The organism is Salinicoccus halitifaciens (genome assembly GCF_021026095.1).
In the GTDB taxonomy this organism is placed as follows: Bacteria; Bacillota; Bacilli; order Staphylococcales; family Salinicoccaceae; genus Lacicoccus; species Lacicoccus halitifaciens.
Window position 1 is genome coordinate 288,358 of record NZ_JAJNCU010000002.1, and the last position, 104,351, is coordinate 392,708.

General features: G+C 50.2%; 106 protein-coding genes and 1 riboswitch (1 of these 107 running past the window's edge). Of the genes, 70 read left to right on the forward strand and 36 right to left on the reverse strand.

The features are described 5' to 3' along the window. The 3 genes in view from thiS to LPW40_RS06025 are tightly spaced (each overlapping or abutting the next) and all read right to left on the reverse strand, a layout consistent with a single transcriptional unit that may run on beyond the window. Positions 1-113, reverse strand: partial view of a sulfur carrier protein ThiS gene (gene thiS, locus LPW40_RS06015; RefSeq protein ID WP_230821324.1) — the 5' portion only. Its footprint begins 88 nt before the window's first position; only the first 113 of its 201 coding nucleotides appear in the window; its start codon is at positions 111-113; the stop codon falls past the left edge of the window. Then, positions 94-1,227, reverse strand: a complete 1,134-nt coding sequence (gene thiO, locus LPW40_RS06020; RefSeq protein ID WP_230821325.1) for a glycine oxidase ThiO — start codon at positions 1,225-1,227, stop codon at positions 94-96. The genes thiS and thiO overlap by 20 nt, the downstream gene beginning before the upstream one ends. Then, a complete protein-coding gene (locus LPW40_RS06025; protein WP_230821326.1) occupies positions 1,203-1,793 on the reverse strand; it encodes a thiamine phosphate synthase in 591 nt (196 codons plus the stop codon). The genes thiO and LPW40_RS06025 overlap by 25 nt, the downstream gene beginning before the upstream one ends. A gap of 76 nt (positions 1,794-1,869) precedes the next feature. After that, positions 1,870-1,979: riboswitch (TPP riboswitch) on the reverse strand. Positions 1,980-2,251: 272 nt separating this feature from the next. Between LPW40_RS06025 and LPW40_RS06030 the strand changes: the two genes are divergently transcribed. The 18 genes from LPW40_RS06030 (at position 2,252) to LPW40_RS06115 (ending at position 21,948) form a co-directional block, all read left to right on the forward strand. Beyond that, positions 2,252-2,971, forward strand: coding sequence for a GntR family transcriptional regulator (locus LPW40_RS06030; RefSeq protein ID WP_230821327.1), 720 nt, complete (start codon positions 2,252-2,254; stop codon positions 2,969-2,971). A gap of 163 nt (positions 2,972-3,134) precedes the next feature. Beyond that, the gene (locus LPW40_RS06035; RefSeq protein WP_230821328.1) at positions 3,135-4,538 is read left to right on the forward strand and encodes a sodium/glutamate symporter; all 1,404 of its coding nucleotides are present in this window, start codon (positions 3,135-3,137) and stop codon (positions 4,536-4,538) included. Positions 4,539-4,556: 18 nt separating this feature from the next. Continuing rightward, complete coding sequence (locus LPW40_RS06040; RefSeq protein ID WP_230821329.1) at positions 4,557-6,167, forward strand: amidohydrolase; 1,611 nt, start codon at positions 4,557-4,559, stop codon at positions 6,165-6,167. A gap of 313 nt (positions 6,168-6,480) precedes the next feature. Further along, a complete protein-coding gene (gene abc-f / locus LPW40_RS06045; RefSeq protein WP_230821330.1) occupies positions 6,481-7,932 on the forward strand; it encodes a ribosomal protection-like ABC-F family protein in 1,452 nt (483 codons plus the stop codon). Between the two features lie 104 nt (positions 7,933-8,036). Then, the gene (arr, locus tag LPW40_RS06050) at positions 8,037-8,453 is read left to right on the forward strand and encodes an NAD(+)--rifampin ADP-ribosyltransferase (protein ID WP_230821331.1); all 417 of its coding nucleotides are present in this window, start codon (positions 8,037-8,039) and stop codon (positions 8,451-8,453) included. Positions 8,454-8,561: 108 nt separating this feature from the next. After that, positions 8,562-9,326 (forward strand): SDR family NAD(P)-dependent oxidoreductase, encoded by a 765-nt coding sequence (locus LPW40_RS06055; RefSeq protein ID WP_230821332.1) that lies wholly within the window; start codon positions 8,562-8,564, stop codon positions 9,324-9,326. 115 nt (positions 9,327-9,441) lie between these two features. After that, on the forward strand, positions 9,442-10,719 hold the full coding sequence (locus LPW40_RS06060) for an alcohol acetyltransferase (protein ID WP_230821333.1): 1,278 nt from the start codon (positions 9,442-9,444) through the stop codon (positions 10,717-10,719). Continuing rightward, positions 10,716-11,372, forward strand: a complete 657-nt coding sequence (locus tag LPW40_RS06065; protein ID WP_230821334.1) for a DUF6320 domain-containing protein — start codon at positions 10,716-10,718, stop codon at positions 11,370-11,372. The genes LPW40_RS06060 and LPW40_RS06065 overlap by 4 nt, the downstream gene beginning before the upstream one ends. A 40-nt stretch (positions 11,373-11,412) precedes the next feature. Next, positions 11,413-12,390: an alpha/beta hydrolase gene (locus tag LPW40_RS06070; RefSeq protein ID WP_230821335.1), complete on the forward strand. Its 978-nt coding sequence runs from the start codon at positions 11,413-11,415 to the stop codon at positions 12,388-12,390. A 352-nt stretch (positions 12,391-12,742) separates the two neighbouring features. Beyond that, positions 12,743-14,149: a hypothetical protein gene (locus tag LPW40_RS06075; RefSeq protein WP_230821336.1), complete on the forward strand. Its 1,407-nt coding sequence runs from the start codon at positions 12,743-12,745 to the stop codon at positions 14,147-14,149. 45 nt (positions 14,150-14,194) lie between these two features. Further along, positions 14,195-15,082 (forward strand): methylenetetrahydrofolate reductase, encoded by an 888-nt coding sequence (locus LPW40_RS06080; RefSeq protein WP_230821337.1) that lies wholly within the window; start codon positions 14,195-14,197, stop codon positions 15,080-15,082. Positions 15,083-15,091: 9 nt separating this feature from the next. Then, the gene (locus LPW40_RS06085) at positions 15,092-16,585 is read left to right on the forward strand and encodes an arylsulfotransferase family protein (RefSeq protein WP_230821338.1); all 1,494 of its coding nucleotides are present in this window, start codon (positions 15,092-15,094) and stop codon (positions 16,583-16,585) included. Positions 16,586-16,622: 37 nt separating this feature from the next. Further along, positions 16,623-17,588: a VOC family protein gene (locus tag LPW40_RS06090; RefSeq protein ID WP_230821339.1), complete on the forward strand. Its 966-nt coding sequence runs from the start codon at positions 16,623-16,625 to the stop codon at positions 17,586-17,588. A gap of 170 nt (positions 17,589-17,758) precedes the next feature. Continuing rightward, positions 17,759-18,514 (forward strand): IclR family transcriptional regulator, encoded by a 756-nt coding sequence (locus tag LPW40_RS06095; RefSeq protein WP_230821340.1) that lies wholly within the window; start codon positions 17,759-17,761, stop codon positions 18,512-18,514. A 21-nt stretch (positions 18,515-18,535) separates the two neighbouring features. Then, positions 18,536-18,721, forward strand: a complete 186-nt coding sequence (locus LPW40_RS06100) for a 2-hydroxymuconate tautomerase (protein ID WP_269063258.1) — start codon at positions 18,536-18,538, stop codon at positions 18,719-18,721. 12 nt (positions 18,722-18,733) lie between these two features. Beyond that, positions 18,734-19,519, forward strand: a complete 786-nt coding sequence (locus LPW40_RS06105; RefSeq protein WP_230821342.1) for a 2-keto-4-pentenoate hydratase — start codon at positions 18,734-18,736, stop codon at positions 19,517-19,519. A 65-nt stretch (positions 19,520-19,584) separates the two neighbouring features. Further along, entirely contained in the window at positions 19,585-20,376 is a 792-nt protein-coding gene (locus tag LPW40_RS06110) for a 2-keto-4-pentenoate hydratase (protein ID WP_230821433.1), read from the forward strand. A gap of 156 nt (positions 20,377-20,532) precedes the next feature. Next, entirely contained in the window at positions 20,533-21,948 is a 1,416-nt protein-coding gene (locus tag LPW40_RS06115; protein ID WP_230821343.1) for an SLC13 family permease, read from the forward strand. Between the two features lie 54 nt (positions 21,949-22,002). Here LPW40_RS06115 and LPW40_RS06120 read toward each other — a convergent pair whose 3' ends face one another. The 4 genes from LPW40_RS06120 to LPW40_RS06135 all read right to left on the reverse strand — a co-directional run bounded on the left by LPW40_RS06120 (position 22,003) and on the right by LPW40_RS06135 (position 25,834). Further along, positions 22,003-22,947 (reverse strand): ArsA family ATPase, encoded by a 945-nt coding sequence (locus LPW40_RS06120; protein ID WP_230821344.1) that lies wholly within the window; start codon positions 22,945-22,947, stop codon positions 22,003-22,005. Positions 22,948-22,969: 22 nt separating this feature from the next. After that, complete coding sequence (locus tag LPW40_RS06125; protein ID WP_230821345.1) at positions 22,970-23,227, reverse strand: cory-CC-star protein; 258 nt, start codon at positions 23,225-23,227, stop codon at positions 22,970-22,972. 23 nt (positions 23,228-23,250) lie between these two features. Continuing rightward, positions 23,251-24,990, reverse strand: coding sequence for a carbon starvation CstA family protein (locus LPW40_RS06130; RefSeq protein WP_230821346.1), 1,740 nt, complete (start codon positions 24,988-24,990; stop codon positions 23,251-23,253). A 334-nt stretch (positions 24,991-25,324) separates the two neighbouring features. Then, on the reverse strand, positions 25,325-25,834 hold the full coding sequence (locus LPW40_RS06135; RefSeq protein ID WP_230821347.1) for a cupin domain-containing protein: 510 nt from the start codon (positions 25,832-25,834) through the stop codon (positions 25,325-25,327). Positions 25,835-25,949: 115 nt separating this feature from the next. On the opposite strand from LPW40_RS06135, the gene LPW40_RS06140 reads away from it, so the two are divergent. The 4 genes from LPW40_RS06140 (at position 25,950) to LPW40_RS06155 (ending at position 29,055) form a co-directional block, all read left to right on the forward strand. Then, positions 25,950-27,185, forward strand: a complete 1,236-nt coding sequence (locus LPW40_RS06140) for a multidrug effflux MFS transporter (protein WP_230821348.1) — start codon at positions 25,950-25,952, stop codon at positions 27,183-27,185. Positions 27,186-27,335: 150 nt separating this feature from the next. Then, complete coding sequence (locus LPW40_RS06145; protein ID WP_230821349.1) at positions 27,336-27,818, forward strand: RrF2 family transcriptional regulator; 483 nt, start codon at positions 27,336-27,338, stop codon at positions 27,816-27,818. A 23-nt stretch (positions 27,819-27,841) separates the two neighbouring features. Beyond that, positions 27,842-28,816, forward strand: coding sequence for an LLM class oxidoreductase (locus LPW40_RS06150; protein WP_230821350.1), 975 nt, complete (start codon positions 27,842-27,844; stop codon positions 28,814-28,816). A 14-nt stretch (positions 28,817-28,830) separates the two neighbouring features. Beyond that, complete coding sequence (locus tag LPW40_RS06155; protein WP_230821351.1) at positions 28,831-29,055, forward strand: DUF896 domain-containing protein; 225 nt, start codon at positions 28,831-28,833, stop codon at positions 29,053-29,055. 54 nt (positions 29,056-29,109) lie between these two features. On the opposite strand, the gene LPW40_RS06160 is transcribed toward LPW40_RS06155, so the two are convergent. Continuing rightward, positions 29,110-30,897, reverse strand: a complete 1,788-nt coding sequence (locus LPW40_RS06160; protein WP_230821352.1) for a cation:proton antiporter — start codon at positions 30,895-30,897, stop codon at positions 29,110-29,112. Positions 30,898-31,005: 108 nt separating this feature from the next. Next, complete coding sequence (locus LPW40_RS06165) at positions 31,006-33,555, reverse strand: CBS domain-containing protein (protein ID WP_230821353.1); 2,550 nt, start codon at positions 33,553-33,555, stop codon at positions 31,006-31,008. Between the two features lie 180 nt (positions 33,556-33,735). Here LPW40_RS06165 and LPW40_RS06170 point away from each other — a divergent pair, with 180 nt between their 5' ends. Then, the gene (locus tag LPW40_RS06170) at positions 33,736-35,403 is read left to right on the forward strand and encodes a glutathione ABC transporter substrate-binding protein (protein ID WP_230821354.1); all 1,668 of its coding nucleotides are present in this window, start codon (positions 33,736-33,738) and stop codon (positions 35,401-35,403) included. A 291-nt stretch (positions 35,404-35,694) separates the two neighbouring features. Here LPW40_RS06170 and LPW40_RS06175 read toward each other — a convergent pair whose 3' ends face one another. Continuing rightward, positions 35,695-36,678, reverse strand: a complete 984-nt coding sequence (locus LPW40_RS06175) for a M23 family metallopeptidase (RefSeq protein ID WP_230821355.1) — start codon at positions 36,676-36,678, stop codon at positions 35,695-35,697. Positions 36,679-36,834: 156 nt separating this feature from the next. On the opposite strand from LPW40_RS06175, the gene LPW40_RS06180 reads away from it, so the two are divergent. Further along, positions 36,835-37,221 (forward strand): DUF2512 family protein, encoded by a 387-nt coding sequence (locus tag LPW40_RS06180; protein ID WP_097039841.1) that lies wholly within the window; start codon positions 36,835-36,837, stop codon positions 37,219-37,221. A 70-nt stretch (positions 37,222-37,291) separates the two neighbouring features. Here LPW40_RS06180 and speB (LPW40_RS06185) read toward each other — a convergent pair whose 3' ends face one another. From speB (LPW40_RS06185) to LPW40_RS06195, 3 genes are all read right to left on the reverse strand, one after another. Further along, positions 37,292-38,194, reverse strand: coding sequence for an agmatinase (gene speB, locus LPW40_RS06185; protein WP_230821356.1), 903 nt, complete (start codon positions 38,192-38,194; stop codon positions 37,292-37,294). A gap of 94 nt (positions 38,195-38,288) precedes the next feature. Beyond that, the gene (speB, locus tag LPW40_RS06190; RefSeq protein WP_230821357.1) at positions 38,289-39,194 is read right to left on the reverse strand and encodes an agmatinase; all 906 of its coding nucleotides are present in this window, start codon (positions 39,192-39,194) and stop codon (positions 38,289-38,291) included. Between the two features lie 155 nt (positions 39,195-39,349). Continuing rightward, entirely contained in the window at positions 39,350-39,976 is a 627-nt protein-coding gene (locus tag LPW40_RS06195) for an SDR family oxidoreductase (RefSeq protein ID WP_230821358.1), read from the reverse strand. Positions 39,977-40,186: 210 nt separating this feature from the next. Between LPW40_RS06195 and LPW40_RS13685 the strand changes: the two genes are divergently transcribed. After that, a complete protein-coding gene (locus LPW40_RS13685) occupies positions 40,187-41,107 on the forward strand; it encodes a GAF domain-containing protein (protein WP_230821359.1) in 921 nt (306 codons plus the stop codon). A 4-nt stretch (positions 41,108-41,111) separates the two neighbouring features. Continuing rightward, positions 41,112-41,279, forward strand: a complete 168-nt coding sequence (locus tag LPW40_RS06205) for a hypothetical protein (protein WP_179647111.1) — start codon at positions 41,112-41,114, stop codon at positions 41,277-41,279. 47 nt (positions 41,280-41,326) lie between these two features. On the opposite strand, the gene LPW40_RS06210 is transcribed toward LPW40_RS06205, so the two are convergent. Next, positions 41,327-41,722, reverse strand: a complete 396-nt coding sequence (locus tag LPW40_RS06210) for a hypothetical protein (protein WP_230821360.1) — start codon at positions 41,720-41,722, stop codon at positions 41,327-41,329. Positions 41,723-41,847: 125 nt separating this feature from the next. Between LPW40_RS06210 and LPW40_RS06215 the strand changes: the two genes are divergently transcribed. Beyond that, positions 41,848-42,699 carry an alpha/beta fold hydrolase gene (locus LPW40_RS06215; RefSeq protein WP_230821361.1) on the forward strand — a complete coding sequence of 284 codons (852 nt, stop codon included), beginning with the start codon at positions 41,848-41,850 and terminating at the stop codon, positions 42,697-42,699. A 58-nt stretch (positions 42,700-42,757) separates the two neighbouring features. Here the strand turns inward: LPW40_RS06215 and LPW40_RS06220 are convergent, their stop codons facing one another. The 3 genes from LPW40_RS06220 to LPW40_RS06230 all read right to left on the reverse strand — a co-directional run bounded on the left by LPW40_RS06220 (position 42,758) and on the right by LPW40_RS06230 (position 45,781). After that, on the reverse strand, positions 42,758-43,084 hold the full coding sequence (locus tag LPW40_RS06220) for a hypothetical protein (RefSeq protein ID WP_230821362.1): 327 nt from the start codon (positions 43,082-43,084) through the stop codon (positions 42,758-42,760). Positions 43,085-43,164: 80 nt separating this feature from the next. Beyond that, positions 43,165-44,571, reverse strand: coding sequence for a YfcC family protein (locus tag LPW40_RS06225; protein WP_230821363.1), 1,407 nt, complete (start codon positions 44,569-44,571; stop codon positions 43,165-43,167). Beyond that, the gene (locus tag LPW40_RS06230; protein ID WP_230821364.1) at positions 44,564-45,781 is read right to left on the reverse strand and encodes a M20 metallopeptidase family protein; all 1,218 of its coding nucleotides are present in this window, start codon (positions 45,779-45,781) and stop codon (positions 44,564-44,566) included. The genes LPW40_RS06225 and LPW40_RS06230 overlap by 8 nt, the downstream gene beginning before the upstream one ends. A gap of 168 nt (positions 45,782-45,949) precedes the next feature. On the opposite strand from LPW40_RS06230, the gene LPW40_RS06235 reads away from it, so the two are divergent. The 11 genes from LPW40_RS06235 (at position 45,950) to LPW40_RS06285 (ending at position 54,630) form a co-directional block, all read left to right on the forward strand. Beyond that, on the forward strand, positions 45,950-46,477 hold the full coding sequence (locus tag LPW40_RS06235) for a hypothetical protein (RefSeq protein WP_230821365.1): 528 nt from the start codon (positions 45,950-45,952) through the stop codon (positions 46,475-46,477). A 298-nt stretch (positions 46,478-46,775) separates the two neighbouring features. Then, positions 46,776-47,192: a hypothetical protein gene (locus LPW40_RS06240; protein ID WP_230821366.1), complete on the forward strand. Its 417-nt coding sequence runs from the start codon at positions 46,776-46,778 to the stop codon at positions 47,190-47,192. Then, a complete protein-coding gene (locus LPW40_RS06245) occupies positions 47,189-47,593 on the forward strand; it encodes a hypothetical protein (RefSeq protein ID WP_230821367.1) in 405 nt (134 codons plus the stop codon). The genes LPW40_RS06240 and LPW40_RS06245 overlap by 4 nt, the downstream gene beginning before the upstream one ends. Before the next feature lie 477 nt (positions 47,594-48,070). Further along, positions 48,071-49,102 (forward strand): Delta(5) desaturase DesA, encoded by a 1,032-nt coding sequence (gene desA / locus LPW40_RS06250; RefSeq protein ID WP_230821368.1) that lies wholly within the window; start codon positions 48,071-48,073, stop codon positions 49,100-49,102. Positions 49,103-49,207: 105 nt separating this feature from the next. Further along, entirely contained in the window at positions 49,208-50,329 is a 1,122-nt protein-coding gene (locus LPW40_RS06255; protein WP_230821369.1) for a sensor histidine kinase, read from the forward strand. Further along, positions 50,330-50,929, forward strand: a complete 600-nt coding sequence (locus LPW40_RS06260; protein WP_230821370.1) for a response regulator transcription factor — start codon at positions 50,330-50,332, stop codon at positions 50,927-50,929. It begins immediately after the preceding gene. Between the two features lie 41 nt (positions 50,930-50,970). Further along, entirely contained in the window at positions 50,971-51,441 is a 471-nt protein-coding gene (locus LPW40_RS06265) for an SRPBCC domain-containing protein (protein WP_230821371.1), read from the forward strand. Between the two features lie 495 nt (positions 51,442-51,936). Further along, on the forward strand, positions 51,937-52,854 hold the full coding sequence (locus LPW40_RS06270; protein WP_230821372.1) for a hypothetical protein: 918 nt from the start codon (positions 51,937-51,939) through the stop codon (positions 52,852-52,854). Positions 52,855-52,998: 144 nt separating this feature from the next. Next, a complete protein-coding gene (locus tag LPW40_RS06275) occupies positions 52,999-54,120 on the forward strand; it encodes a serine hydrolase domain-containing protein (RefSeq protein ID WP_230821373.1) in 1,122 nt (373 codons plus the stop codon). 13 nt (positions 54,121-54,133) lie between these two features. Continuing rightward, entirely contained in the window at positions 54,134-54,358 is a 225-nt protein-coding gene (locus tag LPW40_RS06280) for a hypothetical protein (protein WP_097039811.1), read from the forward strand. After that, positions 54,355-54,630, forward strand: a complete 276-nt coding sequence (locus LPW40_RS06285) for a hypothetical protein (RefSeq protein ID WP_230821374.1) — start codon at positions 54,355-54,357, stop codon at positions 54,628-54,630. Before LPW40_RS06280 ends, LPW40_RS06285 begins: the two co-directional genes overlap by 4 nt. Before the next feature lie 31 nt (positions 54,631-54,661). Here the strand turns inward: LPW40_RS06285 and LPW40_RS06290 are convergent, their stop codons facing one another. Next, positions 54,662-55,054, reverse strand: coding sequence for a hypothetical protein (locus LPW40_RS06290; protein ID WP_230821375.1), 393 nt, complete (start codon positions 55,052-55,054; stop codon positions 54,662-54,664). Between the two features lie 275 nt (positions 55,055-55,329). Here LPW40_RS06290 and LPW40_RS06295 point away from each other — a divergent pair, with 275 nt between their 5' ends. Beyond that, on the forward strand, positions 55,330-57,465 hold the full coding sequence (locus LPW40_RS06295; RefSeq protein WP_230821376.1) for an ATP-dependent Clp protease ATP-binding subunit: 2,136 nt from the start codon (positions 55,330-55,332) through the stop codon (positions 57,463-57,465). Between the two features lie 380 nt (positions 57,466-57,845). On the opposite strand, the gene LPW40_RS06300 is transcribed toward LPW40_RS06295, so the two are convergent. From LPW40_RS06300 to LPW40_RS06320, 5 genes are all read right to left on the reverse strand, one after another. After that, positions 57,846-58,343, reverse strand: a complete 498-nt coding sequence (locus LPW40_RS06300; RefSeq protein WP_230821377.1) for a DUF1648 domain-containing protein — start codon at positions 58,341-58,343, stop codon at positions 57,846-57,848. Between the two features lie 92 nt (positions 58,344-58,435). Beyond that, positions 58,436-59,092, reverse strand: a complete 657-nt coding sequence (locus tag LPW40_RS06305; protein ID WP_230821378.1) for an ABC-2 transporter permease — start codon at positions 59,090-59,092, stop codon at positions 58,436-58,438. 2 nt (positions 59,093-59,094) lie between these two features. Then, positions 59,095-59,958 (reverse strand): ABC transporter ATP-binding protein, encoded by an 864-nt coding sequence (locus LPW40_RS06310; protein ID WP_230821379.1) that lies wholly within the window; start codon positions 59,956-59,958, stop codon positions 59,095-59,097. After that, complete coding sequence (locus LPW40_RS06315) at positions 59,955-60,347, reverse strand: GntR family transcriptional regulator (protein WP_413775991.1); 393 nt, start codon at positions 60,345-60,347, stop codon at positions 59,955-59,957. The genes LPW40_RS06310 and LPW40_RS06315 overlap by 4 nt, the downstream gene beginning before the upstream one ends. 248 nt (positions 60,348-60,595) lie before the next feature. Next, a complete protein-coding gene (locus LPW40_RS06320; RefSeq protein WP_230821380.1) occupies positions 60,596-61,552 on the reverse strand; it encodes a threonine ammonia-lyase in 957 nt (318 codons plus the stop codon). 114 nt (positions 61,553-61,666) lie between these two features. Here LPW40_RS06320 and LPW40_RS06325 point away from each other — a divergent pair, with 114 nt between their 5' ends. From LPW40_RS06325 to LPW40_RS06335, 3 genes are all read left to right on the forward strand, one after another. Beyond that, positions 61,667-62,104 carry a MarR family winged helix-turn-helix transcriptional regulator gene (locus LPW40_RS06325; protein ID WP_230821381.1) on the forward strand — a complete coding sequence of 146 codons (438 nt, stop codon included), beginning with the start codon at positions 61,667-61,669 and terminating at the stop codon, positions 62,102-62,104. Between the two features lie 74 nt (positions 62,105-62,178). Further along, positions 62,179-63,138, forward strand: coding sequence for a ring-cleaving dioxygenase (locus LPW40_RS06330; RefSeq protein ID WP_230821382.1), 960 nt, complete (start codon positions 62,179-62,181; stop codon positions 63,136-63,138). Positions 63,139-63,162: 24 nt separating this feature from the next. Beyond that, entirely contained in the window at positions 63,163-63,759 is a 597-nt protein-coding gene (locus LPW40_RS06335; protein WP_230821383.1) for an alpha/beta hydrolase, read from the forward strand. 693 nt (positions 63,760-64,452) lie between these two features. Here LPW40_RS06335 and LPW40_RS06340 read toward each other — a convergent pair. Continuing rightward, positions 64,453-65,337 (reverse strand): EamA family transporter, encoded by an 885-nt coding sequence (locus LPW40_RS06340; protein ID WP_230821384.1) that lies wholly within the window; start codon positions 65,335-65,337, stop codon positions 64,453-64,455. A gap of 101 nt (positions 65,338-65,438) precedes the next feature. Between LPW40_RS06340 and LPW40_RS06345 the strand changes: the two genes are divergently transcribed. From LPW40_RS06345 to LPW40_RS06380, 8 genes are all read left to right on the forward strand, one after another. Next, positions 65,439-66,101 carry a copper homeostasis protein CutC gene (locus LPW40_RS06345; RefSeq protein ID WP_230821385.1) on the forward strand — a complete coding sequence of 221 codons (663 nt, stop codon included), beginning with the start codon at positions 65,439-65,441 and terminating at the stop codon, positions 66,099-66,101. A gap of 25 nt (positions 66,102-66,126) precedes the next feature. Beyond that, positions 66,127-67,068, forward strand: a complete 942-nt coding sequence (locus LPW40_RS06350; protein WP_230821386.1) for a VOC family protein — start codon at positions 66,127-66,129, stop codon at positions 67,066-67,068. 16 nt (positions 67,069-67,084) lie between these two features. Next, positions 67,085-67,873 (forward strand): ABC transporter ATP-binding protein, encoded by a 789-nt coding sequence (locus LPW40_RS06355; protein ID WP_230821387.1) that lies wholly within the window; start codon positions 67,085-67,087, stop codon positions 67,871-67,873. Positions 67,874-67,878: 5 nt separating this feature from the next. Then, positions 67,879-68,868: a FecCD family ABC transporter permease gene (locus tag LPW40_RS06360; RefSeq protein ID WP_230821388.1), complete on the forward strand. Its 990-nt coding sequence runs from the start codon at positions 67,879-67,881 to the stop codon at positions 68,866-68,868. After that, a complete protein-coding gene (locus LPW40_RS06365) occupies positions 68,858-69,850 on the forward strand; it encodes a FecCD family ABC transporter permease (protein WP_230821389.1) in 993 nt (330 codons plus the stop codon). Before LPW40_RS06360 ends, LPW40_RS06365 begins: the two co-directional genes overlap by 11 nt. Before the next feature lie 15 nt (positions 69,851-69,865). Beyond that, positions 69,866-71,266, forward strand: coding sequence for a 23S rRNA (uracil(1939)-C(5))-methyltransferase RlmD (gene rlmD, locus LPW40_RS06370; RefSeq protein ID WP_230821390.1), 1,401 nt, complete (start codon positions 69,866-69,868; stop codon positions 71,264-71,266). A gap of 123 nt (positions 71,267-71,389) precedes the next feature. Then, positions 71,390-71,914 carry a hypothetical protein gene (locus LPW40_RS06375; RefSeq protein WP_230821391.1) on the forward strand — a complete coding sequence of 175 codons (525 nt, stop codon included), beginning with the start codon at positions 71,390-71,392 and terminating at the stop codon, positions 71,912-71,914. A gap of 114 nt (positions 71,915-72,028) precedes the next feature. Further along, positions 72,029-72,256 carry a hypothetical protein gene (locus LPW40_RS06380; protein ID WP_097039775.1) on the forward strand — a complete coding sequence of 76 codons (228 nt, stop codon included), beginning with the start codon at positions 72,029-72,031 and terminating at the stop codon, positions 72,254-72,256. A 48-nt stretch (positions 72,257-72,304) separates the two neighbouring features. On the opposite strand, the gene LPW40_RS06385 is transcribed toward LPW40_RS06380, so the two are convergent. After that, positions 72,305-73,354, reverse strand: a complete 1,050-nt coding sequence (locus LPW40_RS06385; RefSeq protein WP_230821392.1) for an NAD(P)/FAD-dependent oxidoreductase — start codon at positions 73,352-73,354, stop codon at positions 72,305-72,307. An 80-nt stretch (positions 73,355-73,434) separates the two neighbouring features. On the opposite strand from LPW40_RS06385, the gene LPW40_RS06390 reads away from it, so the two are divergent. Genes LPW40_RS06390 through map form a run of 3 tightly spaced genes read left to right on the forward strand, consistent with a single transcriptional unit; the run spans position 73,435 to position 75,920 of the window. Next, positions 73,435-73,998 carry a DUF3267 domain-containing protein gene (locus LPW40_RS06390; protein WP_230821393.1) on the forward strand — a complete coding sequence of 188 codons (564 nt, stop codon included), beginning with the start codon at positions 73,435-73,437 and terminating at the stop codon, positions 73,996-73,998. Positions 73,999-74,054: 56 nt separating this feature from the next. Beyond that, a complete protein-coding gene (gene dinB, locus LPW40_RS06395) occupies positions 74,055-75,122 on the forward strand; it encodes a DNA polymerase IV (protein ID WP_230821394.1) in 1,068 nt (355 codons plus the stop codon). Positions 75,123-75,164: 42 nt separating this feature from the next. Then, positions 75,165-75,920: a type I methionyl aminopeptidase gene (gene map, locus LPW40_RS06400; RefSeq protein ID WP_230821395.1), complete on the forward strand. Its 756-nt coding sequence runs from the start codon at positions 75,165-75,167 to the stop codon at positions 75,918-75,920. 286 nt (positions 75,921-76,206) lie between these two features. Here the strand turns inward: map and LPW40_RS06405 are convergent, their stop codons facing one another. Continuing rightward, entirely contained in the window at positions 76,207-76,686 is a 480-nt protein-coding gene (locus LPW40_RS06405) for a metal-dependent hydrolase (protein WP_230821396.1), read from the reverse strand. A gap of 133 nt (positions 76,687-76,819) precedes the next feature. Here LPW40_RS06405 and LPW40_RS06410 point away from each other — a divergent pair, with 133 nt between their 5' ends. Continuing rightward, positions 76,820-77,014 (forward strand): YwbE family protein, encoded by a 195-nt coding sequence (locus LPW40_RS06410; RefSeq protein WP_097039765.1) that lies wholly within the window; start codon positions 76,820-76,822, stop codon positions 77,012-77,014. A 2-nt stretch (positions 77,015-77,016) separates the two neighbouring features. Here LPW40_RS06410 and LPW40_RS06415 read toward each other — a convergent pair whose 3' ends face one another. From LPW40_RS06415 to LPW40_RS06435, 5 genes are all read right to left on the reverse strand, one after another. Then, positions 77,017-77,538, reverse strand: coding sequence for a D-glycero-alpha-D-manno-heptose-1,7-bisphosphate 7-phosphatase (locus LPW40_RS06415; RefSeq protein ID WP_230821397.1), 522 nt, complete (start codon positions 77,536-77,538; stop codon positions 77,017-77,019). Positions 77,539-77,598: 60 nt separating this feature from the next. Continuing rightward, complete coding sequence (ggt, locus tag LPW40_RS06420) at positions 77,599-79,314, reverse strand: gamma-glutamyltransferase (protein ID WP_230821398.1); 1,716 nt, start codon at positions 79,312-79,314, stop codon at positions 77,599-77,601. A gap of 151 nt (positions 79,315-79,465) precedes the next feature. Then, positions 79,466-80,029, reverse strand: a complete 564-nt coding sequence (locus LPW40_RS06425; RefSeq protein ID WP_230821399.1) for a beta-class carbonic anhydrase — start codon at positions 80,027-80,029, stop codon at positions 79,466-79,468. Position 80,030: 1 nt separating this feature from the next. Beyond that, positions 80,031-81,089 (reverse strand): YihY/virulence factor BrkB family protein, encoded by a 1,059-nt coding sequence (locus LPW40_RS06430; protein WP_230821400.1) that lies wholly within the window; start codon positions 81,087-81,089, stop codon positions 80,031-80,033. 59 nt (positions 81,090-81,148) lie between these two features. Then, positions 81,149-81,469, reverse strand: coding sequence for a YtxH domain-containing protein (locus tag LPW40_RS06435; protein WP_230821401.1), 321 nt, complete (start codon positions 81,467-81,469; stop codon positions 81,149-81,151). A 162-nt stretch (positions 81,470-81,631) separates the two neighbouring features. Between LPW40_RS06435 and LPW40_RS06440 the strand changes: the two genes are divergently transcribed. The 7 genes from LPW40_RS06440 to LPW40_RS06470 all read left to right on the forward strand — a co-directional run bounded on the left by LPW40_RS06440 (position 81,632) and on the right by LPW40_RS06470 (position 86,749). After that, on the forward strand, positions 81,632-81,829 hold the full coding sequence (locus LPW40_RS06440) for a DUF1128 family protein (protein WP_230821402.1): 198 nt from the start codon (positions 81,632-81,634) through the stop codon (positions 81,827-81,829). A 21-nt stretch (positions 81,830-81,850) separates the two neighbouring features. Next, positions 81,851-83,071 (forward strand): aminopeptidase, encoded by a 1,221-nt coding sequence (locus LPW40_RS06445; RefSeq protein ID WP_230821403.1) that lies wholly within the window; start codon positions 81,851-81,853, stop codon positions 83,069-83,071. An 80-nt stretch (positions 83,072-83,151) separates the two neighbouring features. Continuing rightward, on the forward strand, positions 83,152-83,307 hold the full coding sequence (locus LPW40_RS06450) for a hypothetical protein (RefSeq protein ID WP_230821404.1): 156 nt from the start codon (positions 83,152-83,154) through the stop codon (positions 83,305-83,307). Positions 83,308-83,360: 53 nt separating this feature from the next. Beyond that, on the forward strand, positions 83,361-84,170 hold the full coding sequence (locus LPW40_RS06455) for a RecX family transcriptional regulator (RefSeq protein WP_230821405.1): 810 nt from the start codon (positions 83,361-83,363) through the stop codon (positions 84,168-84,170). Beyond that, positions 84,154-84,474: a YfhH family protein gene (locus LPW40_RS06460; RefSeq protein WP_230821406.1), complete on the forward strand. Its 321-nt coding sequence runs from the start codon at positions 84,154-84,156 to the stop codon at positions 84,472-84,474. The genes LPW40_RS06455 and LPW40_RS06460 overlap by 17 nt, the downstream gene beginning before the upstream one ends. 3 nt (positions 84,475-84,477) lie before the next feature. Next, on the forward strand, positions 84,478-85,965 hold the full coding sequence (locus LPW40_RS06465; RefSeq protein WP_230821407.1) for a hypothetical protein: 1,488 nt from the start codon (positions 84,478-84,480) through the stop codon (positions 85,963-85,965). Between the two features lie 10 nt (positions 85,966-85,975). Next, positions 85,976-86,749 (forward strand): hypothetical protein, encoded by a 774-nt coding sequence (locus tag LPW40_RS06470; protein WP_230821408.1) that lies wholly within the window; start codon positions 85,976-85,978, stop codon positions 86,747-86,749. A 34-nt stretch (positions 86,750-86,783) separates the two neighbouring features. Here the strand turns inward: LPW40_RS06470 and LPW40_RS06475 are convergent, their stop codons facing one another. Beyond that, on the reverse strand, positions 86,784-87,761 hold the full coding sequence (locus LPW40_RS06475) for a metal-dependent hydrolase (protein WP_230821409.1): 978 nt from the start codon (positions 87,759-87,761) through the stop codon (positions 86,784-86,786). A 66-nt stretch (positions 87,762-87,827) separates the two neighbouring features. Here LPW40_RS06475 and mutY point away from each other — a divergent pair, with 66 nt between their 5' ends. From mutY to LPW40_RS06495, 4 genes are read left to right on the forward strand one after another with little or no spacing between them, the layout of a single operon-like run. Further along, complete coding sequence (gene mutY / locus LPW40_RS06480) at positions 87,828-88,865, forward strand: A/G-specific adenine glycosylase (protein WP_230821410.1); 1,038 nt, start codon at positions 87,828-87,830, stop codon at positions 88,863-88,865. A 56-nt stretch (positions 88,866-88,921) separates the two neighbouring features. Further along, positions 88,922-89,467 (forward strand): nucleoside tri-diphosphate phosphatase, encoded by a 546-nt coding sequence (ntdP, locus tag LPW40_RS06485; protein ID WP_230821411.1) that lies wholly within the window; start codon positions 88,922-88,924, stop codon positions 89,465-89,467. A 49-nt stretch (positions 89,468-89,516) separates the two neighbouring features. Then, positions 89,517-91,253, forward strand: coding sequence for an ABC transporter ATP-binding protein (locus tag LPW40_RS06490; protein ID WP_230821412.1), 1,737 nt, complete (start codon positions 89,517-89,519; stop codon positions 91,251-91,253). Between the two features lie 11 nt (positions 91,254-91,264). Beyond that, on the forward strand, positions 91,265-91,888 hold the full coding sequence (locus tag LPW40_RS06495; protein ID WP_230821413.1) for a DNA-3-methyladenine glycosylase: 624 nt from the start codon (positions 91,265-91,267) through the stop codon (positions 91,886-91,888). Between the two features lie 38 nt (positions 91,889-91,926). Here LPW40_RS06495 and LPW40_RS06500 read toward each other — a convergent pair whose 3' ends face one another. Next, positions 91,927-92,808, reverse strand: coding sequence for a LysR family transcriptional regulator (locus tag LPW40_RS06500; RefSeq protein WP_230821414.1), 882 nt, complete (start codon positions 92,806-92,808; stop codon positions 91,927-91,929). 116 nt (positions 92,809-92,924) lie between these two features. Here LPW40_RS06500 and gltB point away from each other — a divergent pair, with 116 nt between their 5' ends. Next, entirely contained in the window at positions 92,925-97,388 is a 4,464-nt protein-coding gene (gene gltB / locus LPW40_RS06505) for a glutamate synthase large subunit (protein ID WP_230821415.1), read from the forward strand. 15 nt (positions 97,389-97,403) lie between these two features. Beyond that, the gene (locus tag LPW40_RS06510) at positions 97,404-98,870 is read left to right on the forward strand and encodes a glutamate synthase subunit beta (RefSeq protein WP_230821416.1); all 1,467 of its coding nucleotides are present in this window, start codon (positions 97,404-97,406) and stop codon (positions 98,868-98,870) included. 49 nt (positions 98,871-98,919) lie between these two features. On the opposite strand, the gene LPW40_RS06515 is transcribed toward LPW40_RS06510, so the two are convergent. Both LPW40_RS06515 and LPW40_RS06520 read right to left on the reverse strand, forming a co-directional pair. Continuing rightward, complete coding sequence (locus tag LPW40_RS06515) at positions 98,920-100,035, reverse strand: FUSC family protein (protein ID WP_230821417.1); 1,116 nt, start codon at positions 100,033-100,035, stop codon at positions 98,920-98,922. 11 nt (positions 100,036-100,046) lie between these two features. Then, positions 100,047-101,339, reverse strand: coding sequence for a glutamate-1-semialdehyde 2,1-aminomutase (locus LPW40_RS06520; RefSeq protein WP_230821418.1), 1,293 nt, complete (start codon positions 101,337-101,339; stop codon positions 100,047-100,049). A 144-nt stretch (positions 101,340-101,483) separates the two neighbouring features. Here LPW40_RS06520 and LPW40_RS06525 point away from each other — a divergent pair, with 144 nt between their 5' ends. The 3 genes from LPW40_RS06525 to perR all read left to right on the forward strand — a co-directional run bounded on the left by LPW40_RS06525 (position 101,484) and on the right by perR (position 103,405). Further along, positions 101,484-101,930 (forward strand): peroxiredoxin, encoded by a 447-nt coding sequence (locus tag LPW40_RS06525; protein WP_230821419.1) that lies wholly within the window; start codon positions 101,484-101,486, stop codon positions 101,928-101,930. Positions 101,931-101,934: 4 nt separating this feature from the next. Further along, complete coding sequence (locus LPW40_RS06530) at positions 101,935-102,879, forward strand: D-2-hydroxyacid dehydrogenase (RefSeq protein WP_230821420.1); 945 nt, start codon at positions 101,935-101,937, stop codon at positions 102,877-102,879. 91 nt (positions 102,880-102,970) lie between these two features. Further along, positions 102,971-103,405, forward strand: a complete 435-nt coding sequence (perR, locus tag LPW40_RS06535) for a peroxide-responsive transcriptional repressor PerR (protein WP_281254122.1) — start codon at positions 102,971-102,973, stop codon at positions 103,403-103,405. 36 nt (positions 103,406-103,441) lie between these two features. Here perR and LPW40_RS06540 read toward each other — a convergent pair whose 3' ends face one another. Next, positions 103,442-103,834 (reverse strand): YgzB family protein, encoded by a 393-nt coding sequence (locus LPW40_RS06540; RefSeq protein ID WP_230821421.1) that lies wholly within the window; start codon positions 103,832-103,834, stop codon positions 103,442-103,444. Positions 103,835-104,351 lie beyond the last annotated feature (517 nt).

The following is a 104,351-nucleotide window of genomic DNA, read 5'->3' on the forward strand; positions in this document are numbered from 1 at the left end:
CCGTTATGTTCCACGACGATGCGGTCCGGGTCGATCTCCATCTGCTCAAGCAGCTGTGAGACGGTGAGTTCCTCGTCAAACGTGAATGTTTCATCATTGATGATGCATTGCATTTTTCCTCATCCTTTCAATAGTGAAATCGTTTAATATGGCAGGGCGCCTGCCGGTCTCGATCCATTCCGACATCAATATCCCGGTGGCGGGGGAGAGCAGTATGCCGTTGCGGTAGTGGCCGCTCACGACGAAGAGGCCGTTTTCCACTTCATCCATGACCGGTGTTTCTGTTGGTGTATACGGGCGGACGCCGGATGACTTCATCAATACGTCTGCGCTTTTCAGTCTCGGCATGTGCTTCAGTATTTCCATCCACAGCCATGTTTCGCCTTCCTTCGTCATGCCGGAAGAGAAGTCGCCAAATCTGCTGGTCGCACCGACCAGGAAGCGGTGGTTCCGCTTCGGTATGATGTAGAAGCCGTTCGTCATGAAAAGCGTATCTTTAAGTCTCACTTCCGGCTGCTCCAGCAGCATGACCTCACCCTTGACACCCGTCGCGTTTGACTCGATCCGGAAGGGTGCGAGCAGATTTTGCGACCATGCGCCTGCGGTGACGGCCACTTTTGAAGCATGGATATCCCCGGTTGAAGTTTTAATCCGGTAATCCTGTCCTTCCCGGTGGATGGCGATGACTTCGGTGCGGCTGATGCGCGTCACCCCGTGATGGAGCGCTGAAGCGGTCAGCGCCTTCGTGTACTTGTTCGCATTCACCTGGCCGTCATCCGGGATATGCATCGCAAAGTGTTCACCCGGAGTGATGAACTGGTTGCCGAGGTTCAGGATTTCTTTTTCACTTAATGCTTTCACGTTGTCATTATGGGCGTTTAAAAATTGGAACTGCCTGTCGAGCGCTGCCTCTGATTCTTTAGAGTCCGCCATCTTGATCAGTCCGGTCTCCATATACTCGATATCGATGCCCGTCGTCTCCAAAAGTTCCGTGCTGAGCGGCTCAAAGTACCTCCTCGACGCTTTCGCCAGGCGGAATAAAGGACTGTCGTTCGAAAACTCGTTCTGTGCACCGAGCATGCCGCCGGCCTTCCAAGAAGCGTGCATCCCCGGCGCGTCGCGGTCGACGACCGCAACTTTCAACCCCTTTTTGGCGAGCGCATTGGCGATGGATAACCCCATCACCCCTGCACCCACGGTCACTACATCAAATTTGATAATTCCCATCCCTTTCTGAGTGCTTTTATTTCGGAAGGTGCTGCATCCATGAAATATGAAATCGCGGCGATGCCGTCAAATCCCCCCGGCAGCTGATGGATCGTCCGCTCATTGATGCCGCCGAGTGCGATCACCGGGATATCAGATGACAGCGCCTGGTTGATCTCCCGCTCCGTGCGGGGCGGGCGGGCTGGTTTTGAAGCGGTTTCAAATATATGGCCGAAGAGGACAAAGTCAAGGCCGTTTACCTCCGCCGCTTCAACCGTCCGGGCGGAGTGCGTGGACATGCTGACGGTGATTTCAGGATGCTTTTGTTTATATCTGAAGGCATCTGCATCATTCTCCCTGAAATGAATACCGTTCAAGTCAAAGCGCTCTAGCAGTGCCATGTCACTGTGGATGAGAAGTTTATTCTTCGGGAAGCCGGCCTCGAGCAGTGATGTTAAAAAATCAGCAGTCTCCCGTTGCGGCATGGGCGTCCGGATCATCAGATGATCAATGAAGGGCGAGACGGCTGTAAAATGACGGATATCTCCTGGGTCGGGTGTCCTGTATGGTGTGATTACGATGAACATTGATCCACCTCCATAAAAAAATGCGCCGTTTCCCTATAAGGAAAACAGCGCAATATATATTCATATACTTCGATTCGTTATCGTTACGCCACTTTCCTACGCCAGCATGATCTGGATCAGGTTCCGGAATCCCGAAGTCGCTACTTCGATCTCAGCCTTTTCTAAAAGGCACTTCCAGTGGTCTTTCTATTCGGTTGTGTGATGCATTGGTTTCATGATAACGCATATTTACACATATTACAAATCAGTGAGACGCAGTGGTTTATTTTCTCTAAAAAGTGGTATAATACAATTATCAAACAATGTTATGAGCATGAGTCACCAAACCCCCATTCTATGGTAGTAGGATGGGGTATTTTTATGTACCAGTCTTATACCCTCAAGCCCATTAAAATCTCCTTTCTATGGTAAACTATGATAATAAAATTGATATTAAATTTCAGGACCGGGTGATTGTTATGCCGTTGGATTATACAAATTCCATACCGCTTTACATACAATTGAAGGAGAAGATCGAGGAGAAGGTCATGGACGGGACTTACACGGGCAAAGTGCCGAGTGAGCGCGAGTTCATGGATGAATATTATATCAGCCGGAGCACAGTGCGGCAGGCGATTGATGCGCTTGTGCGTGAAGGGACACTCGTGAAGAAGCCCGGGAAGGGGACGTTCGTTGCGGTACGGCCGATCAACGACTGGCTCGGAAATTTGAGCAGCACGACCGAGACGATCGAGAATATGGGCATGAATCCGGGTGCGAAACTGATTAAGGTGCGCACGATTGTCCTGCCGGTATATCTTCAGAAAATCACCGGTTTGAATGAAGCGGTCCATATCAAACGTGTGCGCTATGCCGACAGCATCCCGATTGGTGTCGAAAACAACTATTATCCTGTGGCGCTCGGTGAAAAGATCAAACAGCATGATTTGAATAAAGTGACGCTGTATGACCTGCTCGAACAGGAGCTCGGTATCATGTCGATTGAAGCGGAGCAGACCATCAAATCGGAGAAGGTCAAAAAAGGGGATGCCAACCTGTTGAAAGTGGCCCCGGACACAAGCATGCTCATCGCGGAGAGGAGGCTCGTCGACCACAACGGCGACTTCATCGAATACGAACGCGCCGCCTACAGGGCGGACATGTACGCCTTCAACATCAAGCTCTCCAGGAAGAAATGAATGGATGCCGCCGTCAATCCCGACGGCGGTGTTTTTATTCCAACTGGTACGGACGTCCTGACCATATTGCCATTTATATGCATCCTTCATTAATATGGACAATGTAATTAAAAGATGACTGAGAATTTAAAATACTCAAAAGTCCATTGGAGGGAATCATTTTATGACATTCATGATCGCATTTGGGCTCGCGAGCGTCATGCTCGCCGTCGGGCTCATCATACGTTCGAAAGTCGGCTTCATCCGGCGCATGCTTGTGCCGACCAGCGTCATCGCCGGCATCATCGGATTTTTCGTCATGAACAGCGGGATGGTCACTGCAGTGGATGCAGGGATGTATATTCAAATTGTGACATTGCTCTTTACGGTGACATTCATCTCGATCGGGCTGACGAGCAATCCGAAGTCCAAATCCACGGCATCAAGCGGCCGGGACGTCGCAAAAGGTTCACTTGGTATGGGCTTCACGTGGAATATACTCTATGCCCTGACACCGTTCGTCGCAGTGGTGATACTGCTCGCAATCGGCGGCATCTTCGGGATGGATGCCGTGTACGGGCTGCTTATACCGTTCGCATTCACGCAGGGTCCGGGCCAGGCGGCGACATACGGTGCCATTATGGAAAACGAATACGGTATCATGGACGCGGCGACCGTCGGTGTGACATTCGCGGCCCTGGGCTTCGTGCTCTGCTTCCTCATCGGTGTGCCGCTCGCAAGGTACGGGATCAAGAGGGGCCTTGCCAAAAGCATGGCTTCAAGGAAAATAGAGAAGCCGGTTGAGCGCGGTTATTATAATAAAGATGAAGAACGTGAATCCCTTGGGGACGAAACGATGTACAGCGGCAACATCGATACGATGAGTTTCCATTTCGCCATCATCGGCATCTGTTTCCTGCTTGCGATCGGGCTGGCGGAACTCGCATCAATGATTCCGGGCATCGGCCCGACGATCAGCGGGATGCTGTTCATCTACGGTATGATCGCCGGTTATCTTGTGAAATATGTGATGCGGAAACTCAGCATTGAACATTTCCTCGATAATAAATTCCAGTCGAAAATCACGGGCTGGTCGACGGACTATCTGATCGTCGCCTCATTCATGAGTGTGACATTCAGCGTCATCGGCAACTGGATTGTGCCGATACTCATCATTTCGGTCATCGTCACGCTGATCAGCCTGGCAATCTGCCTGTACTTTGGCCAGCGATACGGCGGCAAGAATGATTATGAGCGAACCATCGGGATTTACGGCACTTCGACCGGGACGGTGCCGAGCGGCATCGCACTTGTGCGCATCGTCGATCCGTCACTCAGGACGTCCACTTCGGTGGAGCTCGGACTGATGAACATACCGATGATGATTTCAAACGTCACTTTCGCAACCATCATGCTGATCGCTTCAGGCGTCTTATCGATGCCGCTCGGGCTGCTGCTGCTTCTGGCACCGATACCGGCCTATCTGATTGTCATGAGGGTATTCAAAGTGTGGGGACCGAAGACGTACGATTTGAAAGAAGAGAGCACAGCGCACGTCGGGGACTTGGAAAGTGTCCCTTCAAAATAGTAAGGGGAGTGTCTGATCATGAAAAAATTATTTTACAACGGAGACATCATCACGATGGAAGGTGAAACGGAAACTGCAGAAGCGGTGCTGATCGAGGACGGTCTGATCCGGAGTGTAGTGGAAGACGGGATGGATGAGTACCTCAATGATCCTGCAGTTGAAAAGGTCGATCTCGGAGGCCGGACTTTATTGCCTGCCTTCATCGATCCGCACAGCCACCTTGCGATGATGGGACCGACGTCACTGCTTGCCGATCTTAAGGGGTGCCGGAACTTCACGGACATCCAGGACACTCTGACCGCCTACATCAAGGACAATGATATAGGGAAGGGTGAGAAGGTGGTCGGCTTCGGCTATGACCCGAATTTCATGGACGAACAGGCACATCCGACAAAAGACGTGCTGAACGCGGTGTCGACGGAGCACCCCATCATGATCACACATGCTTCAGGCCATATGGGTGCCGTGAATGATTATACGCTCGAGATGGCCGGGATTGATGAAGATACGCCGGATACGGAAGGCGGCCTGATTGGCCGTATCGAAGGCACGAGGGAGCCGAACGGTTACCTGGAGGAGACGCCTTTTATGAGCCTGAGGCGCAAAGTGTTCAGCGGCACCGGCGGGGATCCTGAGGAGGTGCTTGCCATCGGTGAGGCCGCCTATATCAAAAACGGCATCACCACGGTGCAGGACGGGGCGACATCGACTGAGACCATCGATCTTTTCAAGTCGTACTCCAATAAATTCAAGGTGGATGTTGTGATGTATCCGCTGGTGGCGGAAAATCCGGAAGACCTGGAAGCGAACCGGGAGATGGTCGGGAAGTACCATAACCGTGTGAAGATCGGCGGTTATAAGATGTTCCTCGACGGTTCACCGCAGGGCAAGACGGCCTGGATGACCGAGCCTTATGAAGGTGAAGGGGATTACAAGGGCTATCCCATCTATCATGATGACGAAGTGAAGAAATACGCGGAAACGGCGATCCGTGCGGGTGTGCAGTTACTCACCCACTGCAACGGTGATGCGGCGAGCGACCAACTTCTCAAAAGTTACGGTGCGGCCCTGGAAGCATCTGACGATCCAAATAAAAATGCTCTCAGGCCGGTGATGATCCACTGCCAGACCGCCCGGGACGATCAGCTCGACCAGATGGCGGAACTCGCAATGATCCCTTCCATCTTCGTCTCGCACACTTATTACTGGGGTGATGTGCATCTTAAAAACTTCGGGGAAAAGCGCGGCAGCCGGGTGAGCCCCGCGAGATCCGCCTTCGACCGGGGGCTCGCGGTGAACTTTCATCAGGATTCGCCGATCGTCGACCCCGACATGCTGCACACGATATGGTGCGCGGTCAACCGCATCACACGGAACGGTGCATCAATCGGGCCGGAGCAGCGGGTCTCCGTTTACGAGGCGCTGCAGGCGGTGACGATCAATGCGGCATACGCCTACTTCGAGGAGGACCGGAAAGGCAGCATCAAAGAGGGGAAGCTTGCCGATCTGGTGGTGCTCGATGCCAATCCTTTGAAAGTCCCGAAAGAAGAGATAAAAGACATCAAAGTACTCGAGACGATCAAAGAAGGGGAGACCATCTACAAGGCGGAGCACGCCTCCGTCAGATGATTAGGGAGAAATAAGGGGTATTGAAGATATACAGACATCTCGGTCAGAGGTGTCTTTTTTATTCCGGTAATTTATGTTAAAATGACTTCAAATATATGCGAGGAGGTTCTGAAGATGGGTATCCCAAGGATTTGGCAGGCTTTTTTGAATAAACCAACCGAATAAAATTCAAAAAAGTCTTGCTGACTATATTCCACGGGATCAGTGTGTCCATTTTCAGGACAGATGAAACGACATGGGAGATGGCAGAAGGCCGTCTCTTTTTTTGTGTCCAAAAATATAGTTTGCAGGCTCTAAGGGAGTGCAAATTATAATGGATGAAAAAACAGTAGAACTAAAAGAGGTCGAAGTCAATTTCGGCACGAAGGAATCATTGAAGATAGAAACGCTGTCGGCATATATGAATGAGCGCATCGCCATCATCGGCGCAAACGGATCGGGCAAGTCGACGCTCCTGAAGATGATTGCAGGCGAGTTTGAAGGTTACACGGGTGAAGTGGAAACCGCAGCAGAGTTCAATTATTTCGCGCAGATCGGGGAAGCCGGCGGAGTGGATGAAGGGTTCGATTTCGAACTGCTCAGCCGGCTGGATGTGCCGGATAATGAGGGTTTGAGCGGCGGTGAAGCGACGAAGCTGCGCCTCGCGCATATTTTATCGGGGTACAGACCGGGGCTGCTGCTGGATGAACCGACGACACATCTGGATGAGGCGGGCGTCTCACTTTTGATCGATGAACTCGAGTATTATTACGGCACATTGATATTCGTAAGCCATGACCGTCATTTCATCAACAGCCTTGCAGAAACGATATGGGAAGTCTCAGACGGCACAGTCAGGGAATACACGGGCAATTATGATGATTACGAAGCCCAAAAAGAACAGGAAAGGCTCGCCCGGGAACGTGAATATGACAATTTCATCAGTGAAAAGAAGCGGCTGGAAAACGCCGTGCAGAAGCAGATCGAGAAAGCGGAGAAGATGAAGGCGGTTAAGAAGAATAAGCAGGACATCAAACCGGACCGTCTGAGTTCAAGCAAACAGAAGGATACGGTGCAGAAGCAGGCCTTCAAAGCGGCAAAATCCATCGAATCGAGGCTCGGCCAGCTGGAGGAAGCGGCGCCTCCGCGGGCAGAGACCCATTTGAAATTCCCGATGCCTGAGTCACTTGAGATCCATAATAAATTTCCAATCATGGCACAGGACCTCACCGTCGTGCGCGGTGGCAGGATGCTCCTCGACCGGGTGAATTTCCAGTTCCCTCTGGGGAAGGTCATCGCGATCACCGGCAGGAACGGGGCCGGGAAGTCGAGCCTCCTAGAGGAGATCATGAACCGCAGCGAAGGGCTCGATATTTCCCCGAAGGTGAGGATCGAGACCTACAGGCAGATGGATTACAAGCTGTTCACGGATGAACCGGTCATCCGGCATCTGATGAAGCAGACCGACTTCAGCGAACCGGTCGTGAGAAGCATGCTCCAGAACCTCGGGTTCAGCCAGGATGAAGTGACAAAGCCGCTCCATGATTTGAGCGGCGGCGAAGCGACGCGGGTGTCTCTTGCCCTGATGTTCGTGAGGCCCTCGAACGTCCTTATACTCGACGAACCGACGAACTTCATCGACCTCGATACGATTGAAGCACTCGAGAAGTTCATTGATGCATATAAAGGCACCGTCATCGTCACTTCGCATGACAAGTATTTCATAGAGCGGGTGGCAGACCATATATATAAAATTGAAGACCATAAGCTTGTGAGTGTGTTATAATACACTTACTCATAGTGACGACCCCAAAACATGACCCATTCCGGAGACTGGAATGGGTTTTTTTATCCGAAATTTATAAAAGCGAAACGATCGGGAGTGATTATATGAAGGATGAAAATAAAAATTTGGACCCTGGGCCGTTCTTCCACGGGACGAAAGCAGCACTCGGGGTCGGGGATTTACTCGAGCCGGAATTCCGGTCGAATTACAAAAATCAGCCACTGAAGCACATCTACTTTACCGCGACACTGGATGCCGCAAAATGGGGTGCAGAACTTGCCGGTGGGGATGGAAGGGAGAGGATATATGTGGTGGAACCGACAGGCGAGTACGAGGATGATCCAAACCTTACGGATAAACGCTTCCCCGGGAATCCAACACGGTCCTACCGCTCCCTCGAGCCGCTCAAGATTACGGCTGAACTCGGCGCCTGGGAAAGGCATTCAGAAAAAGAAATCAACCGTATGCTTGAAAGCCTGGCCAAACTGAAAGCTGAAGGAAAAGATGTAATAATAGAATAGTGATTAAATTCACAAATTTGTAACTTCCGGGAAGCGCCTGCGCCGGATTTCAAGGGTGAAAATGTTATAATTAAGGTGTAAACAAACTTTAATTCAGGAGGCGTTTCAATGATTTCTCTGGAAAACAAATCAGCAATCATTACAGGAGCTGCGATGGGCATGGGGAAAGCGACGGCTTTGAAGTTCGGTAAAGCCGGAGCGAAAGTGGTCGTTGCAGACATGAATGAAGAGGAAGGCAACAAAGTCGTAGAGGAGATCAAATCAGACGGCGGCGAGGCGATTTTCGTCAAAGTCGATGTTTCCAATGAAGAGTCCGTAAAGCAGATGGTCCAGAAGACGGTGGAGGCGTTCGGCAAGCTCGATGTCGCCGTCAACAACGCAGCGATCACGCCGGACGACAAACCGATTGCGGACATGGACTTCGATTATTATGAGAAACTGATGTCGGTCGACTTGAACGGTGTCGCGCTCTGCCTGAAATATGAATTGAAACAGATGGAACAGGGCGGCACTCAAGGTTCCATCATCAACACTTCATCCGTGAGCGGCATCCGCCCGCAGCCGACGAACCCGGCGTATGTGGCGGCGAAGCACGGTGTCATCGGCCTGACCAAGCAGGCGGCGATGGATTACTCACCTAAAGGCATCCGCATCAACAGTGTGGCGCCAGGTGCCATCGATACGCCGATGCTCCGCGGTGCGCTCGACCAGTTCGGTTTCGACCCGGACGAGTATGCAAAACAGCTGAGCATGCTCGGGCGTTTTGCGGAAGCGGACGAAGTCGCAGAAGCTAACCTTTGGCTCGCATCCGACCACTCCTCATATGTCACGGGCACCGTGCTGAACGTGGACGGCGGCTACACTTCAATGTAAATCAGTATGGAATCAGGGCATCTGCCGCTTCGGCAGATGTCTTTTTTCATTCATGCCGCATTTATCATCCTTGGATGCTATAATTTAATGACAATGAATATAAGGAGGTGAGCGGATGGATCAGTGGTACAGGATAGATAATACAGGAAAGATTTTTCATGCGGTCTCAAGTGCAACCAACTCCTCGGTGTTCAGGGTGTCCATGATCATGAATGATACGGTGGAGCCCGAATGCCTGCAGGAGGCACTCGACATTGTCGCGGTGCGTTTTCCGACGCTCACCGTACGGGTGAGGAAGGGGCTGTTCTGGGACTTCATGGAGCATAATGATGAACAGCTGCTGGTGAAGCCTGAAACTGGCCATCCATGCTCACCGATAGACAGGAAGGAGAACAATGCCTACCTGATACGGGTCCTTTATTTCGAAAAGCGGATTTCCGTGGAAATCTTCCATTCGCTGACCGACGGCGGCGGGGCGGTGGAGTTCCTGAAGACGCTCGTCTACCAGTACCTCGTGCAGAGGGGTGAGGCGGTGGAGACGGATGGAGTGATCCTTGATCCGGAAGATGCGCCCGATCCTGAGGAGATGGAGGACAGTTTCGAGCGGTATGCCTCGTCCGATACAGCTTTGCGGCAGGTGGGACGGGCGGAGAAGGCTTACCAGATCAAAGGCACCGCCTTTGAGCCGCCGGGCATCCATGTCACGCACGGCGTGGTGGACGGCACGGCGCTGAATGCCTTCGCCAAAAGCCGGGGGACATCGCTGACCGGATTTTTGACGAGCGTGCTGATCCAGGCGATCCACGAGGAAAGGATGCGGCGGGATATGACGGACGGGACGGTCTCGATCGCACTGCCGATCAGCCTGCGCCGGCAGTTCCCTTCAGTGACGCTCAGGAACTTTTTCTCCGTTGCGAACATCGGGGTGCCGATGGACGGGTATATGCACCTTGAAGACATCATTAAAGAGGTGACCGGGCAGCTTATCAGTCATACCGATAAAAATGTGCTGCAGGCGGGGATCGACCGATTCGTCTCGCTGCAGGGCAAGTGGATCGTCCGGGCCCTGCCGGTGCTCGTGAAATATCCAATTATGCGGATCGGGTTCAACCAGTACGGGGAACGCTCGAAGACGATGACGTTTTCGAACCTCGGCAACATCCCGGTGCCGGATTCATTAAAACCCCATGTGGACAGGATGGAAGTCGTCTTATACCCGACGAGGAAAAGCCCGATCAATGCAGCCGTCGGCACGCTGAACGGCAGGCTTACGATCACTTTCGCCCGGTCGATTGAAGAAGCGGACATCATCCGGGCGTTCTTCAAATCACTTGCGGATATCACGGGCCTCGATGTCGAAGTATATTCGAATGAATGGGGGGATATGCGATGAACCAGTGCCCGAACTGTGATGTATGGACAAAAGACGGCCACTGCCCGCTGTGCCGGGAGGACCTGTCACAGGATAAAGGGGCCGCATGGTATCCATACTACGATCCTGAGCTCCATAAGAAGCGGACCAACATATCGAGGCTTGCGATTCTGCTCGGCATCCTTGCGGTGTTCATATGCCTGGCGATCAACATTATCGTCATCCCGCAGTTTCTGTGGGTGTTCTATGTGGCGATCGGGGTATTTTATGTCGTTGTCTCGCTGACGCATACGATTCTTTCAGCATCGCACATCGGCGGGAAGATCACCGCCCAGGTTGTGAGCCTCACCATCGTGCTGCTGGTGATCGATTTCCTGTCCGGGGATATGCAGTGGTCGGTGAATTACGCTGTCCCGTTCCTCATCGTTGCAGGCATACTCGTGATATCGATCATCATTTTGACGGTGCGCCTGAAGTGGACGGGCTACTTGAGCTTCCTGCTTATCATGATCGCACTCGGTTTCCTGCCGCTCGTATTTTTTCTGTCCGGCCTTGCGGACGTGCTATGGCCGAGCATCATCGCTGCAGTGTTCGCGGTGACGGTATTCACACTGCTTCTGCTGTTTGCCAACCGGTCGTTCATGACCCAGCTCGGAAGACGGTTCCATCTGTAACACCGTGCGTGATGCGTGCGGAATCGAAAGGACTGATTCAATGAAACGTGTTTTAAAGACGGCCGCCGTCATCGCGGGTGCAGGGGTTTTATATTATACGGCACGTGCCGGGCGGGCGGCGTTATTCGAAGAAAGAAGCATCGAAAGTAAAATCGTTGAGGACTTGATACGGGTGTTCAACTTCGACCTTGAAGACGTCGATGCGGAGATGCTTGCGAAAAACTTCAAGGAGAACAGGAAAGAACATAAAATCCGGGAGAACCTGATGCGCTCGGAAGTCGAATCATACTACGACAACGGGATGAAAGTGTACAGGATCATGCCCGAGGAGAAAGTGGCTACACGCCGCGTACTCTACCTGCACGGCGGCGGCTACATCCATCAGCCGTCCGCGTTCCACTGGCTGTTCATCGATCAGATGGTCCGGGAGACCGGACTTGAATTCATCGTGCCAATCTACCCGAAGACGCCGGAATACTCCTATGAGAGTGCTTATGATGCCGTCTCAGCGCTGTACGACAACCTGCTTGAAGAATGCAGCGATGAACTTATATTGTTCGGGGACTCCGCCGGCGGCGGGCTCGCAATCGGGTTCACCCAGTGGCTTGCGGAGGAAGGAAAGACCATGCCGGCAGGGCTCGTCATCATTTCCCCGTGGCTTGATATCACTTTGGAACATCCGGAGATGGACAAGTACGCAAAAATGGATCCGATGCTCCGGCCGGATCATTTGAAGATCATCGGCCGTATATGGGCGGGGAATACGGATCCGTCGTATTATAAAATCTCCCCGATCAACGGCCGGCTTGAGGGTCTTCCGAAGATATACTTATTTGTTGGTGAACGTGAGATCTGCCTGCCCGATTCCCGGGATTTTGCGAGGAAGCTTGAAGCGGCCGGGGCGCCGTATGAATACTATGAGTACCCGATGATGAACCACGTCTTCCCTCAGTATCCGATACGGGAAGGCGCGAGGGCGAGGCGGCAGATCAAAGAGATATTGGAGTCTTTGATATAAAATTTCAATTAAAATATTTATATTGAACTGTGCTTTTCCAGGCACAGTTTTTTTATTTGTAATAAATCATAGGTTGATTGTTGACAAATATGAATTACTGAATTATATTAATAATCAGATAATTAATTTACGAACACAGTTCGACATTATCGAACGATGAAGGATTGATATGTTAAGATTTAAATTTTTAACATATTTTTGAAAGCACTTTCAGACAGTGTTTGTAATTAGAGGAGGATGGCAGACTAAGGGGAATTAGATGTTTTTGAGGAATCGTTAAGGGGTTACTGTTGTTGATCAAACTGGGATATAACGATAAAAAAATTAATTAAATTATATGGGGGATTTTAAAATGACAGTTAAAACAACGAAAAGCAATTCTTTACAAAGTCTGATTGAAAGCAAGCCGAACCTGGTGGATCATTTTTATAACGACGCGCCGTCGTTGCATTTCGCTAAATCTGCAACAGGTGCTTATATACCGCCTGCATTTACAAACTGGCGTGAGGAACAGCAATCCTGGAGTAAAGCTGTGGCGCTGCTCCATCAGTCTCATCATATGCCTGAGCTTTTCGTGGAAGGGCCTGACGCTGAAAAATTCCTGATGAAATATACGGTAAATAAATTTAATAATTTTACGGAAGGTCGTGCTAAACAACTCGTCGCAGTGACGCCAAGCGGTTATTTAATCGGCGACTGCATAGCCCATAACCTTGATGATGATAAATATGAATTGATCAGTGGAATGCCTCTTCAAAACTGGCTGCTGTATAATGCCGAAAAGGGCGAGTTCGATGTGAAATTGACTCAGGACATGCCGTCACATTTAAGGAAAAGCGGTGAAAGAACATTTTGGAGATTCCAATTGGTCGGGCCTAATGCAGGACCATTATTCGAAGCTCTGATTGATGAGCCGTTAGAGGAAAAAATTAAGTTTTTCCGGACTAAAAGAGTCAAAATCAGAGGCTGCGATGTTCTGGTCCATAGACATGATATGACCGGTCATGAAGGTGTAGAGATCTCAGGGCCGTTCGAGGATGAAAAGACAGTCAGAGATGCAATCCTTGAAGTGGGTAAAGATTTCGGCCTGAAGCCGGTAGGCACCCAGGCTTACTTCACCACATCTTTTGCAAGCGGCTTCATGGCGCATCCAATGCCTGGCATCTATACTGATCCGGCCCTTGAAGACTACCGCAATTGGTTGAAAGAAGACGGCTGGGAAGCCCATAGCGAAATCGGAGGCAGTTATGTCACGGATAATATAGAAGATTATTATGTGACGCCTTTTGATCTGGGTTACGGTCATGTCATTGATTTTGAACGTGATTTCGTCGGGAAAGAAGCATTGCAAAATTTCCCTGAAGATAAGAAGCGTAAAAAAGTGTGTCTTGTCTGGAGCCGTGAAGATGTCAAAAAGATCTACGACTCACAACTGGGAACAGGAAAGCGCTATAAGGCACTGGAGCTGCCGGTGACGAATTTCGCATGGAACCAATATGATGAAGTCAAAAGTGAAGATGGGGCGTTTGCCGGGGTATCCTGCCACGCCGGATATGTAGATCCTGTAGGAGATTTCCAATCCATTGCAATGGTGAAGCCTGAGTTCAGTGAGCCCGGTACAGAACTTGTACTTACATGGGGAGAGATTAATGGCGGGTCCAGGAAACCTCAAGTTGAAAGTCACGAGCAGACTACAATCAAAGTGACTGTTGCACCGGAGTTTTACAGCACTAAAAGTCCTGGTATCAATAATGATTAATTCTGTTGCATATTCAAGCAGCTTGAGAGAAGAGGGGTCAGTTCTATGAAGAAAGTCGCTTCAAATGATCAGGAGAGAAGAATTTTAGCCGACTTACTGGATAATATCGGATATGAAGTCATGCCTTTCAAAAATGCTGTAGAAAAAGTGACTGCCGATGTACCGACAAGCATACCTTTGACTGTCACAGCAACCGGTGATAAGGGGCTTGAATCGACACTTGAAGTATCCATTTCCCTGCGTGAAAAAGGCTATAAAGTTGCACCGCATATACCTGCACGTCTCGTTACCGGTCCGGATGAGCTGGATCAGATCATCGAAAGACTGAGGGTTGCAGATATTGATCAGATATTCATCATTGCAGGAGATGCCAAAGAGCCTGCCGGGAAATTCAAAGATTCATTGGATATGCTGAAAGTGCTGAACGCAAAAAATCATCATTTCAAGAATATAGGGATAGGCGGATATCCGGAAGGACATGCACTTTTTGAGGATACTCAGATAGAAGATGCATTGAAGGCAAAGTCGCCCTATGCAGACAGGATTTTAACACAAATTTGTTTTTCGGCCGACACCTTCATTAAATGGAATAAAAATATTCAAAGTGATGGAGTAGAGCTGCCCGTCTACGCAGGAATGCCTGGTCCAATCAGCCGCCAAAAGCTGATTCGGATTTCGGCGGGCCTCGGTCTCGGCCAGTCAGCGAACTTTCTGAAGAAGCAGCAGAACATGTTTTGGAAATTCTTCACGCCCTCGGGATATAATGCCACGAATATCGTGAGAGGGCTGGTCAGGCAAATGACAAATACAACGACCACTTTTAAAGGATTCCATATTTTCACATTCAATGATTTCGAAAGCACTGAAAAATGGCGTAAGGAACTCTTGAAGCAAACTGGTCAACAGAGTTGGCGTTTACAGGAAAATTCCTAAAAGATGATTATGGGGGAAGATATGATGGCTGTTAATAATGAAGTGCATACTCTGGAAAAGATATGGAATTTGAGGACCAATCCTCATTTGAAACCGATGAAAGTAGATGTGAATATCAACGAAGAAGGGAAGTCTCCCGGTTATTATTTCCTGGGACCCCATGCATTGACGAAAGATGATTTAATCGGTCAAACTTCCGTGATGATCATGGATGATGAAGGGAATCCAGTCTGGTTTCACCCGGCCGATGAGTTCACACAGATCATGAATTTCAGAACCCAGACATATAAAGGGGAGCCGGTCCTCACCTTGTGGCAAGGGACCCTGGCCGAATCGGAAATCAGGCCGAAGCCTTTGCCTTATGGCGATCCCTTGCCTGGTGCAGTCTTTCAAATTTATAACCAGAACTATCAACTGATTAAAAATGTGAATGCCCAGAAAGGTTATGTGTCGGATTTCCATGAATTTCTGATCACTGAGAGAGGTACTGCAATCATTCTCGGATTAAAACAAATCCCGGCTGATCTCTCAAAATACGGTGGGCCGGAAAATGGTTATATTGATGACTATTCAGTACAGGAAATTGATATCGAAACGGGAGAATTGCTGTTCTTCTGGGACGCGCTGTCCCATATCAATCCGGCTGATTCTGTCGAGCCGGTTCCTGATAAAGATGATTATCTTCCAATTTGGGACCCATATCATTTGAATTCAATCGAAGAAGGACCGGATGGGACATTGCTGCTCAGCATGAAAACCATGAATGCGCTTTATAAAATCGACAAGGAGACGGGGCAAGTGATTTGGCAGATTGGTGGAAAAAACAGTGATTTCGAAGTGAGTTCCGACGCCGTTTTCTCCAATCAGCATGATGCACGTTTCATCTCTTCCGATACCATCAGTTTATTTGATAACAACAAAGGAGATCCTGAAAATGACCCGGATGGTATATCACGCGGCTTGATAATAAAGGTGGACGAAAAGAATAAGAAAGTGGAGGTCGACAGGACTTTTTACCACGATTCCCCTTTATATGTCGGACCGGAAGGCGGAATGAGCCATCAAAGTGACGGCAACTTCACGGTAGGATGGGGTTCCGGATTCCATATTTCAGAATTCGGCGGTCAGGGCAACAGCGTTTCGGACACAGATTCGAATATACTATTTGATGCAACGTTCCCCGGAGGTAACTTAACTTATAGAGCGTATAAGGATGAGTGGACCGGACTTCCGCTTGAATCGCCGAAAATCGCTGTGGAATTGGATGAGGAGAACGGCGCAGCCGTATATGTCTCCTGGAATGGCACCACTGAAACAGCCAAATGGCAGGTGGTTGGAGGAAAAGAGGCGTATTTGATGGAGGAAATCATCACTGTTGAAAAAGAAGGCTTCGAAACAGTGATCAATGTCCAAGATTCAGGACCGTATTTTCTTGTTAATGCTTTGGATGAGAATGGCAATATTTTAGGAAGCTCCTTAACCAAGCATGCTGAGTTCTTTTAAGTCACAATTCTTTTTTTAAATAACTAGGGGGATGGCAATGGAAAATGAACTGAAAAAATTTGATATTGCAGAACTGACACACATGGAACTTTATACACCTGATCTGGAGGGGACGGTCTGGTTTTTTAAAGACCTCCTCGGCTTGATCGAAACTTCCCGCGAAGGCAAGTCTGTTTATTTAAGGGGATATGAGGACACATATACATGTTCCCTCAAAGTAACGGAGAGAGACAAGCCGGGACTCGGACATTTAAGCTTCAGGGCAAGTTCCCCGGAAGCGTTGGAGCGGAGAGTCAAGGCACTGGAAAACTCAGATTATGGCAAAGGCTGGATTGATGGAGACGCAGGACATGGACCTGCGTATCAGTTTGTGACACCTGATAATCACTTGATGGAGATTTTGTGGGAAATAGATGAATTTGAAGCACCGGATAAAAATAAGACCATACTGAAAAACAGACCGCAGAAAAGACCTTTGCATGGTTATCCGGTAAAGAGGCTGGATCATGCGATGCTGATGTCTCATGATGTGGCCGGCAATAAAGAATTATTTATGGATCTGCTCGGATTTAAATTGAGTGAGCATATTGTGAAGGATGACGGTTCTGATCTGGGAATCTGGCTGAGGGTCACGAATACGGTCAATGAGCTTGTGTTCACTGAAGATGAAGCACCCAATTCAGAAGGGCTGGGGAGACTCAATCATTTTGCTTTCCTCTACGGCAGCACTCAAAACTTGTTTGAAGTTGCAGAAGTGCTGAAAGAACACGATCTTGAAATCGAAGCGGGACCATTTAAACACGGCATCAGCCAGACGACCAGTTTATATGTCTATGAGCCTGGAGGCAACAGAGTGGAACTGTACGGGGATCCGGGGTACCTGATCTTTAATCCTGACTGGAAGCCTGTGAAATGGACTCAAGAGGAAGTTCAGGATGCCATCATGTTTTACGGATCACCTTTACCTGAGTCGTTCTTCATTAACGGTACCCCTAATGTGTAACTGAAAAGACTGATAGACTATAAAATCTCTTTTCACGGTTTGATAAACTTAATATGGTAAATTTTATATAATGAATATCCATTGCCTGCTTTCGAGGGTATCATTGGAACCAGGCTATACTTGAATATATTTATAAAATTTAAAAATAATAAAGGAAGAGTTGGGATTTTATGTCTATCAAATCAGTACAAAGAGCGATGAACATTCTGGAATTGATTCAGAAGGAAGGGCCGGGCTTAAGTCTAGGGGAAATCAGCAAATCTCTTGATTTACCGAAAAGCACAGCTCATGGAATCATTAAGACGCTGCAAAGTCAGGATTTCATAAAACAGCATGCCAGAACTTCAGAGTATCACCTTGGAATTAAACTTTTTGAACTGGGCAATACACTGGCGGACTCGATGGATATCGTAAATCTTGGTCATCAGTATCTGGAGTATTTGGTTGAAGAGTATAATGAAACAGCCCATCTGGCCATCCTGAGCGATAAAGAAGTGGTATACGTGGATAAAAAAGAAGGGGAAGGTGCTCTTAGAATGTATTCGCAGCTTGGTAAAAGGGCACCTCTTTACTGCACGGGGGTTGGAAAAGCGATGCTTGCCCATCTTCCCGAAAAAGATATTGATAAAATTCTCTCAGAAATGGAAATGACTGCATTTACTCCCAATACCATAACTGATTCCGAGCAGCTGAAAGAACATCTTGAAGAAACCAAAACCCAGGGTTACTTATATGATGATGAAGAAATTGAAATTGGATTGAAAAGTGTGGCGGCACCGGTTTTCAACCATAAGAGCGAAGTCTTTGCCGCCATCAGTTGTGCGGGGCCTTCAAGCAGGTTTGGAGATGAACGCATCAAAGAAATAGGACTGACTTTGAAATCTTACGCTGAACAAATTTCCAAAAGTTTTGGGTACACCAAATAAACATTACAGGAAGTGATATAGATGCCGATTATTCATATGAATTTAGTGGAAGGCAGGGACGATGAGACTATAAGAAATTGTGTGCAAGAGGTCTCAAAAACAGTCTCTGAAACTCTTGATGCGCCACTGGAAAGTGTCAGGGTGATTGTAAATGAAGTGCCTAAAAATCGTTTTTCAGTCGGAGGAAAAATGAAGGATGAGAAATAAGGGGTTGGCATTATGCTGGACGAACGGCAAAAACATTTAGCTGCTCTTTTAAGGCAGTCAAAATATGACCGGAAAAGTATTTCTTCTTTAACTGCTGGCAGTATCGATTTGAGTATCGATTCAGCGTATCATATACAATTGGAAAATATAAAATATGAGATGAAGCAGGGCCGGGAGATCACTGGGAAGAAAATCGGATTGACTTCAAAAAAAGTGCAGGAGATGCTCGGGGTTGATGAACCTGACTATGGCCATCTTTTAGATGATATGGAGATTGATGATGGTGGGAGTATCTCATTCCGGCAGTTGCTGCAACCAAAAGTGGAGGGTGAATTGGCTTTCCGTTTAAAAGAAGATTTAAAGGGTCCGGGTGTTACCAGTATGGATGTTTTAAAAGCTACAGATCGCATTTTTCCATCCATTGAAGTTGTGGACAGCCGTATAAAGGACTGGAAAATCAGCTTGATTGATACAGTTGCCGATAATGCATCAGCAGGATATTTTGTGCTGGGGAAAACAGGCAGAAAGGTTACCGATGTGGATGTGAAAAAAGTGGAAATGGCACTTTATCGTAATGGGCAATTGCTCAATACGGGAGTGGGGACAGCCGCTCTTGGGAATCCTGCATATTGCGTGGCCTGGCTCGCCAATAAATTATCCAATTATAATATTCCGCTTAAAGCGGGAGAAGTCATCTTATCCGGCGCATTATCAGGCATGGTTGAAGTGAAGCCGGGAGACAAAGTAAGGGCTGAATTTTCTGAGCTTGGCGAAGTGGAAGTCAGTTTTACATATTAATTTTTATGGGAAAAACACTTTCTGAACCAGGCTGTGAAACATACTATCGAAAGGACGTCAGTGAAATGGATGAATCTATAATCAAAGAGCTTTCCCAGTATGTATTGACTGCAGAGGAAGAAAAAGAAGAGATTATAAAAATAACTGAAGCATTGCGGCCGGAACTTAATATTGACGAGGCATATATGGTTCAAGAGGAACTAATACGAAAAAAAATGGAAAAAGGACAGAAAGTCATTGGACCAAAGATGGGAATTACAAGCGAAGCAAAGATGAAACAAATGAATGTGGACAATCCGATATATGGATATGTATTTGATTACATGGTGACGGAAGATGGGGGAGCAGTTTCAGCTGGGAATTTTATTCATCCCAAAGTCGAACCGGAAATTGCCTTTATCCTGTCGGAAGACTTGCAGGGACCCGGAATCACGGTCGATGATGTCTTGGAGGCTACTGAATTCATACTGCCTGCTTTGGAAATTATAGACAGCCGTTATGAAAACTTCAATTTTACGTTGCCGGATGTCATTGCCGACAATACTTCAGCAGCGGGCGCAGTTTACGGTACCGATTTAACAAAGCCCGAAGATGTAGATCTGGACACAGTTGAGGTCACTTTAGTCATCAACGGGGAAGTTCAGGATGCGGGGACAGGAGCAGCAATACTCGGACATCCTGCAAATTCTATAGCAAGGCTTGCGAATATGCTGGGCGAGAAGGGGAGGAAAGTATCCGCGGGAGAACGAATTCTTGCAGGAGCTGTAACCCAGGCAATCCCAATTAAGCCCGGGGACCACGTCGTTGCAAAATATGGAGGCGAGATGGGCGAAGTCTCTTTTAAGGTCACGGACTGATAATCTTTCCCGTGATTTTGTGATTAATTATTAAGTGTCTGATAATAAGAACTGAAAGCGAATTCATAGTATTTTATCACGTTTAGCGAGAATCTTTCATCTGAACATAATCATTCGTTAAATCATCTGTTTAAGGGGAAGGGTGGACTTCATATAATGGGGAAAAATTCAAAAGAGAGTCCAAGAAAGAATTCATCACTGGCCGGGAATCAAATATGGAAGTGGGCAATCACGCTCCTGCTTCCGATGATTATTGCCTTGATACCAGTCACCGACATATTCACTTCCGATATAAAATGGTTTTTAGTGATCACTGTGATGGCAGTCGCCATTATGGCTACAGGGGTTATACCGTTGATTGCCATTTCTCTTGCTTTACCGATACTATATTTCATTTTGCTCGATATACCCACCTCACTTGCTTTATCACCTTGGACTGGACAGATACCGTGGCTTGTATTGGGGGGCTTTATCGTTACGATTGCAAGCCAAAAAACCGGTTTATTGAACCGTTTGGCCTACCACTCGATCTTATTATTTGGTGGTAATTTTAAAGGTATCATTTTTGGCTTACTTATAGTGGGGATTCTTCTCGCTGCAGTTATTGCCGACCCGAGTGCAAAGGCAATTTTACTAGGCACTTTGACCCTGGGTATTTGTACGGCGCTTAATTTGGAGTTGGGAAGTAAATCAGCTGCGGCACTGGGGGCCACTGTCATCGCCGTTACTTTGGGACCATCATTCTTATTTTCCCATGCTATAGGTAATATGGTGGTATTTGAAGTAGCTTCCGATGTAGGAGTGTCCCTCCCGCCGGCACCTGAGTATTTCACTCATATGTTGATACCTCAACTAATCTATATATTATTGACCGTTTTAGTGATTTTTATAGTGTTCAAGCCAGACGAAAAGATTGAATCTAAACAGTACTTTAAAGAACAATTAAAACAGTTGGGTCCAATGAGAATTAACGAAAAGAAATTGGTGGCAATAACTATTTTACTCATCTTCGCCATTCTAACCTCGGGGATTCATGGTATTGATGTGGGATGGCTTTTTGCCATTGCAGCAATCCTAATGTTCCTGCCGGGAATTGCTCTGGTGAAGGAAGAGGATTTGAGTAAGGTGAACTTTACGATTATATTTTTTGCAGTTGCATGCTTAAGCATAGGATTGGTATCCGTGGAGCTTGGGGTCGCGGGGCTCGCTCAATCACTCGCAAGTCCTTGGTTGAGAGGAGGGGGCCTAGAGGTCATTCCTGGTATATGGATGTTCGGTTTTCTGATAAACTTCCTTTTAACGCCTTTAGCAGGATGGACAGCATTCACAGCCCCTTTGGTTGAACTTGCTAGGGATCTTAACATTAATCCTTTGCCGGTACTATATTCGTATATTCAAGGATTGGAGCAGGTCCTGTTTCCATATGAATATGCAACTTTATTGATAATATTTGGCTTTGGTATGATGAGCATGGGTCAATTTATAAAATATAATCTTGTCCGGGCAGTGATCAGTGGTGTTGCGATTGCTGTTCTATTTATACCTTACTGGTATTTGATCGGTCTCCTGTAAATTGAAAAAACTCTGTGCTGATATTGGGGCGTTCCGATTTCAGCACAGAGTTTTTTATCGTCGATTATTATCCAGTATATAGTTTTCACTGAACGCATCCAGCTCATCGAGCGTCGTGATGTCATGTGGGAGCAGGGGCACATGGATTTTCCTCTGAGCCTTAAAAGTCTCCTCTATCTCCTCGAGGTACCGCTTCTCATGCGTCCGCCTCTGTTCAAGGAAAGTCCCATCCGCTTCATCCGGGAGGACTTTATTGACGATTATAGTTTTTACATGGAGGTGGTACTGATCGAGCAGATCGATCGCCTTCCGTGTCTCAAGTATCGGCAGCCTTTCAGGATTCAGTACGAATATGAAGCCCGTCTTATTCGATTCAAGCATAATCTCGCGTGCCTTTGAAAAGCGGTTCTGCCGCTCAAGCAGCACTTCGTAGATCGGATCTTCGATCGGCTCGCCGTCATTCAAGAGCTGGGTGTAGTTCTCGTTCGTCTTCCTGCGCTTTTTCAAGAGGCCTTCAATCCAGACGCCCATCAGTTCGGGCAGTGTCAACAGCCGGATCGTATGCCCGGTCGGCGCAGTGTCGAAGACGAGGTGGTCATATTCCTTCTCCTCTTCAAGGATGATGGAAATGAGCTTATCAAAGAGTGCCGACTCATCCGCCCCGGGTGAGGCTTTGGCGGTGTCGAGCTGCCGGTTGACCTCCTCGATCATGCTGGAGTGGACGGTTCCCTTGATGTTCTCCTTCACCTGATTGATGTACTTTGTCGTTTCACGCTCCGGATCGATCTCGAGGGCGTGCAGGTTTTCCGTGATCTTCTGAGTTTCCCCGCCGATCTTCATCGAAAATATGTCGCCGAGGTTGTGCGCCGGATCGGTCGAGATCAGTAGCGTCTTCTTATTTTCTTTTGCGAGTTTCCACGCGATGGCCGCGGCGGACGTGGATTTACCCACGCCACCTTTGCCGCCGACGAATATTATTTTATGATGCAGTGCGTCCATACGGCATCCTCCTTCAATTTGATCAACAGCAACGGATGCCCGTGAGTGGTGATTTGTCCATGCCCATCCTGAGGTGCCAGTCATGGAAATCCTCGATGATGTGCGGATAGAGCTCGAGTGTGTAATAGTAGACCGGATTCGGTATGCCGATCATTTCGGAGTAGAGTAGGAGCAGGAACATATCATCCTGATCCCTGAGCTCCCGCGCCACTTCCGTCCTGTGCGGCATCTCCAGCACTTCCTCATAATATTTGATGAGTTTTTTCACTTTATCGAGCATAATCATCACCTTCCTTCAAAGCTTTAATCCTTGTACTTCTCCAATTCGTGATCGAACTTGCCGCTCAGTGCCTGGATGGCCGTGACGATGATCCAGATCGCGAATACGAAAATGATGGCACCGAGCACAAAGAGCAGCATGTTCGAGCTGTCACCGTACCATGCCCATTCGAAGAACACCTGCACGAACATCGCATACAACGTCATGAACAGCAGGAAGATCATCGGAATCAGGGTGACCAGGTAATTCACACCTTTACGTTTCAGCCACACCGTGATCAGCAGTAAACTGATGCCCGCAAGGAGCTGGTTCGATGTACCGAACAGCGGCCAGATCAGATATCCGCCGGAACCGAATCCGCTCGGTCCTTCAGGTATGAGGACGAGTGCGGCGGTGGATAGTACCGCGACGGATGTCGCAACGTGTTTTTTAGTCAGTGCCGGCACCTTATACTCGGAGCCGATTTCCGCGATGATGTAGCGCATCAGGCGGACGGCGGTGTCGAGTGTGGTTGCGGCGAAGCTCACGACGATGATGGAGACGATCGTCGTCGCCACATGTGCCGGGATGCCGAGGCCGCCTGCAAGGATCGCTGCACCTTCGACGAAGTTGCCGAGCCCTCCGGCGTTCGCCGCTTCAAAGCTTGAGTAGACGGCTGAAAAGTCTGCCGTACTGCTGAACAGCGTTACGACCGCAATGATTGAAATGAGTGCAAGAACACCTTCACCGACGGCACCGAAGTAGCCGACGAAGCGTGCATCCGTCTCAAGGTTCAGCTGTTTGGATGACGTACCGGACGACACCAGACCGTGGAAGCCGGAAATGGCGCCGCACGCGACAGTGATGAACAGCAGCGGCAGCCATGATGTTTCGGCATCCGCGTTCGTCGCCGGCGCATTGATGGTCGGGTTCGTGAACAGGAGACCTGCATACAGTATGATCAATCCGACCGACAGCTGATGGGAGTTAATGAAGTCCCTCGGCTGAAGCAGTTTCCATACCGGAAGCGTCGAAGCGATGTAGACATAGATGAGCAGGATGCCGATCCAGATCATGAAGGCCGTGGAGACCGACCCGAGTCCGAACAGCCCTGCGCCTTCTTCACCGCCCATATATGAAACAAGGTCGATCTGCAGCCATGAAACCTCTGCAGTCAAGATTGCGGTTCCGTACATCACCGCAAGGGCGATCAGGGAGGGAATGAGCATTTTGACGTTGCGCTTATATGCCGCATATCCGATCCAGATCGCCAGCGGTATCTGGATGAAGACCGGCAGGACGCTCGCAGGGTATGTAATGAAGAGGTTTGCGATCACCCATGCAAATACGGCGTTGATCATCAATACAAGCGTCAGGATGATGAACAGGAATAAAATCTTCCCGCGTCTGCCGATGAACTTCTCGGCGATCGTCCCGATGGACTGGCCTTTATTCCGCACGGACAGTGCAAGCGTACCGAAGTCGTGCACACCCGCGGCAAAAACGGTGCCCAGGATGACCCAGAGGAATGCAGGCAGCCATCCCCAGTAGACGGCGATCGCAGGACCGAGTATCGGTGCAGCCCCCGCAACGGAAGTGAAGTGGTGGCCCCACAGGACGAATTTGTTCGTCGGGACGAAGTCCACACCGTCCTTGTACTTATGCGCCGGGGTGATGAAATCCGGATCCAGCCTGAAGATCCTTTCTGCGATGTACTTCGAGTAATAGCGGTAACCGAGTGCGAATACCGCAAGGCCGATGACGGCCACTAATATAGCATTCAATATGACTCCCCCTTATATTTGATATAAGAGTAAGCATATCGAATATTCTAATAATTGTAAATACAATTTTGAACGATTCTAATCTATGAATTCTGAGGTTGAGAAGATTTCCAAATGGAATCCTTTATATTGATCATATGAAATTATACGATGGATCATCCGGAATTTTATTAGAAGAAAGAGGGTTCATCATGCGCCCATGATGAACCCTCTTTTTCAGCTGTACATATTTAATTCCCTGCAGGTATTCGCTGGTGTCACGAGTACCTGTTAGACTTCCTGCAGGTATTCGTGAGTAATACGAGTGCCTGCTGGAGGTTATAAAACAGCTGCATCAATCATTCCAGTAGTTGAAGAGCGGGCCGTCCTCGCCGAAGACGGGGTCCGCTTCAGGCATCGGGACTTTTTTGATGTTATCTAGCACTTCGGGGCGTTCATCCGACTCCCCGTAGTTCACATCGAATTCCACACCGCCGGGGTAGGCGCCGTAGTTCTGGTAGTCGTCGCTCGATTCGATCATCTTATGGCCGTAGCCCGCCGGCAGTATGATGACGTCGCCTGCGCTGACGTCCACTTTTTCCCCAAGCTCGCCGCCGAGCTGGAGTGTTGCGGTGCCGGCATCCACGACGAGCACTTCGTGTGTATTGCTGTGGTAGTGGTGGAACGGGTGGACGGATCCGAGCCATTCGCCGGACCAGCCGTTTTCATGTAAAATCTTCACGGCATCATCCCTGGAATCGAGCGCCTCCCTATAAATCAGGAGCGGCAGCTTCCAGTGGTTCGGTATCCTGCCGTCATCCTCGACTTCAATCTGTATGATTTCCATTTCCTTTGCTTCCTTCATGATCATCATCCTTTGTATAGATTACTTATCATTAACCTGTTTGAAGGGCTTTTAATCATCCACCATGGCAGGCCGGACGGGGGAGTGATATACTTTCATGTATTCTGCAAATAAAATGATCATTCAAGAGGATGGTTCCATGACTGTACATATCAACAAAGGAAATGAAAATAAATACTGGATCGTCATCCTGCTCGGTGCACTCACGGCGATCGGTCCGATTTCGATGGACATGTATCTGCCGGCGCTGCCAATCGTCGCAGAAGATTTGGAGACGAGCGCCTCCCTCGTACAGCTGAGCCTGACGACTTGCCTGATCGGCCTGGCTTTGGGCCAGTTGATGTTCGGACCGCTCAGCGACATCAAGGGCCGCAAAAGGCCGCTTGTAATCAGTCTTCTGATCTACGCTGCCGCATCGGCCGCGCTCGCTTTCACGATAAGCATCGGGCTCTTCATCGCGCTCCGTTTCATCCAGGGGTTCACGGGGGCGGCCGGCATCGTCATCGCACGCGCCGCGGCACGGGACATCTACTCGGGTAAAAATCTGACGAAGGCATTCGCACTCCTCGCGCTCGTCAGCGGGGCGGCGCCGATACTCGCACCGATTTCAGGCGGGTTCGTATTGAACTTCGGTTCATGGCCGATCGTCTTCCTCATCATCGCAGGGATCGGTGTGCTGCTTATATTATCGGTCTTGTTTTTCTTCAATGAGACGCACCCGGTGGAGGAAAGATCGGAAGGGACGATTTTTGCGGTCGTGAAGACTTTTGGAGACTTATTGAAGGATAAAGTGTTCCTCGGCATCTCGTTCACACAGAGCCTCATCATGTCGGCGATGTTTGCATATATCGCAGGTTCACCGTTCGTCCTTCAGAATATTTACGATGTCTCGCCGCAGCAGTTTTCACTTATATTCGCACTGAACGGCCTCGGGATCATCATCGCGGCCCAGGTGTCCGGGAGGATTGCAGGAAAAGTGGAGGAGACGAAAATCATGGGTTCCGGGGTTTTATTGTCACTCGCCGGCAGCATACTGCTTGCGATCGTCGTCGCGCTCGGACTGCCGCTCATCTTCATCGTCACCGCGCTCTTCATGGTGGTCTCGAGTGTCGGGTTCGTCTCTCCGACGGCATTTTCGCTCGGTTTGAAGAACCAGAAGAAGTCCGTCGGCAGTGCGTCGGCATTTCTCGGACTGCTGCCATTCATCGGCGGGGCTGTCGCATCCCCGCTTGTCGGACTTGCGGGTGACGAAGCTGCATGGCCGCTCGCAGTAGTCATTGCCGTCTGCAGCATCTCCGCACTTGTCATATTCATGGTGCTCGTCCGCGGGAAGGCCGTGCAGGAGGCATAATTCAAAGAACACTGAAGCCATCACGGGTTTCGGTGTTCTTTATTTTTCAGGCATAAAAATTGAAGGGGAATTCCTTTCCTGTTATTATAATTACTATTGTGGATAAGTGTTATCCAGATTATAAAAACTTTGAGGAATGCGGTGAGTGTCATGCAGATGAAGACGGGTGTCGAACAGTCGGTATACGCGGTGCTCCTGCTCAATATGCTGCCGGAGCGTGCAGTGCTCGACAGCGAGGTCATCAGTGAACAGCTCGGCGCCTCGCCAACATATATGCAGAAACTGCTCAGGAAACTGGTCAGCGCGGATATCATAAAATCCGTCACCGGGGTGAAGGGCGGCTTCAAGCTCAATAAAGACCCGGAGGACATCAGGGTCTACGATATATATGTCGCGGTCGAAGGACAGCAGTCGCTCTACAGTTCAAGCGGCATATTGGACGGGATGCTTGAACTTGAGAAGACGGAGAGATGCTGCATCCTCGGTGAGTTGATGGAGGAAGCGGAAGCATCATGGAAAAGTGTGCTTAAGAGAGAAACCATCGCCTCACTCACCGAGGAGATCCAGTCGGAGCGCTTTGCCGGCAATACGGCGGAGCTGCAGAGCTGGATCAATGAGAAGATGGTTGTTTAATTCAAATGAAATCAGGTGGAAATATGACGCGGTTTGAGAACCATAAAGGATTCAAAAGGACTTTCAAGGAAAATAAAATGACGCTCGGCCTGATGTTCCCGCTGGAATCCTATACGGGGAGTTTCCCGGAGATGGATCCGGCAGAACAGATGCGGCTTGCCAAGATGGTGGAGGATTATGGTTTCGCATCACTGTTTGTCCGGGATGCACCGCTCTATGACCCGGACTTCGGGGATGTCGGCGGGCTGTACGACCCGTGGATGTTCTTAAGCTATGTCGCCGCGCACACGAAGGACATTGCGCTCGGCACGGGCAGCATTGTGACGACGCTTAGAAATCCACTGCATACGGCAAAGTCCGCAGCGACATTGGAAAAATTGTCGGACGGACGGCTTTTATTCGGTGCAGCAAGCGGTGACCGGCCAATCGAGTTCCCGGCCTTCAAGGTCGATGCTGAAGATAAGGGTGAGCTGTTCCGGGAATCCATCGAAGTGATGCGGCAGCTGTGGCGTGAGGCGTTCCCGGAGATACAGACGGAACGCGTGAACCTCACGAAAGGTGATGTCGTCCCGAAACCGGAAATGGCCGATATCCCAGTCTTCGGCACGGGATACAGCGGACAGACGCTGGAGTGGCTTGCCGCAAACACTGACGGATGGCTGTTCTACCCGCAGGATCTCGTCGGCCAGAAGAAACTCATCAACCAGTGGCGGGCGGCGGCGGGAAGCTTCAAACCGTTTGCGATGCCGCTTGCCCTCGATTTGTCCGAGCGGCCGGGGGAGACGGCAAAACCGCTCCCGGTCGGCTTCCGCGCGGGACGCCATTTCCTGATCGATTATCTGAACGCGTATCAGGATGCGGGCGTGAACCACGTGATGATTGCGCTGAAGCAGAACAGCCGTCCGGCTGAAGAAGTCATCCAGGAACTCGGGGAGTACGTCGTGCCTAAATTCCCGGCACACATTGAACCGAAATACAGCTTTTTAAATTTTAAATGAAATGAGGAAATAAAATGATTCAAGGATTGGACAGGATCAATGAACTTGCAAGGATACAGAAGACGGTAGGATTGACCGAGGAACAGAAAGAAGAGCAGAGGGTGCTCAGGGAAGATTACCTGAAGCAGATCAGGGGCCAGGTGCTGGATTCCTTCTCCGGCCTCACCGTCATCGACCCGCTCGGCAATGACGTCACCCCTGAAAAGCTGAAAAGGGAACAGGAACAGGGTAATATATAAAAGATGAAACCGCCCGGAACAAATTTTTGTTCCGGGCGGTTTTTGATTTGGTGTTTATTTTATATACTGCCTTGCACCTTTCAGAACACCGAGCACGCTGCCATTGGAGTTTTTCACTTTGGATGTCAGTGATTTGAAGGTGACGTGCTTTTCCTTACTGATGTGGTACAGGATGACGTCGTCATCATCCAGGTTTTTGCGTTCCGAGGCCGGGATTTCCGTGATGTCGTTGTCCTGGATATACCGGTTCAGCACACGGTAGGTCAGATCCTCATCACAGAGTATATGGTTGCGTTCCCAGTCCTCGATCGTTGTATTCGGTACGTCTTTCGGCGGTGCGATGACGTTCACGTTCTTCACCCCGAACTCTTCGCTCAGCACATTGAAGGCGAGGTTGTTGAAAGTGAACGAACGTGTGAGAAGGAGGCACTGGTCGAAGCGGGTCATGTCTTGGAACATGCGCTCGGATTCTGCGAGCAGGCTGCCGGAGATCTTCTCTATGCCGTATTCTTCAATATTGTACTTTCTGCTTGCCAGCACGTCGGAGATCGCGACGGGTATGTTATGCTCCTTCAGCTTCAGGGCGAGCTTGATCGAAAGCAGATGCTCGCCGAGAAGTATTACGCCCGGCGGCTTCCGGCTGGAAAGGTCGAGTGCCTTGCTCAGCGGCTTGAAGCTGAAGCCGTACACGACGACCGTGATGAACACGAGGGCGAAGGTGACCGGCACGATCATTTCCGCCATTTCGACGTTCATTTCAGTGAACAGCCCGCCGAAGAATCCCGCGACGGTCAGTGCGACGATGCCGCGTGGTGCGACGGCACCGACGAACAGCCGCTCCTGGATCGTGAGCTCCGTATTGACCGTCGACAGTAACACGGAAGCAGGGCGGACGATGAGTATCATGACCAGGCAGAACAGCAGCACTTCCCACGCGATGACGATTTGGAGCATATCCATCGTGAGGGATGAGGTGATCAGAATAAACACCGTCGATACGCTGATAAGTGACAGATCGTCGATGAAATGATCCGATTCCTTGAAGATCAGGTGCTGGTTTTTGAGCTGTGCCATGACGAAGCCGAAAATCGTGATGGCGAGTAATCCCGATTCATGAAGGATCGCGTCACTGATGCTGAATATCAGGATGATGAAAACGAACTGCATTGACGTCATCAAGTTCTGCGGCAATATGTCATTAATGAGCAGCGCCCTGAACAGCATGGCGCCGCCGTACCCGAGTGCGGCCGCGGCGGAGAAGCCGATGACATAATCCATCACGAGCCCCATCTGGAAGCCGTCCGCCGCAAACTGGAAGATGTAGAATGCGAGCAGGGCGAGCATCGGACCGACAGGGTCGAGGATGATGCTTTCCCATCTGAGTATCGAATCGACCGACCGCTTCACCTTCGCTTGCTTTAAGAGGGGCTGTATCACCGTCGGGCCGGTGACGATGAAAAGCCCGGCCAGGACGAGTGAGATGGAGAGCGGAAAACCGATGATGTAGTACATGGCGAGCGTGCCGAGCGCCCAGCCGATCAGTGCATTCAATGTGAGGATGCGCCGCATTGCGATTGAAATGCCCTTCAGTTCACGGGCATTCAGGTTGCTGCTGCCTTCGAACAGGATGATCGCGACCGCGAGCGAAATCACGGTGCCGAACAATTCACTGCCGAGCAGTTCTTCAGGGTTGGTCCAGCCGAACACCGGCCCGATCAACAGGCCGACGATAGACATGATGACGATCGCCGGGAACTTCAAAAGTCTCGCCGCCCACTGGCTGAGTATGCCGAGGCTGATGAAGATCGCGACGATCAGGAGAGTCGGCATGGTGAAATCCATAGCGCGCACCTCACTTCCATAAAGTCATTTATATAGAATCAAATTCGTATACTAAAGTCTTATCACGAAAAAAGCAAGGGGTGATTTACTCATCCCTTGCTTTGTTTTTTACTTCATATGATTTTCATGGAGCCACGCTACGGCTTCATCCCTGGTGTTGATTTCGCCGTTCAACACCGCGACTTCGAGCTCCAGGAGTATGCCCCTGAAGTGGGGACCGGGTTTCATGCCTTCCTGGATCAGATCCTCCCCGGTCAGAAAGACGGGCATATCGATGCGTCTCTTCAAATAAGATGTGATGATATCTTCATTTTCCATGTTTTCCTTCGCAATCATGAAAATGATCGCCTCGTCCTCATAGTGTTTCAGGAAGCGGTGGAACTCGCCGGGTTCCCTGATCTGTTCGACACCTTCCATATCGGAGAGGTTCCGGATGTCCTGGAGGAATTTATTGTTCCGTTTGGTCAGTGAGAATTGGCTCATCAGATACATCTTTTTGCTTGTGAAGAAGGGGATCGCGAAATAATTGAACCACCGCGGCTTAGTCCCGGCGGGCGGCTTATGGATCTCATAGAACATCTTGAGCTGGCCGGCGTGTATATAGCTCTGTTCGGCACTCCCGTCATCCACGCCGAACTGCTGCCAGAATGTAAGCTTGAAGAGCCTTTTGATCGTCCCGGGCGGATCTTCATCCTTGAACAGCCGCTTCATCTCCTCGACGATCCGGTGGGCGGATAAATCCCGCATCCTCGCCATCGAATTCAGTGCGAGGCTTTCGGTCTGCTTATCCATCAGGAAGTCGAAGCGGGTCTCGAATCGCACAGCCCTCAAAATCCGGGTCGGGTCGTCGATGAAACTCAGGTTATGCAGCACTTTGATCGTCTTGCTCCTGAGGTCGGCCTGGCCGTTGAACGGGTCGACGAGGTCGCCGAACACTTCCGGGTTCAAACACAGCGCCATCGAATTGATCGTGAAGTCCCTGCGGTACAGGTCTTCACTCAGCGTGGACAGTTCGACATCCGGGAGTGACGCCGGGCGCTCGTAATATTCGAGGCGCGCGGACGTCACATCGATGTAGAGCCCCGACGGGTGGATCCATGAGGCGGTGCCGAACGTTTCATGCATTTTGACGCTGCCGCCGTAATCGGTGCGGAGATGCTCGGCAAAGTCGATGCCGTTCCCTTCGACGACGATGTCGATATCATCATTAGGACGTTCGAGGAAGAGGTCGCGCACGATGCCGCCGATGAGGTATACCCGCATACCAGTGCGCTCCGCCGTCCTGCTGATGTCGGTGAGGAGGGAGTTCGTGCTTTCCGGCAGCTGCTTCTCCATCTCCTCTTTCAAGTTTTTAATGTCGGGCCGCCGGAGGTCCTCGCTCAGCTCCTGGTTATGCATCACTTCGATGATGTCGGTCCTTGTGACGATGCCGATCGGCTGACCGTCCTCCATGACGGGGAGGCGCCCGATGTTGTTGTCGATGATGAGCCGCTGCATCTCTTCAATCGTCGTCTCAGGTTTGATCGTCCTCGGGTTGCGGCTCATATACGCCTTGATCGGCGCATGGCCGAGGCCGTGGTGATTGGCCTTGTCGAGGTCGCGGCGGGTGATGATGCCGATCAGCCGGTCATCCTCGACGACGGGGTAGCCGGAATGCCCGTAACGGTACATGAGGTGGCCCGCTTCCCTGATCTTCGTATCCGGCGGCAGCATCTTCACGGGACTCGCCATGATGTCTTCGGCGGTGATGGCGGGTTTTAAAATCAGGTCGAGATGGCTGTTGACCTGCCCGAGCACTTCATCAAGCCCGCTTCTTTTGACCGTGGCAGATCCCGCCTGCGGATGCCCGCCGCCGTCGAATTTTTCAAGGAGCGGCAGCAGGTTCACACGGTTCGAATTGCACCGGCCGACGATGTGCACATGCTTCTCCATCTTGACGACCGTGAGCACCATGTCGGCCCCGCTGATGTCGAGAAGTTTATCCGCAATGGTCGCAAGCTCCCGCAGATAGACATCGATCTGATAGGCGCACACGAGAAATTTCAGCCCGTCCCTGTAATATGTCTTTGCATTGCGGAACAGCTGGTTCAGAAGGTCCTGCTGATCCGGTGTGAGCTTGTAGTCTGCAAAGCGCTGGATGATCTCGAGATTCATTTCATTCTTCATCAGGAAGCTTGCCGCCTGGAAATCCCTGTCCGTCGTATTCGGGAATGTGAAGGAGCCGGTGTCGGTGTAGATTCCGAGCCCGAACAGCGTCGCTTCGAATGACGAGATGGGGATTTTGCGCCGGATGATCTCTTCTATCAATAAAGTGACCGTCGCCCCGACCGGTTCAATCACCCTGCGGGCCGCCTTGACATCCTTCGAGCCCGGCGGGTGGTGATCGTACACCGTGATATCCAATTTTTCTGCATCGAGTTTCTTTGTATAATTGCCGAGCCTTGAGAGTGAGGCGGTATCCACAAGAATCAGGCTGGTCACTTCCTCCCATTTGACCAGGTGATCGTCGGTCATGTCGAAAGTGTCCCTGTAGATCGTCAGAAACTGCCTGACGGGCGCCGTCTGTTCATTCGGGATGACGACTTTCGCCTCGGGATGGAGCTTCTTCGCTGCGATCAGTGAAGCCAGGGCATCGAAATCGGTATTCACGTGGGACATGATTATTTGCACAATGATCATCCTTGCTTAAATTATTCCAGTGTGGTGTATCCATTCATATCTTATGATACTACAGACAGCGGGGGAGTCACCACATCCATTTCATTCTGAAAATTTAAAAATTTCATTGAAGTGCGTTTTCATTATGTCTACAATGAAATTAAAAGGGGGAAATTTCATATGAAGAAATTGTTGTATCTGCCGTTCATTTTGGCAGTGGTCTTTATTCTGCAGGCGTGCACCGATGACGGCGGGGTGGAGGAAAGTGCGGAAGACTCCGGCGGGGAAGCGACCGGTGACATCGTCATCGGCAGTGCGGATGACGTCGTCACGCTGGATCCGCACGGTTCGAATGACTCCGCTTCATCACAAGTCCGGCGGAATATATACGAACCGTTGATTTTCCAGACGGTCGATATGGAACTGGAGCCGGGGCTTGCGGATGAGTGGGAAGCTGCGGAAGATGATGTATGGAATCTGACATTAAGGGAAGGGACGACTTTTCATAACGGTTCCGATTTCACGGCGGAAGATGTGAAGGCGACGCTCGACAGGGTCAGGGACCCTGCGGTCGGTTCGGCGGTGACGTTTTTATTTGAAATGATCGAAGAGGTGGAAGTCGTGGGGGACTATGAAGTGAACCTGCACACCGAGTATCCTTTTGCGCCGCTGCCGAGCCACCTTGCGCACAGTACGGCCGGCATCATTTCAAAGGAACTCATCGATGAGGACTATCAGGCCGCGCTCGATGAAGCGGGTGTGGATATGACGCCTGATGAATATTATGAACTGCGTGAGGCCGGGGGAGATGAATTCGAGGAAGTCATGGATCAGATCACCGAACATATCGGCCAGGTGCTGAGTACAGAAACAGACGGCACGAACCATCTCATGCTTGAATCAAGATCTGCAGGCGAGGAAGTGGTCACAACCAAATTTGAAGATTTCCAGCGCGGGGAGAGAAATTTTGAAACGGTGACATTCCGCGTGCTGCCGGAATCAGGTGCGAGGATGGCCGAGCTTGAAACGGGCGGCATCGATATTGCGACCGACGTCGATTCATCCAATGCGTCCCGGATTTCCGAAGGGCAGGATACTGAACTCGTCGAGAGGGAATCGGTGAGGCTGAATTATCTCGGCATGAATGTTGAAAAGGAACCTTTCGATGATGTGAGGGTCCGTCAGGCGATCGCCCATGCGATTGATAAAGAAGAGATTATATCCGGTGTCTATGACGATATGGGTGTGCCGGCAGAAGGGCCGCTCGCACCTGATGTATGGGGCTACAACGAAGATCTCGAGGGGCGGACATTCGACCTGGAGCAGGCGCGTGAACTGCTTGCTGAGACGGATGTCGCGGACGGCTTCAGCACAAAGATCTGGATCAGTGAAGACCAGGAGATCAGGGACACGGCACTGTTTATCCAGGAGAGGCTCGGCGAGCTGAATATCGATGTGGAAATCGAGCAGTTCGAGTGGGGCGCATACCTTGATATACTCGCAACAGGCGACCAGGACATGTTCATCCACGGCTGGACGACTGTGACCGGTGATGCGGACTATGGATTATATGCATTGTTCCATACCGACAGCATCGATGCATCAGGCAACAGGACATGGTACTCCAACCCAGAACTTGACGATCTGCTGGATCAGGGACGCACCGAACCTGATGAAGACGTGAGATATGATGCGTACACAGAAGCCCAGGAGATACTGGTGGAGGAAGTGCCGATGAGCTACATCTTCCATAACAACTTCATGATCGGTGTGAACAACAGCGCCGTCAACGGCGTGGAAGTCGACCCTTCCGGCGCAGTCAGGCTGGAAGACGTCACTTTTGAATAAAAATCCTGAATCAAATTTAATATCCCGGATGGATACTCTTGTAACGAGTAATCCATCCGGGATTTTTAGTTGGAATGGGACAGCTTGAATAAAGAGCGGCGCTCCATCCGGATTCTTGAAGGCTATCCAGACGGAGCTTCTAGGGGGCGGGCCTCCATCCGGTTTCTTGAGGGATATCCGGACAGGGCTTGCAGGACGAGGCACTCCATCCGGATTCCAAGAGGATATCCGGACAGAAACCGGCTGGACAGCAGCTGAAATCGCATCAAACCGGGGGAAGCGGGGCTTTATTCACCGCCTGAACCACCTGGCGACGGAATCGGAGACGGCTTCCATGATCGAGCGGTTGTCCGTTGACGCCGCCGGCTTAAGATGGTCGGGGGTGAACTTCTTTCTGCTAGGATCGGGCGTCGGCTTCGCAATATCCCCCTGCATGGGTGTGCTGCCGTCGGAAAATCTGATGCGGAATGACTTGGCTCGGACGGCCCTGGCTTTATCCATCACCTGGAAATGGAGGTGGGGTTCTGATGAGTTGCCGGAATTGCCGCATCTGCCTAAGGTGTCGCCCTGCTGGACGATGTCGCCTTCTTCGACGGTGATCGACTCTTTTTTGAGATGGGCGATCATGCTGTATTCCTTATGTGCATGCTGGATGATGACATGGTTGCCGCTGGGTCTTTTTTCATTCATTTCGCCGGGCACATTATCACGTATATGGTTCACCACTTTGACGACCTTCCCGCCGGCGGGTGCGGTGATTTCCTTGTCGAAGGCATGGTAATTCTCATTCTGCAGGGGGTCGCCCTTATGCGTCTTCCCGTCTTTCATCTGGAGGAGGTCATAGGCATACCTCTGTGATCCGTACACATAGTGATAGTTGATGAATTCATTGTCGCCGCCCCAGAAGACAAGCCATTCCTCTTTTACAGGCATCGTGTACGAAACTTCGGAAACACTTTTCCCGTAGTCCTTGAAGACGGTGAATGGTTTCATGGTGAGCATATGTATCATCTCATCCTCTCCGAAGTACACGCTGAGCGCCTTTTTCCTTTTGTCGTCGACCCACAAGTAATGCGTATGCATACCGAGATGGGCCACATGCTTCAAATAAAACTGTCCGATATCCTGATTGAAGGTGACGACCATCTTCTCGAACTGATCGAGTGTGATGACACCTTTTAAGTCATCGATGAACTGGCTGTAGATGACTTTGGGGCGTTTATTCAAAAAAGCGGCCGCAAAATCGTCGGGTTTGATCTTTTTCCTGCCTTTCATAATCCAATTTCCCCTTAACTTGTTTTACATACCATTATACTGATGTGTGCGGATTATTAAAATATTTCATCATTTCATTTATATATGTTTTCTACATACATTTCCGGGTAAAGTCCTACAGAACATAATTCTTGATTATGAAGTGGAGGGAATTTCGTGGAACACGTCAAAGCACTCGGCATCAAAGGAATCATGACGCTTATCGTTTTATGGATTGTTCTCGGTGTCGGATATGATATGTCATTCTGGCCGATGATCCTGGTGACGACGATTGTACTCGGTGCAATTTCCTACCTTGCAGGTGATCTGGGCATCCTGCCTGCTGCAGGCAACATGGTGGCGACCATTTCCGACCTGGTCGTGACATTCCTGGTTGTATGGCTGCTCGGTCTTGCATTGACTGATATGAGCGGTGGTACAGTTGCGGTTGCTGCAATCATTTCTGCAGTCATCATTGCGGTGGGTGAATATCTTTTCCATATTTATCTGCTTAAGAACGGGCCTTTCCCGGCAAATGCGAAAGAGAGAAGGAATCCTTCTTAATTTGAATATAATGAAGCCCCCGAAACCGTCATATGGACGGTCCGGGGGCTTTATTTCATTACATATGGATTCAAGCCTTGTTTCCGGCGAGCAGATGGAGCAGGTCTTTTCCAATGGATGCAGCGGCGACGGCGGTCATCTCCCCGGAATCATAGCTTGGCGTCACCTCGACCAGGTCGGCGGCGACGATGTTCAATCCGGCGAGGTGTTCCAGGAACAGGCGCATTTCCCTCGTGGAAGGGCCGCCGGGCACCGGCGTCGCGGTCCCGGGGGCAAAAGCGGGGTCGAGTGCATCGATGTCGAAGGTGAGGTATACGGGATTGTCCCCGATGACCGACTTCACTTTTTCGGCAAGTGCTTCCGGACCTTGTGTCATCGCCTCCTTCGCATAAATGATATTGTACTCGAAATCTTTCGGCATACTCGTCCTTACATATGCCTGCACAGATGTCCCGGGATCTATTGCACCTTCTTCAGCGAGGTCATGGGCGAATGAATTCCGTGAAATCTTATTACTGCTGCCCGGGAGCGATTCCTGGTGGCTGTCGATATGGAGGAGGGATAATTTCCCATGCTTCTCTTTTGCCGCCCGGATCGTGCTGTATGCCACCGTATGGTCGCCCCCGATGGTCAACAGCTTCGAACCGCCGGCCAGAATCTTGCTTGCGTGCTTATAACTTTCTTCAAGCATGTAGTTGAGCCGTGTCTCGCCAAGATCGTAGCCCACGTCCCCGTAATCGATCAAGTCATTTTCCTCTTTTATGTCATAAGGCCATGGATAATGCATACTCATATCATGCACTGATGCTTCCCGGATCGAGCGCGGTCCGAACCGTGCCCCGGGCCGCCTTGTCAGACCCAGTTCGAATGGCACACCCATCACTGTGATGTCCCTGCCTTCAACCTCCCTTGAAGGGGGCAGGCCCCAGAAAGTCGCATGACCGGCATAAGCCAACATATTAATGCTGTTCACGTGATCACTCCTTAAATATACTCTTATCTTTTCCTTACCCATGTTCCCGCTAAAAAAACTAAAGGCCGGCAGATGCCATCCGCCGGCCGTATCATCAATCATCGATCTTTTCCGCCATGAGGTATATCAGGTCTTTGGCAACCGAGGCCCCTGCAAGGGCAGTCACCTGGGCGGTGTCGTAGCTTGGTGAAACTTCCACGAGATCGGCGGCCACCACGTTGAGTCCTTTAAGGTTGCTCAAGAACAGGCGCATCTCCTGGGTGGAAGGGCCGCCCGGCACCGGCGTGCCCGTGCCCGGTGCGAATGCCGGATCCAGCGAGTCGACGTCAAAAGAGAGGTAGACGGGGTTGTCCCCGATGATCGACTTCACTTTCTCGGCGAGTGCCTTTGGACCTTCGGACATCGCTTCATTTGCATAGATGATGTTGTAATTAAATTCGTTCGGCATCTCCGTACGAATATAAGCCTGTACCGACTTTTCGGCATCGATCGCACCTTCTTCAGCGAGGTCATGGGCGAAGGAGGCATGCGAAATTTTGACGCCTTCACTTGCGATTGAATCCTGGTGGCTGTCGATATGGAGGAGGGACAACTTTCCATACTTTTCTTTTGCCGCACGCACCATGCCGTAGGGGATCGTATGATCGCCGCCGATGGTCAAAAGTTTTGATCCTGATCCGAAAATCTTCCCGGCATGCCGGTATGTCTCCTCGATCATCTGACTGGTCTGCTCAATGCCGATGTCGTAACCGACATCGCCGTAATCCGCCATATCCAGTTTTTCTTTCACGTCATAACGCCAAGGATAGTGGGTCTTCATATCGTGGATGGATATTTCACGCACCGACCTCGGTCCGAAGCGTGCCCCGGGCCTGTTCGTCACACCCACATCGAAGGGCACCCCCATGATGGTGATATCCTTGCCTTCAACATCCCTCGTTTCCGGAAGCCCCCAGAACGTCGGGTTGCCTGCGTAAACCAGCATGTCCTTGCTGCTCACTCAATCACTCCTTATACATGTTTTCGCCATTCGTCTACCCGCGTCCCGGAAAAATAAAACTGCATGATGTCCTTGAAGCGGGCAGGGGATTTCAATAAAAATCCGCACGATACCTTCAACCTGGAAGATGCCGTGCGGACATGAATTTCATTATTTTATTTGAACAGATCTTCGACCGGCGTGTCACCTTCGAGCAGGGTGTACACTTTATTCTCGGCCTTATCGGCATCGACCGCCTGCACGATGACAGAGGCGACATCTTCACGCTGGACATTGCCAAATTCCTGATTCTCTTCGGACAGGCTCACTTTACCCGTGCCAGCCCCGTTTTCAAGCATGCCCGGACGGATGATCGTATAATCGAGCCCGGAAGCTTTCAGGTGCTCATCGGCGCGGTGCTTCGCATATAAATAATGCTTGATATCGTCGTATTCCTTAGGCGCCTCAGCCCCCATGGAGCTGACGATGATGAAGTGCTTGACTCCGGCATCCTTGGCATTCTCCATGCTTTCGATGGCGCCTTCCTGGTCGATGATGATTGTCATATCGGCACCGGTGTCACCCCCGGAACCTGCTGCGAACACGACCGTATCCACACCTTCAAATGCATGTGAAAAGTCTTCCTGGAGATCACCGAGCACCGTCTCGATGCCCTTTTCCTTGAATTTTTCCGCCTGTTCTTCCTTGCGCACCATGGCGACCGGGTCATGGCCCTTGTCCTTCAGCTTTTCAACGACCTGATGGCCGATCTGTCCATTTGCGCCTACTACAAGTACTTTCATAAATAAAATACCCTCCTTGATTGATCAATGGTCTATACCCTGAAGGGGTGGGGGTGTTAAACATCGGATATTTCAATGCACCGTTCCGGAAGCCATCACGACATTGCCGATTGATATTTTTCCTGGAATGTATTATATTTAATACGAACATATGTTCTTTTTTGGATGGGCGGGGGGTTTATCATGTCGGCAAAACATTTTTTCAGTTATGTGATCAGTCTTATTTTCGTTGTGACAGCCTTGATCCTCTTCAGCGCGGGCACCGCGAGGCTGCTGGAGCAGACAGGCATCGGGATCAGCTACATCACCATCATCACCGCCGTCTGCGCCGCCACCGGGTTTTACACGCTGATTGTGGAATCGGCCCGGGGTTTCAGGTCTTCGGCGGAGAAGATATCGCTCTTCGGGCTCAGGTTCAACAACCCGGTGTATGATCCCGTGTTCGAAGATGTGCCGCAGGAGGAAATCAAAAACATCAGGTCGGACAATAAAGAGCTCCAAAACGAGCTTGCACAACTCAAGGCCTTCACAGAGACGCTGCTGCATGAACTGGAGATGAAGGATGCAGAGCTTGAGGACATACAGTATGTCAGTGAAACATATATCAGACACCATAATAACAGCAGCCGGCTCATCCGCACCCTGATGGGGCTGATGGCGGATGGGAGGCCGGGCTGGGTCAGGGAGTTTTATGACAATGTACTGGATGAGTCGATCACCGTCCTGCACAAGGATCGTGCCGATAAATCCTCGACATTGTTCATGGCGGATGACGGCAAACTGAAGATGGCCGCATACCACAGGGTGAACCTGATTTCGGTGGATACAAGGGAATTCAGTCCGGGTGAAGGGTTCGCCGGGAGGATATGGGAGACCGGCGAGGTGGAGCTGGTCAACAACATCAATGAAAGCGGCTATTTTGAAGGGGATTTTTCACCGATCCACAATTACGGCTCGGTGATCGGTCTGCCGGTCAAGATCAACCAAGCGACCGTCGGAGTGTTATGCATCCAAAGTGAGGGCATCGACGGCTTTATCGAGGAGGATGTCGATACGTTGAAATTTTACGCTGACATTTGTGGCCTCGCATATTATTATGATAATATGAATGTAAAGATCGATGCGGGGTGACTGTATGGTGAGTGCTTCATTCAAGAAATCCAGTAGTGATATCGGCAAGCGTCAGCGCGAGATGCTGAAGGCTTCCAAGGCACGTTCAAAAGCACTGTACAAAAAGGCGGAGGCACTCGGTTTCAAACGCAGGAAAGACTCCGATGACCGCAGCAGGAAAAAAGACACGTGAATACATCAATCCCCATGCAGTGCGCTGCATGGGGATTTCTTCATTCATCACTGTGTTTCGAGATTCCTTTTCGTATAAATCACTGCGGATATGAAGGCGGCGGAGATGAGTACGGTGATGAAGATCAGGATGAGATGGAATAAACTGATCCCCAGGAAATCAAGCGCCATAAGCAGCAGTCCCACCGCCATCGCTATGAACAGGGCGATAAAGCCGGTGATGACGCTCCGCCTTACGATTCTGTACTTATCCGTCTCATCATTTTTCCCGAAATTCGGGGCAAGGTAGGAAAAGCAGAAACTCATCACAGCGACGATGAGCAGACTGTAGAAAGTCATGAGCGGCAGGGGCACACCGTTGATGAGCAGGTTCCCAAGGTGGATGACGGGCAGTATCAGGAAAAATGCACCGTAGACGAGGAATGAAATTTTATTATCATTCATTTGATCACCTCATTAATTAATCACTGGTCACTTTAATGATATCATGCAAAATGCATATGATAAAAGGATGTGCACCCGGATTTCATGAGCGCTGCACGGGGTATACTTCAATTGAGGTGATTTCAATGAAGGAATATGAATCGGTATATATGGACGCAGGCGGTGTGAAGCTCCATATGAAAGTTGCAGGAGAGGCGGGGGAGCCGGTCATCCTGCTGCACGGCTTCCCGGAATTCTGGTACGGCTGGCGGCATCAGATCGATGCGCTGGCGGACGCGGGTTTCAGGGTCATCATCCCCGACCAGCGCGGCTACAACAAAAGCGGCAAACCTGAAGGGGTGGAAAATTATCATATCGACAAGCTCCGTGACGACGTCATCGCCATCATGGACCATTTCGGTTTAGAGAAAGCGAACATCGCGGGCCATGACTGGGGCGGGGCGGTCGGCTGGCATCTTGCATCGACCCGGCCTGAGAGAGTGAAGAAGTTCATTGCCGTGAACATCCCGCATCCGGCGGTCATGCCGGAGGCGATGAGGAAATACCCCAAACAGCTCTTCAAAAGCAGTTATATCGGCTTCTTCCAGCTGCCGAACCTGCCAGAAAAACTCCTCACCATGAATGACCATCAGATGATGGTGCGGGCCCTGACCACCACCAGCAATAAAAACACGTTCAGCGAAGAAGAGCTGGAACAATACAGAAGTGCCTGGTCCGAGAAAGGCACGGTGACTGCGATGCTGAACTGGTACCGTGCCGCGCCGAAAAGCTTCCCGGACCTCAGTAAGGATGTGGAGGTGCCCGTGCAGATCATCTGGGGGACGGGGGACCAGTTTTTATCAAAGGAACTGGCCGAAGAAAGTTTCAGGCTGCTCAAGGCAGGCGATATCCACTGGGTGGAGGATGTCACACACTGGGTGATGCACGAACGGCCTGAAATCGTCAATAAACTCATGCTCAGATTTTTGAAAGCATAAAAAGATGCCACCGTGCAGATTGAGGTGCGGCCTCAAAATGTTGCGGTGGCATTTTTCATCAGAGTATTTTGTGGAACTTGAATTTGAACCCCATGAATACGAAGGAATACGGGTCGGGCGAGGCATTGACCTCTTCGGTTACATCATAACTGGCATAATACAGGCTGTCGTCCACGGAATATAGAGTCGCTTTTTCATCGTTCCTGATGAGGAAGTATGAATTTTTCCTGACTCTCGCAGCCAGGGCCGATTTTGAAGTGAAAGGCATGTTCTCGAAGCTTTTGATCGAGAGCTTGGCAAAAGACGGGTCTTTCCTCGGTGCCAAAACGATCACTTCATCCTTTTCCCCGGCAAGCGCATAAATCTTCTTTTCCTGAGCGTTCATGGCAGACCTCCACTCTTTGGCGTTCTTCTTCCAATATATACCCTTTATATGATTTTTAAATACACGTTACACACAATCATTTACAGGGGTCCGAGGTTGATGTACACGGCCACCGTCAAAAGTATGATTGATGCAAGCGACAGCAGCAGGAACAGCGGCAGGAACCACCTCGCCCATTTCAGCCACGGCACCGCAGCAACCGCAAGGCTTGCCATGAGCGGTCCGGATGTCGGGTAGATCGAATTCGACAGCCCGTCCCCGAACTGGAAGGCGAGCACGGTCACCTGCCTCGTGATGCCGATCATATCCGCAAGAGGGACCTGTATCGGCATCATGATCGCTGCCTGGCCGCTGCCTGAAGGTATGAAGAAGTTGAAGATCGAGTTGATGACGAACATCCCGATCGCAGTCAGCACCGGCGACAGTGCTTCCAGGGGTGTCGCAAGCGAGTTTACGAGCGTATCGAGTATGTTCGCATTCTCCATGATCACGAGCACTGCACGGGCGAGCCCGATGATCAGTGCACCATATACGAGCTTCTTACATCCTTCCAAAAAGGTGAGTGTCAGCGTGTTGTAGTTCATTCCGGCGATCACACCGGCCACAAGGCCGATGATGATGAAGAATGCCGCCATATGGTCGGTCGTCCACTGGAACTGGACCACCGCAAACACGAAGAATGCGAGCGCGGCGGCCGTCCAGCCGAGCACGAGCTTATGTCTTACGGTGAATGTATCATCGAGCTCAGGATCATCCGCTTCCGGTTCAAGGACGCCCATCAGGCTCCTTTCCGAGTCATCCATGATCTTTTTGCAGTAGCGCCATGTATACCATATCGATATGCTGACGAACAGGACGAATGCGATGACCCTGAAAAGCATGCCCGAGAATAAAGGCACGTCGGCGATGTTATGGGCGATACCGACGGTGTAGGGGTTCAGGAACCCGGCGGTGAAGCCGATGAATGCCGCGTTGAACGTGATGGCGACCGCGACGATCGCATCGAGTCTCAATGCACGGGCAAGCATGACGCCGATTGCGACAAACGGTATGACGGAGTTGGCAAGCGCACCGACGGCACCGCCGAGTGCGAACAGGATGGTGATGACTGCGATCAGCAGGAACTCTTTGCCTCTCATGGTGGAAATCGTCGACAGCATGCCGGCCCTGATGGCACCCGAGCGTTCAATGACTTCAAACATGCCGCCTGCAAACAGCACGAGGAAGATCAGGCCTGCGGAATCGACCATCCCTGCCTGTATCGCCAGGAACACATCCATGAATCCTGCAGGGTTCTGTGCGGCTTCGCTGAAGGATCCCGAAATGACGCGCTCCACACCGTCGACCTCTTCACGGTCGAACATGCCGGCGGGTACAAAATATGTTGCGGCAGTGACGAAGAGCAGGACGAGGAATACGATGACGTACGTATCCGGCATCTCCCATTTTTTCTTCGGCATATGGTTTTTATTGGATGAATCAGTCATTGGCGACCTCCAGTCCGAGCAGGTGGTGGGACACTGCAGTCAAAAACACTTTTCCGATGTCGGCCATCGAACGCTCGTCCGGATTGAATTTCGGGTGGTGCAGCGTATAGTTGGCCTCTGCATCAGACTTCTGTGCACCGACGAAAAAGAAGGTGCCGGGGAATTCCTTCAAATAATCCGCAAAATCTTCAGCCGTGAGTGCCGGTGCCTTTTCACGCGTTGTCAGTTCAGGCACATGGGTATCCACGAGTGATTTCAAATTGCGGGTCTCGGGGATATGGTTGTAGACGGCATCATAGCCTTCCGCGAAGACGACTTCAGCGGTGACGCCGAACTGGTCTGCGGTCGTTTTTGAAATATGCTCAAGCGACTTTCGCATGATGCTTTTCGTCTCATCGTCGTAACATCTGGAAGTGCCTGCGATGTATGCCTTTGACGGGATGACGTTATGCGAATCACCGGATCTGATCGTACCGACGGTGACGACGCCCGATTTCTGGGGATCGAGGTGCCTGCTCACGATATTCTGCAGGTTGCCGACGAGCTGGCAGGCGGCCACCAGCGTATCGTTCGAAGTGTGCGGCATGGCACCGTGGCCGCCGTCGCCGTGGAGGGTGATTTCAAAGTTGTCACCCGCACCCATGGCATAGCCTTCGGTGAATCCGATCTCGCCGGTCACGCCTTCGTCCCAGACATGCGCGCCGTATACGAAATCTACGTCCTTCAATAGGCCCGATGCGATGATTTCGGATGCACCGCCCGGCGGCTGCTCCTCTGCATGCTGATGTATAAAGATGACATTCCCCCTCAGCTGGTCCCTATACTGTACGAGCACGCGCTCGACCATCATCAGGGCGGTTGTATGTATATCGTGGCCGCATGCATGTGCGACGCCTTCGACCGTCGATTTATAAGGGACGTCCTTCTCATCATTCATCGGCAGCGCATCAAAGTCCGCACGCAGTGCCACGGTCGGCCCCGGGTGCGCACCCCTCAATATGCCGACGACACCGCTTGTGCCGACGTTTTCATGTGTTTCTATTTCAAGGGATCTCAAATGTTCAGCAATGATGCGCGGTGTGCGCACTTCTTTGAAAGAGAGCTCCGGATGCATATGAAAATCCCTTCTGATTTCTATCATTTCAGGGTATATGGATTCGAGGCTGCCGAACATCTGACCCAGCACTTCTTTGGAAGCAGTTATTTCCATTATAAAATCTCCTTCAAAAATAAGATGATATTCATAATAATACAGTAAAATGCAAAAGTAAACACAATTTCCGGTGCTGCGGAAATTTATTCATTTAGTAAAAACGGTTTCACGGATATTGGGTATAATGGTAGTATGAAAGTAACCTGTAAAAAGGCAGTGGATATGATGGACAAAAAGATGAGCATACGGGTTGTGAGGAAAACCGGCGTTTTCGGATTTTGGAAATCCGTGCATTTCAAGCTGGATGACAAGCGGTTCGCAGAAATCAGGAATGAAGAAGAGCTGACCATCGACCTGCATCGGGAAGGGGCGCTCTTCAGCATCAATTATAATGAAGTGTTCGATTTGAGCAATAAAGTCACCGTAAAGAACGGTGACGTCGTCCTGATCCGGCATACGTGGGTGAACTATATACTCTACGGCCTGCTGGTGTCGATACTGCTGCTGCCGGTCGTGTTCCCGATATATGACTATTTCGGCCTGTGGGCTTTATTCCCGATCGTCTTATCGGTCATCCTCACGGCCAAGTACTCGAACACCTTCAAAGTCGAAGTGCTCGAAAACATATTCGCGGCTGAAAGAAGCAGGCGGGCAATTGCACGTGAGCGTGAAGAAGCGGAAGAGGAGTACGGCGGCGTCATCAACTATGAAAGCGCGGGGCCGAAGCCGCCGCATGAGAGCGGAAAGACGTGAGTACAGCGTGTTTCCGGACAGGAGGGCGCGTGTGCGTGGATCCAGCCGGATTCTGGATGAAGTTCCGGACAGGGCGACCCGAGAGTCGTACGCCATCCGGGATTTGGGTGAGATTCCGGACGGAGTGACCTGCACGTCGTGCTCCGTCTGGAATCAGATTGGATATCCTGACGGAGGAACAAGGGCGTGTGTTTCCATCCGGATTTTGAGTGAGAAACCAGACAGAACGACTTGCACGCCGAACTGCATCCGGTTGAGGACACTAAAGCCGGTTACATAGGAAAGGGGTGAGTCAGCAATGGATATCAAAGTGAAGCGGGAATACAACAAGATCGATTCAGTCACGCCGCTCATCATTACGATCAATGGTGAGGAGGTGGATAAGATAAAAAAAGGAGAGGAAACGACGGTCGCTCTGCCGGCTGAAACGGCGGAAGTCAGCCTCGATCCCATATTCGAAAGGGTGAAGCCGGTCCCGGTGAGGGATGGGGACATCGTCCTGCTCAGCCGCAGGAAGCTCCATTATATCCTGCAGTTCATCGCGCTGTTTTTTGCGCTCGCCCCGGGCCTGTTGATGATCATCAACATCGAATACTGGCCGTCACTCATCTTCTTCCTTCCCCTGGTCGGCATCACGTTCCTTATCGATTTCTTCATGAAGACCTACCAGATTGAGGTCGTGGGGAACAGTAAGAAAAAGGGGTATGATTCATGACGGTGAAAGTGATCAGGAAAAAGGAAAGGATGACTGCTGATTGGACGGAACTTGAAGTCTATCTTGATGAGGCGAAAGTTACCAGTATATATGGAAGTGATACTGCTGAGGTCGAACTTGAAGGAGAGACCGGTGAACTGAAAGTCAAACAAATTATGAACAAAGTTGTTACAAAGCATGTAAAACAAGGCGACACAGTAGAAGTTTCCAATTCACGGACGATGATTTGGGTGGGCTACCTCCTGCCGGTTCTGCTGCTTATTATGTTCACTTCTTCGATTTTCGATCTTTTGAACTTTTGGATTCTCAGCGTTCTGGTCGTGGGTTACATCATCTTTATCTCGGGCATCAAGCCGCTTCAGATTAAAGTCATCAGCAGCAGCCGTGAATCCGGAAATTGATAAGCAGCCTGGGATGTTTCATCTTTTCCGTAAAAAGGTACATCAATAAAAAAAGACTCACGAAAGGGAGTGCTGGGATATGAATGCACTATTAATATTCGGTCTCGCCACGGTGATCATCGCCATCATCATCGGCATGGTCTTCAAAGGCATCGGCAAAGCGAAAAAATAAAAGTCCATATAAATGACAATTGGCAGCCGGGGAACCCCGACTGCCGTTTTTTTAATTATTCATCAAAATGATAAGTACAAAGACGATGACAATGATTAAAGTGATTGAAATACCATATTTCATAATGAATACCTCCTGCTTGGGTTATCTTTCCATACCCGGATTTACACCTTTAATAACCATTTCCACAAACTTTGGCGGCGGATATGACAAATGTCATATTTTATTGCTGACAAAATCCTCTATCCGGTCTCCCTCCGGCATTCTATAATTATAGATGACTAGAAGACAGGGAGATGGAACTTATGACCAAACAAAAACAGGCGCAGCTGAAAAAGGCTGTTATGCCCTATGCTAAGTCCCAGACAAAAACAAGCATTATACAATTACTCAATACGATCGTGCCATTCTTTTTATTATGGTTCCTGGCATACCAGGCACTCAGTGTTTCGTTCTGGCTGAGCCTGCCATTCAGCATTCTTGCTGCAGGTTTCATGATACGTTCATTCATAATTTTCCATGACTGTGCGCACGGCTCATTTTTCAAAAATAAAAAGCTCAACAACTTTTTCGGTACATTCACCGGCGTCATCACGCATTTCGCATATGATAGATGGAAGACCGAACATGCGATGCACCATGCAACGAGCGGCAACCTCGACAAACGGGGCATCGGCGACATCTGGGTCATGACGGTGAAGGAATACGAAGAAGCAAGCAAGTGGAAGAAACTGCAGTACAGACTGTACCGTAACCCGATCGTGATGTTCGGCCTCGGACCGCTGCATCTGTTCCTGAGTGCGAACCGCTTCAACCGCAAGGCGGCGAAACGGAAAGAGCGTTTGAACACGCACCTCATCACCTTGATACTGATTGCGATTTACCTCACCATCGGTTTCACATTGGGATGGCATGTCCTCCTCATGGTCCAGCTGCCGATCATCTACATCGCCGGAATGGCGGGCATCTGGCTGTTCTATGTACAGCACCAGTTCGAAGATTCCTATTTTGAAAATGAATCAGAGTGGGATTTCGTCAAGGCGGCAGTCGACGGCAGTTCATATTATAAACTGCCCAAGTGGCTCGAATGGATGACGGGCAGCATCGGATACCATCACGTCCACCATCTGGCACCTAGGGTCCCGAATTATCACCTTGAAGAGGCGCACGCTAATACACCGCCGCTGCATCAGGCGACGACAATCACACTGAAGACGAGCCTCGAATCGATCAAGTTCAGATTGTTCGATGAAGACCACAAGAAGTTCATCACATTCAAAGACTTGAAGCAGCGTGTTGCCCAAGGTAATATGAAGCACAGTGCGAGCACTCGCTGAAGTTGAATAAAGACCCGTCCATATACGGTATGGACGGGTCTTTTATAATGTTTAAAGCGCTTTAAACTGGTATAATTAGGCGAATCTTATGAAGGGGGCGGCACAATGAGAGAGTGGTATCATCTGTTTGCCAAGAACACCGGACTCAGTCTGTATATATGGATCATCTTCTGCATACTGCCGTTCTACTTCATATTCCGTTCGACGTCAACTCCCGAGATCATCTTCGGAATCTCGGTGACCCTGTTGTTCTTTGCGGTGTTCTGGCTGACGTATAACGTGAAGGGACCGAAAATATATATCGGCCTCAGCATTGAATTCGCCATCAATATCATCATGACTTATTTGTTCGGATATGTGTACTTTGCACTGTTCATTGCATTTTATGTGGGCATCATACGTAACAGGGCGGGGTTCATATCCATGTATGTGATCCACCTTGTGACGACGATCGCCGCGATGGTGGTCGGTTTCATCGGCGACTATTCTTTATTCATCAGCCATCTGCCATTTTTGATCATGACGGTGCTCGGCGTCATTTTGATTCCGATCGGCAAACGGAGCCGCATCCAGACTGAAGAGCTGGAAGACCAGCTTGCGGATGCAAATCAGAAGATCGCAGAGCTTGCGATTGCTGATGAACGCAACCGGATCGCCCGTGACCTTCATGATACACTGGGTCAGAAACTGTCGATGATCGGCTTGAAAAGTGAACTGTCATCGAAACTGATTGATATAGATACTGTAAAAGCGAAAAATGAGCTGGAAGATATCCACCATACTTCAAGGCAGGCACTGAAAGAAGTCAGGGAATTGATCGGCAATATGAGGCATAATGGGCTTGCTGAAGAGCTGAAAAGGGTGGGGGACATTCTCGATACGGCAGGCATAGACCATGAAATAACGGTGGATGCAGAAATCGGCAAGATTCCCGAGCTGAGTGAAAACATACTGAGCATGTGCTTAAAAGAAGCGGTCAACAATGTTATAAGACATGCGGGGGCAGACTACAGCTTCATAGAATTGTCCGAATCGAAAAGTGATCTTCTGCTGAAAGTATCCGATAACGGCACCCGTAACAAGCAATTTCTCAACGGTAACGGCCTGGACGGTATGAGGGAGAGGCTGTCATTTGTGAGCGGCGAGCTGCATATCACCCAGACGCCTGAAGGGTTCGAAATCAATGTCTCAGTGCCGAAAGTGCTGAAGGAAAGGGAGGAAGGATAAATGATACGTATAGTGCTTGCGGAAGATCAAAACCTGCTGCTCGGTGCGCTGGGTTCACTGCTGGATCTGGAAGATGATCTGGAAGTCGTCGGCAAAGCAGTGAATGGTGAAGAGGCGTTGAAACTGGTCGAAGAACTGAAACCGGATGTCTGCCTCATGGATATAGAAATGCCGGTGATGACCGGTCTTGAAGCGGCCGAGAAGTTGAAGGACACCGACTGTAAAGTGATGATACTCACGACGTTTTTACGGCCCGGGTATTTCGAACGGGCGAAAAAAGCCAATGTGCGCGGGTATTTATTGAAAGACAGCCCGAGTGAGACACTTGCCGATGCGATCCGGCAGATTACGGACGGCAAAAGGGTGTACTCCCCGGAACTGATCGATGTGGCATTTGAATTGGATAACCCGCTGACGAAGCGGGAGCAGGAGATCGTCCAGCATCTGGCTGAAGGTGAGCCAACGAAGACCATCGCCAAAAATTTGAGCCTGTCAAACGGGACCGTGAGGAATTACATCTCGATTGTACTGGATAAACTTGGGGCAAAGAACAGGATTGAAGCCATCTCAAAGGCGAAGGATAAAGGCTGGCTGAAATAGGGTAGAGATAACTGCGTGATAAGCTGAATAGGAGGGATTGCATGTCAAAGAGAATTGATAAGGCAAGTGTCCTGATCGGTGCGCCGCAGGAGAGCATATACCAGTCGTTTGTAAAAGAGGAAGCGTTCAAGAGATGGATGGCCCCGCACGATATGACGATGGAAATTGAATCCTTCGATGCGGTTGAAGGCGGAACTTTCCGCGTCAACCTGATATACGATGACAAAGAGACGGCGGGGAAGACGGCAGACAATGTCGACAGCTACACGGGTGTCTTTAAAACATTGGAGCCGTACAACCGCGTCATCTTCACCGTGGAATTCGATACCGATGACGAAAAGTATGAAGGCATCATGGAACAGGAATGGACGATGATCGGGCAGGGGAATGAAACGGAAGTCTTCGTGACATGCCGTAATGTGCCGGAAGGCGTCGACCAGGAAGTTCATGAAAGGGCGCTGATTGTTGCCCTGTACCGCCTGGCCGACCATCTCGGCGCAGAGATCAGATGATCTATTACCGGACACCATGAGGTGCCCGGTTTTTTATTGTGTTTTAAAATGCGGCGTAAGGTTGGTGCTGAACTCGTGTGAAGGTTGCGAAAAGTGGTGCCGTATCCGCAAGGTTGACTCTGAAACCGGGTGAAGGCTGCGAAAAACAGTGCTGGATTCGCAAGGTTGACTCTGAAATCAAGCGAAGGTTGCGAAAAGTGGTGCCGTATTCGCAAGGTTGACTCTGAAATCAAGCGAAGGTTGCGAAAAGTGGTGCCGTATTCGCAAGGTTGACTCTGAAACCGGGTGAGGGTTGCGAAAAACAGTGTCGGATTCGCAAGGTTGGTGCTGAACCCGAATGAAGGTTGCGAAAAGTGGTGCCGTATCCGCAAGGTTGACTCTGAAATCAAGCGAAGGTTGCGAAAAAATATGGATTCAAATAAAAACTCCCACCCTGTCGAATAGGGGGTATAATGTAAATGAGTATATTTACAATATGAGGGGTGGAGATCGTCAATGCTGAGAAAATTTCTATTGCTTACGGGTATCGCACTGCTTGTTGCCTGCAGCGCAAATGAGACGGAAGAAGCGGTGGATGTTGAAGGGGAGCTTGTTGTGGAGGAAGCAGAGAGTACGGAGGTGGATGAGGCTTCAGAGTCTGCGGATAACGATGAATCAGAAGAGGCGGAATCTGCCGAAGCGGATGATGAAGCAGAAGCGGATTTGGCGGAAGTCGAGGTTGAAACCGTCGACGAGGAGATCGACATCACTGCTGCGAGTGAGGATAAGGCGGCTTTCGATCTGGTGAAGGATGATACGTTCACGAATGAGACCGGGCAGGCGGTCTGGGAAAAGTATCAGGACATGACTGAAGAATACACGCTTAAGGACGTGTTCGATCCGGAAGGCAGTGGTTCTTCAAGCGCCGAGGTTGAGGAACTGATGTCTGATATGGAAATTGAACCGGACTCGATGGATCTCGGCAACGGGCATACTTTGATGATCTATCATTTCCCGGACGATGAGCTGGCCCACGAAAACGGGGAGCCGTTCATCATGGCGGACATGACTTTCATTTTCGATGAAGATGATCACCTCATCCATTCTTCGATTGCCCCGGGGTTTTACGAGCTGGACCTCTCCGGTACGCCGAATGCCGAGGATCTTGGGGATGTGATATCGATGGACGACCTCGCAGACGACCATGATCCGCAGGTGTTCGCGGTCGGTGAGATGCTGATCAATGAAGCAACGATTACGCAGGCTTTGATCCCCGTGGATGCGGATGACAATACGCTCGGGCTTTATGTCTACGCGCTCGGCGATACCATCGTCTACAGCAACGGTGACCTGTTCTTCACCATCAGCGCGGATTTCCCGACGTATTCCTATCTTTATTTCCAGGACCTGGTCCAGGCCTATACAACCATGTAAAATAAAAACCTTCCTTCACGGAGGGTTTTATTTGTGGAATCGGCTTTAATTTAATGATGGATCGCATGGTTTCCTATATAATGTGATGAAGAGATGTGCCTCACTGATGATCACCGGAAGAACAGGGAATAAGAGGTGTCTGATTTGAATTTTTTAACGCGCCGTCTGAATATGATGCTGTCGGTTCTGATCATCGGATTCCTGCCGCATCAGGAAATGACGGATTACATACCGCTGGAATCGCTTGAAAAAGATGAACAGATCGAAAATCTGATTTTTGAACGGATCGATCACGAGACGCTGCATGGTGCCGTGTTCATGATTGAAAATGACGGTGAAGTGACGGAAGCTGCTTCCGGCAATCTGGATCTTGACACACCTATCAGCATCGCAAGCGTCACCAAGATGTTTACAGCGAGCGTCATCTTCCAGATGGTCGAGGCGGATATGCTCAGCCTGGATGATACGATCGACATGTATCTCACACCTGAGGAATATTCGGGCCTTCATGTATATGAAGGGGCAGAGTACAGCGGGAGCATCACGATCAGCCAGCTGCTCAGCCATACGACGGGCCTCCCGGCCTATGCGGAGAGCGAAGCGGAAGGGCTGACCCTGGTCGAGGATTCGATCGATAACGGGGAAACGTTCACCTTCGAATCCAAATTGGACGACGCCAAAGGCAAGGGTGCCAGGTTCATCAACGGCACAGCTGCCTATTATGCAGACATCAATTATGATATATTGGGTGAGATCATCGAACGGGCCTCCGGCGGGACACTGGAATCCCAATATGAAAGCTATATATTCGAACCTCTCGGATTGTCAGATACGGAATTTGCGGATGACGCGGATACAGTGCCGCCCGTCACGGTCGGCGGGGAACCTAGGGACATTACGCCGATCCTTGCCAATATGCGGGCAAGCGGGGGCATCGTGAGCACCGCATCCGACCTCCTCACATTCACGAAAGCATTTTTCGAAGGGGAGATGTTCGACACCGCGTTCATCGAAACGGAGATGCAGGACATCCAGTTCCTGTTTCACCAGTACGGCAGCGGCGTGATGAAGTTTGATGTGACGGAGGAGATACCGATGCTCAGGCTGTACCCGCTGACCGGCCATGCCGGGATCACCGGGAGCTTCGCCTTTTACAACGAATCACTCGATGCATACATCATCGGGACGACGAACCAGGCGGATGACCCGATGCTCACATATGAACTCATCCAGCAGTTTTTGGAAGTGACGGAAACAGAAGAATGAAAGGAATTGACAGATGGACAGGATTAATAAAACATCGCTCATACTCGGAGTGGTATGGGTGGTCGTATCATATCTGATGGTGACCCAGCTTTTATCGGAATGGTTCTACGCCCGTCCGGTATGGCTGATTCCGCTCACCATCATCGGCGGGGTCATCGTGATCAGGATATTATTCGATTACATACTCAAATACGATTTTTTCAATAAAAATTATAAGAAACGGGAGAGAGGGAAATGAGGAACGAGAACACGATGAAATATGTGATATCGGCATTGCTCGGAGTGGGTTTATTCGGCTTCCTCTACATCATCATGGAAGTCATCACCTTCTACAGCTTCCCGAGGATGCTCGGCTCAATTGCGGTGGCACTGATCGGCGGCGGTGCGATCGGCACGATACTGCAGCGGCTGCCGGACAAAGATGAAAAGAATACATGGAAATACTATGCTGTATGCTTCACGGTGATGGCCGTGATTGCATTTATATATGTCACGTTGGTCGACTACTGAAAAACGTCCGGGGATGCCCCCGGACGTTTTTTCATTCCTCATTCACTTTTTCAAGTATGAATCCGTCGATCTTGGACAGGTAATAAAAGACCGCCATGGCGAGGAAGACGATGAATGCGGTGGAGGTGAGGAAGTCATCGATGAAGAATATGACCGCCATCAGCGCAACGAAGAAGGCGGTGAAGATCCGGCTGTACTTCTTATTCGTTTTGATCACGACATCATCGCCTTGTTCGACTTCCAGTGCATTGCTTTTCATGCCCTGCTGGCTGACCGTCAAAACCGCACGCCTGCGCTTCTTCGGCAGCTCGTAATGTCTTTCCTCAAGACGGTGGATCTTTTCAGCCTCCGCCCCGTCGATATATACATCCATGCCGGTGGCACTGCCGAACCAGCTTGTTTTCCTTGTCAATTTGAAAGACATAATAAACTCCTCAATCATATTTTCTGCATCAATATCTTTGATTATAACATGAAAAATCAAACGGCACAGTGAAGGTCAAAATGTTTTAAAAACATCCCTTTTCGGGTACATAATAATGATACAAAGTGAGCAGCACCAAGGGTTTGAAGGTGTTTAAAAAGTATGAGCATCCGGGTTGATTTTCTCCTGAAACGGTGTATAATATAGTTATAGTCAAAGATAGTCAAAGTCAAAAACTTGACTGTCAATGAATCCAAAAAAGGAGGCGTTTAACCATGAAATGTCAAAATTGTGGTATCAATGATGCGAATGTCAACTTGGCGATGAATATAAACAATCAAAAAATGCAAGTACATCTCTGTAATGCATGCTTCCAGGAAATGAAATCAAAAACGATGAACCCGAACAGTTTCTTCAGCGGAAACGGCTTCGGCGGACAGGAATTCAACAACTTCAACCAGTCAAACGGTGGATATAAAGCAGGTGCGCAGACACAGACGCAGGCGCCGCAGAAAGATGGTCTTCTGGACCAGCTCGGTACAAACCTCACCGACAAGGCGCGTCAAAATGGAATCGACCCGGTCATCGGCCGTGATCATGAAGTGAAGCGCGTCATCGAAACATTGAACAGACGCAATAAGAACAACCCGGTCCTCATCGGGGAGCCAGGTGTCGGTAAGACGGCGATCGCAGAAGGTCTCGCAGTCAAGATCGTCGAAGGCAATGTGCCGACAAAACTGATGAATAAAGAACTTTATATCCTCGATGTCGCTTCCCTTGTTGCGAACACGGGTATCCGCGGTCAGTTCGAAGAGCGGATGAAGCAGCTGATTGAAGAACTGAAACAACGCGACGACGTGATTTTATTCATCGATGAAATCCACTTGATCGTCGGTGCGGGCACTGCCGAAAGTTCACAGATGGACGCGGGCAACATCTTGAAACCTGCGCTTGCACGCGGTGAGATGCAGCTGATCGGTGCGACGACATTGAAAGAGTACCGTCAAATCGAAAAAGATGCTGCACTTGAAAGACGTCTGCAGCCGATCACGGTGAAGGAGCCGACGCTTGATGAAGCGGTTCAGATCCTGAACGGCATCAAAGACAGATATGAAAGATTCCATGAAGTGAAATACTCAGATGATGTCGTGCAGGCATTCGTCAACCTGTCACACCGCTATATCCAGGACAGGTTCCTGCCGGATAAAGCGATCGACCTGATGGACGAAGTCGGCTCCAGGCTGAACCTCGCAAATGCGGAGAAAGATTCCGACTCCATCGAAGTGCAGCTTGAAAAAGTGCGGGCCGATAAAAAAGCGGCCGCGGAAGCAGAAGATTATGAAAGGGCGGCAAACCTGCGCTATCAGGAAATGCAGCTCGAAAAACAGCTTGAGAAATCACAGTCTGCAGACACTGAAAAAGTCATCGATGTGGATGTCACGGACGTCCAGCTGATCGTCGAAGAAAAGACAGGTATCCCTGTAACGAAGATGCAGTCCGACGAACAGTCCAAGATGCGTGAACTCCAGAACAACCTTGCGGCAAAAGTCATCGGGCAGGATGAAGCCGTCGGTAAAGTCGCGAAAGCGGTGCGCCGTTCAAGAGCTGGCCTGAAGTCCAAATACCGTCCGATCGGTTCCTTCCTGTTCGTCGGTCCGACCGGTGTCGGTAAGACTGAACTCACGAAGGCACTGGCTGAAGAGTTGTTCGGTACACGCGATTCCCTGATTCGTCTCGATATGAGTGAGTACATGGAAAAACACAGCGTGTCCAAGATCATCGGTTCACCGCCGGGATATGTCGGCCACGAAGAAGCGGGGCAGCTGACTGAAAAAGTGAGGCACAACCCGTACAATATCATCCTGCTGGATGAGATCGAAAAAGCACATCCAGATGTGCAGAACATGTTCCTGCAGATCATGGAAGACGGCCATCTGACAGACTCCCACGGCAGAATGGTGAGCTTCAAAGAGACCGTCATCATCATGACAAGCAACGCAGGCACCGGTACCAACACAAACAGTGTCGGATTCGGCAAAAACGAAAGTGACGCCGTTTCAATCCTGGAAAACTTGAGTGACTTCTTCAAACCTGAATTCCTGAACAGATTCGATGCCATCATCAACTTTAATGAACTGACTGAAGACAACCTGCTTGTCATCGTCGACTTGATGCTTGATGAGCTGAATGAAATGCTGAAGGAAAATGAAATAGAAATGACAGTGACTGACGAAGCGAAGGAAAAACTGGTCAAGATGGGGTATGACAAACGATTCGGCGCAAGACCGCTGAGACGTGTCATCCAGGATAAAATCGAAGACCAGCTGACAGACCTCATCCTGGAAGAGGACAATGTCGGCAAAGTCATCGCCAATGTCGTAGACGACGCAATCGTAGTCCAAAAAGCTTAATGAATGGAAAAGGCTCTGTAACATTCGATGTTACAGAGCCTTTTTTGTGTTTTATATGATGATCTGGCAGGCTGAAAACGAGCAAGTCGACAGAAAGTCAGAAGATACTCGAATTTTTTGTCTCCAGAACGAGCGACTCGACTGAAAATCACGATATACTCGAATTTTGTATTCCAGAAACGAGCAAGTCGGCGGATAAACGGCATACGCTCGAATTCAAGTGATTTAAAACGAGCAAGTCAGCAGAAAATCGCCCCATGCTCGGATTCACGCAGTCCAAAACGATCAAGTCAGTAAGAAAGCGTCATATGCTCGTTTTTATCTTTCCGAAGCAGGTATCCCTGCTGAATAAACTGGGGAAATCGCTGTATCGGCAGGAATCACTTTATTTTCCGCCGCTGCCACAGCCCCCAAAAGACGGGGCCGAGGGCGAGGATCAGAATCAACGGAAGCAACAGGGAGCCGAAGAGGAAAGTGCCGGTGAGGGCATAATTCGTGATTTCAATGAAAACAATCGCAAAAATGATGAGGCAGGCGTTTTTGGCAAAGTTCGCGATTTTTCTGCTGTTCAAATAAAAGGCTTCTGCATTTGATTCATCCATCCTCCGGGGATAATTATGCACCTGCGGAAACCTCTCCAGCGCTTCAAGCCCGAGTATGAGTATGAACGGGAGGACGAGCAGGATGATCATTTCATACGGCGAGCCGTACCGGTTCACTTCGCCGTCCGCACCGAAATGCATAGGCACTTCTTCCGGGAGTGAAGGGAAGTTGATGATGGCATAGATCAAACCTCCGATGAAGATGCTGTAGCCGATGATGTTCGCGAATTTTTCCTCAGCCGTTTTAGGAATATCGAGTCTGGGTCTGTTTTTCATTTTTCATACCCCCTTATAAGTAATTTCATTATTACACAGGGAACCCTGGATTCACATACAAAATGCGCACAGATTTTCTATGCGCATTGGATTTAAATGACGTCGCTCCTCGCTGCCTGCCTCTGGGCGGTGAAGTAGGTGACGGCGAAGGTGAGGATTCCTGCCGCGAGCACGAAATAGGGGAGTGTGTACAGGATGAATTCCCACTGCGGTATCATCGACAGGTCGGCGCCGAGCAGGTTCAGCATCGGCATGTAATAGAACATGAATGTGAATCCCATCGGAACAAGGTAGAGTGCAACCATGATATTCACATTTTTGAACCATTCCGCCGCAAAAAATGTGTAGTACAGGCTCGCTATGAGCAGGTTGACGCCCGTAATCATGATCATTCCGAACAGGTGATGAAAACCGTCATGGACGAGGCTGAAAGTAAAGATGACCAAAATCGACAGCAGCGTCATGAATATATGGAAGATGTAATCCGTCCGGATGAACTCCTTTTTATTCACCGGGAGCGCCATGAAGAATTCGTGGCTCTTATTATAAGTCATGAGCACGTGCACGTTCATATAATTTGCGGTCAGATAAAGCACGATGAACACATTCGCAAGGTTCAGCACCGGCATCAGCCCGGCAGTCCCGGGGTCCAGGAGCAGGGCGGAGGCAAGGTTCAACACAATGACGATCGCTGTGAAAATCAGCGTCCATTTGGAGTAGACCAGTTTCAAATAAAAGTGCTTGTCCATACTCAGACACCCTTTCCTTTTTTCAGATGGTGCATCAGTTCATCTATACGCAGCTGCTCCGTCAGGATTTTGGAGCCGTACAATTCTTCGAGCGCCCGGTGTTCATCAGATATCGCTTCGAATCCGACGGTGGTTTTCTTTATTCCGGTCAGCAGGTCTTCCGTCTGCGCATCCAGTATTTCGACGGGCCCTTTTATTTTTCTATACTTTTCCAATAGAAGATCTTTCTCTTCATGGAAGACGAGCTCCCCTTCGTCGATCATGATGATGTAGTCGGCGATGGAATCGAGGTCGGATGTGATATGCGTGCTGAACAGGATGGTCATGTTCTCATCTTCCATAAGTTCCTGCAGTATTTCCAAAAGATCGATGCGGAAGTTCGGGTCAAGATTTGATGTCGGCTCATCGAGCACAAGCAGTTCGGCATTATGGCTGAGTGCAATCGCAAGTGAGAGTTTCATCCGCTCACCGGTGGAGTAGTCTTTGAACTTTTGCTTCTCCCTGATTTTGAATTTCCTGATGTAATGGTCGAACTGCGGCGCATTGAAATCTTCATAGAAGCGTTTCAATATCTTTTTCAGCTGAGGCACGGTCATTTTCTCAGGGAACCTGTCCTCTGCAAAGACGAAGCCGATCCGGTTCAAAAGTGCTTCCCTGTGGGCTTCCACGGCGTGGTCGCCGAAGAGGGATATGTCCCCGGCATCCGGTTTTTTAAGCCCGAGGATGAGATGGATCAATGAAGTTTTCCCGGCCCCGTTTTCGCCGATCAGCCCGGTGATGAAGCCTCTTTCGATGCTGAGGTCGATATTCTTCAGTTTGAAGGTGCCCTGGGTTTTACTGACGTTTTTCAGTTGGATGGCTGTCATTTCATATCCTCCTCGATTATCGAAATCATCTCGTCCAATTCCTCCCTGGAGAGGTTGATCTGTCGTGATGCCAGGAGCATCGCTTCAATATGGCCTTCGATTTCATTTAAAATGCGTTCCTTCTGCAGCTCGGTATTCTGTTCACTGACGTAAGTCCCTTTGCCGACGACGGAATGGACATAACCGGCACCTTCCAAATCCTGATAGGCCCGCTTTGTGGTGATGATGCTGATGCCGAGGTCTTTGGCGAGCCGCCGCATGGAAGGCAGTGCATCCCCGGGACCCAGTTCACCGCTCATGATCAGCCGGATGATTTCATCCTTCACCTGCTCATAAATGGGGACATCCAGAGTATTCGATATTTTAATGTTCAGTTTGAACACCTCCATCTTATATAGTGTATATACTTAATATATACACTATGTACATAAAAGTCAAACATTTTTCGATGCAGGCTATGGAGGCGCTGGAAAATTTTTCAGAAGAGGGAGGTTGTATATGACGTTTCGTATAAGTCGGAGGGAAGTGGGAAGTTATGCGAATTTAAGAGGTGAAATCGTATAAGTCACGGGAAGCCCGGCATTTATACGACTTCAAATAAAAAGCCGGCCAACTTTATGTTGGCCGGTACATGACTTCAATATTCAATTCCCTCAAGCAGTTCGAGCTGCTCGAATCCAAGATTGCCGCCTGAGACGACAAGGCAGACTTCATCTTCTTTACTGACATCAAGTTTGCCGTCGATGAGCGCACCGAGTCCGATGCAGGATGAGACTTCTGCCAGGATCTTGCCTTCCATCAGCATGATCTTCTGCGCCTTCAGCATCGTTTCATCGGAGACGGTCAAGAATCCGTCGACGTGTTTTTGCACGACTTCGAAGTTCAAGTCACCCGGTCGGTTGACGACCAGTGCATCGGCAATCGTCTTCTTCGATTCAAGCTGTACGGGTTCTCCTGCTTCAAGGCTTTTCGTATACCTCGGCAGTTTATCCGGTTCAACGCCATGTACTTTCCCTTTGAATCCGGATTCCTTCAAGGCGGTGGACACACCGCCGATCAGTCCGCCGCCGCTTGCCGGCACCAGCACATGATCGAATGAAGTCCCTTCTTCCATGATCTCAAGCCCGACCGTACCCTGGCCTGCCATGACGAGCTCATCCTCGAACGGCGGGACGATTGTGTAGCCGTGCTTCTCAGCCAGCCGCTCCGTGATGATGAAGCGGTCATCGACCGTGCAGAATTCGGTGGCGGCCCCATGCTGTCTGATCGCTTCCACCTTGAACTTGGGTGCGGTCTCCGGGATCACGATGGTCGCCTTTATCCCGAGGAGCTTCGCCGCATAGCTCACGGCCTGGCCGTGGTTGCCGGAGGAGGAGCAGATGATGCCTGCTTCCTTTTCCGTCTCGTCGAGGGACAGGATTTTATTCATCGCGCCCCGAAGCTTGAATGCCTTCGTATTCTGCATGTTTTCAAGCTTCGCATACACCTTGCATCCTGTAAATTCATCCAGGTTCTGCAGCCGGATCAAAGGCGTCTTCACGATATAAGGTTTAACCCGGTCCCGGGCTTGGTATATAGTATTAAGGGTAATCATCAAAAGACCTCATTTCTTTAAAGTGATGTACTAATTGATTGACTTGATCAAATAAAAGGGATAAAATTATCTCGAAATCGAAATAATTTCAGTTCGTGAATAGAAGGTGAGACAATGGATCGGACGAAGGAGTCTTTGAAAGCATTCATCGGCATCAAGCGTACCAATGAATATCTTGAACGTCATGTGAAGCGGGATGCTTTGCGGCACGGCCTCAACATTACGGAATTTGCCGTCATGGAACTATTATACAACAAAGGGGACCAGCCGATACAGCATATCCGCAACAGAATTTTGATCGCCAGCAGCAGCACGACCTATGTGGTCGATAAGCTCGTCGAGAAAGGTTTTGTTGAAAGGCGTCCGGATACGAAAGACAGGCGGATCAGCTTCGCCACATTGACAGATGAGGGCAGGGCGCTGATGGAGAAAATCTTCCCGCCGCATGCGGAGCTGATCACTGAGTTGTTCAGTGATCTGACCGATGGGGAGCTGTCGGTCTTAAGGGAGACGCTTAAGAAAATTACCATGGAGACGGCTCAGACTAAATAAGTCTGAGCATTGTCCTTGAATTGTATCTCGATTTCGAGATACAATGACTTTATTGATGGAAGGAGTGGTTACCAATGTCTGACAGTGTATTGCTGGGCATTCATCATGTGACGGCGATGACGGATGACGCCAAAAGGAATTATCATTTCATTACAGAGATACTTGGGATGCGTCTTATAAAAAAGACGGTCAACCAGGATGATATCCACACTTACCATACATTCTTTGCTGATGACGTGGGGAATCCGGGCACCGATCTCACATTCTTTGATTTTCCAGATAAAAAGAAAGGCGAGCGGGGCTCGAATGCCATCACGCGCATCGGCCTCAGGGTGCCGGATGATGCAGCGCTTGAATATTATAAGGCGCGCTTCGATGAATTCGATGTGAAACATGAAGGCATCAGGGATTTATTCGGCAGGAAGGTGCTCGCTTTCGAAGAGCCGGACGGACAGAGGTACCGGTTGTTTTCCGATGAAGAGGATGAGGGCATACCGGGCGGGATACCGTGGAAGGGCGGCCCTGTTCCGGAGGATAAGGCGATTTACGGGCTCGGCCCGATTGAAATATCGATTTCCTACCAGGATAAATTCGTCGGCAGCCTGAAGGAAATCTATGGTATGAAAGTTGTTGCCGAAGAGGGCGATGCCGTCCTGCTGGAAGTCGGGGCAGGCGGCAACGGCGGCCGGGTCATTGTACGTAAGGATCCCGGGCAGTCTGCAAAGCAGGGTTACGGAGAAGTGCACCATGTATCTTTCAGGGTGAAGGATCATGATGCACTTGCCGGATGGAAAGAGAGATATGACGACCTCGGCCTGAAGCATACGGGCATAGTGGACCGGTTTTATTTTGAAGCAATGTATACGCGGGTCGGTCATATATTGATCGAACTGTCGACGGACGGACCGGGCTTCATGGGAGATGAACCTTACGAGACGCTGGGCGAGTCCCTGGCACTGCCGCCGTTTCTGGAGCCGAAAAGGGAAGAGATAGAGGCACAGATCAAACCATTTGATACGACACGCAGGAAATAATAGAAATTCAGGAGGAAATATTTTATGTTGCACATTTTTAAAGAAGGTAAAAAAGGCGCACCGGTGTTTGTCACACTTCACGGCACCGGAGGCACCGAGCACGATCTGATTCCGCTCGCAGAGATGCTGAATGATGAATACAGCATCCTGTCCATCCGCGGCAATGTACGTGAAGGCGGGATGAACCGCTACTTCAAGCGCCACGGTGAAGGGCAGTACGACCTTGAAGACCTCGAATTCAGGGGGCAGGAACTGCTTGACTTCATTAAGGATTCCGCAGAGAAATACGGCTTTAAAACGGAAGATGTGATACCAATCGGATTCTCCAACGGTTCGAACATCGCGATCAACATGATGCTGAGGGAAGAATCGGACTTCAAAAAAGCGCTGTTATTCGCACCGATGTACCCGGTGGATATTTCAGGCAACAATAAAGACCTGAGCGGCGCGGAAGTGTTCCTCTCCCTCGGCAAAGGCGACCCGATGGTGTCTGAAGACCAGAGTGAGAGAGTGGTCGAAATCTTCAAGGAACGCGGCGCGGATGTTCACCACACCTGGGTCAACGGCCACAGCCTGCCGCAGGAAGCCGCTGATGAAGCGAAGCAATGGCTCAACCGATGATATACCCAATAATAAAGCCCACTTGTACTTTGATACAAGTGGGCTTTATGCTGTCTGCAGAGGCGGTGGAATCGCAACCTTTGTCCGGCATCGGGGTCGACCTTGCGAAAAGCGACCCCGGAATCGCAACCTTTGTCTGGAATCGGGGTCGACCTTGCGAAAAACGACTCCTAAATCGCAACCTTTGCCGGGAATCCAGGCCGACCTTGCGAAAAGACACCTCGGAATCGCAACCTTTGCCGTGAATCCAGGCCGGCCTTGCGGAAAGCGACCCCGGAATCGCAACCTTTGCCGGGAATCTAGGCCGGCCTTGCGAAAAGACACCTCGGAATCGCAACCTTTGCCGGGAACCTGGGCCGGCCTTGCGGAAAGCGACCTCGGAATCGCAACCTTTGCCGTGAATCCAGGCCGGCCTTGCGGAAAGCGACCCCGGAATCGCAACCTTTGCCGTGAATCCAGGCCGGCCTTGCGAAAAGACACCTCGGAATCGCAACCTTTGCCGGGAACCCGGGTCGGCCTTGCGGAAAGCGACCCCGGAATCGCAACATTTGCCGGGAACCCGGGCCGGCCTTGCGAAAAGCGACCCCGGAATCGTAACCTTTGCCGGGAATCCAGGCCGGCCTTGCGAAAAGCGACCCCGGAATCGCAACTTTCATCCGGAATCAGGCCCTGTGTTCTTTATTCCGAGGTATATCAGGCATTCACGGGCGCTTCCCGCCTGTTCCGCCTCGACTGCAGCACGAGGATCACGATGCCCGCGAGCAGCATGAGCAGGCCGACCCATGACAGGGCATCCAGGCTCTCGCCGACCAAAAACACGCCGAGGAGTGAGGCGGTCAAAGGTTCGGCAAGTGACAATGTCACCGCCGTCGAAGATTTCACGAACTTGAGCCCGTTCGAGAATAAAAAGTACGCGAGCGCGGTCGCAAGCACTCCGATATGCAGGGCGACGAGCAGGCCGTTCGTCTCGCCAAGCCAGCTCATATCATTGATGAAGAAGAATGGCGATAAAATCACCGCACTCAGACAGAAAATCATTGCCACCGACGCAATCGGGTCGTGCGTGCGGACGAGCCTCGAGTTCGACATCGTGAAGCTCGCAAAAGAAATGCCGGCACCGAGTCCTGCGAGTATGCCGAGCGGGTTGACCGTCACATCATTCGTGTTGAACATCAGGATGATGCATCCGGTGATCGCGAGTATCGTGGAGAGCCACCATACCCTGGCGGGCCGGATCTTGAAGATGAGCCATTCGATCAGACCGGAAAACACCGGTGCGCTGCCGATCGAGACGACCGTGCCGACGGCGATTCCCGTCAGTTCCACTGCGCTGAAGAAGAAGGGCTGGAAGAGCGCCATGGCCAGTCCACCGATGAGAAGCGGCTTGACCGGCCAGCCTCTGAAAGTGATCCGCCGCGTCAGTACGGCGATGAGCATGAGGAGCAGGCCGCCGACCGCAAGCCTCACCGCGCCCATCGAAATGCTGTCGACGTCACTTGCGAAGGCTTTGGCGGTGCCCGCCGTCCCCCAAAGCATTGCTGCAAATAAAATCATGTAAGGTGCCAGACTCTGTCTCATATGATCTCTCCTAAATTAATTTCATACAAACCCTTTATAAGCTATAATATATGTAAATCTGAAGAGATGGATAATAAAATGACTTGGGCGGAGTGAGGATTATGCTGGAAGTGATCGCAACAAATTTACAGGATGTCATCGACGCGAACCAATATGGTGCAGACAGGATAGAACTGTGTGTCAATATGCACGAAGGCGGCCTGACGCCGAGCATCGGTCTGGTGGAAGAGGCGGCGAAGCTCTCAAAGATCCCTGTCCATGTCATGGTGAGGAGCCATGATCACGGATTCGTATATAATGCACTCGATCAGCAGGTGATGCTGAGCGATATCAAACATATCAAAGAGACGAATGCAGCAGGCATCGTCATCGGCGCCCTTACATATGAAGGGGTGGTGGATGAGTACTTCCTGAAAAAAGCCATCCAGCGTGCAGAAGGGCTCGACATCACGTTCCACCGGGCGTTCGACTCGGCAAGGATCCAGTTTGAAGCGCTGCAGACGCTGATGAAGTACGATGCGGTGAAGACGATCCTCTCCTCCGGCGGTGAAGGGGAGGCGGCGGATAACCTCCCGCTGCTCATCGAGCTGAATAAAGTCGCACGTGAACACGGCAAAGTTATCATGCCGGGCGGTGGAATCAATATCAATAATGTCAGAAAAATCAAAGATGAGTTTGATTATATACATGTTGGAAGTGGTGTCCGTCTGGACGGCACATTCCGGACTGGTCTGTCACAAAGATTAGTCCATTCATTTTTATAAATTGATTTTCAAAGGAGGAAGCCCGATGATAAAAGGTCACCACCATATTTCAATCTACACAAAAAACCTGAAAGAGAATAATCATTTTTATACAAAAGTTCTTGGTTTAAGAGGCGTCAAAGTAACAGTCAATCAAAACGACGTTTCGATGTACCATATTTTTTACGGAGATCGGCTCGGCACCTCCGGTAACAGTATCACCTACTTTGATATGCCTTATGTGGCGGACAGAAGAGAAGGCACAAATGCACATCATGCTCTCGGCCTTCTGGTCAAAAACTCAGAAAGCTTCGCCTACTGGCAGAGACGTCTTGAGCATTTCGGTCACAGCAGTGAGAAAGAGGAATATTTTGGCCGTAATGTGCTGGAATTTCAGGATCCCGATTCATTAAAGCTTGTGCTCTTCAGTGCAGAAGGTCAGGTGTTGCCCGAAGAATGGGAGCCGTGGACAAATAATGATGTTAATAATGATCATTTAATATTGGGCATGGGGCCCGTGCAGGTCAATGTCCGGGATAAGGATAAACTGGTTCGTATGCTGACGGAAGTTTTCAAGTATGATGTGATTGAAGATGAAAGTGACTATGCAATTCTTCATGCAAATAAAGGCGAGATGACCGGTGAGATCATTATCTCTGAAAAAGAGGGCAATATAGAAGCTCAAGGCCGTGGTACAATTCATCATCTGGCCATCCAGACTGAAGGTGCCAATCTTCAGGCAGTGGATGAGATATTAAAAGAGAGCGGCTACCGGACCACTGGTGTCATTGATCGCTACTATTTTAAGAGTCTGTATTTCCGTGAAGATAATGGTGTCATGTTTGAAATTGTAGGCCCCGCTGCCAGAGGATTCACCGCAGATGTGGATGAAACTGAACTCGGCATGCAGCTCGACCTGCCACCGAATCTTGAGGAAAAGCGGACAGAAATTGAAAGTGATCTTATGCCGCTGAGCGAATGGACTTGAAACGGATGAGGATAATTTGAATAGTATATTTGAAGTCGAAGATGTGACGGTCGGCTACGGCAAAAAAATGATCCTTGAAGACTTTAATATGACCATCCCTGAAGGCACCATCACATCGATTGTCGGACCGAACGGCTGCGGCAAGACGACACTGCTGCATACGCTCGCCCGGGTGCTCAGGCCGAAATACGGCGCGGTGTTCATCGACGGCCGGGATATCCTCTCACTGGACACGAAGGATGTGGCGAAGAGGCTGAGCCTGCTGCCGCAGTCACCTTCCGCCCCCGCCGGCCTCAATGTGCACAGTCTCGTCAGTTACGGCAGGCATCCGCACAAGTCGGCGTTCGAAGGGCTGGACCAGCAAGATGCCGAAAACATCGACTGGGCAATGGAAGTGACCGGCATCAGGGACCTTGCGGATAGGACGCTCGACGAACTGTCCGGCGGGCAGGCGCAGCGCGTGTGGCTCGCCATGGCGCTCGCTCAGGACACCGGCATCATACTGCTTGATGAGCCGACGACCTACCTGGACATGAAGTTCCAGATGGAGATCCTGAATCTCCTGAAGGACTTGAATGCATCGGCGGAAAAAACCATCCTCATGGTCCTGCATGATGTCAACCATGCATCGCGCTTCTCGGACGGCATCATAGCGGTGAAGGCGGGAGAAATCATCAGCACAGGCAGACCAGAAGAGGTCATGAGCGGAAGCATTTTAAGCGAGGTCTTCGATATCACACCGGTGATGGGCCGGTGTCCGTTCACGGATCGGCCCATCATCACATCCTACCGGCTGAGGGGGTGATCGGTATGGCCTATCTCATGACGATCATCATCTCCTTCATCCTGCTGGCTTCGGCATTCATTTTAAGCCTTGTGACAGGTTCAGTGGAGCTATCCCTGCGCGATGCAGTGAACGCATTCATTGCTTTTGATCCTTCCGACAACGGGCACATCATCATACGTGAAGTCCGGGCGCCGAGGGCTGCTGCGGCCGCAATCGCCGGTGCGGCATTTGCCGTGGCCGGTGCGGTCATGCAGGCCGTAACCAGGAATCCGCTCGCCGAGCCAGGCATCATCGGGCTGAATGCCGGTGCACTTTTTTTCCTGACGATCGCCTTCATCTTCATGCCGGGCCTGCCGTTTACATATTTGATCATCATTTCATTTGCCGGTGCACTTTTCAGTGCGCTGATCGTCCTCACGGTCTCATTCTTCGGCAGGGCGGGGATGTCACCTTTGAAGCTGATCCTTGCCGGCGTGGCGGTGACTTTATTCTTCGCAGCGCTCAGCACGGCGTTCCAGCTCTATTTCAATATCGGTCAGGATATCGCTTTCTGGTTTGCCGGTGCGATACAGACCATCGGCTGGGGGCACCTCTCTGTCATCATCCCGTGGTTCCTGTTCGGCATTGCGCTGTCACTGGTGCTCTCACCTGTGCTCACTGCAATCAGCTTTGATGAAGAGACGGCTGTAAGCCTCGGTGTTCCCGTCAATAAAACCCGTCTGTCGGCTCTAATCGCCGTGGTGATGCTTGCCGGGCTCGGTGTGTCCATCATCGGGGCCGCTGCCTTCATCGGCCTGATCGTCCCGCATATGGCGCGCTTCCTTTCAGGCGGGGATTACAGGTGGATACTGCCGCTTTCAGGAGTGCTCGGGGCGGTGCTCACCGTGTGCAGCGACCTTGCTGCAAGGACGCTGGCCGCTCCGGTGGAACTGCCTGCCGGTGCGCTGATCGCGCTGATCGGCGTGCCGTTTTTCCTCTATCTTGCACGCAGGGTGGTGCATTATGAAGTATAATCGGCAGGGAATCGTTTTGACGGCTTCAGTTGTTTTGCTTCTGGCAGCCGTGCTCGTCAGTTTGAAGACGGGTTACACATATATCGGCTGGGGGGAGATGTTTAAGATTCTGGCCGGTCAGGGCGGCAGTGATGCGCATATACTGACCGGGATCCGGCTGCCGCGGGTGATTGCAGCAGTCCTTTCAGGTGCGGCGCTGGCGTTATCAGGAGCAATACTGCAGAGCATCATGCAGAACCCTTTGGCGGATTCCGGCATCATCGGCATCAATTCAGGGGCGGGGCTTGCCGTGCTGCTGATCATCATCTGGGGCGGTGCCGCAAATATATTCTTAATACCCGCAGCAGCTTTCCTCGGCGGGCTCATCACCGTCCTCATCGTGATTGCACTCTCCTACAGCAGAAGATACGGTGTGACGCCGATGCGGCTCGTCCTGAACGGGGTGGCTGTGGGGGCGGGGCTCAGCGCACTGATGATCGTGCTTTCACTCATCATTTCAAGCGAGAGCTATCAGTTTGCTGCAAATTTCCTTGCCGGCACCGTCTGGGGCAGCACTTGGCAGCATGTCCTGATTTCTGCAGCCGGGCTCGCCGTCATCCTTCCCTTCGTGATTTCACGGATGCGGGTGCTTGATATTTTGAGCCTCGGCACATTGAATATCATCAGCCTCGGCGTTAATATAAAAAAGGAACGGTTACTGCTCCTCTTCTGTGCGGCAGGTTTCTCTGCAGTGAGTGTCTCGGTCAGCGGGGGCATCGCGTTTGCCGGGCTGATCGCACCGCACCTCGCGAGGAAACTCGTCGGGAATCCTCACGGCTTCGTGCTGCCGCTCAGTGCGGTTTTGGGCGGACTGCTTGTCCTCGCGGCGGATACGGCGGGGCGGACTTTATTTTTCCCGTCGGCACTTCCGGCAGGCGTCATGGTTGCCATCATCGGGGCACCTTATTTCATATACATACTGATGAAATCGGAAAACAGGTAATTTGGAGGTTATCATTTGAAAGAACAAAAAAGTGTCACATTGACCACGAAAATACACAGCCTGGACAAAAAAGGGTCGGGCATGGGGCTTGCATACAGGGACACCGGCGGCAACCTCCCGCGGAAGCTCAAATTGAACATACCGCAGACGCTGATCGGGGAGGAAGTGGAAGTCACCGTGCCGAATGCGGACGGCAGGAAGCGTGCGACGGTCATGCCGGATAAAATACTCACGCCCCATCCGGAGAGGACGGCACCGCCATGCCCGCACTTCGAGCTGTGCGGCGGATGCGTCTGGCAGCATTGGGAATATGCCGGCCAGCTCACCTACAAGACGGATTTTGTGAAGTCGCACCTGAAGCGCCATGGTTTCGATACATCGGTCGTCAAGGACACGATCGGCATGGACCATCCTTTCGAATTCAGGAACAAGATGGAGTTCACATTTTCAAAAGACGGCAGGCTCGGACTGCACGAACTTGGGAATTTCAGGAACATCATCGACCTCGACACATGCCTCATTTCAAGTGAGGACATGGTGACGGTCATGCGGATCGTCTCGGACTGGGCAGCTGAATACAACCTGCCGGGCTATGATAAAGATGCGAACTCCGGGCTCCTCCGTCATCTCAGGCTCCGCCAGTCACAGGTCACCGGGGAATTGATGGCTGCCCTGTTCGCAACCGAGAGCCCTGATGGTGAGCTCTCAGAGGCCGTCAATGCATTGGTGATGCGTTTGACTTCCGAAGTCGAGTCAATCGAGAGCCTGATGTGGATGGAGAACCGGGACATTGCGGACGTTGCGCAGGCGGATGATGAGGATATCCATCTTCTGCACGGCAGGACTTACATCCATGAAGAGATGAGCGGCTACACTTACCGTGTATGGTACGATACATTTTTCCAGACGAATCCGACCCAGGCTGAAAAGCTTGTCGACCTCGCGATTGAAATGGCCGGTGTGAAAGAGCATGAGTCGATGATCGACCTGTTCTGCGGTGTCGGCACGTTTTCACTGCCTTTCGCAAGCAGGGTCAAATCGCTTGCAGGGGTGGAGATCGTTGAATCCTCAATCGAATCGGCCAAACGGAATGCCCTCGATAATGATATTCAGAACACTTACTTCCTGGCAAAAGATGCCCGCCGCGGCATGGACGAAGTGCTTGAGACATGGGGCACGCCGGATCTCCTGCTGCTCGACCCGCCGCGCTCCGGCGCCGGCGGCAAGGTCATGCGCCGAATCGGACGCCTCGGGACGGACAGGGTCGTCTATGTATCGTGCAATCCGGAAACTTTTGCAGAAGACATCACATGGCTGCGCGAATTCGGCTACACGCTGAAAAACGTCCAGCCGGTGGATTTATTCCCCCACAGTGCACATGTCGAGATTGTATCCATCCTGGAGCTTGAAGATTGATATTGTACGTGTTGAAGCGTCCTGTGCTGATTTTCGGTGCAGGGCGCTTTTTATGGGAAGGCATTTTATCTTTATGCGCTTCCGGGTAATGTATATAATAGGAGTATGAAAAGAGGGTGTGTAATGCAGCAGTTCAAATATAAAATTTCAATCGTCGATAAAAAACAGAATGTTGTGATTGCGGATGATGACGGAGGGGAATATGGAACTATAACGAGATCCGTGCTCAGGAACTGTGACAGGCGCAATACCTATCAGTATATGGGCACGGACGGCAGCACCGTGGTCATAGGAATGAAGAAAAGGCGTTTCCGGGATTTGAATGTGGCGAGTTACATCGTCCAGTCGGACAACTATGAATTCAAACTGAAGGAACGTCCCGGCACCAACCTGCTGTACTTCAAAGTCGAAGGGAAATTCGATAACAAGCGCATTAGCCTGGACGAGGACTGGAACGGCAACCTGGAAGTCTACTTCCACGGCAGCCATGTGATGACGGTGATCGAGGACCCGGTCACCGGTGAGACACAGATCAATTCAGGTGAAAAATTCAATGAAAGATCCTTCCCCTTCATCATCGGTGTACTGATGTTCTTCATGTTCAAGGCGTATAAGAGGGAGAGCTGGCATATTGAACGGGCATTGTGACTAAATCCCAATATGACAGTCATATTACAAAGTTGTTTCATTTATAGAAATGTTTTGAAAATTTACGTCAATAAGTGTAGAATCTAATTACTCATACGAATAGGGGGGAGTCGCATGCTCAGAGTGTTATGTGCACTTATTCCGGCGGCGATCATATTGCTGCACCTGGTCTTCGAAGACAACCTGCTTTGGCTGATATCATTATTATTCGGACTGTTGGGCTTCATCTTCAGTTTCACCAATTTGAAATTCAGGGCGAATGCACTCGCATGGGGCTTACTGGTTTTGAATACGGGAGTGCTGATCTTCTCGATCGTCTACACGATCCAAAACTTCAGCTGAGTACAGTAAAACAAAGGGACAGGGCTGAAGACAGCCCCTTTTTGTATTTTAATTTTCCGGCTCCATGTAACTGTAGTCATCCAGATCGAGGCTGGTGGGAAGGCCGCTCAGTAGGCGTGCAGCTTCACGGCCGATGTAGGGTGCGGCGGTGAGTCCCGTGGCGCCGAGCCCGTTGATGACGAATGTCCTGTCATCATGGTATCCGATGAACGGCAGGTGATCCCTTGCATAAGGTTTGAAGCCGGTCATCATCTTGATGTCCGTGATGGCATGGTCCGGGAAATACCGTTCGGCGAGCCCCCTCAAATAACGGTGGTTTTCCTCAGAAGGTGAATCATCAAAAGATTCAGTGTCGATATGCGTGGTGCCGATCGCAAACTCATTGGCACCCATCTCCACGATATAAATGGGCCCGAGTGCCATGACGACCGGTGTATGGACGACCTCGGGCGCTTCGACTTTAAAATGCAGCACCTCGGAGCGCTGATGGCGGACAGCCGGTCCGAAGTCCTGCTCGACGCCCCATGCACCGGTTGCGTAGATGGTGACATGGTCATCACCCGGCGCCGGTGCCTCGCCTTCAATCCATTCGCCCCCGTTGGAGACGAAGGCATTTTTCAATGCGTCCCTGAGCAGCGCCCCTTTGACCTGCGCACCGCCTTCGACATAGACCCCGGGGTAGCTGTCGTTCAAATAAGGATGGCGCTGTTTGACTTCCTCCCTTGAAAGCTTCAGGACTTCACCCATTTCAGGCGCATCCGCCTTTTTTTTGCTGATGCGATTGAAGCCGAGTTCGAGGACTTCATCATCTTTGAATAAAGAGATCGCACCCCGCTGTGTATACCCCGTCTCAAGTTCTGTCTCCCGTTCAAGCCGGCTGATGAAGGACGGATAATATTCCGCCGCTTTCGTCACCAGGCGGTACCATTTCTTATTCCTCCGCTGGGAGACCCATGGATTGATGATGCCCGCCGACGCCTCCGTCGCATTCCCGGCATCATTGCGGTCATACAGGGTGACCGAGTGACCGTGCTGCTTCAAATGATAGCCGAGGGAAGCACCTGCAATGCCGCCCCCGATGATTGTGAATTTTTCCATTTTATACTATCCCTCCGTGCATGATTCATTGAAATTATATGATAGACTGTGTACTGATGTCATTTTGAGGAGCCTGACCCATGAACAAGTACGTACTGGACATATTCAAAGATCAGGACGCTCTGAAAACTTTGAACAAATGGTCCATCCTGATCACACTCGGCGCCTTCATATTATTCTACTTATTCGAGGTGCTTTTCACAAATACGACGGGCTCAGCCGTCATCGGCTGGTCGCCGCTTGAACTTCTGTTGTCGGTGATACTGATCTTTTTGATCATCTTCGCGGTCATCACTGTACATGAAGCCATCCACGGCCTGTTCTTCAAGCTGTTCAGGCCCCGGGGCAACGTGAAGTTCGGATACTCCAAGGGGATGTTCTACGCGACTTCCCCCGGCGAAGTGTTCAGAAGGCACGAATTCAAAATCATCATCATCATGCCTTTCATCATTATAACAGCGTTGATGATGATGATATGGTTCATCGTGCCACACGCATCGATCAAGTATTTCCTCGCACTGCATACCGGCGCCTGTGCCGGAGATTTTTATTACCTTCACCTGCTGAATAAACACCCTGAGATGCAGTATGTCGAGGACACCGATGTCGGCATGACGATGTACGAAAGCCATCCGGATGGATAGAACGCCTGTTCGTATCATGTTATAATGAAGGCAACGATAAGTGTTGGGTGATGATTATGGAAAAAAGGATCATTCATATAGATATGGACGCTTTCTATGCACAGATAGAGCAGCGGGATCATCCTGAGTACCGGGGGAAGCCGGTCATCGTCGGCGGCAGGTCGCAGAGCCGCGGCGTGGTTGCGACTGCGAGTTATGAAGCCCGGAAGTTCGGCGTGCATTCGGCGATGCCGACACGGACGGCCTATAAGCTCTGCCCGGACGGCATTTATGTGCGTCCCCGTTTCGATGTCTACAAAGCGGTCTCAAAGGAAATCATGGATGTCTTCCTTTCCTACTCGGAACTGGTTGAACCGCTGAGCCTGGATGAGGCCTACCTCGACATCACGCACCTCGTGTCCCGGGAGCGCACCGCGAAGTCGGTCGCACTGAATATCCAGCGGGATATATTTGAGAAGACGCGCCTCACTTCTTCAAGCGGCATTTCCTACAATAAATATCTCGCGAAGATCGCATCCGGGATGAACAAGCCGAAAGGGACGACCGTCATCCATCATGGCAATGTGATGGAAATACTGAAGGAGATGCCGATCGGGAAGTTCCCCGGCGTCGGCAGGGTCACCGAGGAAAAGATGAAATCGCTGAAGATCTTCAACGGGGAAGATCTCCATGGCTGGGCGGAAGCCGACCTCGTGCGCGAGTTCGGGAAGCGGGGGAGCTCATTGTACCGTAAGGCACGCGGCATCGGCACGAGTGAACTCAATGTCGACCGGGTGAGGAAGTCTGTCGGCAAGGAGACGACTTTCGACCATGATGTGAACGATGATGAATACATTCTGAAAGTGCTTGAAGAACTGAGCCATAAAGTCAGCGGCAATCTCGACAGGCGGCAGTTTGCCGGCAGGGTCGTGACGGTCAAGCTGAAGACCCATGATTATAAGACGCACACCAAGCAGATGATGACCACCAACCCGATCTTCAAAGGTGACGAGATCTTTCATTATGCTTATAATTTATATCATGAAGTGAAGGAACCTGAAGAGCCGATCCGCCTGATCGGTGTGACCGTCTCGCATCTCGAGGAAAGAAGTTACCGTAATTTGACGATATATGATTTTTTATAATAATATAGGCTTAATTAAATTTTAAAGGAAGACAAGTGACTTATGATAATTAAAACAGAAGAAGAAATGAAAGCATTAGAAGAGATCGGCCAGATATGCGGTAAAGTTTTGAAAGCCGCCGTCGATTTCACGGAAGTCGGCATGACGACCAAGGAGATTGATGAGGAAGCAGGACGTCTGCTTGCTGAATACGGGGCGGAGAGCGCGCCGATCAGCGAGTACGATTTCCCGGGCTACACATGCATCAGTGTGAATGAGGAAGTCGCACACGGCATCCCGGGTTCACGCGTCTTAAAAGACGGGGACCTTGTGAACATCGATGTCAGTGCGAAGAAGAACGGATATTTTGCGGATACGGGGGTTTCGTTCGTGGTCGGCGAAACGGATGATCCGATGAAGCAGAAAGTCATCGATGTATGCGAAATGGCCTTTGAAGCGGCGATGGAGAAAGTCAAAGCCGGCGGCAAAGTGAGCCAGATCGGACGTGCAGTACATAACGTTGCACGCAAGAACGGCCTCACCGTCATCCGCAACCTGACCGGACACGGGGTGGGCAAGAGCCTGCACGACTCCCCGCAGCATATCATGAACTATTATGAAGCATCGAAGAAGGAAATACTGAAAGAGGGCATGGTCATTGCAGTCGAGCCGTTCATTTCGACGAAGGCGAGCCTCGTCACGGAAGGCAAGAACGACTGGGCCTTCGAAACGAAAGACGGCAGCTACGTCGCCCAGAAGGAACACACCGTCGTCGTCACTAAAGACGGCCCGAAGTTCCTGACGAAAATTGAAAATTGATCTGCCTGGAGATCCGGCAGTGGGGGCCTTGCTCATCCGCTGCCGGATTTTTGTTTGAATGAGCAGTATTGGCCTCTCCCTGCTCACTCAGTTGTGATTTTAGGTGCGAGTGAGCAGAATCTGTGTCTCCCTGCTCATTCAAGTATAACTTTGGCTGTGAATAAGCAGAATCTGCCTCTCCCTGCTCATCCACGTCCAATTTCCTGCATGAGTGAGCAGATACATAAAAAGCCCGGACACGGCAGGGGGACGCGGCCTCCTTTTCGTATCCGGGTTTTATTTAGTCTTAAATATAAAAATAAATGGCCTGGTATCCGTAATAGAAAGAGGCGAGGGCCAAGAGGCTGAATATGACTTCTTCCACGATGCTTCCGGTTTTTGTGGTGAGCGGGAATCTGACTCTGTAGTCGAGAGGGAAGAACAGCTGGATGCCGCGCTTCGTTCCCATATCCAATATGTAATGGCTCGCCATGCCGACGACGATGCCGGCGGTGACCTCATCGAAAGGCTGGAATGCTTTCAGCAGGAATGCCATGATGACTAAAAATAACAGGCTGTGTGTGAATGAGCGGTGGCCGAATATCAAATTCACAATCTTGGAAGTGACGGGCAGTTTTCTGCCGATCATACTCCCGCCGTGACAGATATCGGGGAGCAGGGCGCCGATGATGCCTGCACCGGTCAGGATGATCGGGTCCATGCCTGAAAAATAGGAATAGGCGAGGCCCGCAGCGATTCCGCCGGTGATATGTGTTTTTCCCGTCATAATTTTCCCTCCTTAGATTATTTATGATACCATTAAATGCATAATAATTTCATTTTATATGTGAAATGATTTCATTTTTTATGAAATATTCAAAGCAGTAAATTTTAAAATAAAAATATTGAGGAGAATGAAAATGCCGGGAACAAGAAGAGATAATATCGCTCCGGGAAAGAGAGTCAACGTCGTACAGAAACAGGATCAGAGGACGGGGAGGCTGACCGAAGGGGTGGTCGCAAGGATCCTCACGAATTCACCGACACATCCCCACGGCATCAAAGTGAAACTAGAAGACGGGACCGTCGGCAGGGTGAAGGAGATACTGGACTGACTTCATCCTGTGAGCCAGCCGGCGAATGACAGCAAATCCGGGAACTGATGGTCAGCGCCCGCCTTCTTTTTATCTTTTCCGATGAAAATGGTGCGGGTGCCGGCGTTTTTGCCCGCCTGTATATCCACTTCACGGTCGCCGGCCATGAAACTCCGGGACAGATCGATGTCATGTTTTTCAGCCAGATCCAAAATCATGCCCGGTGCGGGTTTCCTGCACCGGCTTTTTGCCTGCGGCATATCGGGGCAGTAGGCGATATCATCCAGGAAAGCCCCGTGCTTTTCCAGCTCCTCTTCCATCTTCCCGTGCACCTCATGCAGTTCCTCCTCCGTCATGAAACCAAGTCCGACGCCGCCCTGATTGGTCACCACGAACACTTTATAGCCGGCTTCATTCAATTTCCTGACACCTTCGCCCACATCATCCAGCAAATAAAAATCTTCCGGTGCGTTCACGAATCTTACACGTTCACTCATCACTTCATTGATGACGCCGTCACGATCAAGAAATACAGCCTTATGCATCGAAAATCCACTCCTCATTAAAAAATCTCCGCCCTCTGGTCAGAGGGCGGAGTCCGTCCATCAATCTTCCACAGCCTTGGCATCGCCCGGTCTCGGGAAATCGGCCCCGCCGTAAAGGCGGTGGTCGTTGTTCTGATCGATCATGATCGCCTGCACGTCGCCGATCCTTGTATCGGCGCCTTCTTCCCTGAATGACTGGTCGAATTCATAGCCGAGGTCTGCAAGTTTTTCAAGTACGGCATCTTCCACACCATCCTCCCACTGATCGTCAAGGTCGGGTGTGACATAGACGCGGGGATCTTTGATGGCTTCGTCGATCGGCATCTTATAGTCGATGACATTGACGATGGTCTGCACGACGGAAGCGATGATTGTTGCAGCCCCCGGTGAACCGAGCGTAAAGAACGGTTTACCGTCATGGAAAAGGATCGCCGGTGACTTTGAACTTTTCGGATATTTATTGCCGTTCGGTTCATTCACGCTGCCGGGTTCCACCGAAAAATCGGTCAGATGGTTGTTCAGTATGAAACCGTAACCCGGCACCATGATGCCGGAACCGTAGATGCGTTCAATCGAGGTCGTGCACGCAGCAACGTTCCCCCACTGGTCGACGGCGGTGTAATGGGTGGTCTCCATTCCTTCCCTGCCTGACGGTTCACCCTGTTCGCGGGGGCTGTGCCCGTCTTTTTGATACTTCCATGGATCGCCTGCCTCTTTTTTCTCTGCCTTCCTTTCGATGGAAAGCTCTTCCAGACGTTCCTTGATGTAATCTTCGTGGAGTACGCCGTCGAGCGGGGCAGGGGTGAAGTTGGTGTCTTCGATATGGGCATTTTTATCCGCCAGGGCGAGCTGCAGCGTCTGCGCCATCAGGTGGTATTTTTCCACGGAATGCGGATTATACTGCGAAATGTCCACCTGCTCCAGGATCTTCAGCTGCATGGCCACACCGATGCCGCCGGCACTCGGGGGCACAGGCAGGGCGATGTCAAATCCCCTGTAATTCGTCCACAGCGGTTCATCGACGATGACTTCATAATTGAGCAGGTCCTGATGAGTCATGATGCCGCCGTGGTCTTTGACCGCCTTGATGATCGCATCTGCAATCTCACCTTCGTAGACATCATCGAATCCTTTGTCCCTGATTGTTCTGAGTGTATGTGCAAGCTCCGGCTGCCTGAGGGTGTCTCCTTCTTTAAGGTGTGTGCCGCCGGGCATGAACTTCTTCCGGGCCTCTTCATGGAGCCGGTGATCGAACAGCTCAAGCGTACGCTCCATCAGCCCGTGGACTCTGTAGTCCGATTCTGCAAGACGTATTGCAGGGTCTATCAACGTCTCCAGCGGGAGCGTCGCATAATTTTCGTGGAGGTGTTTCAGGCCTTTCATGATGCTCGGTATACCGACCGCCGTCCCGTGCGTGGAACGTTCATCGAAAGGGATCTCCTCGCCGTTTTCATCCACGAAGGTTTCCGGCGTCATGGCGGCGGGTGCCTTCGGGTGGGCATTGATCATTTTGGTTTCATCTTTTTCAGCGTCATAGCACATCAGGAAGCCGCCTGAACCGATGCCTGTGTTCATGCCTTCAACGACCGAAAGTGCAAGCTGCACCGCGATGACCGCATCGAATGCATTGCCGCCTTTCTTAAGCATCTCATTGCCGGCATCGGTCGCTTCCTTGACCGCACTTGAGACCATGCCGTAACGGCCCGTATCACCTTTCATGTCCTGATCGGGCTCTATATATTTTTGTACCGCAAAAATTTCTTCTATATTTGCCATTCATATGTCACTCCTAAGTCTATGTTTTCTTGAGATACATATTTATAACCTTTATCGGCGGGTTTAAAACGCGGGGGAGGGAACGCAGTAAATTTATGACCTCCCTTCAATAAAAACGGCACCTTGCGGAAGGCGCCGTTTTTCATTCAATCTAATTCTTATAACCGTCGACGACAAGGTCGACTTTGCCGTTCTCGGGATCGATCACAAGCCCGTGAACCGGGACACTGTTGTCGAACAATGGATGTTCATGCACTTTACGCACGCTTTCCCTGACGCTGTCCTCGACGGATTCAAAGCCTTTCAGCCATGATTCGATATCGATCCTCGAATGCTTGAGCACTTCGAATGTGTTATCCGAAATGCCGCGGTCTTTCATCTCCTGAATCATCGGCTCTGGTTTAAGGGCACCGAAGCCGCAGTCGTGGTGGCCCATGATGACGACTTCCTCGACGCCGAGCATGTACACCGCAACAAGTATGCTGCGCACCGTGCTGCCGTAAGGGTGGGAAATGACCCCGCCGGCATTTTGTATATGCTTGATGTCACCGTTCTTCAGACCGAGTGATTTGAAGGACATTTCCGTGAGCCTCGTATCCATGCAGGACACGAGGACCATTTTTTTCTGTGGCGATTTTGTTGCGACATAATTTTTATACTCTTCGTTTTCAACGAAGCTCTTATTGAATTCAAGCAAATCATATAGTAATGGCATCTTAGCTGGTTCCTCCCGCTTCTGCTGTATTGGTATCGTTTTGTTTCGCAATGTCGTTCTTGTGGATGATGGCATTGATCTGTGCACCTGTGATGATTATGATTCCGGTGATGAACAACCATAAGAGCAGGATGATCACACCGGCGATGCTGCCGTATGTCGCCGAGTAGTTCCCGAAGTTTGACACATAGAATCCGAAGCCCCATGAGGCGACAAGGAACGCAATCGTTGTGAATATCGTGCCGGGGATCACGGATTTCCAGTCGATTTTAATATTCGGGGCGACTGAGTACATGATCAGGAACACGACGAATACAAGCAGCAGCGGCAGAATGCTTCTGACGAGGTTCCATACTGTCGAGAACTGCTGATCGAGTCCAATCACACCAAACATCAGGTTGCCGATCTGGCCGCCGAATACGATGAGTACGAATGTAAGTAAGACTGATAATGTCAGGACGATTGTGAAAATGATCGAAAGTCCTTTCGCAACGACGAAGTTGCGGTTGTCCTCCACATCGTAGGCGACATTGAATGCATTCATCAGGGCGGTCATGCCGTTGGATGCAGCCCACAGCGTTGCAATCAGACCGAATGATAAGAGTCCGCCGGTCGATTCTGACATCACATCATCGATGACACCCGACAGCATCCCTGAAATCTCCGCCGGAGCGTAATCCTCGATGAAGCCGGTGATTGTGGCCTGGTCGATGTTGAATAAAGGCACCAGTGTCAGAAGGAAGATCAGCAGCGGGAATATCGCAAGCATGAAATAATATGCCAGCTGTGCGGCCATCCCCGTCGTGTTGTCCTTTGAGAACTGGAACATCAGCTTCTGGAAGAAATTTGCATCTTTCTTCGCCTTGGCCGGTTTGTTTATCTGGGAGACATACAGCTGTTCATCGTCCTTTTTCGGTTCCTTCGACTTGAAGACGGTGTTTTCAACGTATGTCTCATCACCCTTTTTCTTGTTACCCTTTCCCTTATTGTCTTTTTTGCCTTCAGACTCTTCCTTTATCTGTGACAAATACTTTGAATTCTTGTTCTCATCTTTAGACATGAGCACACCTCTCTAGTAAGAAAAGGACCAACATCCGTCAGTCCCTTCAAGTATTTATGTTACTGTGATTTTTTCTCCTCACGTTTCTGCATGAGTGTATCCTTGGCATCCATAATCTGTTTCTCGAGCTCAGGATTCTCTTCCCTGATCTGCTGGACGGTGTCTTTCCAGAACATGACTTCGTCCTTCAGCTGTTCGAATTTGGAAGAGCCGCCGGAACTGCTCTGTAATTTATCTTTGGCAGCCTCTGGATGCTTCGCATAGTAGCCGAGCTCCTTGCCGCTGCTCATCACCGTCTGGCGCGTATTTTTGTCAATCAGACTTACCAATGCGCCAATGCCGGCACCGATCAGAATTGCAGGAATCAATTTGTTTTTCATAATGACATTTCTCCTTTAGGCTATTTATAGTTGATATATCCATTTTGAATGGAATATAAACTTATATACAAAATATAATAATCTTTTTATTTATAATACTCAACCTGGGCATTCTTTGTTACTATATATTCATGCATAAATTGACAAGGAGGCGGAGGAGCCGTGGATAAGGAAACAATGCTGAAAGAAATAGAATCAAGATTGAAGGTCGTCAATAAAGGGATGCTGAACCCGGATGATTTCAGTGACGCCCATCAGGAGGAAATCGCTGAATACCACAAGATGGTGACATCGAGGAATGAAATCAGCCCGATGGAGCAGACGGCGATACTCGAAGAACTGTCCAAGCTCAGAAAATAATTTCATAAAGGGGTTTTTTGAATGTCGAAATTGGAAAGATATGCTTCACTGCTGGCCGAAGTCGGCCTGAATGTCCAGGAAGGCCAGAGGGTCTATATCAGCGCGTCCGTGGATGCACTGCCGCTCGTCCGTCTGGTGACTGAAAAGTCTTATCAGAAAGGTGCAAAAGACGTCAAAGTCAATTTGAAGGATGACGTGCTCACGCAGCTCCATGCACACCACAAAAGCACGGAGGAGTATGCGAAGGTGCCGCAGTGGGCGATCGATGAACGCATGTTTTACTCGGATGAGAAGGCGGCCTTCCTCGCCATCACTTCATCTTCACCTGAACTGTTGAAAGGTGTGGATCCCGACAAGCTTAAAAGCATGCAGATCGCATACGGCAATGCTTTCAAGGAATATTCCAACCGCATCCAGTCCGACCACCACAGCTGGTGCGTCGCAGGATACCCTTCAGCCGGATGGGCGAAGCTTGTATTCCCCGATAAGACGGAGGATGAAGCTGTGGACGCACTGCTCGACCTCATCTTCTATACGATGCGGGTCGACCGGGAAGACCCGGTGGAGGCCTGGCAGGAGCTTGATGCCACGCTCCATGAGAAGGTGGACATCCTGAATGAAAACCATTTCCATGCCCTGAGGTACTCAGGACCGGGTACGGACTTTACAATGGAGCTGCCGGAGAAGCACCTGTGGGCGGGCGCCTCAAGTGAAAATTCGGACGGTGTGCGCTTCATGGCTAACATGCCGACGGAAGAAGTCTTCACGGCTCCGAAGAAGACCGGGGTCAACGGCTATGTTTCGAACACGAAGCCACTGAGCTACGGCGGCAACATCATCGACGGCTTCAAATTGACCTTCAAGGACGGCAAGGTCGTCGAATATGAAGCGGAACAGGGCGAAGATGTGCTCAAAAACCTGCTTGAGACCGATGAGGGGGCGAAGTATCTGGGCGAGGTCGCGCTTGTACCGGACGATTCCCCGATCTCGAACACCGATACATTGTTCTTCAATACGCTGTTCGATGAGAACGCCTCCTGCCATATCGCGCTCGGCAGTGCATACGGCTTCAGCATCGACGGCGGCAAGGACATGTCGCGTGAGGAACTCGCCGAAGAAGGCCTCAATGATTCGATCACCCATGTCGATTTCATGATCGGGAGTGCAGAACTCGACATATACGGCATCGACCCGGAAGGCAATGAAACGCCGATATTCAAACAGGGCAACTGGGCAATATAAAATATAGTTCACTAAAACCTGCATTTTATGATAAAATATAAGTAACGAGAATTACTGATAACTTTGTTAGGAGGGCTTTCATGAGCTATGCAATGATGTTACTCGTAGTGATAGCGTTCGTTTTCGCTATTCTTGGGTTTGCGGCAGTGCTGGGTTATTTCCTGCAGCAGGCATTCCCGGGCAGATCAGCAATTGAAGTGGATTCACCCGAGGAAGCTTTGAACAGAAAAATATAATATATACAAATCAAGAGTGGAGAGGAGGATTCAGGTTCTCCTCTCTTTTTGGATTGTTTGATTTAAAAGAGGCGGTAGCGATGATCAAAATCGATAAAGTTTCATTGAAGAAGAATGGTTTATATGAGGTTCATCTCTCCAATGGTGATAAGATGACGGTACACGAGGAATCACTCGTCAGGCACCGTCTGCTCAGCGGGAGGGAACTTACCGGGGAAGAACTGGAAGCAGTCACCGAAAGCATTCAGTATGACCAGGCCTATGTGGACGCATTGAAATACATCAGCTACAAACTGCGGTCACATCATGAAATCAGGGAATATCTCGGTGAGGAATATGCGCCGTACATCGTCGATGACGTGGTGGGGCGCCTTATGGATGAAAACTACATCAATGATGAAATGTATGCCGAAGCGCTTAAGAACACGATGCTCAACACTTCCGACAAAGGGCCGGGGATGCTTGAGAGGGAACTGAAGAAACACCGCATCGATGAGGAGATCATATTCCAAAAGACCGGTGCCTTCAGTGATGCGGTCGACAGTGAACGCATGAACAAACTGAAAGCCAAAGAGCTGAAAAGATATAAAGGTTCGCAGCGTCATTTTTCGATGAAGCTTCAGGAGAAACTGATGACCAAAGGCTACTATAAGGAACATATCGATCTGATCACCTTCGGCGCTGAGTTCGATGAGACCCCTTATTTTGAACGCGATTTTGAAAAGATATACAAAAGATACCGGAACAGGCATGAAGGCTACGTGCTGAAGCAGAAGCTGACAGAGGCACTGCTCAGAAAAGGCTATGAGTATGATCTGATCCAGGAGAAATTAGGTGAGATGACAGATGAAACCATTGGGTAAGATGACCAGGCGCGAAATAGAAGCATATATCGCCGAAAAACGTGAAGCGATGAGGAAAGCTGAAATGCTCGGCGTGGAAAATGAATACAGGGTGAACGAACGGCAGGTGCTGATTGCGGAAAGCTATATGATAGATCTGAGCCAGATAGAAAAAGGGAAGATCTACAAACTCGTCAGCAATGAAGACCATTATTTCAAAGTGGAATACTTGAAAGGTGTTTTTGCATGGGGCTTTTTCATCGGCGGCACCGAGAAAGAGACGGGTATTCCTGTAAGCATGCTCCAGCTGAAGCGGAAGGGATAGACTATGCAGGACATAATTCTGCTGAGGGGGCAGAACCTCTCATATGCCAAAGAATCGGGGCACCTCAGGAAACGGATCCTTTCAAAGGACGAGACCCTCGTGATAAAAGATGTCTCATTCACTTTATACCGCGGAGAAGTCCTTGGGGTGCTCGGTGAATATGAGACACTTTATTATTTGAAGGATATGATCACCGGGACGATCAACCCGAAGACGGGGAAGGCGAAGTCGGAAGCGGCCATTGCGGCATTCGACGTGATGGATCACGTACATAACCGTCACGCCTCGGTCCGTTTTCTGACCGAGCTGTTCAATGAATATATGAAGCCGGATGAAGTGGCGGCGGCAATGGAAGCTCTGGAGAAGAAAGTCTTCATGAAGCGCGTATGGAACAGGCGCCTGAATACTTTGACGCGTGCTGAAATCGGTGCACTGCTGGTCGAGGCCGCATGTCATATCGATGCGGATGTATTCATCTTCTGCAATATGAGCAGCCATTTGAACGAGGCCACCAAAACCCGCTTCAAAGAAGCCGTCTCAAATTTTGAAAAGCAGGATAAAGGCGTCATGCTCCTTGAAACGGACATCGGCCTCATCCAGGAATCATCCAACTATTTCATATGGCTGAGCTACGGGCAGAAGCGGTATGAAGGCGGCGTGCAAAAAGGCGTGAACCGTTACAATGAATATCTTAAAGAGAAGAGCCGGGTCAAAAACACCGATGAAGAGAAAGCGTTCGACCTGGAATGGAAAAGGAATATATCCGAATACGCTCACTATGAACATAACATGCAGCGGCTCAGCAAAAAGCAGACTTCCCTGATCGACAGGCTCAGCATCAGGAGGCTCATCGTCTCCTTCGTCCTCCTCTTCATCATCATGGCCGCCTCCACGGTGATTTTCATGGACATCAATTTCACTGGAGCGGACCAGACTGCCGAACAGCAGGCGGTGCCTGCACTGGAGGAGGATGCTGAAAGTTTCGCCTATGGTTTCGTCTCGGCGGAAGCACTGGAACTCGGCGGAGAGGCGGTGCCGTACATGACGATGGTGGATGTCGTAAGGACCGGGGAAGGAAGTTATACGGTGCTCTTCAATGATGCAGAGCATGAAGTGCCGGAAGATGACATCATTTATTTCAATCCGGCGAGCCTTTACACCGAAACGACTTTTGAGGAACTTCTGCCGTATGCCGGAGATTCTTTTGCCGACAGCTATCAGTTCTATACGTTGTGGCTCTCCGGGGACGCAGAGAATGCCACGGATGAGCTGAACCTCGAGGCGGACGAGCACCGCGGATCGGTGCCCGGCTTCCCGATCACTTATCATTTCAGGAATGGCAATGTATTCTCGGTTGCATTCCCCGCTGAAGACACGGGGGAACTCCTGGATGAATATGACCTGACGAATGAAGAACAGATTTTCAGGGTGCAGGACGGCTACATGGTCCTGGACGGCGTAAACGATACCTGGCTGTATGTCAGCAGGTGAGGAGAGTATTATGAAACAGAAGATTAATTATTTGATCCGTGAATTTTTTCATCAGGTTGAAGAATATAAAGCGCATAATCTGACACCGCTGTTGATGTATGTAATATGTGCCGTGTTTCTTCTGATTGGTGCCCTGACACTGTCGGAAGCTGAAAATGTACGGTACCTGTACCTCGTCATGGGACTGATGGCGACGATCTGGCTTTTCAGCATGGTGGTGCTGAACCGCAACATCGTCTTCATCAAGGATTCGATCGTCAAGATCAGCTATGTATCGGTATTTTACAGGATCATGCCGGTGATCCTGTTCCAGACGTTCATATTTGTACTGTTCATGGCGGTGAACGCCGCGATCGTCTCACTGTCGCTGAACGACTGGATGATCAACTTGTTCACGATGATGTACTATATCGTACTTGGCGTCCTGTTGATCGTTCCATTTATATTATTTTATCTGATCGTCAACTCGCCGAACGACAAATTCAACATGCTCGTCTTCATCATTCTTGTGCTTGCAGTCCCGATCCTGTACCTGCCGGAACAGCTGCCGTCGGGGCTTGAGAGCCTTCTCAGCCTGAATCCGTTTTATTATGTGGTGAACGGACTCCAGACGAATGCGGTCAACATCGCATGGAACATCAACCGGCTGCCGCATGATGTGCTGTTCTTTGCCCAGATGGGGTTGTTGTATCTGTGGATCTTCAAACTCTATGACAAGATGAAATTCACTTTTTATGATTTCAATAGGAAGCATCGGGGCAGTGCGGACGGCGCTGTGGAATAATCCAAAAAAAAGACAGGCGATGCCTGTCTTTTTGTTATGATTCCAGGAGTTTCCGCTGGAGCTTCTCTTCCGAGAAGACCCATCCGGTATAGCTGTGGATGACTTCATAGCTCTTTTTATCCAGATGCATGATGCAGACGAACGGATAGTGTCCTTCCTTCAAATACCTGAGGTCGATATAGCGGACCTCAAAAGTGTCCGCATCCAGAGATTTCATCTCGTAACGGTAGATGGACGAGAAGAATGTGAATGCCTTGAAGTTACGGTCATGCTTGATTGCCATGAAGATCTTATGCGGTAGCTTGTCTTCCCGGTTGAACCTGTCGTAGAATATGATGTTCTCCTTGAAGCTCCGGCCGACATAATATGCCTTGTCGGTGACGACGACGATGCGCCACTGGTTGAAATGGATGGTCGGCATGACGAATGTACGATTGATGGCGTCATTCGGCAACTGTTTTTCGACTTTCCTGACCAAAAACTGCTGCATGAAATATCTGGAGATATAATATGCCACGAGCAATGCGTACATCATAATGAATAAGATGACCGGGGAGAACCCGAGGAACCACAGCACGAAGTAGAGGCCGTGGACAACCAGTATCGGCACGTCCACCGTATTTATGATTCCAAGCTGTATCCATGTGTTGTCCACCGGCCGCAGGGCCTGGGTGCCGTAGGAATTGAATATATCCACGAATACATGGAGGAACACTGCAAGCTGGACCCATAAATATGTATTGACCAGCGGCAGGCCGAACGCAAAGTGCGCAATCGCCGTCAGCAATACGGGCCAGATTAAGAATGTGAACGGCAGTGAATGGGTGATGCCGCGGTGGTGGGTGATGTAGACGGCATTGTTCCTCATCTTCAAGACCGTATCTATATCAGGCACAAGGGATGCACCTACCATTGTGGCGATAAAACCCGTCGAAACCGCATCGATGTTCGGATCGATCGTCGCGAGCCCCACCAGGGTGCCGCCCATTAAAGTATGTGTAAGAGTATCCATAGTTATGCCTCCAGTCAGTATGATATCATTGAAAGATAAAAATCAATTTGTTAAAGGAAAATCAGTATGTTACAGCCATCGACATTCAATAATAACCTACTCGAGTGGTATCACTCAAATAAAAGGGATCTGCCCTGGCGGCAGACGGAAGACCCGTATAAAATATGGCTCAGCGAAGTCATGCTGCAACAGACTCAGGTCATTACTGTTATTCCCTATTTCGAGAAATTTATAACAAAATATCCGACGTTATCCGACCTCGCCGATGCAGATGAAGAGGCGCTCCTGAAGGACTGGGAGGGTCTCGGATATTACAACAGGATCCGCAATTTCCAAAGTGCGGTCAGGGAAGTCAAAGAAAATTACGGGGCGGAGGTCCCGGAAGATCCGGATGAATTCTTCAAACTTAAAGGCGTCGGGCCGTATATCGGCGGCGCGGTGCAGAGCATCGCATTCAATCATCTCCTTGCAGCTGTGGACGGCAACGTGCTCCGTGTCATGTCACGTCTCAATGCGGATGCGAGGGATACGACGAAGGCGGGTGTGCAGAAATCCGTCAAGGAAGAGATCGAATCCATGATGCCGCTTGAAGCGGGGGATTTCAACCAGGCGCTGATGGAACTCGGCGCGACCGTCTGCACGCCCCGGACGCCAAAATGCATCGTATGCCCCGTCCAGGAACACTGTGAGGCATTCAGGGATAACACCGTACACGACTATCCTGTAAAGAAGAAGAAGCCAAAGAAGAAAGAAGAGTACTATAATGTCTATTTCATCTTGAACGACAGGGAGGAAATCTACCTTTACAGGCAGGAGGGCGACCTGTTGAAAGGGATGTACGAACTGCCGAAGTTCGATGTCGACACGAGCATGGAGAATATAGAAAGTGAGCTCGGCGTGGAGCTGGATCAGAAAAAGGTGTATATCGGCAGTGATAAGCATGTCTTCACACATAAAGTGTGGTATATGGAGAGCTACCTGCTCCATACGACTTCTTCCAATGAACACTTCATGCCGCTTGATGAAGTGAGGGATGTGCCGATGAGCACGGCGATGAAGAAGGTCTTCAGGAAATTGGCCACGGACGGGGCGGGCGGCCTGTAAAGTCCAAAGCCCTGTGTTATAATATAAAAGTATTAACTCCAGAGGTGGTGTGGAATATGGGTGTAGAATCCATACCAAAAGAAGGCAACAAAGTCAGAGTGCAGAGTTATAAGCACGACGGCTCCATTCACCGTGTCTGGTCGGAGACGACCATATTGAAGGGCACGGACCATGTGGTGATCGGCGGAAACAACCGTACGCTGGTCACCGAGAGCGATGGCAGGACATGGGTGACAAGGGAGCCTGCGATCGTTTATTTCCATACGGAATACTGGTTCAATGTGATATGCATGTTCCGGGAGGACGGCGTCTATTACTACTGCAACCTGTCTTCGCCCTATGTCTATGACGGCGAGGCGATCAAGTATATCGATTATGACCTGGATATAAAAGTGTATCCGGACGGCAAGTACCATCTGCTGGATGAGGATGAATACCATCTGCACAAGGAACGCATGGGATATTCAGAGGACATCGACGCCATCCTGAAAAGAAATGTCGATGTGCTGCAGCAATGGATAGAACGTAAAAAAGGGCCTTTTGCGCCCGATTTCATCAAAGTCTGGCAAAATCGCTTCAATAATGACTTCAAGTCATACTGAACCAATCAACCCGGTTGATTGGTTTTTCGAATGTTAAGGAGGATTCCCATTGATAAGAAGATACTTGAAGTTTGTACGGCCATACATGTGGCTGATATTTCTGACGATCATCATCGGTATACTGAAATTCGGTATTCCGCTCCTTATTCCACTTTTAATCAGGTACACAATCGATGATATCATCATGCCTGAAGGGCTCGGTACAGATGAACGGATCACGATGCTGATACAGATACTGCTCGTTTTCGCATTCATATTCGTGATCATCAGGCCGCCGGTCGAATACTTCAGGCAGTATCTGGCACAGTGGACGAGCAATAAGATCTTGTATGATATCCGCAAGAAATTATACGGACATCTGCAGATGCTGAGTGCCAAGTACTATTCGAACAATAAAGTCGGCGAAATCATTTCGCGGGTCATCAACGATGTGGAGCAGACCAAGGACTTCATAATGACGGGTCTGATGAACATATGGCTGGACCTTGCGACCATCCTGATCGCCCTTGCGATCATGTTCAGCCTCCACGGCCAGCTGACGCTTGTCGCAATGATCATATTCCCGCTCTACATTTTCGGAGTGTGGTTCTTCTTCGGAAGGCTGCGCATGTACACCCGCAGACGTTCACAGGCGCTGGCGGAAGTCCAGGGATACCTGCATGAAAGGATCCAGGGCATCAATGTCATCAAAAGCTTTGCGGTGGAGGAGAATGAAGCCGGGCGCTTCAATGAGAGGAACGGCAATTTCCTTGAAAAAGCGACGACTCATGCCAAGTGGACAGCCCGCAGTTTCATGGTGGTCAACACCATCACCGACATCGGTCCGCTCCTTGTCATCGGCTTCGGTGCCTACCAGGTGATCCAGGGCAATCTGACCGTCGGTACGCTCGCGGCATTCATCGCCTATCTCGATCTGCTTTACGGCCCGCTGCGCCGCCTCGTCTCCTCATCGACGGCGCTCACACAGAGCATCGCCTCGATGGACCGTGTGTTCCAGCTCTTCGATCAGAAGTATGATGTGACGGATAAACCGGGTGCAGTGGAAATGGAATCGACGGATGGGAACCTCAGATTCAACAACGCCGGTTTCAGATATAGCGATGAAGGCCGGCAGGTGCTGAAAAACCTGAACCTCGACATCAACAGCGGGGAGACGGTCGCCTTCGTCGGCATGAGCGGCGGCGGAAAGTCGACGCTTGTGAACCTCATACCGAGATTTTATGATGTCACCGAGGGCAGCATCACGCTTGACGGTACGGACATCCGGGATTTCACGGTGTCCTCGCTCAGGAACCAGATCGGCATCGTCATGCAGGAAAACGTCCTGTTCTCGGAGACGGTCAAAGAAAACATCCTCCTTGCCCGTCCGGATGCGACGGATGAGGAAGTCGTCGAAGCGGCGAAGCATGCGAATGCACATGATTTCATCATGATGCTCGAGAATGGATACGATACAGAGGTCGGTGAACGGGGCGTCAAATTGTCGGGCGGCCAGAAACAGCGCATCGCGATTGCCAGGGTATTCCTGAAGAATCCGCCAATCCTCATACTGGATGAAGCAACCAGTGCACTGGATCTGGAGAGTGAAAGCATCATCCAGGAAACGCTGCTCAAATTATCCGCAGAACGCACGACCGTCATCGTCGCCCACAGGTTATCGACGGTGACCCATGCAGATAAGATCCATGTCCTGAGCAACGGGGAAGTGGTCGAATCCGGCACGCACAATGAACTGATGAGCAGGCAGGGAGACTATTACGATCTCTACAGCATTCAAAACTTATAAGGTGATTCATAATGACAGATAAATTTCAATCCGATGTGGATATCAGTTTTTTAAAAACGGATACGTTAAATGCGGCAAAAAGGCTGCTCGGTCTTGAAATCATCACCAGAGTCGGTGATGAGGTGACCAGCGGGTTCATCACCGAAGTGGAAGCCTATCTCGGCGTGAATGATAAGGCGGCGCATACTTTCGGCGGCAGGCGGAACAAGAAGAATGAAATGATGTATAAGCCGTACGGCCATATATATGTCTACACGATGCACGGGCACAACTGCATGAACTTCCTCACCACTGAAGGTGAGCCGGAAGGAATTTTGATCCGTGCGGTTGAACCGAACATGGGCATCGATGTGATGAAGGAGCGGCGCGGGAGGGACATCAACCTGACCGACGGGCCCGGCAAGCTCACGAAATCGCTCGGCATTACACGGGGCGCGCACAACGGCATGGAACTGAACAATGATGTCCTGATCGTCAGGCATGGCAGGACGCCCGGCAATATCCTGGCGACACCGAGGATCGGCATCGACAACAAGGAAGAAGCGGTGGATTACCCTTACAGGTTCATCGTGGAAGGCAACCCGCATGTCAGCAGGTTCAAAGGTAAGGCCGCCGCAAACAAAGGCTGGAAATGAAAGAGCTGGAATCTCAATATGAGATTCCAGCTCTTTTTTTAATGCATCATCCTGTCCGTGAATGAGGAGAATTCATCTTTCAGACGGCTGTACCATGCCTCCGCAAAAGGTTTTGCGCTTTCTGCAGGGATGCTTGCATACAGGGGCTGCCTGATGTTCAGATGCTCCAGATTATGGACGGTGAACTTCGGATAGTTATATTTCAACATCCTGCATTCCTCATGGGTGAGTACGGCGATGTAGGGGTGATGGATGAGGAGGTGTTGTACGATGGCCGGGTCGTTCACATTCAGGATGGAAGCATTTTTGAAATGTTTCTTCATATCCAGAAGGGGATCCATCACAAGCAGGGGGAAATCCTCAAGTTCGTTCATGGACGCTTTTACGGGCAGATTCACTTTGCCGCTTTCCTTGAATATATAATAGTAGTTTTGGTCAAAAAGCAGTGCACTCCTGATGCTTTCACCATGGAATCTCTCCGTTGAAATCGCGATGTCCAGGGAGCCGTCATTCAGCTTCTCTTCTATCACATCTTCATCGAGCGTTTCAATATTGAAATCAATATCGGAGTGTTCCCCGAGTATGCTCTGGAACGTGTGCAGAATTTTAGAAGTCATATCGGATTTGGTGACATGGATATTCAGCGACTGCCTGCTTTTCATTTTATTCTCAGAAATCTTCTCCCTCGTTCTGTCCACCGCTTCAAGAATCTTTAAGGCATCTTCATAAAATTCCCTCCCGTCTTCAGTCAGGGTGATATTCCTGCCTTCCCGCCTGAACAGCTTGATGCCGAGGTCACTTTCAAGCAGGCCGATCTGCCTGGACAGTGCGGATTGCGCGACATTCAGCACTGCTGCAGCTTCCGTCATATGCTGCAGCCGGGCGGTCTCGGTAAAATAAACCAATTGTCTGATCTCCATAAAATCCAACCCATCTCATTTTGATATCAATATTATATCATTGATATATTGATTGTATAGAAATATCCGTGGATAATAATGACTTATAGAAATATTCTGAATCAGAGGTGACACGGATGAGCTTATTCCAAAAAGTGAAGCAGCACGGCCTGTACGACGCGAGAAATGAACATGATGCCTGCGGCATCGGATTTTATGCAAATATGGACAATAAAAGGTCTCACGACATAGTACTGAAATCATTGGAGATGCTGGTCAGGCTCGACCACAGGGGCGGCATCGGTTCCGACGGCATGACGGGGGACGGTGCGGGCATCATGACGGAAATCCCGCATGACCTTTTGAAGTCGGAATATCCGGAGCTTCCGGATTTCGGACGTTACTCGGTCGGGATGTATATGGTTGATCACAGTGCATCCCTTGATGAATTCAAGGAGACGGTGCGCGGGACGGTCGCCGGGGAGGGCCACGAGCTGATCGCGTTCCGGGATGTGCCTGTGGACGCATCCGCAGTTGCGGATGTGGTCAGCGAAGCGATGCCACAGTTCATCCAGGTGATCACAGACTGCCATGAAGCGCTCGATTTATACTTCTTAAGGAAGATGATCGAGCAGGACCTCGACAGCCGCCTGGTGGAACATTATGTCTCTTCCTTCTCGAATGAGACCATCGTCTACAAGGGCTGGCTCAGGGCTGCGCAGATCAAGACTTTTTATGTCGACCTCAGCAATCCAGAATACGTTTCAAAATTCGGTTCGGTCCACTCGAGGTTCAGCACGAACACTTTCCCGAGCTGGGCGCGTGCCCATCCGAACAGGCTGCTGATGCATAACGGTGAGATCAACACGATCAAAGGTAATGCCAACTGGATGCGCGCACGCACCAGGCAGTGGCTCGCAGATGTCTACGGTGAAAAGGGTGAAAGGATATCTGAAATCATCGATGAGAGCGGCAGTGATTCCGCGATCGTCGACAACGTGCTGGAATTCCTGAGCCTTGTCATGCCGCCGGAGGAAGCGGCGATGATCATGATACCGGAGCCGTGGAAATATCAGGATTTCGATGATCCTGCAGTGAAGGATTTTTATGAATTCCACAGCTACATCATGGAGCCGTGGGATGGCCCGACGATGATCAGCTTCTGCGACAATCATAAAATCGGGGCGCTTACAGACCGCAACGGCCTGAGACCCGGCAGGTATTACGTCACCGATGAAAATGAAATCATCTACTCTTCAGAAGTCGGCGTCATCGATGTTGATGAAGACCATATCATATATAAAGGACAGCTCAGCCCGGGTAAACTGCTGCTTGTGGATTTCGATTCATCAAGGATCATAGAAAATGATGAACTGAAAGCGGCGATCGCAGCCAAAAGGCCGTACGGCAAATGGCTCGCCGGGAGGAAGGCGGAAGAGCCGCAAACATCCGATGCCGAAAGCACGCCGGTAGATAAGGCACAGCTTGAGCGCATCCTGATACGTTTCGGCTACACGAAGGAAGATATTGAGAAATACATGCTGCCTTTGCAGCGTGAGGGAAAAGATCCGGTCGGGGCGATGGGATTCGATATGCCGCTTGCATTTTTATCGGCCAGGCCGAAATTGCTGTTCGACTATTTCAAGCAGCATTTTGCCCAGGTGACGAATCCGCCGCTTGATTCCTACAGGGAAAAAGTGGTGACGAGTGAAATCACCTATCTTGGCGGAGAAGGGCACCTCATACGGCCCGGGGAGGATGTACTGAAACGGGTGCAGCTGGAATCACCGGTGATTCATGAGCGTGTGTATGACCGGTCGGACGTCAAAGCACTCGGTGTGAAGAAGATCGACATCACATATAACGGTTCGCTTGAAAAGGCGCTGGAGAATCTGATGAAGGAGGCGGTGATGGTCGCGGCGCACCATGGGGTCATCGTACTGACCGATGAATTGGTGCTCGAGGATGAGGCGCTTTACGTCATGCCCTCACTGCTCGTCACCAGTGCCGTGCACCAGGCTCTGATAAAGGCGGATAAGAGGACGGGGACGAGCATCGTCATCAAGTCTGGGGAAGTCCGTGAAGTCCATCATGTGGCAGCCCTGATCGGCTTCGGTGCCAATGCGGTCGAGCCGTACATCGCCCAAGAGACAATCAGGGCTGCAGGCGGTGCAGAAGCGGCGGACGATTACAATAAAGGACTCACCGCAGGACTCATCAAAGTCATGGCCAAGATGGGCATCTCCACCGTGCAGAGCTACCATGGTGCACAGATATTTGAAGCGGTGGGCATCTCCCGTGATGTGATGGAGAAATACTTCGGCGGCGCCGCTTCCAAAATAGGAGGTGCCTCCATAGAGGATATCGACAGGAACACGAAGGAGATGCAAGACGTGAGCCTGGAATACCTCGAGTCCGGCAGCAGGTTCCAGTGGAGGCAGCAGGGCGAACACCACGTCATCAACCCGACTTCGATCAGGCTGCTGCGTGAAGCGTGCATGACCGGGGACCGGGAAAAATATGAGGAGTATAAAAACTACATGAATGAAGGCCATCATTCGAGCATCCGGCATTTATTGAAATTCAAAAACAAAAGGGCAATCGCGATCGAGAAGGTCGAGCCTGCTGAAAATATAGTCAGGCGCTTCAAGACCGGGGCGATGAGTTACGGCTCATTGTCGGAAGAGGCACACCGGACGCTCGCCGAAGCGATGAACAGGATCGGCGGCAGATCCAACAGCGGCGAGGGCGGGGAGAACCCGAACCGCTTCGGGGTGGATAAGGACGGGAAAAATTACAACAGTGCGATCAAACAGGTCGCATCCGGACGTTTTGGGGTAAACAGTGAATATTTGAACAGTGCGGAAGAAATTCAGATTAAAGTGGCCCAGGGCGCAAAGCCGGGCGAAGGTGGACAGCTGCCGGGTGAGAAAGTGTACCCTTGGATTGCAGAGACGAGGAATTCAACTCCGGGGGTGGGGCTGATTTCACCGCCGCCGCATCACGATATTTACAGTATTGAGGATTTGGCGCAGCTGATACATGACTTGAAGAATGCGAACAGGAAAGCCGATATTTCGGTGAAACTCGTGGCAAAAGACGGGGTCGGCACGATTGCTGCAGGCGTGGCCAAGGCATATGCCGATAAAATCGTCATCAGCGGATTCGACGGCGGCACAGGTGCTTCGCCGCTTACAAGCATCCAGCATACCGGCCTCCCGTGGGAACTCGGCCTTGCCGAGGCGCATCAGACTTTGATGCTGAACGGGCTGCGCTCCAGGGTGACGCTTGAAACCGACGGCAAGCTGATGACCGGACGGGATGTGGCAATAGCTGCGGCACTCGGGGCGGAAGAGTATGCATTTGCGACGGCCCCGCTCGTGGTGATGGGCTGCATTATGATGAGGGTGTGCCATAAAGATACATGCCCTGTGGGAATCGCCACCCAGAACGGTGAGCTGCGCAAATTATTTGAAGGCAAGGCTGACCACGTCGTCAATTTCATGAATTTCATCGCTGAAGATATCAGGGGGATATTAAGTGAACTCGGCCTCCAGACAATGGATGAACTGGTCGGGGCCGTGGAACTCTTGGAGGTGGATCACGCAAAAGCCGCCCGCCACCGCATGAGCGACCTCGATCTTGAGCCGCTGCTCACCCATATCGAAGGCGACAGGATTAAAAAGATCAGCCAGAAACATCCATTCGAACATTCGCTTGATGAAGGAATGATCCTGCCGGAGTTCGGGGACAGCCTGGATGAAGGCGCGTCATTTGAAGCGGCATATCAGGTGACGAACAGACACAGGGACATCGGGACAAGGCTCGGCAGTGAAATCACTGCAAGGTTCGGTCTCGGCGGACTTGAGCACGACCATTATACGGTGAATACGACCGGCCACGGCGGCCAGAGCTACGGGGCATTCATCCCGGAAGCCCTGACGCTGCACCATACCGGTGACTTGAACGATTATGTCGGGAAAGGCCTGTCCGGCGGGCGGATCACCGTGACTGCACCGAACACGGGCCGCAGCCATGAAATCATCGTCGGCAACGTCTGCCTGTACGGGGCCACAGGTGGCCAGATGTTCATAAACGGCAGGGCGGGTGAACGTTTTGCTGTAAGGAACAGCGGTGCGGAAGTCGTCGTCGAGGGCATCGGTGACCACGGGCTTGAATATATGACCGGCGGACGTGTGGTGATCCTCGGTGATACAGGCAAGAACTTTGCTGCCGGCATGAGCGGCGGTATCGCCTATATCATCAACAACCGTCCAATAGGTGAAAACATGGTCGGGATGAACACCGAAACAATCGAAGTGAGTCATGTGGATGACGCCGATGAGATTTCCGAGGTGAAGAATCTTTTATTTGCACATCTTTACTTCACGGACAGCCATAAGGCGAAAAGGGCGTTGGATGACCTGGAGGCGGGAACCGTCCGCATCATCAAAGTCATCCCGTCTGAATACAAGGCGATGCAGCAGAAGATTCGTCACGGCATCAACATGAAAGATTCAAAAGAGGACGCTGAACTGAATGCATTTTACGGCAGGACAATCATCGCCGCAGATGATGCGGAGAAGATGAACATTTATTAAGGAAGGGGACGGCATATGGGTGAATTCAAGGGATTTTTGAAATATGGCCGTAAAAACCAAAGCGAGGACGATCTGAAGGAAAGGATCAATCACCATGATGCCTACCAGCACCGGTTCTGCAATGATGATGCATCGGAACAGGGTGCAAGGTGCATGGACTGCGGGACCCCTTTCTGCCAGACAGGATCGAGTGTCGGGAAGGAGACGGTCGGCTGCCCGATCGGGAATTATATACCGGAGTGGAATGACCTTGTCTATAAGGGGGATTTCAAGGAAGCGTTCAGGAGGTTGTCCGAAACGAACAACTTTCCTGAATTCACCGGAACGGTATGTCCCGCGCCGTGCGAATCCTCATGTGTGCTGTCGATCAACGGAGACCCCGTCGCAATCAAGGGCATCGAAAGGACGATCATCGATGAGGCATATGAAGAGAACTGGGTGAAGCCGAGAATCCCGAAGCACAGGCTGGATACTAAAATTGCAGTGATCGGCAGCGGCCCGGCGGGGCTGACGGCAGCGGATGAGCTGAACTCCTGGGGGCATCACGTCGATGTGTTCGAGCGTGATCAGAAGCCCGGCGGCCTGCTCATGTACGGCATACCGAACATGAAGCTGGATAAGGGGATGGTGGACCGGAGGATACGCCTCATGGAGGAAGCCGGGATCAATTTCAAGTGCGGAATCGATGTCGGGAAGGACATCGGTTTTGATGAACTGGATGCCGGGTATGACGCGATCATCATCGCCACAGGTGCAAGGAAGCAGCGTGATCTGAGGCTGGAAGGCCGGCAGTCGAAGGACATCCGTCCTGCAATGGATTATTTGACCGAGCAGACGAAATATCAGCTCGGTGAGCTGGAAGAGACGACGATTTCAGCCGAGGGCAAGCATGTGGTCGTCATCGGCGGCGGTGATACTGGAGCCGACTGTGTCGCCATGGCACTCAGGGAAGGCTGCAAATCGGTGTTCCAGCTGAATAAATACGACCGCCTGCCTGATGAGGTGGAAGGGAATCCGTTCTGGCCGCTTGAGAAAAAGACGTTCAAACTGGATTATGCCCATGCCGAGTATCAGGCGAAATACGGTGTCGAACCGAGGGCATACGGCGTCCAGACGATGGGTTACGATGTCGATATGCTCGGCGGGCTGAAGGGTCTGAAGACACAGGTGCTGCCCCAGAAGTCGCTGGAAGGCATGACGATGGAAGATCAGGAAAGGTATTTCAAAGCCGACCTGATTTTATTGTCCATCGGATTTGAAGGTGTCGAGAGCGCCCTGCCCAAAGCATTCGGTATCCATATGGAGAACAACCGGATCGCGGCCGATGAGGAAACCTACAGGACGAACCGTGAAAATGTGTTTGCTGCAGGTGATGCAAGACGCGGAGCCAGCCTGGTCGTCTGGGCCATCAAAGAGGGCCGGGGCGTCGCAAAAGCGGCCCACAGGCATGCAGTTAAAAATGTGTTCCATAGTAACTCCTAATATAGATGAAGCACCCCCGGGGATCCCCGGGGGTGCTTCGTGTCTTATATCATATATCCAGCGTCTCATCCTGGATGTCGATCTTGTTTTTCTCGGAATGGAACCTGAAGAAGCTGTCCGTCAGACGGTTGATGCGCTCAAGCGAGTTTGCATATTCGTACAGCGAGGAAAGGATTTCCATAATGCTTGTATACTGCATCTTTTCTTCCTCGGTTTCAGCTTCATTATAATGTCTGATGAAATCATCCATCAGAGTCGTCTCATACAGGTCTTCATGTATGCCGCCTTCGTTCGGGACATTTGCCTTGATCTTCTCGGTGAACTTCATGAAGATCTGTTCATGGAAAGTCATCAGATATTCAAGCTCGAACCGTATCCTGTTCTGAAAATCCTCATCCAGATGGTTGTAGTCATTCTCAAAACGGTTGAATTTGCGGAGGAGTTCAAACGCGCGCCGTGTTGAGGAGATCAGATGTTTGAACAAAATCTTCCTTCTGGCGTCGGCGAAGCGGTCTTTCCTGAAAAACGACCGTTCCTCCCTGTACCACAAATACATCGTTTCAAGCTTGACGACCCGCTCCCTGAGCGATTCGATGTCTTTTTTGACGATCTGGAATTCGCTGATGCTGCTGAGCTCAAGGCGGATATATTTGAAGATATCCGTCGTGATGTTGAAGCAGTTGTGGTACATCTTCGTTTCATATCTCGGCGGGATGAATACGAGGTTGATCAGCAGTGAAGAGAGCACCCCGATCATCACAAGCGCAAACCTTATACCTGCAGCCTCAAGGAAAGCGAGCGTCGATGCATCTTCTTCAAGGATCTGCGGTGCATCCATGACAGCGATCACCGTGACGACTGCAAGTGTGGATACACTCTGCAGATTGAAGAACAGCAGTGTGGCCAGCACCAGCACCACGGTCAGGCCGATGACGATGATGTTGTTGCCGAATAATAAAACCATTATAATCGCTGCGATCGCACCGATCCCATTACCCTGAAACTGCTCCCAAGTCTTCATCGCAGAACGGTGGACGTTCGGCTGGAGTGCAAATACTGCTGCGATGCCTGCAATCAGGCTCGGGCCAAGGCCTAAGAGATGGGTGATGAATAGTGTAAGTACAACTGTTAATCCTGTTTTAAGTACCCGAGCGCCAAAACGCATGGCACCATCTCCTAAAAGTCATTTTTGAAAACATCCTCCACAACAGCCAGGGTATCCTCTATATCCTCATCCGTGTGGGCGGTGGTCAGGAACCACGCCTCATATTTGGATGGTGCGATATTCACACCGCGGCTGATCAGCCCTCTGAAGAATTTCGCGAACATTTCCCCGTCCGTATCTTCTGCAGCCTGATAGTTGGTCACTTTCTCAGTGGTGAAGAAAATCGTGAGTGCCCCGACCAGGCGGCTCGTATTCGCCTCGATGCCGTACTTTTCAATGAGTGCATTGATGCCTTCTTCGAGCTTTCTGCCCAACCGGTCAAGTTCTGTATACACATTCGGTTTCTCAAGCACTTCAAGGCATGCAAGACCTGCAGCCATGGAGAGCGGGTTTCCCGCCATCGTCCCCGCCTGGTATGCAGGTCCGAGCGGCGCGACACTTTCCATGATATCCTGTCTGCCGCCGTACGCACCGATCGGCGTGCCGCCGCCGATGATTTTGCCCATTGCTGTCAGGTCGGGGTAGACGCCGAGTAAATCCTGGGCGCCGCCGTACATGAATCTGAATGCGGTAATCACTTCGTCATATATGACGAGCGAGCCGTTGGCATGCGCGATTTCATTGATTTCTTCGAGGAATCCTTCAAAAGGCTCCACAATGCCGAAGTTTCCGACGATTGGTTCGACCATCATTGCAGCCACTTCATCTCCGAAGTGTGCGATGGCTTCTTTCAAAGATTCGATATCGTTGAAGGGCACGGTGATCATATCCTGTGCGACACCTTCAGGCACGCCGGCGGAATCCGGTGAACCGAGCTGTGCGGGACCGCTGCCCGCCGCAACGAGTACAAGATCGGAGTGGCCGTGGTAGCAGCCTTCAAATTTGATGATCTTGTTCCTGTTCGTATAAGCCCTTGCCACCCGGATCGTCGTCATCACGGCTTCTGTGCCGGAGTTCACGAAACGGATCTTTTCCAGTGCCGGCATGGCCTGGCGGATTTTATTCGCAAAATTTATCTCGAGTTTTGTCGGCGTGCCGTATAAAATGCCCCGGGAACTCTGTTCGACGATCGCTTCATGTATGCGGGGATGGGCATGACCGGTGATGATCGGACCGTATGCACTCAGGAAGTCGATGTACCGATTGCCGTCCACATCATAGAAGTAGGCACCGTCCGCACGGTCCATCACGACCGGTGCGCCGCCGCCGACAGCTTTATATGAACGTGAGGGGGAATTGACACCTCCAAGTATGACATCTTCAGCTTCTTTCTGTAATGCTTCTGAGTTCTTGTGTGTAAACATATTTTCATCCTCTTAATATCGATTTGTTCATTAGATATAATAACATAAACAGTGTATGCTTTTAAGGGAATCGGAAGTTCTTGAGTGATAAAGAGATGTTTTGTATCATTAATGTAAGTTAAATATATGGAGGCGTGTTTCATTATGGAGAAATTCCCTGAATTCAAGCTTGAAAACCAGAATGGTGAAATTGTTTCAAATGAGGATCTTAAAAATACGACTGTGATCTACTTCTATCCGAAAGATAATACTCCGGGATGCACGACACAGGCGAACGACCTGAAAGATATCATGGATGAACTGAAAAATATGGATGTCACGGTATACGGCGTGAGCGGAGATTCAAAAAAGAAGCACCAGAACTTCATCGAAAAGAATGATCTGAACTTCGACCTGCTCGTGGATGAGAATTTCGAGCTGGCCAAAGAACTCGATGTGTACCGTCTGAAGAAAGCGTTCGGCAAGGAATCGATGGGCATCGTCCGCACCACGTTCGTCGTGGACGAAAACAGCAACATATTAAAACGGATGGATAATGTAAAGGCGAAGACGCATGCCGAAGACTTGAAGGCATTTTTAGAAGAGGTATAAGTGCATGAAAAATATAGTTTCTACCATTAAACTGCCCGAAAAGATGATTTCAAGGATAAAAGAGCTCCTGCCGGGGGCGGAATACGAATATGTTTCACCAAAAAAGATATCGGCAGAGGAGCGCGGCCGGGCGGAAATATTCATCACTTACGGCACCGATATGGAAGAAGGTCATGTAGAGGAGTTCAAAAATCTGAAGTGGATCATGGTGATGAGTGCCGGACTTGAAATGATGCCGCTGGATAAACTGGATGATGTCCTGATTACCAACGCGACCGGCATCCATAAAATACAGATGACGGAATATACGATCGGCCTGATCCTTTCATACTATAAAGATTTCTATCAGCTGTATGAAGATCAGAAGGCAGGGTACTGGCGAAACAATGCATTCACGACGGAACTGTACGACAAGACCTTACACATCCTCGGTACCGGCAGCATCGGGAGCCATCTCGCAGAAGTGCTGTCCGCTTTCGGCGTCAACACCGTCGGTTACAATACGAACGGCCGGGCGGTGGAGGGGTTCGACCGCTCGCACCCGCTGGATGAATTGATGGACCATATCGGGGAAGCGGACATACTCATCAACATCCTGCCGAGCACGGATGCCACAACAGGCCTTCTAACCGAAGAGCACTTCAATGCAATGAAGGATGACAGTGTGTTCGTCAACATCGGCCGCGGTGATGTCGTTCCGGATGAAGTGCTGATTAAAGTGCTGGAAGAGAAGATCATCGGGCATCTCATCATCGATGTGTTCAATGAAGAACCGCTCGAAAGCGACAGCCCGTTCTATAAGTATGACAACATCACGATCACACCGCATGCTTCATCGAAGACAAGCGGATATATAGAAAGGGCCTTCGACATATTCGAGCACAATATCAAACACCTGGATGACATCAGCGGAATGAAAAATGTCATCGATATTGAAAAGGGCTATTAGGGTGATAAGAAGTCTTTATTGACAAGTAAATTTGAAATTCAGTACAATAATGATACTACCAGTAGTCAAATCTAGGAAAGTGGGTATCGTTATGAAGATGATGGACGCGGATAAAATCTATAATGAGTCTATTGAAACGCTTAAAGAGACAGGTGTAAGGATTACACCTCAACGTAAAGCGGTATTGAATTACATGATACAGTCTGACGAACACCCGACTGCTGATGATATTTTTAAAGCCTTATCAAGTGAATATCCAAATATGAGTGTGGCTACTGTATATAATAATTTGAAATTATTCAAAGAGACGGGCCTGGTGAAGGAGCTGACCTACGGGGATGCTTCCAGCCGCTTTGATTTTGTGACAGATACACATTATCATATCATCTGTAGTGAGTGCGGGAAGATCACGGATTTCCATTATCCCGGACTGAATGAAGTCGAACAGCTGGCAGGGGCCGTCACAGAATATGACGTGAGCCACCACCGGTTGGAGATTTACGGATTATGTCCAGACTGTAGATAGCTTCCGATATGGAAAGCATAAAAAAAGAAGACCAGTTTATGACTGGTCTTCTTTTTGTTTCTTCTCTTCCACGAATTTGTCTCTTCTGTGCTTGACGTTGTAATCAAGATTGAACGCTTCGCCTTCCAGTTCCTTATCTATCGTGAGGGGCTCCTTACAGAAGTAGCAGTAATCCACCCTGCCAAGAAATTTCGTCGGCCGGTTGCAGTTGGGACACTCGACGGTGATGATCCTTGTGCTGAGCATGCCCACCCAGAAATAGATGACCACTGAAAGTGCGAGCGGTATGAATCCAATCAGTATGAACAGACCCAAGAGCCACGGCGTCTCCCTGAAGAACACACCGAGGTACATTATGATAAGTCCGGCAAACACCATTATAAGGGCGTAGCCTCTGATTCTTTTGATCTTATTGGTTTTTCTATCCATCATTTCACCTCAAAAATTGTTATATACATAATAACACAAATATGATAATCTAATAATTACATTCTTAACAAGTTAATGTCCGGTTAAGAATTTTACATGAAATCAACATTTCATATTGACGGATTTTGAAAAGCTTGGTACTATATAAAAGTCGCTGATTTGAGCGGCAGGCAGAGAGCGAAAAAGAAGTTGATAATTAACTATTGACGGACGCTTGAAAGCTTGGTATGATATAAAAGTCGCTGTTTTAAGCAGCTGACATCGAGAGCACTGATTAGAACTAAACACGCCGAAGAGAAAAATAATTGAAAGTGTAAATTTGACGCTTGATATTACAAATCGAATCGAGTATAGTTGTAAGAGTGACCGAAAAACAAAACACTAAAGAACATTGAAAACTGAATGACAATATGTCAACGTTAATTCCGATAAAAGAAGTCTTCCATTATGGAAGCAGTTGAGGCGCACAACTCAAAAACGCAATTGATACTGTCAGTATCATACGAGCTCAAGATGA

Bases quoted from the DNA above. Each gene is read 5' to 3' on its own strand.
- thiO (WP_230821325.1), bottom strand. From the start codon at position 1,227: ATGGGAATTATCAAATTTGATGTAGTGACCGTGGGTGCAGGGGTGATG.
- LPW40_RS06025 (WP_230821326.1), bottom strand. From the start codon at position 1,793: ATGTTCATCGTAATCACACCATACAGGACACCCGACCCAGGAGATATC.
- LPW40_RS06030 (WP_230821327.1), top strand. From the start codon at position 2,252: ATGCCGTTGGATTATACAAATTCCATACCGCTTTACATACAATTGAAG.
- LPW40_RS06035 (WP_230821328.1), top strand. From the start codon at position 3,135: ATGACATTCATGATCGCATTTGGGCTCGCGAGCGTCATGCTCGCCGTC.
- LPW40_RS06040 (WP_230821329.1), top strand. From the start codon at position 4,557: ATGAAAAAATTATTTTACAACGGAGACATCATCACGATGGAAGGTGAA.
- abc-f (WP_230821330.1), top strand. From the start codon at position 6,481: ATGGATGAAAAAACAGTAGAACTAAAAGAGGTCGAAGTCAATTTCGGC.
- arr (WP_230821331.1), top strand. From the start codon at position 8,037: ATGAAGGATGAAAATAAAAATTTGGACCCTGGGCCGTTCTTCCACGGG.
- LPW40_RS06055 (WP_230821332.1), top strand. From the start codon at position 8,562: ATGATTTCTCTGGAAAACAAATCAGCAATCATTACAGGAGCTGCGATG.
- LPW40_RS06060 (WP_230821333.1), top strand. From the start codon at position 9,442: ATGGATCAGTGGTACAGGATAGATAATACAGGAAAGATTTTTCATGCG.
- LPW40_RS06065 (WP_230821334.1), top strand. From the start codon at position 10,716: ATGAACCAGTGCCCGAACTGTGATGTATGGACAAAAGACGGCCACTGC.
- LPW40_RS06070 (WP_230821335.1), top strand. From the start codon at position 11,413: ATGAAACGTGTTTTAAAGACGGCCGCCGTCATCGCGGGTGCAGGGGTT.
- LPW40_RS06075 (WP_230821336.1), top strand. From the start codon at position 12,743: ATGACAGTTAAAACAACGAAAAGCAATTCTTTACAAAGTCTGATTGAA.
- LPW40_RS06080 (WP_230821337.1), top strand. From the start codon at position 14,195: ATGAAGAAAGTCGCTTCAAATGATCAGGAGAGAAGAATTTTAGCCGAC.
- LPW40_RS06085 (WP_230821338.1), top strand. From the start codon at position 15,092: ATGGGGGAAGATATGATGGCTGTTAATAATGAAGTGCATACTCTGGAA.
- LPW40_RS06090 (WP_230821339.1), top strand. From the start codon at position 16,623: ATGGAAAATGAACTGAAAAAATTTGATATTGCAGAACTGACACACATG.
- LPW40_RS06095 (WP_230821340.1), top strand. From the start codon at position 17,759: ATGTCTATCAAATCAGTACAAAGAGCGATGAACATTCTGGAATTGATT.
- LPW40_RS06100 (WP_269063258.1), top strand. From the start codon at position 18,536: ATGCCGATTATTCATATGAATTTAGTGGAAGGCAGGGACGATGAGACT.
- LPW40_RS06105 (WP_230821342.1), top strand. From the start codon at position 18,734: ATGCTGGACGAACGGCAAAAACATTTAGCTGCTCTTTTAAGGCAGTCA.
- LPW40_RS06110 (WP_230821433.1), top strand. From the start codon at position 19,585: ATGGATGAATCTATAATCAAAGAGCTTTCCCAGTATGTATTGACTGCA.
- LPW40_RS06115 (WP_230821343.1), top strand. From the start codon at position 20,533: ATGGGGAAAAATTCAAAAGAGAGTCCAAGAAAGAATTCATCACTGGCC.
- LPW40_RS06120 (WP_230821344.1), bottom strand. From the start codon at position 22,947: ATGGACGCACTGCATCATAAAATAATATTCGTCGGCGGCAAAGGTGGC.
- LPW40_RS06125 (WP_230821345.1), bottom strand. From the start codon at position 23,227: ATGCTCGATAAAGTGAAAAAACTCATCAAATATTATGAGGAAGTGCTG.
- LPW40_RS06135 (WP_230821347.1), bottom strand. From the start codon at position 25,834: ATGAAGGAAGCAAAGGAAATGGAAATCATACAGATTGAAGTCGAGGAT.
- LPW40_RS06140 (WP_230821348.1), top strand. From the start codon at position 25,950: ATGATCATTCAAGAGGATGGTTCCATGACTGTACATATCAACAAAGGA.
- LPW40_RS06145 (WP_230821349.1), top strand. From the start codon at position 27,336: ATGCAGATGAAGACGGGTGTCGAACAGTCGGTATACGCGGTGCTCCTG.
- LPW40_RS06150 (WP_230821350.1), top strand. From the start codon at position 27,842: ATGACGCGGTTTGAGAACCATAAAGGATTCAAAAGGACTTTCAAGGAA.
- LPW40_RS06155 (WP_230821351.1), top strand. From the start codon at position 28,831: ATGATTCAAGGATTGGACAGGATCAATGAACTTGCAAGGATACAGAAG.
- LPW40_RS06160 (WP_230821352.1), bottom strand. From the start codon at position 30,897: ATGGATTTCACCATGCCGACTCTCCTGATCGTCGCGATCTTCATCAGC.
- LPW40_RS06165 (WP_230821353.1), bottom strand. From the start codon at position 33,555: ATGTCCCACGTGAATACCGATTTCGATGCCCTGGCTTCACTGATCGCA.
- LPW40_RS06170 (WP_230821354.1), top strand. From the start codon at position 33,736: ATGAAGAAATTGTTGTATCTGCCGTTCATTTTGGCAGTGGTCTTTATT.
- LPW40_RS06175 (WP_230821355.1), bottom strand. From the start codon at position 36,678: ATGAAAGGCAGGAAAAAGATCAAACCCGACGATTTTGCGGCCGCTTTT.
- LPW40_RS06195 (WP_230821358.1), bottom strand. From the start codon at position 39,976: ATGAAAGTACTTGTAGTAGGCGCAAATGGACAGATCGGCCATCAGGTC.
- LPW40_RS06205 (WP_179647111.1), top strand. From the start codon at position 41,112: ATGGTGAGTGCTTCATTCAAGAAATCCAGTAGTGATATCGGCAAGCGT.
- LPW40_RS06210 (WP_230821360.1), bottom strand. From the start codon at position 41,722: ATGAATGATAATAAAATTTCATTCCTCGTCTACGGTGCATTTTTCCTG.
- LPW40_RS06215 (WP_230821361.1), top strand. From the start codon at position 41,848: ATGAAGGAATATGAATCGGTATATATGGACGCAGGCGGTGTGAAGCTC.
- LPW40_RS06220 (WP_230821362.1), bottom strand. From the start codon at position 43,084: ATGAACGCTCAGGAAAAGAAGATTTATGCGCTTGCCGGGGAAAAGGAT.
- LPW40_RS06225 (WP_230821363.1), bottom strand. From the start codon at position 44,571: ATGACTGATTCATCCAATAAAAACCATATGCCGAAGAAAAAATGGGAG.
- LPW40_RS06230 (WP_230821364.1), bottom strand. From the start codon at position 45,781: ATGGAAATAACTGCTTCCAAAGAAGTGCTGGGTCAGATGTTCGGCAGC.
- LPW40_RS06235 (WP_230821365.1), top strand. From the start codon at position 45,950: ATGGACAAAAAGATGAGCATACGGGTTGTGAGGAAAACCGGCGTTTTC.
- LPW40_RS06240 (WP_230821366.1), top strand. From the start codon at position 46,776: ATGGATATCAAAGTGAAGCGGGAATACAACAAGATCGATTCAGTCACG.
- LPW40_RS06245 (WP_230821367.1), top strand. From the start codon at position 47,189: ATGACGGTGAAAGTGATCAGGAAAAAGGAAAGGATGACTGCTGATTGG.
- desA (WP_230821368.1), top strand. From the start codon at position 48,071: ATGACCAAACAAAAACAGGCGCAGCTGAAAAAGGCTGTTATGCCCTAT.
- LPW40_RS06255 (WP_230821369.1), top strand. From the start codon at position 49,208: ATGAGAGAGTGGTATCATCTGTTTGCCAAGAACACCGGACTCAGTCTG.
- LPW40_RS06260 (WP_230821370.1), top strand. From the start codon at position 50,330: ATGATACGTATAGTGCTTGCGGAAGATCAAAACCTGCTGCTCGGTGCG.
- LPW40_RS06265 (WP_230821371.1), top strand. From the start codon at position 50,971: ATGTCAAAGAGAATTGATAAGGCAAGTGTCCTGATCGGTGCGCCGCAG.
- LPW40_RS06270 (WP_230821372.1), top strand. From the start codon at position 51,937: ATGCTGAGAAAATTTCTATTGCTTACGGGTATCGCACTGCTTGTTGCC.
- LPW40_RS06280 (WP_097039811.1), top strand. From the start codon at position 54,134: ATGGACAGGATTAATAAAACATCGCTCATACTCGGAGTGGTATGGGTG.
- LPW40_RS06285 (WP_230821374.1), top strand. From the start codon at position 54,355: ATGAGGAACGAGAACACGATGAAATATGTGATATCGGCATTGCTCGGA.
- LPW40_RS06290 (WP_230821375.1), bottom strand. From the start codon at position 55,054: ATGTCTTTCAAATTGACAAGGAAAACAAGCTGGTTCGGCAGTGCCACC.
- LPW40_RS06295 (WP_230821376.1), top strand. From the start codon at position 55,330: ATGAAATGTCAAAATTGTGGTATCAATGATGCGAATGTCAACTTGGCG.
- LPW40_RS06300 (WP_230821377.1), bottom strand. From the start codon at position 58,343: ATGAAAAACAGACCCAGACTCGATATTCCTAAAACGGCTGAGGAAAAA.
- LPW40_RS06305 (WP_230821378.1), bottom strand. From the start codon at position 59,092: ATGGACAAGCACTTTTATTTGAAACTGGTCTACTCCAAATGGACGCTG.
- LPW40_RS06310 (WP_230821379.1), bottom strand. From the start codon at position 59,958: ATGACAGCCATCCAACTGAAAAACGTCAGTAAAACCCAGGGCACCTTC.
- LPW40_RS06315 (WP_413775991.1), bottom strand. From the start codon at position 60,347: ATGGAGGTGTTCAAACTGAACATTAAAATATCGAATACTCTGGATGTC.
- LPW40_RS06320 (WP_230821380.1), bottom strand. From the start codon at position 61,552: ATGATTACCCTTAATACTATATACCAAGCCCGGGACCGGGTTAAACCT.
- LPW40_RS06325 (WP_230821381.1), top strand. From the start codon at position 61,667: ATGGATCGGACGAAGGAGTCTTTGAAAGCATTCATCGGCATCAAGCGT.
- LPW40_RS06330 (WP_230821382.1), top strand. From the start codon at position 62,179: ATGTCTGACAGTGTATTGCTGGGCATTCATCATGTGACGGCGATGACG.
- LPW40_RS06335 (WP_230821383.1), top strand. From the start codon at position 63,163: ATGTTGCACATTTTTAAAGAAGGTAAAAAAGGCGCACCGGTGTTTGTC.
- LPW40_RS06340 (WP_230821384.1), bottom strand. From the start codon at position 65,337: ATGAGACAGAGTCTGGCACCTTACATGATTTTATTTGCAGCAATGCTT.
- LPW40_RS06345 (WP_230821385.1), top strand. From the start codon at position 65,439: ATGCTGGAAGTGATCGCAACAAATTTACAGGATGTCATCGACGCGAAC.
- LPW40_RS06350 (WP_230821386.1), top strand. From the start codon at position 66,127: ATGATAAAAGGTCACCACCATATTTCAATCTACACAAAAAACCTGAAA.
- LPW40_RS06360 (WP_230821388.1), top strand. From the start codon at position 67,879: ATGGCCTATCTCATGACGATCATCATCTCCTTCATCCTGCTGGCTTCG.
- LPW40_RS06365 (WP_230821389.1), top strand. From the start codon at position 68,858: ATGAAGTATAATCGGCAGGGAATCGTTTTGACGGCTTCAGTTGTTTTG.
- LPW40_RS06375 (WP_230821391.1), top strand. From the start codon at position 71,390: ATGCAGCAGTTCAAATATAAAATTTCAATCGTCGATAAAAAACAGAAT.
- LPW40_RS06380 (WP_097039775.1), top strand. From the start codon at position 72,029: ATGCTCAGAGTGTTATGTGCACTTATTCCGGCGGCGATCATATTGCTG.
- LPW40_RS06385 (WP_230821392.1), bottom strand. From the start codon at position 73,354: ATGGAAAAATTCACAATCATCGGGGGCGGCATTGCAGGTGCTTCCCTC.
- LPW40_RS06390 (WP_230821393.1), top strand. From the start codon at position 73,435: ATGAACAAGTACGTACTGGACATATTCAAAGATCAGGACGCTCTGAAA.
- dinB (WP_230821394.1), top strand. From the start codon at position 74,055: ATGGAAAAAAGGATCATTCATATAGATATGGACGCTTTCTATGCACAG.
- map (WP_230821395.1), top strand. From the start codon at position 75,165: ATGATAATTAAAACAGAAGAAGAAATGAAAGCATTAGAAGAGATCGGC.
- LPW40_RS06405 (WP_230821396.1), bottom strand. From the start codon at position 76,686: ATGACGGGAAAAACACATATCACCGGCGGAATCGCTGCGGGCCTCGCC.
- LPW40_RS06410 (WP_097039765.1), top strand. From the start codon at position 76,820: ATGCCGGGAACAAGAAGAGATAATATCGCTCCGGGAAAGAGAGTCAAC.
- LPW40_RS06415 (WP_230821397.1), bottom strand. From the start codon at position 77,538: ATGCATAAGGCTGTATTTCTTGATCGTGACGGCGTCATCAATGAAGTG.
- ggt (WP_230821398.1), bottom strand. From the start codon at position 79,314: ATGGCAAATATAGAAGAAATTTTTGCGGTACAAAAATATATAGAGCCC.
- LPW40_RS06425 (WP_230821399.1), bottom strand. From the start codon at position 80,029: ATGCCATTACTATATGATTTGCTTGAATTCAATAAGAGCTTCGTTGAA.
- LPW40_RS06430 (WP_230821400.1), bottom strand. From the start codon at position 81,089: ATGTCTAAAGATGAGAACAAGAATTCAAAGTATTTGTCACAGATAAAG.
- LPW40_RS06435 (WP_230821401.1), bottom strand. From the start codon at position 81,469: ATGAAAAACAAATTGATTCCTGCAATTCTGATCGGTGCCGGCATTGGC.
- LPW40_RS06445 (WP_230821403.1), top strand. From the start codon at position 81,851: ATGTCGAAATTGGAAAGATATGCTTCACTGCTGGCCGAAGTCGGCCTG.
- LPW40_RS06450 (WP_230821404.1), top strand. From the start codon at position 83,152: ATGAGCTATGCAATGATGTTACTCGTAGTGATAGCGTTCGTTTTCGCT.
- LPW40_RS06460 (WP_230821406.1), top strand. From the start codon at position 84,154: ATGAAACCATTGGGTAAGATGACCAGGCGCGAAATAGAAGCATATATC.
- LPW40_RS06465 (WP_230821407.1), top strand. From the start codon at position 84,478: ATGCAGGACATAATTCTGCTGAGGGGGCAGAACCTCTCATATGCCAAA.
- LPW40_RS06470 (WP_230821408.1), top strand. From the start codon at position 85,976: ATGAAACAGAAGATTAATTATTTGATCCGTGAATTTTTTCATCAGGTT.
- LPW40_RS06475 (WP_230821409.1), bottom strand. From the start codon at position 87,761: ATGGATACTCTTACACATACTTTAATGGGCGGCACCCTGGTGGGGCTC.
- mutY (WP_230821410.1), top strand. From the start codon at position 87,828: ATGTTACAGCCATCGACATTCAATAATAACCTACTCGAGTGGTATCAC.
- ntdP (WP_230821411.1), top strand. From the start codon at position 88,922: ATGGGTGTAGAATCCATACCAAAAGAAGGCAACAAAGTCAGAGTGCAG.
- LPW40_RS06495 (WP_230821413.1), top strand. From the start codon at position 91,265: ATGACAGATAAATTTCAATCCGATGTGGATATCAGTTTTTTAAAAACG.
- LPW40_RS06500 (WP_230821414.1), bottom strand. From the start codon at position 92,808: ATGGAGATCAGACAATTGGTTTATTTTACCGAGACCGCCCGGCTGCAG.
- gltB (WP_230821415.1), top strand. From the start codon at position 92,925: ATGAGCTTATTCCAAAAAGTGAAGCAGCACGGCCTGTACGACGCGAGA.
- LPW40_RS06510 (WP_230821416.1), top strand. From the start codon at position 97,404: ATGGGTGAATTCAAGGGATTTTTGAAATATGGCCGTAAAAACCAAAGC.
- LPW40_RS06515 (WP_230821417.1), bottom strand. From the start codon at position 100,035: ATGCGTTTTGGCGCTCGGGTACTTAAAACAGGATTAACAGTTGTACTT.
- LPW40_RS06520 (WP_230821418.1), bottom strand. From the start codon at position 101,339: ATGTTTACACACAAGAACTCAGAAGCATTACAGAAAGAAGCTGAAGAT.
- LPW40_RS06525 (WP_230821419.1), top strand. From the start codon at position 101,484: ATGGAGAAATTCCCTGAATTCAAGCTTGAAAACCAGAATGGTGAAATT.
- LPW40_RS06530 (WP_230821420.1), top strand. From the start codon at position 101,935: ATGAAAAATATAGTTTCTACCATTAAACTGCCCGAAAAGATGATTTCA.
- perR (WP_281254122.1), top strand. From the start codon at position 102,971: ATGAAGATGATGGACGCGGATAAAATCTATAATGAGTCTATTGAAACG.
- LPW40_RS06540 (WP_230821421.1), bottom strand. From the start codon at position 103,834: ATGGATAGAAAAACCAATAAGATCAAAAGAATCAGAGGCTACGCCCTT.